86 protein-coding genes, 1 tRNA gene, 2 pseudogenes and 1 riboswitch are annotated in these 98,957 nt (G+C 49.7%); of the genes and pseudogenes, 69 read left to right on the forward strand and 20 right to left on the reverse strand.

Going from position 1 to position 98,957, the window contains the following annotated elements:
• The first annotated feature begins 181 nt into the window (after positions 1-181).
• From ACTOY7_RS07360 to ACTOY7_RS07370, 3 genes are all read left to right on the forward strand, one after another.
• Positions 182-1,060: a LysR family transcriptional regulator gene (locus ACTOY7_RS07360; protein ID WP_482670386.1), complete on the forward strand. Its 879-nt coding sequence runs from the start codon at positions 182-184 to the stop codon at positions 1,058-1,060.
• A gap of 130 nt (positions 1,061-1,190) precedes the next feature.
• Positions 1,191-1,637, forward strand: coding sequence for an MATE family efflux transporter (locus ACTOY7_RS07365; protein WP_482670387.1), 447 nt, complete (start codon positions 1,191-1,193; stop codon positions 1,635-1,637).
• A 216-nt stretch (positions 1,638-1,853) separates the two neighbouring features.
• Positions 1,854-2,012, forward strand: a complete 159-nt coding sequence (locus ACTOY7_RS07370; protein WP_300885147.1) for a DUF4368 domain-containing protein — start codon at positions 1,854-1,856, stop codon at positions 2,010-2,012.
• Positions 2,013-2,120: 108 nt separating this feature from the next.
• Here the strand turns inward: ACTOY7_RS07370 and rpsI are convergent, their stop codons facing one another.
• Positions 2,121-2,513 (reverse strand): 30S ribosomal protein S9, encoded by a 393-nt coding sequence (rpsI, locus tag ACTOY7_RS07375; protein ID WP_125128432.1) that lies wholly within the window; start codon positions 2,511-2,513, stop codon positions 2,121-2,123.
• 26 nt (positions 2,514-2,539) lie between these two features.
• Positions 2,540-2,968, reverse strand: a complete 429-nt coding sequence (gene rplM, locus ACTOY7_RS07380; protein WP_482670388.1) for a 50S ribosomal protein L13 — start codon at positions 2,966-2,968, stop codon at positions 2,540-2,542.
• Positions 2,969-3,445: 477 nt separating this feature from the next.
• Here rplM and ACTOY7_RS07385 point away from each other — a divergent pair, with 477 nt between their 5' ends.
• From ACTOY7_RS07385 to ACTOY7_RS07490, 22 genes are all read left to right on the forward strand, one after another.
• Positions 3,446-4,132, forward strand: a complete 687-nt coding sequence (locus ACTOY7_RS07385; protein WP_160280248.1) for a response regulator transcription factor — start codon at positions 3,446-3,448, stop codon at positions 4,130-4,132.
• A complete protein-coding gene (locus ACTOY7_RS07390; RefSeq protein WP_160280247.1) occupies positions 4,119-5,108 on the forward strand; it encodes a sensor histidine kinase in 990 nt (329 codons plus the stop codon). The genes ACTOY7_RS07385 and ACTOY7_RS07390 overlap by 14 nt, the downstream gene beginning before the upstream one ends.
• A gap of 224 nt (positions 5,109-5,332) precedes the next feature.
• Positions 5,333-6,097: an ABC transporter ATP-binding protein gene (locus tag ACTOY7_RS07395; protein WP_160280246.1), complete on the forward strand. Its 765-nt coding sequence runs from the start codon at positions 5,333-5,335 to the stop codon at positions 6,095-6,097.
• Positions 6,094-8,682 (forward strand): FtsX-like permease family protein, encoded by a 2,589-nt coding sequence (locus ACTOY7_RS07400; RefSeq protein WP_482670389.1) that lies wholly within the window; start codon positions 6,094-6,096, stop codon positions 8,680-8,682. The genes ACTOY7_RS07395 and ACTOY7_RS07400 overlap by 4 nt, the downstream gene beginning before the upstream one ends.
• Before the next feature lie 46 nt (positions 8,683-8,728).
• On the forward strand, positions 8,729-9,478 hold the full coding sequence (locus ACTOY7_RS07405) for a transglycosylase domain-containing protein (protein ID WP_160280244.1): 750 nt from the start codon (positions 8,729-8,731) through the stop codon (positions 9,476-9,478).
• 343 nt (positions 9,479-9,821) lie between these two features.
• Positions 9,822-10,508, forward strand: coding sequence for an orotate phosphoribosyltransferase (pyrE, locus tag ACTOY7_RS07410; RefSeq protein WP_482670390.1), 687 nt, complete (start codon positions 9,822-9,824; stop codon positions 10,506-10,508).
• Positions 10,509-10,584: 76 nt separating this feature from the next.
• The gene (locus ACTOY7_RS07415) at positions 10,585-10,734 is read left to right on the forward strand and encodes a hypothetical protein (RefSeq protein ID WP_016298665.1); all 150 of its coding nucleotides are present in this window, start codon (positions 10,585-10,587) and stop codon (positions 10,732-10,734) included.
• A 50-nt stretch (positions 10,735-10,784) separates the two neighbouring features.
• On the forward strand, positions 10,785-11,276 hold the full coding sequence (locus ACTOY7_RS07420; protein WP_160280242.1) for a VanZ family protein: 492 nt from the start codon (positions 10,785-10,787) through the stop codon (positions 11,274-11,276).
• A complete protein-coding gene (locus ACTOY7_RS07425) occupies positions 11,236-11,610 on the forward strand; it encodes a DUF6142 family protein (protein ID WP_482670391.1) in 375 nt (124 codons plus the stop codon). Before ACTOY7_RS07420 ends, ACTOY7_RS07425 begins: the two co-directional genes overlap by 41 nt.
• The gene (locus ACTOY7_RS07430; protein WP_482670392.1) at positions 11,607-13,736 is read left to right on the forward strand and encodes an aminopeptidase; all 2,130 of its coding nucleotides are present in this window, start codon (positions 11,607-11,609) and stop codon (positions 13,734-13,736) included. Before ACTOY7_RS07425 ends, ACTOY7_RS07430 begins: the two co-directional genes overlap by 4 nt.
• Complete coding sequence (gene purE, locus ACTOY7_RS07435) at positions 13,705-14,214, forward strand: 5-(carboxyamino)imidazole ribonucleotide mutase (RefSeq protein ID WP_160280239.1); 510 nt, start codon at positions 13,705-13,707, stop codon at positions 14,212-14,214. Before ACTOY7_RS07430 ends, purE begins: the two co-directional genes overlap by 32 nt.
• A gap of 125 nt (positions 14,215-14,339) precedes the next feature.
• The gene (gene purM, locus ACTOY7_RS07440) at positions 14,340-15,371 is read left to right on the forward strand and encodes a phosphoribosylformylglycinamidine cyclo-ligase (protein ID WP_300885143.1); all 1,032 of its coding nucleotides are present in this window, start codon (positions 14,340-14,342) and stop codon (positions 15,369-15,371) included.
• Positions 15,365-16,021, forward strand: coding sequence for a phosphoribosylglycinamide formyltransferase (purN, locus tag ACTOY7_RS07445; RefSeq protein WP_394684173.1), 657 nt, complete (start codon positions 15,365-15,367; stop codon positions 16,019-16,021). The genes purM and purN overlap by 7 nt, the downstream gene beginning before the upstream one ends.
• A 2-nt stretch (positions 16,022-16,023) precedes the next feature.
• Positions 16,024-17,295: a phosphoribosylamine--glycine ligase gene (gene purD, locus ACTOY7_RS07450; RefSeq protein WP_160280237.1), complete on the forward strand. Its 1,272-nt coding sequence runs from the start codon at positions 16,024-16,026 to the stop codon at positions 17,293-17,295.
• A 112-nt stretch (positions 17,296-17,407) separates the two neighbouring features.
• Positions 17,408-17,716 carry a thioredoxin gene (trxA, locus tag ACTOY7_RS07455; RefSeq protein WP_160280236.1) on the forward strand — a complete coding sequence of 103 codons (309 nt, stop codon included), beginning with the start codon at positions 17,408-17,410 and terminating at the stop codon, positions 17,714-17,716.
• Between the two features lie 181 nt (positions 17,717-17,897).
• Positions 17,898-18,680 (forward strand): SGNH/GDSL hydrolase family protein, encoded by a 783-nt coding sequence (locus ACTOY7_RS07460; RefSeq protein ID WP_160280235.1) that lies wholly within the window; start codon positions 17,898-17,900, stop codon positions 18,678-18,680.
• A gap of 122 nt (positions 18,681-18,802) precedes the next feature.
• Positions 18,803-19,330 (forward strand): DUF4358 domain-containing protein, encoded by a 528-nt coding sequence (locus tag ACTOY7_RS07465; RefSeq protein ID WP_300885141.1) that lies wholly within the window; start codon positions 18,803-18,805, stop codon positions 19,328-19,330.
• A 10-nt stretch (positions 19,331-19,340) separates the two neighbouring features.
• Entirely contained in the window at positions 19,341-20,753 is a 1,413-nt protein-coding gene (locus ACTOY7_RS07470; RefSeq protein ID WP_160280233.1) for an MBOAT family O-acyltransferase, read from the forward strand.
• Positions 20,716-20,922: a hypothetical protein gene (locus ACTOY7_RS07475; protein ID WP_482672663.1), complete on the forward strand. Its 207-nt coding sequence runs from the start codon at positions 20,716-20,718 to the stop codon at positions 20,920-20,922. Before ACTOY7_RS07470 ends, ACTOY7_RS07475 begins: the two co-directional genes overlap by 38 nt.
• A complete protein-coding gene (locus tag ACTOY7_RS07480) occupies positions 20,913-22,082 on the forward strand; it encodes a DHHW family protein (RefSeq protein WP_482670393.1) in 1,170 nt (389 codons plus the stop codon). Before ACTOY7_RS07475 ends, ACTOY7_RS07480 begins: the two co-directional genes overlap by 10 nt.
• A 91-nt stretch (positions 22,083-22,173) precedes the next feature.
• On the forward strand, positions 22,174-22,500 hold the full coding sequence (locus ACTOY7_RS07485) for a hypothetical protein (RefSeq protein ID WP_160280230.1): 327 nt from the start codon (positions 22,174-22,176) through the stop codon (positions 22,498-22,500).
• A 154-nt stretch (positions 22,501-22,654) separates the two neighbouring features.
• Entirely contained in the window at positions 22,655-25,993 is a 3,339-nt protein-coding gene (locus ACTOY7_RS07490) for a hypothetical protein (protein ID WP_482670394.1), read from the forward strand.
• Positions 25,994-26,604: 611 nt separating this feature from the next.
• On the opposite strand, the gene ACTOY7_RS07495 is transcribed toward ACTOY7_RS07490, so the two are convergent.
• The 7 genes and pseudogenes from ACTOY7_RS07495 to ACTOY7_RS07525 all read right to left on the reverse strand — a co-directional run bounded on the left by ACTOY7_RS07495 (position 26,605) and on the right by ACTOY7_RS07525 (position 32,396).
• Positions 26,605-28,947 (reverse strand): ABC transporter permease, encoded by a 2,343-nt coding sequence (locus ACTOY7_RS07495; protein WP_482670395.1) that lies wholly within the window; start codon positions 28,945-28,947, stop codon positions 26,605-26,607.
• Between the two features lies 1 nt (position 28,948).
• A complete protein-coding gene (locus tag ACTOY7_RS07500) occupies positions 28,949-29,707 on the reverse strand; it encodes an ABC transporter ATP-binding protein (RefSeq protein ID WP_482670396.1) in 759 nt (252 codons plus the stop codon).
• A gap of 194 nt (positions 29,708-29,901) precedes the next feature.
• The gene (locus ACTOY7_RS07505; protein ID WP_160280226.1) at positions 29,902-30,426 is read right to left on the reverse strand and encodes a hypothetical protein; all 525 of its coding nucleotides are present in this window, start codon (positions 30,424-30,426) and stop codon (positions 29,902-29,904) included.
• A gap of 328 nt (positions 30,427-30,754) precedes the next feature.
• A complete protein-coding gene (locus ACTOY7_RS07510; RefSeq protein ID WP_482670397.1) occupies positions 30,755-31,300 on the reverse strand; it encodes a Uma2 family endonuclease in 546 nt (181 codons plus the stop codon).
• A 60-nt stretch (positions 31,301-31,360) separates the two neighbouring features.
• Positions 31,361-31,531 (reverse strand): annotated as a pseudogene (locus tag ACTOY7_RS07515) (type II toxin-antitoxin system HicA family toxin); the annotation flags it as partial.
• Positions 31,532-31,556: 25 nt separating this feature from the next.
• Positions 31,557-31,775 (reverse strand): DUF1902 domain-containing protein, encoded by a 219-nt coding sequence (locus ACTOY7_RS07520; RefSeq protein WP_160280223.1) that lies wholly within the window; start codon positions 31,773-31,775, stop codon positions 31,557-31,559.
• Between the two features lie 138 nt (positions 31,776-31,913).
• Entirely contained in the window at positions 31,914-32,396 is a 483-nt protein-coding gene (locus ACTOY7_RS07525; RefSeq protein ID WP_160280222.1) for a helix-turn-helix domain-containing protein, read from the reverse strand.
• Positions 32,397-32,486: 90 nt separating this feature from the next.
• Between ACTOY7_RS07525 and ACTOY7_RS07530 the strand changes: the two genes are divergently transcribed.
• Positions 32,487-32,663 carry a helix-turn-helix transcriptional regulator gene (locus ACTOY7_RS07530; protein ID WP_482670409.1) on the forward strand — a complete coding sequence of 59 codons (177 nt, stop codon included), beginning with the start codon at positions 32,487-32,489 and terminating at the stop codon, positions 32,661-32,663.
• A 55-nt stretch (positions 32,664-32,718) separates the two neighbouring features.
• On the opposite strand, the gene ACTOY7_RS07535 is transcribed toward ACTOY7_RS07530, so the two are convergent.
• A complete protein-coding gene (locus ACTOY7_RS07535; RefSeq protein WP_482670398.1) occupies positions 32,719-34,077 on the reverse strand; it encodes a sensor histidine kinase in 1,359 nt (452 codons plus the stop codon).
• Positions 34,074-34,754 carry a response regulator transcription factor gene (locus tag ACTOY7_RS07540; RefSeq protein ID WP_160280217.1) on the reverse strand — a complete coding sequence of 227 codons (681 nt, stop codon included), beginning with the start codon at positions 34,752-34,754 and terminating at the stop codon, positions 34,074-34,076. Before ACTOY7_RS07540 ends, ACTOY7_RS07535 begins: the two co-directional genes overlap by 4 nt.
• 279 nt (positions 34,755-35,033) lie before the next feature.
• Between ACTOY7_RS07540 and ACTOY7_RS07545 the strand changes: the two genes are divergently transcribed.
• The 5 genes from ACTOY7_RS07545 (at position 35,034) to ACTOY7_RS07565 (ending at position 40,441) form a co-directional block, all read left to right on the forward strand.
• Positions 35,034-35,873 carry an AraC family transcriptional regulator gene (locus ACTOY7_RS07545; protein WP_160280215.1) on the forward strand — a complete coding sequence of 280 codons (840 nt, stop codon included), beginning with the start codon at positions 35,034-35,036 and terminating at the stop codon, positions 35,871-35,873.
• Between the two features lie 97 nt (positions 35,874-35,970).
• A complete protein-coding gene (locus ACTOY7_RS07550) occupies positions 35,971-36,588 on the forward strand; it encodes a DUF4867 family protein (RefSeq protein WP_160280332.1) in 618 nt (205 codons plus the stop codon).
• 177 nt (positions 36,589-36,765) lie between these two features.
• Positions 36,766-38,250, forward strand: a complete 1,485-nt coding sequence (locus tag ACTOY7_RS07555) for an L-fucose/L-arabinose isomerase family protein (protein ID WP_394684494.1) — start codon at positions 36,766-36,768, stop codon at positions 38,248-38,250.
• A gap of 181 nt (positions 38,251-38,431) precedes the next feature.
• Entirely contained in the window at positions 38,432-39,904 is a 1,473-nt protein-coding gene (xylB, locus tag ACTOY7_RS07560; RefSeq protein ID WP_394684495.1) for a xylulokinase, read from the forward strand.
• A gap of 27 nt (positions 39,905-39,931) precedes the next feature.
• Positions 39,932-40,441, forward strand: a complete 510-nt coding sequence (locus ACTOY7_RS07565) for a prepilin peptidase (protein ID WP_160280209.1) — start codon at positions 39,932-39,934, stop codon at positions 40,439-40,441.
• A gap of 158 nt (positions 40,442-40,599) precedes the next feature.
• Here the strand turns inward: ACTOY7_RS07565 and ACTOY7_RS07570 are convergent, their stop codons facing one another.
• Complete coding sequence (locus tag ACTOY7_RS07570) at positions 40,600-41,367, reverse strand: HD domain-containing protein (RefSeq protein WP_300884275.1); 768 nt, start codon at positions 41,365-41,367, stop codon at positions 40,600-40,602.
• Between the two features lie 329 nt (positions 41,368-41,696).
• Between ACTOY7_RS07570 and ACTOY7_RS07575 the strand changes: the two genes are divergently transcribed.
• The 8 genes and pseudogenes from ACTOY7_RS07575 to ACTOY7_RS07610 all read left to right on the forward strand — a co-directional run bounded on the left by ACTOY7_RS07575 (position 41,697) and on the right by ACTOY7_RS07610 (position 53,998).
• Positions 41,697-43,172 (forward strand): FAD-dependent oxidoreductase, encoded by a 1,476-nt coding sequence (locus tag ACTOY7_RS07575; protein WP_160280207.1) that lies wholly within the window; start codon positions 41,697-41,699, stop codon positions 43,170-43,172.
• Between the two features lie 280 nt (positions 43,173-43,452).
• The gene (locus tag ACTOY7_RS07580) at positions 43,453-44,553 is read left to right on the forward strand and encodes an AAA family ATPase (protein WP_160280204.1); all 1,101 of its coding nucleotides are present in this window, start codon (positions 43,453-43,455) and stop codon (positions 44,551-44,553) included.
• A gap of 7 nt (positions 44,554-44,560) precedes the next feature.
• Positions 44,561-45,082 carry a hypothetical protein gene (locus tag ACTOY7_RS07585; RefSeq protein ID WP_160280202.1) on the forward strand — a complete coding sequence of 174 codons (522 nt, stop codon included), beginning with the start codon at positions 44,561-44,563 and terminating at the stop codon, positions 45,080-45,082.
• A 30-nt stretch (positions 45,083-45,112) separates the two neighbouring features.
• Entirely contained in the window at positions 45,113-47,926 is a 2,814-nt protein-coding gene (locus ACTOY7_RS07590; protein WP_482670399.1) for a DEAD/DEAH box helicase, read from the forward strand.
• Positions 47,927-48,011: 85 nt separating this feature from the next.
• Positions 48,012-50,231, forward strand: coding sequence for an ATP-dependent helicase (locus ACTOY7_RS07595; RefSeq protein WP_482670400.1), 2,220 nt, complete (start codon positions 48,012-48,014; stop codon positions 50,229-50,231).
• Positions 50,231-50,461 (forward strand): annotated as a pseudogene (locus ACTOY7_RS07600) (DUF4869 domain-containing protein); the annotation flags it as partial. The gene ACTOY7_RS07595 and the pseudogene ACTOY7_RS07600, both read left to right, overlap by 1 nt.
• 414 nt (positions 50,462-50,875) lie before the next feature.
• Complete coding sequence (locus ACTOY7_RS07605; protein ID WP_300825139.1) at positions 50,876-52,621, forward strand: AAA family ATPase; 1,746 nt, start codon at positions 50,876-50,878, stop codon at positions 52,619-52,621.
• A gap of 36 nt (positions 52,622-52,657) precedes the next feature.
• On the forward strand, positions 52,658-53,998 hold the full coding sequence (locus ACTOY7_RS07610; RefSeq protein WP_482670401.1) for a sedoheptulokinase: 1,341 nt from the start codon (positions 52,658-52,660) through the stop codon (positions 53,996-53,998).
• 246 nt (positions 53,999-54,244) lie between these two features.
• On the opposite strand, the gene ACTOY7_RS07615 is transcribed toward ACTOY7_RS07610, so the two are convergent.
• Positions 54,245-55,624, reverse strand: a complete 1,380-nt coding sequence (locus ACTOY7_RS07615) for a uracil-xanthine permease family protein (RefSeq protein WP_482670402.1) — start codon at positions 55,622-55,624, stop codon at positions 54,245-54,247.
• 106 nt (positions 55,625-55,730) lie between these two features.
• On the reverse strand, positions 55,731-57,089 hold the full coding sequence (locus ACTOY7_RS07620) for an 8-oxoguanine deaminase (RefSeq protein ID WP_300884282.1): 1,359 nt from the start codon (positions 57,087-57,089) through the stop codon (positions 55,731-55,733).
• 251 nt (positions 57,090-57,340) lie between these two features.
• Positions 57,341-57,436, reverse strand: a riboswitch (purine riboswitch).
• A gap of 580 nt (positions 57,437-58,016) precedes the next feature.
• Between ACTOY7_RS07620 and ACTOY7_RS07625 the strand changes: the two genes are divergently transcribed.
• The 14 genes from ACTOY7_RS07625 (at position 58,017) to ACTOY7_RS07690 (ending at position 74,100) form a co-directional block, all read left to right on the forward strand.
• Entirely contained in the window at positions 58,017-59,567 is a 1,551-nt protein-coding gene (locus tag ACTOY7_RS07625; RefSeq protein WP_482670403.1) for an ABC transporter substrate-binding protein, read from the forward strand.
• 97 nt (positions 59,568-59,664) lie between these two features.
• Positions 59,665-60,603 (forward strand): ABC transporter permease, encoded by a 939-nt coding sequence (locus ACTOY7_RS07630; protein WP_394683254.1) that lies wholly within the window; start codon positions 59,665-59,667, stop codon positions 60,601-60,603.
• A 22-nt stretch (positions 60,604-60,625) separates the two neighbouring features.
• A complete protein-coding gene (locus ACTOY7_RS07635; RefSeq protein ID WP_160280188.1) occupies positions 60,626-61,438 on the forward strand; it encodes an ABC transporter permease in 813 nt (270 codons plus the stop codon).
• On the forward strand, positions 61,438-62,349 hold the full coding sequence (locus ACTOY7_RS07640; protein ID WP_160280186.1) for an ABC transporter ATP-binding protein: 912 nt from the start codon (positions 61,438-61,440) through the stop codon (positions 62,347-62,349). The genes ACTOY7_RS07635 and ACTOY7_RS07640 overlap by 1 nt, the downstream gene beginning before the upstream one ends.
• On the forward strand, positions 62,294-62,959 hold the full coding sequence (locus ACTOY7_RS07645) for an ABC transporter ATP-binding protein (protein WP_300884283.1): 666 nt from the start codon (positions 62,294-62,296) through the stop codon (positions 62,957-62,959). The genes ACTOY7_RS07640 and ACTOY7_RS07645 overlap by 56 nt, the downstream gene beginning before the upstream one ends.
• A 125-nt stretch (positions 62,960-63,084) precedes the next feature.
• Entirely contained in the window at positions 63,085-63,876 is a 792-nt protein-coding gene (gene truA / locus ACTOY7_RS07650; protein WP_160280183.1) for a tRNA pseudouridine(38-40) synthase TruA, read from the forward strand.
• Between the two features lie 9 nt (positions 63,877-63,885).
• Positions 63,886-64,641, forward strand: a complete 756-nt coding sequence (locus ACTOY7_RS07655; protein ID WP_482670410.1) for an exodeoxyribonuclease III — start codon at positions 63,886-63,888, stop codon at positions 64,639-64,641.
• 300 nt (positions 64,642-64,941) lie between these two features.
• Positions 64,942-66,219, forward strand: a complete 1,278-nt coding sequence (locus ACTOY7_RS07660) for a CobW family GTP-binding protein (RefSeq protein WP_482670404.1) — start codon at positions 64,942-64,944, stop codon at positions 66,217-66,219.
• Positions 66,220-66,252: 33 nt separating this feature from the next.
• On the forward strand, positions 66,253-67,200 hold the full coding sequence (locus tag ACTOY7_RS07665) for a TIGR03943 family putative permease subunit (protein ID WP_160280179.1): 948 nt from the start codon (positions 66,253-66,255) through the stop codon (positions 67,198-67,200).
• A gap of 137 nt (positions 67,201-67,337) precedes the next feature.
• Positions 67,338-69,155, forward strand: a complete 1,818-nt coding sequence (locus ACTOY7_RS07670) for a peptidoglycan-binding domain-containing protein (protein ID WP_482670405.1) — start codon at positions 67,338-67,340, stop codon at positions 69,153-69,155.
• Positions 69,156-69,305: 150 nt separating this feature from the next.
• Positions 69,306-70,265 (forward strand): carbohydrate kinase family protein, encoded by a 960-nt coding sequence (locus ACTOY7_RS07675; protein WP_482670406.1) that lies wholly within the window; start codon positions 69,306-69,308, stop codon positions 70,263-70,265.
• A gap of 186 nt (positions 70,266-70,451) precedes the next feature.
• On the forward strand, positions 70,452-71,885 hold the full coding sequence (locus ACTOY7_RS07680; RefSeq protein WP_482672664.1) for a sensor histidine kinase: 1,434 nt from the start codon (positions 70,452-70,454) through the stop codon (positions 71,883-71,885).
• On the forward strand, positions 71,882-72,457 hold the full coding sequence (locus tag ACTOY7_RS07685) for a response regulator transcription factor (RefSeq protein ID WP_160280171.1): 576 nt from the start codon (positions 71,882-71,884) through the stop codon (positions 72,455-72,457). The genes ACTOY7_RS07680 and ACTOY7_RS07685 overlap by 4 nt, the downstream gene beginning before the upstream one ends.
• A 32-nt stretch (positions 72,458-72,489) precedes the next feature.
• Positions 72,490-74,100 (forward strand): Na+/H+ antiporter NhaC family protein, encoded by a 1,611-nt coding sequence (locus ACTOY7_RS07690; RefSeq protein WP_482670408.1) that lies wholly within the window; start codon positions 72,490-72,492, stop codon positions 74,098-74,100.
• 77 nt (positions 74,101-74,177) lie between these two features.
• Here the strand turns inward: ACTOY7_RS07690 and ACTOY7_RS07695 are convergent, their stop codons facing one another.
• A complete protein-coding gene (locus tag ACTOY7_RS07695; protein ID WP_160280167.1) occupies positions 74,178-75,035 on the reverse strand; it encodes an AraC family transcriptional regulator in 858 nt (285 codons plus the stop codon).
• Between the two features lie 345 nt (positions 75,036-75,380).
• On the opposite strand from ACTOY7_RS07695, the gene ACTOY7_RS07700 reads away from it, so the two are divergent.
• The 9 genes from ACTOY7_RS07700 (at position 75,381) to ACTOY7_RS07740 (ending at position 87,356) form a co-directional block, all read left to right on the forward strand.
• Positions 75,381-76,664 (forward strand): ABC transporter substrate-binding protein, encoded by a 1,284-nt coding sequence (locus ACTOY7_RS07700; RefSeq protein WP_160280164.1) that lies wholly within the window; start codon positions 75,381-75,383, stop codon positions 76,662-76,664.
• 21 nt (positions 76,665-76,685) lie between these two features.
• Entirely contained in the window at positions 76,686-77,552 is an 867-nt protein-coding gene (locus tag ACTOY7_RS07705; protein ID WP_160280163.1) for a carbohydrate ABC transporter permease, read from the forward strand.
• Positions 77,552-78,394 (forward strand): carbohydrate ABC transporter permease, encoded by an 843-nt coding sequence (locus ACTOY7_RS07710; protein ID WP_160280161.1) that lies wholly within the window; start codon positions 77,552-77,554, stop codon positions 78,392-78,394. Before ACTOY7_RS07705 ends, ACTOY7_RS07710 begins: the two co-directional genes overlap by 1 nt.
• Positions 78,395-78,654: 260 nt before the next feature.
• Positions 78,655-80,838, forward strand: a complete 2,184-nt coding sequence (locus ACTOY7_RS07715; protein ID WP_300822856.1) for an alpha-galactosidase — start codon at positions 78,655-78,657, stop codon at positions 80,836-80,838.
• Between the two features lie 182 nt (positions 80,839-81,020).
• Positions 81,021-81,263: a preprotein translocase subunit SecG gene (secG, locus tag ACTOY7_RS07720; RefSeq protein WP_016295504.1), complete on the forward strand. Its 243-nt coding sequence runs from the start codon at positions 81,021-81,023 to the stop codon at positions 81,261-81,263.
• Positions 81,264-81,503: 240 nt separating this feature from the next.
• Positions 81,504-83,633 (forward strand): ribonuclease R, encoded by a 2,130-nt coding sequence (gene rnr, locus ACTOY7_RS07725; RefSeq protein ID WP_482672026.1) that lies wholly within the window; start codon positions 81,504-81,506, stop codon positions 83,631-83,633.
• 40 nt (positions 83,634-83,673) lie between these two features.
• Positions 83,674-84,138, forward strand: a complete 465-nt coding sequence (gene smpB, locus ACTOY7_RS07730) for an SsrA-binding protein SmpB (protein WP_160280155.1) — start codon at positions 83,674-83,676, stop codon at positions 84,136-84,138.
• A gap of 181 nt (positions 84,139-84,319) precedes the next feature.
• Positions 84,320-86,470 (forward strand): alpha-amylase family protein, encoded by a 2,151-nt coding sequence (locus ACTOY7_RS07735; RefSeq protein WP_482671516.1) that lies wholly within the window; start codon positions 84,320-84,322, stop codon positions 86,468-86,470.
• Positions 86,471-86,555: 85 nt separating this feature from the next.
• Positions 86,556-87,356: an SDR family NAD(P)-dependent oxidoreductase gene (locus ACTOY7_RS07740; RefSeq protein ID WP_160280152.1), complete on the forward strand. Its 801-nt coding sequence runs from the start codon at positions 86,556-86,558 to the stop codon at positions 87,354-87,356.
• A gap of 60 nt (positions 87,357-87,416) precedes the next feature.
• On the opposite strand, the gene upp is transcribed toward ACTOY7_RS07740, so the two are convergent.
• Positions 87,417-88,046, reverse strand: coding sequence for a uracil phosphoribosyltransferase (gene upp / locus ACTOY7_RS07745; protein ID WP_160280151.1), 630 nt, complete (start codon positions 88,044-88,046; stop codon positions 87,417-87,419).
• A 310-nt stretch (positions 88,047-88,356) separates the two neighbouring features.
• Here upp and ACTOY7_RS07750 point away from each other — a divergent pair, with 310 nt between their 5' ends.
• Positions 88,357-89,007, forward strand: a complete 651-nt coding sequence (locus ACTOY7_RS07750; protein WP_160280327.1) for an HAD family hydrolase — start codon at positions 88,357-88,359, stop codon at positions 89,005-89,007.
• 36 nt (positions 89,008-89,043) lie between these two features.
• On the opposite strand, the gene ACTOY7_RS07755 is transcribed toward ACTOY7_RS07750, so the two are convergent.
• Complete coding sequence (locus tag ACTOY7_RS07755; RefSeq protein ID WP_394683868.1) at positions 89,044-89,808, reverse strand: IclR family transcriptional regulator; 765 nt, start codon at positions 89,806-89,808, stop codon at positions 89,044-89,046.
• A 460-nt stretch (positions 89,809-90,268) separates the two neighbouring features.
• Here ACTOY7_RS07755 and eda point away from each other — a divergent pair, with 460 nt between their 5' ends.
• From eda to glmM, 5 genes are all read left to right on the forward strand, one after another.
• A complete protein-coding gene (gene eda, locus ACTOY7_RS07760; protein WP_160280147.1) occupies positions 90,269-90,910 on the forward strand; it encodes a bifunctional 4-hydroxy-2-oxoglutarate aldolase/2-dehydro-3-deoxy-phosphogluconate aldolase in 642 nt (213 codons plus the stop codon).
• A gap of 95 nt (positions 90,911-91,005) precedes the next feature.
• Positions 91,006-92,031, forward strand: coding sequence for a sugar kinase (locus ACTOY7_RS07765; RefSeq protein WP_160280145.1), 1,026 nt, complete (start codon positions 91,006-91,008; stop codon positions 92,029-92,031).
• 221 nt (positions 92,032-92,252) lie between these two features.
• Entirely contained in the window at positions 92,253-93,635 is a 1,383-nt protein-coding gene (locus tag ACTOY7_RS07770; protein WP_300884293.1) for an MATE family efflux transporter, read from the forward strand.
• 120 nt (positions 93,636-93,755) lie between these two features.
• Positions 93,756-94,391 (forward strand): endonuclease III domain-containing protein, encoded by a 636-nt coding sequence (locus tag ACTOY7_RS07775; protein WP_160280143.1) that lies wholly within the window; start codon positions 93,756-93,758, stop codon positions 94,389-94,391.
• Between the two features lie 123 nt (positions 94,392-94,514).
• The gene (gene glmM, locus ACTOY7_RS07780) at positions 94,515-95,864 is read left to right on the forward strand and encodes a phosphoglucosamine mutase (protein WP_160280141.1); all 1,350 of its coding nucleotides are present in this window, start codon (positions 94,515-94,517) and stop codon (positions 95,862-95,864) included.
• Positions 95,865-96,052: 188 nt separating this feature from the next.
• Here the strand turns inward: glmM and ACTOY7_RS07785 are convergent, their stop codons facing one another.
• The 3 genes from ACTOY7_RS07785 to ACTOY7_RS07795 form a co-directional block, all read right to left on the reverse strand.
• Positions 96,053-96,817, reverse strand: a complete 765-nt coding sequence (locus tag ACTOY7_RS07785; RefSeq protein WP_160280140.1) for an N-acetylmuramoyl-L-alanine amidase — start codon at positions 96,815-96,817, stop codon at positions 96,053-96,055.
• A gap of 188 nt (positions 96,818-97,005) precedes the next feature.
• Positions 97,006-97,093 (reverse strand) — tRNA-Ser (locus ACTOY7_RS07790).
• A gap of 173 nt (positions 97,094-97,266) precedes the next feature.
• Positions 97,267-98,574: an HlyC/CorC family transporter gene (locus ACTOY7_RS07795; RefSeq protein WP_300822841.1), complete on the reverse strand. Its 1,308-nt coding sequence runs from the start codon at positions 98,572-98,574 to the stop codon at positions 97,267-97,269.
• Between the two features lie 152 nt (positions 98,575-98,726).
• Here ACTOY7_RS07795 and ACTOY7_RS07800 point away from each other — a divergent pair, with 152 nt between their 5' ends.
• Positions 98,727-98,912, forward strand: a complete 186-nt coding sequence (locus ACTOY7_RS07800) for a hypothetical protein (RefSeq protein ID WP_482671515.1) — start codon at positions 98,727-98,729, stop codon at positions 98,910-98,912.
• The last annotated feature ends 45 nt before the right edge of the window (positions 98,913-98,957 follow it).

Here is a 98,957-nt window from a genome sequence, read left to right on the forward strand (position 1 = left end):
ATGTCCAAAAAGCCTTATAATAACAGTATTTGTGGTGTCTTTATGACCCGACTCTAACCGAAACCAAACGTTTCGAGTCTCCTTTTCCCGGGTTTTGGGTTATATCCCCTTGACTTCCATTTTGCTAATGGCTATAATTTATATCGTGATATAAATTTCAGGAATATCACAGGAGGGCAAAATGGAACTGCGAACCATGAAATATTTTCTTGCCGTGGCAAGAGAAGAAAACATGACCCGTGCAGCAGAGCTGCTTCACGTTACCCAGCCCACACTCTCCAAGCAGTTAAAAGCGCTTGAAGATGAGCTTGGGAAAAAACTGTTCACGCGCCATAGCTTTAGCATACAGTTGACTGAGGAAGGTGTTTTGCTTCGAAAACGGGCAGAAGACCTGATAAAAATGGCTGACAAAATCACAATGGAATTTCTTACCTTAGATGATGTTCTGGGCGGGGATGTTTACTTCGGTCTGGCGGAATCCTACCAGATTAGATACCTCGCTGCCACAATCAGAAGATTCAAGGAGGCTTACCCTGCTCTGCGTTATCATATCACCAGCGGCGACACGGAACAAGTTACGGAAAAACTGGATAAAGGTATCATTGACTTTGCCGTATTAGCACAGGAACCCAATACTGCGAAATATCATTATTTGACCTTTCCCCATGCTGATCTTTGGGGTGTTGTTATGCCAGAGAACTGTCCATTGGCGGAAAAAGAAGCCATCTGCGTGGATGACTTATTTGGACTCCCTCTTTTTTGTTCAGAACAGGGATGGATCAATGATATTTCCAAATGGTGTGGCAACAGCATGGATAAATTACACCTTGAAGGGTCGTTTCGGCTATCATATAACGGATCGCTTTTTGTGAAAGAAGGACTTGGCTATCTTTTGACCTTTGAACATTTGATTGACACAAACCCTGAAAGCGGACTTGTTTTCCGTCCCCTCACGCCGAAGCTTGAAACAAAGATATATTTAATCTGGAAAAAATACCAAATCTTTACCCCCATTGCCGAACGACTGCTTGAAAAATTGAAATCTGAATTGTTAGAATAGAAATCGAAACGTGTATTTTCAGATATGGCCAGGAAGCTGGTAAGGGAAGGTTACTTTAACTGTAAGCCTAGCGTTTTTACAAGTCTCGAAATCTGTGCGATAATCTCTTTAACTGGAGAAGCATCAGGTCATGATGGAGAGGCTTTTATCGGCGCCCGGAAAGGCAAATCTCACCATGGTTTCCATGCTGACAGGAGCAGTGGTAAATATTGTGCTTGACCCTGTTATGATCTTTGGCTGGTTTGGGCTTCCTGCCATGGGGATTGCAGGGGCGGCATATGCGACTGTGATTGCGCAGGCTGTAGCAGCGGTGGCAGGTTTCTGGATGAATTTACATTTCAACAAAGAAGTCCGTTTCGAGAAGAAAGGATTCCTGCCGGATGGAAGCATGATGGCAGAAATCATTAAAGTCGGTGTTCCGGTGGCGCTGTCGCAGTGTCTGATCTCCGTCCTCGCCTTTGGCATGAACAATATCCTCCTGTCACTGTCCGCAGTGGCACCTGGAATTTATGTGATCTATATCTGGCTCCAGAGCTTTGTCATCATGCCGGCCGGAGGGATGCGGTGGTATCGTTGATTGACGACAACGCAGAACTGGCAGAAATAGCAGGTGCAGAATTCACCGTTAATTACGCAATGCTGTACTAGTACAATGTCGCATTAATAATTGAGTAATAAGTGCTCGCTGTCCATGCCATTACTGCGTTGGAGTCAGTCAACGATGCTGCCGGCATCGCCTCCTTCCTCCGCCTTGTATTGACATGAACGTCGAACACTTATTACTTCAAAATTAATGCAACATTGTACTAGGCGGAGATCTATCAAGAAAATCATAGTCCATGTGCCGAAAAAGGTGGACGGGAAACGGGTACAGAAAGTGGATATTGTTTTCAATTTTGTGGGAGAAATCAATTTCCTTTCTGCCACGCAACCGAAACGGCTAGGCGCATAGGAACTCGAAAAAACGGTACAGCCCTTGTAATCAGGGCTATACCGCCTAACCGTAAACATTTGATTTTCCGGGGTTTTTGAGCAATTTTGATACGGTTTGAACAGCCGATTAACGCTTGCTGAACTGCGGAGCGCGACGAGCCGCTTTGAGACCGTATTTCTTTCTTTCTTTCATTCTCGGGTCACGGGTCAGGTAGCCGGCTTTTTTGAGGATCGGCCTGTACTCCGGATCTGCTTCGAGCAGGGCGCGGGAGATACCGTGGCGGATTGCTCCGGCCTGTCCGGTGTAACCGCCGCCATGTACATTGACAAGTACGTCAAACTTGTCGGTTGTTTCTGTTGCAACGAGGGGCTGGCGAACAACGACTTTCAAGGTCTCCAGACTCAGATAATCGTCGATATCTCTTTTATTTATAGTGATCTTACCTGTACCAGGTACCAGATATACTCTTGCGATAGATTTTTTTCTTCTTCCTGTTCCGTAATATTTTGCATTAGCCACTGTAATGTCCTCCTTTCAACCTTTCCTTAAAATGTCAATGCTTCTGGCTTCTGAGCCTGCTGTGCATGCTCCGGACCAGCATATACATGAAGCTTCTTAATCATTGCCCTTCCCAAAGGTCCTTTCGGAAGCATTCCCTTTACAGCCAGTTCCACTACCTTCTCAGGCTTCTTCTGCATCATCTCTGCCAGAGTGGTCTCTCTCATTCCGCCTACATATTCGGAATGGTTATAATAGATCTTCTGCTGCAGCTTCTTGCCTGTTACTTTTATCTTCTCTGCATTTACAACTACTATATAATCGCCTGTATCAACATGTGGGGTAAATTCCGGCTTATTCTTGCCTCTTAACACTTTTGCCACTTCGGAAGCAAGACGTCCTAATGTGCAGCCTTCAGCGTCAACCACATACCATTTTCTTTCAATCTTGTCTGGATTAGCCATATAAGTTTTCATGGGGGTTCCTCCTGTTATTTTCTGTTAATCTTTCATTTTGATATCTGTTTTTATATGAAATCAGTATACTCCGGGGCTTTGGTGTATACTGTTTCTCCCTTTTTCACGCTGTAATATTATAGTACGCTTAAAATGGAATGTCAACATTTTTTGCGGATAAACTTTACTTTCTTCAACGCAAAATATAAATAATGAGTATTTCCGCAATTCTTGACGTGCCTGCTGCCGTTGCTTTTCTAAAGCGTTCCAATGGTAGACCCTCTCCATATTCTGTGATTCATTGAGAAAACCATAAAGATATGATATGATGTCCTTGAGGAGAATGCAAGAATTATTTGACAACAGGCTACGGACTGCGGCTATATGGGTGACTGTTCACATACTGACCGGGTGCTTGCGGTAACGCTATATGAGGCACAGGGCCGCATGGTGATGGTGTGTCCCATATTCTGCTTGACAGTTCAGGAGGATAAAAAATTGAAACAGATTTTTTTAGTAGAAGATGATATGACGATTGCCAAAAATCTGACCAGACTGCTCAGCGCGGAGGGCTTTACAGTCGCTCACGCTCCGACACGGCAGCAGGCATTCGACATGCTGGGAAAACAAAAGTTTGATCTGGGGCTGGTGGATATCTCTCTGCCGGACGGAAACGGATTTACGGTCTGTACGGAGATCAAAGAAGTGCAGGATATCCCCGTGATCTTTTTGACGGCTTCTGGGGATGAGGCCAGTGTAGTGACCGGGTTAAACATGGGAGGGGACGACTATATCACCAAGCCATTCCGTCCCAGGGAGCTGGTGGCGCGGATACGGACAGCTCTGCGGCGGGGCGAACGTGTTTCCACTGTCTATGAAGCGGACGGGCTCTATGTGGACACAACTGCCGGTATTGTAAAAAAGGACGGCAGGGAGATCCCACTGTCCGCCCTGGAATACCGTCTGCTGCTGATGTTCGTCAGCAATCCGAAAGCAATCCTCACAAGGGACCGCCTTCTGGGTGAGCTTTGGGACGCGGCAGGCGAATTCGTCACAAACAATACACTGACTGTATATATCAAACGTCTTCGGGAGAAGATGGAAGAAGATCCGTCCAACCCGGAGATGATCCTGACGGTTCACGGGACTGGATATCGATTGGGGGACAGGTATGCTTCGAAATAAAGAATACCGGCGGTTTGTCGTTTGCTTTTTCGTGATCGCCGTGGCTTTTACAGCAGCGGGATTTCTGATTAACAGGCCGGCAGGGCTGCTTGCCGTCTTGTCTGCCTTTGTATTCGGAATTCTGTTCTATGTGTTTACCAGAGCGAGGTATCGAAGTATTGCGGAGATTTCAGAGCAGATTGATCTGGTGCTGCACAATGCGGACTATCTGTTTATCAGCGAATCCGAGGAGGGAGAGCTTTCGATCCTGCGCAGCGAGATCACGAAAATGACACAGCGCATTCGGGAACAGAATGCGGCCCTGAAAAAGGAGAAGGAGAATCTTGCTGATTCGCTGGCAGATATTGCCCATCAGCTCCGCACCCCTCTGACCTCCGTAAACCTGATCCTGTCATTGCTGGAAAACAACCCGGAGGAAACAGAGCGCAGGGAATTGCTGCAGGAGACAGAGGAGCTGCTGGCGCAGATGGACTGGCTCATCACTTCTTTATTAAAATTATCCCGTCTGGACGCAGGCATTGCCGTATTCCGAAGCGGACCAGTGGATGTTCGAGGGCTGATAGATGCAGCCCTTCGTCCGCTTCTGATCCCGATGGAGCTGCACAGTATTGCGTTACGGACGGAAGTGCCGGAGGGGATTGAGATCCAGGGGGATTCGGACTGGATGGCAGAGGCAATCCGGAATATTTTGAAAAACTGCATGGAAAGCGCCGGCGACCAGGGGCGGATCGAAATTGCCTGTGAAGACAATCTGCTGTATACGGAGCTTACGATTCATGATAATGGAGCAGGGTTTGAAGAAATAGAGTTGTGCTCCTTATTTGATCGTTTTTACAGAGGGAAAAATTCCAGGGCGGCAGGATACGGCATCGGACTGGCGCTTTGCAGAACGATCATCACCCGGCAGGGAGGGGTGGTGACCGCGGAGAATCATCCTCAGGGCGGCGCGGTCTTTATCATCCGCTTTCCAAAATAACGGGAAGCTGTATACGAATTGAAATTTTTACGAATGGAAATGTGACGAATCTCTCACAAAAAAGTCACGAAAATGTAAGTGTGAAATCCTATGATAAAAAAAGTTCAGAACCGGACGTCTCGGCATAATGCCATATTTGAGAAGTGCGTATTTAACATTTATGACAGAAGAAATCCAGAGATTATCCGGTTATGAACGTCCATAAATTAAAGGAGGTTCACATTATGGATTTTTTGAAAGTGGAAAATTTATACAAGGTTTACGGCAAGAACGAAAACCAGGTCGTTGCGCTGAACGGTGTCTCGTTGACGATTGAAAAGGGCGAGTTTACCGCAATCATCGGTTCTTCCGGTTCCGGAAAAAGCACGCTGCTCCACGCCATTGCCGGGGTAGACGTGCCTACAAAGGGAAAAATTTATCTGAACGGGCAGGATGTATATGATCAGAGCAACGAGAAGCTGGCCATCTTCCGGAGACGGCAGGTGGGGCTGATCTATCAGTTCCATAACCTGATCCCCACCCTCAATGTGGTGGAAAATATCACCCTGCCGGTGCTGATGGACAGACGGAAGGTGAATCAGAAACGGCTGAATGACCTGCTGCATCTGCTTGGTTTGGAGGACCGTCAGACGCATCTCCCCAACCAGCTTTCCGGCGGACAGCAGCAGCGTGTCGCCATCGGACGTGCTCTGATGAACGCGCCTCAGGTGATGCTTGCCGACGAGCCGACCGGAAGCCTGGACAGCCGGAACGGACATGAGATCGTAAAGCTTTTGAAAAAGAGCAACAAGGAATATGGGCAGACATTGATCCTGGTCACCCACGATAAAAATATCGCCCTCCAGGCAGACCGCATCATCCGTATTTCAGACGGGATGATCCTGCAGGATGAACGGCAGACGGCTTCGAAGGCCCGGATCCCGGACAGAATAGAAACACGGCCGGACAGCGAAGATGAGGTGAGCAAAAGGCAGGTGAAGCGGCCATGAATATTTTTCATAAAATCGCCCTGGAGGGGCTGAAAAAGAACCGCGCACGGACCCTCGTAACTATCATTGGTGTGGTATTGTCTACGGTGATGATCACAGGGGTGACCACCTTCGGCGTATCACTGCTGGACTATATGGCGCGGGGAGCCATACAGAAGTACGGAGGGTGGAGCGCCGCGTTTTTGAATGTAGATGATTCCTTTGTGCAGGAACGCTCCAAGGACAAAGAGGTAACGGACACAGTGACCTTTGAAAATATCGGTTATGCAAAGTCGGAGAACGAGACTGATCCCGGCAGGCCCTATCTTTTCATTGCCGGATTTCAGGAGGAGACCTTCCAGGCTCTGCCCATCACGCTGCTGTCCGGGCGGCTCCCGGAAAATGACGGGGAGATACTTGTGTCCGGAAGCGCTATGAAAGAATGCGGCATTTCCGGCAAAACAGGCAGCACACTGGAGCTTTTTGTGGGAAGCCGTATGCGGGGAGAGCAGGAGCTGAGCCAGGCCGATCCATACGAGGCCGGAGCGGAGAACTTTCTGCCCCGGAAGGAGAAGACCTATACGGTAGTCGGAATCTGCAGGACCCCGGTGTTTGAGACCGAGGAATCCCCGGGATGTACACTCATCACAAAGACAGATGCGGCGTCCGGCTACAATCCGCTCAGTCTGTTTGTCACGCTGGATCAGATGCGTAAGGTGTATTCCTATACGGATCAGGTAAAAGCCGGATATCCCTGCATGCTGAATTATGATGTGCTGCGCATTATGGGAATTTCAGACAGGCCGTCGGACAAGGTGTTTATGGCGTTTTTATATTCCTTCGGGGGAATCGTGCTGGCGATCATTATGATCGGCTCGGTTTTTCTGATCTATAATTCCTTCAGCATCTCACTGAGCGAACGGATCCGGGAGATCGGGGTGCTGGCCTCTGTGGGGGCTACGGAGAAGCAGCTGCGCAATTCCGTTCTTTTTGAAGGACTGTGCATCGGCGCGGCGGGGATTCCCATCGGTATCCTGGCAGGCCTGGGGTGCATCCGGGGCGTGATCTCCGTAGTATCCGGCCGGTTTGGCGCCGTTCTGTACACAGGGGTTCCGCTTATGACAAAGGTATCTCTCCCGGCGGTGGCAGGCGCGACCGCGGTCAGCCTGGTTACGATCCTGATCTCAGCCTGGCTGCCGGCGAAAAAAGCAGTCAGCCTGCCGGTGATGGAATGCATCCGGCAGACCAATGAGATCAAAGTGGAATCCGGGGCGATGGAAATCTCTCAGAGAAAGCAGCGCATGTACGGCCTGGAAGGAACCCTTGCCCTGAAAAATTTCAAACGAAACCGGAAGCGTTACCGGAGTATCGTGCTTTCCCTGGTACTGAGTATCGTATTGTTTGTATCTGCCAATGCTTTGATCGAAAGCATGCAGCAGTCGGCGGACGGGTTAAAAACTGTGTCTGATTATGATATAGGGTTCGGGACGCGGGAGATGGAGGATGAAGAACTGTTCCGCCTTTATGACAAGATGAAAACAATATCCGGTATTTCGGAAAGCTCCTGCCGGGCGGCCATCGCTTTTTCCTGCAAGGCTTCTCCGGATCTGCTTACGGATGCATACTGGGAAGCGTCGGGCGGAGGCTTCGCGCGGGAGGATCAGGAGCTTCTGCTGGAAGTGCATTTTTTTGACGACGCGTTTTATCAGAAGCTGGTTGAAAAGCTGGGACTGCCGGCGGCAGAGTATATGGGCCAAAACGGGAAACGGATTGCCGTCGCCAAGATCAACGACGACAGCGACAATGTGAAAGGCGCTGAAGACCTTGCGGATATGTTTCAAAGTGCTTCCGTGGAACTTGCCATTTCCCCCAAAATGACGGATGGAACAACAGGACAGGAGCAGAATGTCACCATAACGCCTGCAGAGTTTGTTCCGCCTGACATTCCGCCGATTGTGGATGCCGCCGGGCAGAAAACACTGCCCTATACGTTGGAGATCATTGCCCCCTGGTCAGTGAAGGAAACACTGGCGCCTTCGGATCTTCCGGCGGAGCTTAGAGTCAAGGGGATGTGCTTTGAAGCGGAAAACGCGTCTCAGGCTGTAGAGGAAATGCGCCAGGTCGTGATCGATGAAGGAATATCATATTCCTATACACTGATAAACAGCAGCGAGGCATTTGAGCAGTATCGAAATTACCTCTTTATCGCCAACGTATTTGCCTGGCTTTTTATTGCTCTGATCTCACTGATCGCGGCGGCCAATGTGTTCAATACGATCTCTACTAACATCAAGCTGCGCAGGCGGGAGCTGGCAATGCTGCGCTCCGTGGGAATGTCGGATAAGGATTTTAATAAAATGATGCGTTTTGAATGCGCGCTTTACGGCATCAAGGCGCTGGCCATCGGGATCCCTCTGTCACTGCTGGCTTCCGTGCTGATCGTTAAGACCATGTCAACGGACGACACAGCCTTTATTCTACCGTGGACTGGCATCGGGATCAGTGTTCTTAGTGTATTCCTTGTAATATTCGTCACAATGATGTATGCTGTAAGTAAGATCAGAAAGGAAAATATCATTGACGCACTGCGTGATGAGATGACCTGATACCGGAAACGGCAGGTCAAAAGTACGGAAAGGAATTGACAGGATAGTGAAGAGAAGAAGAAAAAGACATCCGATCCGAAAATTTATATTTACCATGCTACTCCTTGCCTTGGGAATGGCAGGGGCAGTCGGCGCTTTTTTCGGAGTGAAAGGATATCGGATGTACCAGGACGCCATATCTCAGACTTCTATTAAAGAGCGTGTGGAGGAGATCCGCGCGAAGGAAAACTTTACGGTCTATTCTGAGATGTCTGATTTTTATGTAGAAGCCGTCATATCCGTGGAGGACCACCGATTTATGTCCCATTCGGGAATTGATCCGATCGCGGTCGCGCGCGCCGCATGGACGGATATCCGGGAAATGTCTTATGTGGAAGGCGGAAGTACGATTACTCAGCAGATTGCGAAAAACATGCTTTTTACGCAGGAGAAGCGAATAGAGCGAAAAGTCGCGGAGGTATTTGCGGCATATGATATGGAAAAGAACTATACTAAAGAGGAACTCTTTGAACTGTATGTCAATACGGCCAATTTCGGCAGCGGCTATGAGGGAATCTATGCGGCTTCTATGGGTTACTTCGGGAAGCTGCCTGAAGAAGTGACGGATTACGAAGCCGCCATGCTGGCCGGGGTGCCCAACGCGCCTTCCATGTATTCCCCGGATATCAGCCGGGAGCTGGCCGCCCGACGCGTGGTCCTGGTGCTGCAGAGCATGGTCAGGCACCATGTGATCACGCAGGAGGAGGCAGAGCTGATTCAGCAGCAGGGCCTGTCCGGCAGTGGTTTTGAAGAATAGAATTTGTAGAAAGCTGATCGGATCTCTTCGTTTCCGGTCGGCTTTTCTCATACCATCGTATGCAGAAAGGCTGCCATCGGCAGGCTTCCTGTATGACAAAATGATACAGAAAAGCGGTCTGCAGTGTTTCGTCTCTATGCAAATGGTAAAATTACCCGCAAAATCCTGTTTCTTAATTGTTATTTTGGAAATGATATGTTAGAATGAGGTGACGTTTAGTACAGAACTGTGCGATAGGATATAAAATAAGATATCCGTTTTGCGCAGGACGATCGGATAAGATTGAAAAAGTATTTTGAGAGAAGATAATAAGTGAAACTCAAAAAGAAGGAGAAGCAGGACTATGGAGAGCTATAAGAGAGAATTTATTGAATTTATGGTGGAAAGCAAGGTGCTTCAATTCGGTGACTTCACATTAAAGAGCGGAAGAAAATCTCCGTTTTTCATGAATGCGGGCGCTTATGTGACGGGAACCCAGCTCCAGAAGCTGGGAGAATACTACGCAAAAGCAATCTATGACAATTACGGGCTGGATTTTGACGTACTGTTCGGGCCCGCATACAAGGGGATTCCACTGTCCGTGGCGACGACGATCGCAATCAGCAGGCTGTACGGCAAGGACGTGCGGTACTGCTCCAACCGGAAGGAGACCAAGGACCATGGGGATACGGGAATCCTGCTGGGAAGTAAGCTGCAGGACGGCGACAGGGTAGTGATCATTGAGGATGTGACCACGTCCGGCAAGTCGATTGAGGAAACCTTCCCCATCCTGAAAGCCCAGGCTGACGTGGAGGTGAAGGGGCTGATCGTGTCCCTGAACCGCATGGAGGTCGGAAAAGGCGGACAGAAGAGCGCGCTGGATGAGATCAAAGACCTTTATGGATTTGACACGGCGGCGCTCGTAAGTATGGAAGAAGTAGTAGAGTGTCTCTACAATCAGGAATGCGGCGGACAAATCGTGATCGATGATACATTAAAATCAGCGATTGATGCATATTATAATACATATGGTGTGAAGGTTACAGCGTGACCGGTAACGGAGGCCGCTATGAAAGCGGCGGCTTTTGGACTGCCAAGCACAAATACTATCAAAGGAGCATGATTGCATGGAGAGAGCATATAAAACAATGACGTCATCCGGCGGAATGAATATTGCATTTGGGATCGTGATGATCGTGATCGGGATCACATCCGGGGTGATCACCATCGTGAACGGCGCACGGCTTTTGAAGCATCGGGGAGAGATCACATTTTAAGGGGCTGTCCGGCCGGGACCGGACGGGAGACAATCTGAAGGAGTATTATTTTGAGTCAGAGACAAGTTAGAAGGTACCGCATTCTTGGAAAAGTAATGTTTGTACTTTATATTGCATTTCTGGTGTATTTTTTGTGCTTTGCGGAGTGGTACGGACGCACGGAGCCATCGGAAGGGTATCGGTATAACCTGGTGCTGTTCAAGGAGATCATGCGCTTTATCGAATACAGGGAGGAGCTGGGGGTATTTGCCGTATTTGCTAATCTGTTCGGAAATATCCTGATCTTTGTGCCGTATGGATTTTTCATATCTATGGCAAGCACGAGCAGAGGATTTTTCCAGACACTGTTCTACAGCTTCGCTCTGAGCCTGGGGGTGGAGATCTTTCAGCTATTTGCCAGGGTCGGAAGCTTTGACGTGGATGACCTGCTTCTGAATACCCTGGGAGGTGTTCTGGGATACATTTTATTTTTGATCTGCAATATCATAAGGAGAAAGTGTTATGGCCAGAAGCGCAAACTATACAAAAAAGCGGATTCGTGACAGGGGGAGAAAAAAGTGGGGGACCAGGAAGTACGGACAGGCCCCTATGAAATATTCCCACATGGGCGCGCATTCCTGCTGGTATGCTTCCGGCTCTTTTCTGCTTCTCGCGGGGGCAGTGGGGATCGCGTACTGGAAGCATGGCGCGGCCGCGGGATTTATCGGCGGATTCGGTATCATGGCAATGATATTTTCCGCTCTGGGAGTACGGGCAGGTGTAAAAGGATTTCGGGAGAGAGAAAAGAGATATATCTTCTGCAGGCTCGGGATCGCGGCGAATCTGCTGATCCTGCTCGGCCTGATCATTATTTTTTGTGGAGGAGTTAGGAAATGAGTGAAAACCAAGGCCAGATTCCGGAGGGAGCGCCGGAGTCTGAAAAGGAAGGATATCAGGAAAGGTATGACCTGTCGGTCGCAAGATTGAAGGAGATGCAGGCGGAGGACACCACGGCGGAGCCGTTTCGGGATTATTTCCGGCAGATGGCGGGATTTGCCCTGGGGCTGACAGAGATCACCAGGCAGATCATGGACGGCTCCTGGCACAAACTCAGCCTGGAAGAGCTGCAGGAGGGGAATCTTGCCTTATATGCGGACATCCTGCCGGACCATTATGAAAAAAGCTATGCCAATCCGGAGTATGCCGTGTCCGTCTTCGGGGAAGAAATGGGAAAGCTGCTCAGCTTCCTGTATACGGAGCTTCGCGGCGGGATCGCCTATGCCTTCGAGTGCAGGCCCGATTATCTGACGATCCTGAACGAACTGCTGATCCAGGTCTACAATCATTTTGAAGGCGGGATTCCAAAGCCTGAGAGCATACAGGACATCTTCTACTGGTATGCCAGCGATTACTGCGATGTCTTCCTGACAGATCGGATTGAGGAACAGCTCTATCCCATGCAGTCCTTTGCGGCGGATGTGGTGCTCTGTGAAGACCTGGACGATGAGAGGTATCTGTACCGCTTCGGGGAATACATTACAGAAAATGAGCTGGGAACCGCAAGGCATCTGAGAAGCCTGCCGCTGGAGACTCTGAAAAAGATGGCGGACGTCTATACGGAAGGCTATCGGATCGGCTTTATTAATACGGGAAAGGACCTGTCAAAAAAATCAGTGGTAGATATCCGTTATCGTCTGGGATTTGAGCGGGTAGTCAAGCTGGCGATCGAGAATTTTGAAAAAATGGGTCTGGCCCCGGTCATTTACCGTGCGGCTTCCAGCGTGGTGACAAAGTGCGGACAGAGAAAGGTCGGTTTCTGGGGAGCTGCCGCGAATAAGCAGTACGAATATGACCACCGCCAGGATGAGGCGCTGTTCCTGGACAAGCGGTATATGGAGCGGAAGCTGGATGTGGTCCGGCATGTGTACGAGGAGAGCAAGAGACAGGCAGCGCAGTATGCGGGCCCGGCACTGATCGAGACATTTGGAGAGAACCCTTTTTCTCCGCAGGTGAAAAAGGAAGCCAACACCTATACAGAAGCACAGCGAAGCTTATCCCTGGCATATGACAGCAGATCCGGGCAGATCACAAACCAATATATCAAGGGGGAGGAACGGAGCTTCACGATTATCGCGTTTCCGGTTCCGGAGATCGGAGAGCAGTATGCGGAGATCTTTGATGAAGTCATCCGGATCAATACCCTGGATGCCAAGCTTTATGAGACTGTACAGCAGAGGATGATCGACGCTCTGGATCAGGGAGAGTACGTCCATGTACTGGGAAAAGGGAAGAACGAGACGGATATCAGAGTGAAGCTGCATACTCTGGAGGATCCGGAAAAAGAGACGGTCTTCGAAAACTGTGTGGCAGACGTCAATATCCCGGTGGGCGAGATTTTCACCTCCCCGGTCCTGGAAGGGACACAAGGGGTTCTGCACGTGAGCAGGGTGTACCTGAACGAGCTGCAGTACAGGGATCTGAAGCTGACCTTCCGGGAAGGCAGGATCACGGATTATACCTGTTCCAACTTTGAAAATGAAGAGGATAACCGGAAGTATGTCAGCGACAATGTGCTCCACGACCATCCGACGCTGCCGCTGGGAGAGTTCGCGATCGGGACCAATACCACCGCTTACGTGGCAGGCAGGAAGTATCAGATCGAGGAAAAGCTGCCGATCCTCATTGCGGAAAAGACAGGCCCCCACTTTGCGGTGGGCGATACCTGCTACAGCTGGAGCGAGGATGTGAGGGTCTATAATCCCAACGGAAAGGAGATCGTGGCGAAGGACAATTCCATTTCCAGGCTTCGGAAGGAGGACCCGGAGAAGGCGTATTTCCAGTGTCATACAGATATCACGATTCCCTATGAGGAGCTGGATGAAATCAGTGTAGTGACAAAAGAAGGAAAAAGAATTATACTGTTGAAGAACGGAAGATTTGTACTCCCGGGAACGGAAGTGCTCAACGAACCATTAGAAAGGTGGGAAAAGGATGCCGAAGGTAGGAATTGTAATGGGCAGTGACTCAGACTTAAAGGTTATGAGCAAGGCTGCAAAGCAGTTAGAGAAGTTTGGGATCGAGTATGAGATGACGATCATCTCCGCGCATCGGGAACCGGATGTGTTTTTTGAATGGGCGAAGGCGGCAGAAGGAAAAGGAATCAGGGTGATCATCGCGGGGGCAGGTATGGCGGCCCATCTGCCAGGTATGTGCGCGGCGCTGTTCCCGATGCCGGTCATCGGAGTTCCGCTGTCCGGAAAGAATCTGGACGGGATGGACGCGCTGTATTCCATCGTACAGATGCCCCCAGGCATTCCGGTGGCAACGGTGGCGATCGACGGCGGCATGAACGCGGCAATCCTGGCTGCGAAGATCCTGGCTGTATCGGAACCCGAGCTTTTGGATCGGCTCAAGGAATATACGGCGGAAATGAAAGAAACCGTTCAGGCCAAGGCAGCGAAGCTGGACGAGATCGGCTACGAGGCGTATCTGGCACAATAAAGATTTCCGGCACGTTGAGAAGCAGGAAGATCAGAGCTGCATGCTGCGGGTTTACAACGTCATGTGACATGGGACAACAGGGCTTTGCGCATGCTGCTCACAGGACAGAAGAAGGAGAAAAAGCAATGGCAATAGACTACAAGGCTGCCGGTGTGGATATCGAGGCCGGCTATAAGGCAGTGGAATTGATGAAGAAGCATGTGCAGGGAACGATGCGTCCGGAGGTTCTGACGAACCTGGGTGGTTTTTCCGGAGCATTCTCCATGGAACGATTTAAAAGCATGGAAAAGCCGACCCTGGTATCCGGCACGGACGGCGTGGGGACCAAGCTGAAGCTGGCGTTTCTCATGGATCGGCACGATACGGTGGGGATCGACTGTGTGGCGATGTGTGTCAACGACATTGCCTGCGCGGGGGGCGAACCGCTGTTTTTTCTGGATTATATTGCATGCGGCAAAAATGAACCTGAGAAGATCGCGGCAATCGTAAGCGGGGTCGCGGAGGGCTGCAAGCAGTCAAATGCCGCTCTGATTGGCGGCGAGACCGCAGAGATGCCAGGCTTTTATCCGGAGGAGGAATATGACCTGGCCGGATTTGCGGTGGGGATCGTAGATGAAAAGGATCTGATCACCGGAAAGGACTTGAAGGCGGGAGACGTGCTCATCGGCATGGCCTCCTCGGGCGTTCACAGCAACGGGTTTTCTCTGGTGCGGAAGGTCTTTGATATGACCAGGGAAGCTCTGGAAACGCGTCATGACAGTCTGGGATGCACCCTGGGCGAGGCGCTGCTGGCTCCCACCAAGATCTATGTGAAGGCTCTTCGGAGCATCCGGGAGGCCGGGGTAACGGTGAAGGCGTGCAGCCACATTACCGGAGGCGGTTTCTATGAGAATATTCCAAGGATGCTAAAGGATGGCACCCGGGCGGTCATCCGCAGGGACAGCTATCCCATTCCTCCGATCTTCGAACTGCTTGCCAGGACCGGCGGCATCGAAGAGCAGATGATGTACAACACCTACAACATGGGCCTGGGGATGGTGCTTGCGGTGGATCCGGAAGACGCGGACAAGACCATGGAAGCGATCCGGACAGCAGGTGAGACTCCTTATGTGGTGGGAGAGATCGAAGCCGGTGAAAAAGGGGTGTCCTTATGTTAAACGTCGTAGTCATGGTTTCCGGAGGCGGGACAAACCTGCAGGCCATCATTGACGCGGTGGAAGCCGGAACCATTACCAATACAAGGCTGGCAGGCGTCATCAGCAATAATAAAAATGCATATGCCCTGGAGCGTGCCGCACAACACGGCATTCCCGCGGCATGTGTTTCACCGAAGGATTTTGAGAACCGGGGTCAGTTCAATCAAAAGCTTTTGGAGACGGTGGACGGCTTTGAGCCGGATCTGGTGGTGCTGGCAGGTTTCCTGGTAGTGATCCCGCCGGAGATGACATCAAAATATAGAAACAGAATGATCAACATCCATCCTTCTCTGATCCCTTCCTTCTGCGGAACCGGATATTACGGACTGAGAGTGCATGAGGCGGCTCTTGCCAGAGGGGTGAAGGTGGTCGGCGCCACGGTGCATTTTGTAGACGAGGGCACGGATACCGGGCCGATCATCCTGCAGAAGGCGGTGGAGGCGCGGCAGGGAGATACTCCCAAGGAGCTGCAGCGCAGGGTCATGGAGCAGGCGGAGTGGAAGATCCTGCCACGGGCCATTGACCTGATCGCCAACGGGAAGGTCAAGGTGGAAAACGGAAAGACGATCATAGAAGAACCAACGAGAAGCGGACAGGAGGCAAGTTTATAGAAATGAACGTATTGATTGTGGGAAGCGGAGGCAGAGAACATGCGATCGCGGCCAGCGCCGCGAAAAGCCCGAAAGTAAAGAAGATGTACTGCGCGCCGGGAAATGCCGGGATTGCGGAGTATGCCGAGTGTGTGCCGATCGGCGCCATGGAGTTCGATAAGCTTACGGCATTTGCAAAGGAGAACCGGATTGATCTGGTCATCGTAGGAATGGACGATCCGCTGGTAGGAGGGCTGGTGGATGAGTTGGAGGCTGCTGGAATCCGGACCTTCGGACCCCGGAAGAACGCGGCGATCCTGGAGGGCTCCAAGGCTTTTTCCAAGAATCTGATGAAAAAATACAACATCCCTACAGCGGCCTTTGAGAATTTTACCGACCCGGATGCGGCGCTTGCCTATCTGGAAACGGCGAAGTTTCCGATCGTACTGAAGGCGGACGGACTGGCTCTTGGCAAGGGCGTTCTGATCTGCCAGAACCTGGAAGAGGCAAAGGAAGGCGTCAAGACGATCATGCTGGATAAGAAGTTCGGTTCCGCGGGAAATGAGATGGTGGTGGAAGAATTTCTGGTGGGCCGGGAGGTGTCAGTGCTCTCCTTTGTAGACGGCAAGACCATCAAGACCATGACCTCTGCCCAGGACCACAAGCGGGCAGGAGACGGCGATACAGGTCTGAATACAGGCGGAATGGGAACCTTTTCTCCAAGCCCCTTCTATACGGAAGAGGTGGAGCGGTTCTGTGAAAAATATATCTATCAGGCGACCGTGGACGCGATGGCGGAAGAGGGACGGCCGTTTAAGGGTGTGATCTTCTTCGGGCTGATACTGACGGAGGACGGACCCAGGGTGCTGGAATACAATGCGCGTTTCGGGGATCCGGAGGCGCAGGTGGTACTGCCCAGGATGAAGAATGATCTGATCGAAGTGGTGGAGGCCTGCATCGACGGCTGCCTGGGACAGGTAGAGCTGGAATTTGAGGACAATGCGGCAGTCTGTGTGGTACTGGCATCAGACGGATATCCGCTCAAATACGAAAAGGGCTTTGCCATCAGTGGGCTGGAAAAGTTTAAGGAGCATGAGGGTTATTACTGCTTCCATGCGGGAACCCGTTCAGACGGAGACAGGATCGTGACTAACGGCGGCCGCGTGCTGGGAGTTACCGCCAAGGGAAGGAACCTTAGAGAAGCCCGGGAGAACGCATATGCGGCCACGGACTGGGTGGAATTTGGAAATAAGTATATGCGGCATGATATTGGGAAAGCTATAGATGAAGCGTAAAGAGCCGTAAAATGGAGTAGTCTGCGGCGAGAGGATGCCGGGAGTCAACAGGTTCCCAGCGTCTGGATCATTACATGAACTGCGGCAGAATTACGAAAAAGGAGGAGGAACAATGGCAGTATTAACAATCACGGCACAGAATTTTGAGCAGGAGGTCCTGCAGTCGGACAAGCCGGTCCTGATAGATTTTTATGCGGACTGGTGCGGGCCCTGCAAGATGATGGCTCCGGTGATCGAGGAGATCGCGGGGGAAGTGAACGATGTAAAGGTCGGCAAGCTGAATATCGACAATGAGATGGAGATCGCGCAGAAGTACGGTGTCATGAGCATCCCGACCCTGATCGTGTTCCAGGACGGCAAAGAAGTTAAGAGGGATCTTGGAGCAAAGCCTAAAAGGGCAGTGCTGGATATGCTGAGATAGACAGGGATAGAAGAAGGCTCATACTCTGCGGCTGCAGGGCTGTACGGCAGCACAACGGCGAGAATGAACCACAAAGTTTATGGGATATTTTTCCGAATGCAAATTTTTATTGAAAATACAGGGGAGAAATAGTAGAATAAGAACGTTATATGTTGGAAAGACATTTTCGGGGAGATTACAAATGAGAACAGGGAAGAGAACCCATTTACCGGATATCAAGATTATTTTATTGGCGGCAGGGATAATCATTATCACTGTCGTCATTATTGTGTTCATTTATAAAGACCAGAAGCAGGAGAAGAATAAGGAGAAGGTAGCCCAGGGAATCCGCTACCTGGAAAGCCTGGAACAGCAGAATGTTGCGGAGATCAACGAGACGATCAAGGCTATTCGGGTCAGGCACAGCCTGGATTTGGCGGATACGGATGAAAGCGTGGTGTGGGGAGCGTTTGAGAATTGTGCCATTATGGGGGATTCCCGCGCGGTTGGTTTTTCTTTTTATGAATTTCTTCCCGAGGACTGGGTCATTGCGGAAAGCGGCAGCACGGTCAGGGACGTGTCCGAGCATTTGGAGCAGTTAAAGAGACTGGATCCGGTTCGGGTATTCCTTTGCTTTGGAATCAATGATATTGCCTGCGGCCTGTGGCCGGAGCCTGCGGATTACGCGGCGGAGTGTGCCGCGCAGATCCGTGCGGTCGCGGGAGCGCTGCCGGGGACGGAGATCTACCTGAACTCTATACTGCCGCCGGGAGCCGCTGCGATGTGGAATGAGAGCTATGCGCGTCTGGGAGAATACAATGACGCGCTGAAAGCGATGACAGAGCAGAACGGATTCCGCTATATTGACAATACATACGTTGCGGAGGAACACCAGAATCTGTATCAGGATGACGGCTTGCATCTGCAGCCGGATTTTTATAAATACTGGGCGGCAAATATGCTGACAGAGGTGAATGAGCAGTGAAGATTAAAAAACCTGTTTTTCCAAAAAGACAAGAAAAAAGATCGGATGAAGCCGGGAACGGATCCGGAAAAATTCAGATCAAATTTCCGAAAGTAAAGATGCCTGTCAGACAGGAGCCTGATATGCACGCATCCAGGCAGAACCAGACAGAGAGATTACTGCCGCGCGGAGAGCTGTCCCAGCTTCCCTATCATTATATCAAGTACGTGCTGGCGGCGGTTTTGTTGGTATTCATTGTGCTGGATATGGCCAATGATCCCACCAGCAATGCCGATATTGAGACTGTGGCTGGGCAGGTAGTTAAGGCGGCGGAATTTCAGGGCATGGAAGAGGCAGAAGCCAGGATGGTCAAGCGGTTCTATGGACTGAATCCCAGAGACTATGAGGGAGCGGTTTTGTATGCCCCGATCGATAATATGGATGCTCATGAACTGCTTCTTGTAAAGCTGAAGGACAGTAGCCAGAAGAAGCAGGTACTGGAGGCCATCCGGGAACGGCTGAACACACAGCTGAAAAGCTTTGAAGGCTATGGCGCGGAGCAGACCGCGCTGCTGAAGAAGCATGTGCTCCTGGAAAAGGGCAATTTTGTGCTGTATGCAGTCGGGGAGCATGCGGCTGACGCTCAGGAAGCCTTTGTAAAAAGCTTGTGAGGTAGAGACTATGATTTTCAGCAGTATATTTTTTATCTTTGTATTTTTGCCTGTTGTGCTGGTGATCTATTATGTAATGCCGTTTGCCGGAAAGAATCTTGTGCTGCTGATCTCCAGCCTGATCTTTTATGCATGGGGGGAACCTGTGTATGTGATTCTGATGCTGCTCAGTATCGGGATCAATTTCGTCAGCGGCATGGAACTGGAAAGCCATATCAACGCAGGCGATATGGCAAAGGCAAAAACAGCATGTATCGTAACTGCAGTGATCAATTTCCTGATCCTGGGATTTTATAAATACTATGGATTCCTGATCGAGAACCTGAATGCTGTTCTGCCCTTTGAGATACCGTATAAGGAGCTTGCGCTTCCGATCGGGATATCCTTTTACACCTTTCAGACCATGTCCTATGTGATTGATGTGTACCGCGGCAAGGTGAAGGCACAGCATGATCCGGTTGCCTTCGGCGCGTATGTAAGCATGTTTCCGCAGCTAATTGCCGGGCCGATCGTGCGGTATTCGGATGTGGAGCGGCAGCTTATGAAGCGGAATATTTCCTGGGAACGGTTCGGGGAAGGCTCCGTGTGGTTCCTGCGGGGACTTGGAAAGAAGGTTTTGATCGCCAACAATATCGGAAGCATTTATGAATCCATTGTTTCTCTTGGAATCCCGCAGATGTCCGCGCTGACGGCATGGATCGGATGTTTTGCCTATACGATGCAGATATATTATGACTTCGGCGGCTATTCGGACATGGCGGTAGGACTCGGGAAAATGCTGGGATTCGATTTTATGAAGAATTTCGACTATCCGTATATTTCCAGAAGCATCACGGAATTCTGGCGGAGGTGGCATATCTCCTTAAGCTCCTGGTTTAAGGAGTATGTCTATATTCCTCTGGGCGGCAACCGGGGCGGCACATTGAAAGCTATCCGGAACCTGATGATCGTGTGGATGCTGACCGGATTGTGGCACGGCGCCGCATGGAATTTCATTTTCTGGGGATTGTATTACGGGATCATCCTGTGTCTGGAAAAATATGTCCTGGGGGATGCGCTGGAACGCCTTCCGCAGGCAGCCAGGCATGTATATACCATGGTTCTGGTGATGGTCGGCTGGGTGCTGTTCTTCTCACCGTCTATGGGAAGCGCGATGTCTTATCTGGGGGCCATGTTTGGAATCGGTGGAAAAGGGCTGATTGATATGACCGGCTTCTACTACCTGAAATCCGGTCTGCTGCTGGGGATCATTGCAGGAATCGGAAGTACTCCGTTCCTGCGCCGGAAGTTCTCGGAGCTGCTCTGGAGGGAAGAGCGGTATATGCAGATTGCCGGTGTTGTGATGTATGCGGGGATTTTTTTGATCTCTACGGCGTATCTGGTCAATGATACCTACAATCCGTTCCTGTATTTCCGGTTCTGATCTGCTTCATACACTTTGGAAGCTGCAGCAGCAGGAGGCGGACGATGCCGCGGCAGGAAAGCTTTCGGACAGGAAAGGGATAACAGGATCAATTCAGTTCTGCGGATTGTGCAAGGTGCTGTATGAAAATCTACACTGTGGGCGGGAAGGGAAAGACGAATGGAATTAAAAAGGGGAAAGGAAAGACGGAGAAAGGAAAATAAAAATCTCAACCGAGGTATGGCCTGGTGCTTTGCGGGAATAGTTTTGCTGCTGGTGGCGGCAAGCATCATACAGCCGGACAGAAAGATTTCGGACGAAGAGAACCGCGTACTGACCACATTTCCCAAACCGAGTATAGAAAATATAAAGAATAAAGAGTATATGACTGCCCTTGAGGACTATTCTTCCGACCAGTTCATCCTGCGGGATCTCTGGATCCGCCTGAAAGTGCGCTGTGACCTTCTCGTGGGGAAGCGGGAGTTTAACGGGGTCTATCTTGGTAAGAAGAAGTACCTGATGCAGATTCCTGTGGGAATGGACGAAAAAAATACGAAGGAAAATCTGGAGGCTATGAACCAGTTCCGACAGAAAAACAGCAATCTGCGGATGAATGCTCTGATCGTACCCAATGCAGCTTATATTATGAAGGATTATTTGCCGCTGGGGGCTCCTGTGCGTGATCAGGGAGAGGACATGAACTATATCAAAAAGCAGCTTTCCGGGGGGATCGGCCTGATTGATACTACGGAGACACTTAGAAAGCATGTGGATGAGGGCATCTATTATAAGACGGACCACCACTGGACGAGCAGAGGGGCGGCTTATGGCTTCAACGCTGCCGCAAAGCAGCTGGAGATCGAAGGGCTGGTCTCGGATTATAAGATCCATACCGTGGCAACGGATTTTTCAGGAACGCTGGCATCCAGGAGCGGATACCACAAGGTGAAGGATACCGTGGAGGTGTACCAGCCGGAAAATGTGGAATATCAATATCTGGTAAGTGATTCCGACAATGAGGAGAAGCGGCCGACGATCTATGACCGGAAGGCTCTCGAGGGAAAGGACAAGTATCAGGTATTCTTCGGCGGCAACCACGCCATGGTGGATATCGTTACGACCAATGACAACCAGAGGCGTCTGCTGGTATTCAAGGATTCCTACGCAAACAGCTTTGTGCCGTTTCTGATTCCTTATTATAATGAGATCATCATGATCGACGCCAGGTATTATTATGAGAATGTGAATATGCTGATTGAGAATAAGGGAATTACGGATGTGCTGTTTTTGTACAATATGGATACCTTTTTGAATGATAATTCGCTGGGGGATGTGCTGGCGGGCGAATAGGGAATTGTCATAACAGATCCCATAAAAAGTGACTGTGAAATGTAAGGAATTGTACCACCTACAGATCCTTAGCAGAAGAAAGGAGCCAGAGATGGAGGAACGCAGGGCAATCGGCAGGGTAGGCTACTCTGCCAATGCAGTGATCGTGGTATGTGATACGCAGGAAAAATATTATGTGCATACGGAAAACGTAAGCCCGCTGGGGATGGCGCTTCGGGTGCCGGAGGAAGTACCGGATATTCTGGGAAAGGATATTATACTTGTGGCGGATACGCTGATCATGTATGCGGATGTGACACGGCAGGAAAAGCAGGAGGACGGAAGCGGGATACTGGGAATCGCGGCGCGGAAGTTCTCGGAGGATGTGCTGCAGTATCTGTTTGAACGGATTGGGACAGGGGAAGAGGAAGTAGAATAAGAGAAAGAAGATGTGAAGAGGAATGCGGAATGGATAGCTTTCGCATTCTTTTTAAGTTCAGGGCTAAAGTTGGGGCTAAAGGTGTTATCCGGCAAGATATTTTTGACGATATAGTATAAAAGAATGCAGAAAAAAAGAGGAAAGGACTGAGAAAATGAGGAAAAAATTGACGAATACAAGAGTGATCAATTCGATAGGGATTGGAATTTTGGCAATGGTAACTGCCGGTACTCCGGTTTTGGCAGAGATTAATGACACAGTGAATGATAATAGTACGGCTGATACAAGCGTTTCTGATATTCCGGCAGAGCCTGTTGAACAGCCGGCGCCGACACAGAATGAGCAGATCCTCCAGATGCTTTCTGACGCACAGAGTACGATTCAGGAGGTGCAGAGCAGTCTACAGCAGACTCCGGAGGGGGAGCTGCCCGATACAGAGGGAGCCGATCCTTCCGAGGAGATGCCGTCAGTGGAAACTGCCGGAATGCAGGAAGAAGCAGGGGTGTCGGAAGGATCTTTAGAGACCAAGGCAGAGATGCCTTCCGCCCCGGAGAATACGGAAAGCCTTGCTGAGGATTCTCAGATCCCGACAGGTACAGAGGGTGAGGATATAACCGACGATTCCCGGTCTCCCGAAGCGGAAGAGACACCGGGCGTGGAAACTGTAACTCCGCCGGCAGACGAAGGAACAGAGAATCCGCCTGTAGACGAAGGCATAGGGAATGAGGATAACGATGATGCATCCCAGGGGACGGATGTTGAGACACCGGAAACTGTAATTCCAGCGATCAATGAATGTCTTGAAGAATCACAGGAGGCGCTTGGCGGGTTAAAAAATAGTTTTACAGAATTACAGGAGAAGAATCAGGAAGCTCAGGAGGCTGTAAAAAACTATAATGAGGCGGTAGAAAATCCACATAACTTCATTGATTCCATCGCAGATATCATTTCTAATGCAAGCTCTGCTGTTGTAGGTACGGTAACATCAGTAACAGAAGAGGAAGCGACGGCCAGAGAACAGGCGCAGGCGGCGGTAGACGCACAGGCAAAGGTATATGAAGACCAAGAGGCGGCAGCGGCAGCTCAGCAGCAGGCTCAGGCAGCGGCGGCTGCTGCTGAGGAGGCATATAAAGCAGCGCAGTCCGCCGTCGAAAATGCAGCGGCAAATAAACAAATTGCGGATGACAGACTTGCGGATTTAGAAAATCAGTTATCGAATGCGGATGCGGCAGTACGTGATATGGAAATCAAAGTGCAGACTGCGCAGGAAATGCTGATTTCTATCCTTGAGCAGTATGGACTGACACTTGGAGAATTTAATCCGGATGAATTAAAAGGAGAAGCCGAGACAGCATATAAAAATGCGGAACAGGCCGTTATGTTAGCGCAGAGCGAATTGGATTCGGTACGGAGCAATTATAATGCATTGATCGAACAGGTAGAAGCTGCGAAAAATGAATATGCAGAGACGGTAAACACACTGAATGATTCGACTGCGAGTATGGATGCGGCGGTTTCAGATCTGGAAGCGAAAAGGCAGGAATGGGAGGACTCAAATTTTGATCTGAAAATTGCTGAGTATAATGAAGGGCTTATTGGAACTAAAAAGGTGTACTTGGCTTTGGAGGATACGAAGACGGCGTTTGATAAAGCAAATGAAGCATTATCAAAAGCAGAGGACATAAAGTCTAAGGCAGACAAGGTATTAGCGAATGCGCAAAATGCCGTTGATCAAGCGAAAAAAGAAGAGACTGAAATGTCTGACGCGGCGGAGAAAGCGGCGGCGGCAGCTAAAGAGGCAGATCTGACGAATGAAAAAGATGTAGAAGAAGCTAAGGCAGCGGCGGAAGAAGCAGAAAAAGCGGCAAAAGCAGCGGCAGCTAAGGTGGAGAGAAATTTGGTGGTTCTTGACTCAGCGGAAATGACTGCTGAACAGGCGCAAGAAGAATTGGAAGCTGCAAAACAAGCGGTGGAAGCTGCCGCAAAGGCAAAGGATACGGCGCAGGAAGCTTATGACAAAGCATTGGAGGATTGGGAAAAGGTTCAAAACGATGCGCTTGAACAGCAGATAGAGGCTGTGAAAAAGGCAATGGAACCTCTAGAAAATTTAAAAGAAGACCAAACTTTAGACAAGTTAGCTGGAACACTAAAATATGCGTTGGCCAAGGAATTGATTGAATACCAGCTTCTTTGTGAGGGCAAGGAGATTAAGGCAATAAGGGCGGGAGATGCTAAGAACGAGATAATTGTTACAGATCCAGAAGATAAAGAAACAATATATTATATTTCAACTCGAGACAATCCCTTTGCTGTTTATCCTAAGGAGGGTGGAACGGCCGCCAAACCTTTTATTAGCATAGACAAGTTTAAAGAGAGTATGGAGGAAATTACAGCACAAAAAGAGAATTTAGATTTAGCTCAAAAGAAGTTGGAGAATTTGACGAAAAGCTACACTGAGGCTGTACAGGGACAAAATAAGGCAGAAGTGGTAAAAGTGTTGGTTGATATGAGGGACGCTCTTACGAATGTTGAAGAGGAAGCAAAGAATCTAGTTGAGTCTGAGACCGCATATAGAACAAGTAACACTGATAACAAAATACTTGACGCATTAAGTTCAGCATTAACTAATCTGGCAGATGGCGGAGAGAAGCTTAATAGTGCAAAAAACACATTGGAGGCTGTCGAAACAGCTCAAAATGAGGTGAAAGATGCAATAGACAGACTCACAGAGTTTACTGTTCAGGAGAAAGCGGATCTGGAGGCATATGAAGATTTACAGAAGGCATATGAAAAAGCAAGTACGGATCATGCAGCCGCGGTTGAGGCACTGAAGCAATGCGTATCAGGACTGAATCGTGTACAAACACAAAAAGACCGAGCGAGAATAGCGGCAGACGCTATATTTGAGTATCTTTCCGGAGGAAACGAAGAACCAACGACTCCGTCTAATCCGGGAACGACAGAACCGACAACTCCGACTCAGCCGGGTAATAATAATGGTACGGATGATAACACGCCGTCGAATACAACGCCAGTGCAGCCTGTAGCTCCGATTGAACCCATTTATGGTACGCTCATAGATTCGGTTACCTCATCTGCTATGGAAAATGCTGGGAGAACATCTGGAACGGGTTATGCAGGCTATACATATACAATCGGCGGACAACCCGCATATACAGTTGGCGAGACAACAGCACCCGAAGAAGAGGCGGCAGACGAATTAGTCAATGTAGAAGACAGCGCAGTTCCATTGGCAGCGGTTGGTGAAAACAGCAAGAGTAAAACCACCAGTACAAAGAACACTCGTGCTGTCAGTGATGAAAAAATTCCACTGGACGATATGAAAACAGAGAATAACAAGGCTTCTTGGTGGTGGATCCTGGTCATTGCATTGCTCGGTGCAACAGGAACGGAAATGTACATCAGACATAAAGAAAAAACAGAGCAGGAGAGAAAATCGAAAACTGGTAAGCAAAGTTACGCGAAAATCTAAACATTAAGAAAAAAGAGTGTGGGGACAAAATAAACGTTTTCACACTCTTTTTCTTGCTATCTATGTTAATGTGAATACGCTCAAAGCTTATTGAGAACATTTCAAATATTCTAAATATCTGAAAAGAGAAATCATCTATTCCATTTTCAAGACTGTATCGCCTCTATTTCAATGTTTGAAAAAAATCATTAAAGGGAGGAATTGCAATTGACAAACAACCTACGAAACTTTTTTTCTATGATTCGGACGAGAAGAGATTTGCTGGAAGAAATCGGGGACAGCTCCCGTCTATCAGATTTGTTTAATAGCTGGTTCGAGGAAACACAGTAATGGCATCCAGCCCATTGAAAAGTCGCCTGCCGGCGGTTCTAAGCGCCAGCGACGCTTGTTTAGGACGGATCGGAACGGAGTGTAGACGGGCTGGATGCCCGCCCCATCACTGAATTGGCCGGATGCCGTGCGGCAAGTGCACGACATCGTGTGAACAAAAACGGAAATGAAACCCTCAACAGCAGATAAACAATATCTGAAGTATAAAGCATTCCAAATCCACCATCTGCCCAGGCTGATTGCCTTGGCAGATGGTGGATTCAAAGCCAGTTCTGAGAATCTCATTCCCCATCCAGCAGCGCCCTCGGCGTGATCTTCCGGACCTTCATCGACAGCAGGCACGCCGCCGCAAAGGCAAAAATGACCAATCCGATCCCAGCGGCGATGCTGAACCCGACAGGGATGTTGAAGGTGCATTTTACAATCCCGATCCCCTGCAGGAACAGGGCGGTAAGGGGATTGATGATCAGCATGCTCACGGTAATCCCCACCGCAGTTGACACTATGACGGCAGGCATGAAGCTGAGCGCAGTCTGCAGGACCAGATGCCCGGTTGTAAATCCAAGAGCCTTCAGGATCCCGAAATCCCGTTTCTTGCTGTTCAGCATGGTTTTTACAAGAAGGTACAGCACAAAAGTAATAATACACGCGCTCAGCACGAGGACGGCGATCACGATGATCGTCATGAGCGAAACATATACGGCGGTGGTGCCGTTCATTACAGAGAGAATATTAATTGTTGTATAGATATCACTGCCAAATTCTTCACTGACCTCTGTGTTAAAGGCGTCAATATCTGCCCCGTCCGCAATATTGATATAATAGCTTTCATTCTGCAGCCTGCCCATGCGTTCATAGCCGCTGCGGGTGAGCAGGCAGTCTTTGCCCAGATTATTGGAAATCTGCGTGAATCCGGAGATCAGATATCGGGCCTCATTTCCATCTGCGGTCAGCGTGATCTCGTCTCCGATCTTCAGATCATGCTCCCTTGCGTATTTGGCGGCAATGGCCATCTCATTGTCGTATTTCGGAAAACGTCCGTCAAAGCAGACGTTCTGATTATTCACATCCGCAAAATCATCGGAAACTGTTGCCATTAGAGCAATACCGCCGATGTGGCGTACTTCTGCGGTATGATATAGATAAATGCGTTCGATTCGCGGATCACTGTTCATGCTCTGTAAAAAACGGTCTTTGATCTCCGGGTTAATGTTGATACAGGAGTCCGCCGTTTCCCCTACGATCAGATCAATGAAGGGATTGATATCGGCAATCATATTTTCCACCATAAGCCCGGAAAAAACGACGACAAGGGAGAGAACAAGCATCGTGACGCACACAGTCACATTCTGTTTCATTCCCGAAAGGGTGGTCTTCAGCGCAAGAGCCAGGTGAAGCGGTGCCTTGGTGCTGTCCAGAGGAACATGGTTCCGCTTGAAGCTGTGTGTCTGAACACCCTGGCGCAGAGCCACGATAGGCTCAATTTTTTTGATCCTGCGGGAGGCAAGCCATACGGCAAGGGCGACCGTACCATTTGCGGCGGCCAGCGTGAGCAGGGCCGGAATTGGGAGAAACCGGATTTCATAGGGGATTCCTGTCTGCGAGATCATCATTTCGTTGACAGATGGGAACGCACAGTAGGAAAGCCCGATGCCGGCCAGGGAGGTGATCAGCGTGATCCCCAGAAACTGGAGCATCAGCGCAAGAACCAGCTGCCCGGAGGTGTAGCCGATTGCCTTCCATGCGCCTAAGCTTTTCATATTCTCCTGAATATAGTTGATGACATTGGATATGATCACCACCAGCGCAATGAGGGTGACCAGAAATGCCATTGCGCAGACAATGCCGGAACAGATCATCTGTGATATATAGCGGGAGGAGGAAACCAGCGCGTAGGAATTGCTGACGGTGAGGACATCAGGAAAACGGGAGGATACGGTATTTTTCAGATACGCCTCAAAATCCTCGCTCTCGGATCTGTCGCATAGCCGGACGGAAACTAATGTGGATTCTGGGGCAATCTTCCGGTTCTCCAGTTCTTTGTACAGATCCTTCGTGAGCGGCATCGCGCTCATGGCGCAATTGTGGGAGCCTGCCATGGCACTGTTGACGGAGCCGCATATGGTATAATTTCCCGTGTGGTTCCCAATGGTAATGTCGATCGTCCCGCCGGGCGAATATTTTCCCGTGCTGTAGATCATGGGAAGATAGATCCCGCTGGAACAGTTACTGTTTTCTACCAGTTCAAGCTTTCCAATGGAGCGATGGAGGGCAGCCTCTTTTTCCAGGAGGATGAACACGGTGTTGACTTCCCCGCCATTATATGCGAAGGAGCCGACCGTGGAGAGACAATCTTCTATATAGTATTCTGCGGTACGGGAATCCTTTTCCAGTGTTTCCGCTACAAAATCACGCAGGCTAGCGTCATCGCTGCTCAGGATCAGCGTGACATGTTCTGCGTTCAGCCGGTCATGGCAGCGGTCAAAATTGCGTTTATAGTCCAGGGAAAGCATCAGCCACAGGTTCAGCATGAATGAAGCCAAAAGTATCAGGATGGTGATCGCTGCCGCCTGGCCCTTTGCCCGGCGCAGGTTGGAACGGGCTATGAGGATCGACTTTTTCATGCTACCACCCCATTTCTTCCAGAAAAGCGGCCAGCTTACGGTGACGCTTTGGATCGCCGCTGACATACCGTCCCAGATCACATTCTCCCAGGATCACGCCGTCCTTTAGATATAAAATGCGGTTTCCGCGTCTGGCGGAGCGCATATCGTGAGTGACCATGACCACACTCTGTCCCTGTTCATTGAACCTGGTCAGGGTATCCAGAACATCCAGCCCGGTCTTGGAATTGAGCGCGCCGGTAGGTTCGTCGGCAAAAAGGATTTCAGGAGTGTTGATCAGTGCCCGGACGATTCCCGCGCGCTGTGCTTCACCGCCGGAAATCTGGGCGGGAAATTTTTTCTGCGTTTCTTCGGAAATGCCGACTGCCCGGAACAGATCTCCGGCACGTTCCAGAAGTGCCTTTTTGTCCCCGCTTACCAGGAGACCTGCGGAGAGTACGTTATCCATTACGGACATTCCGTCGATCAGATAGATCTGCTGAAAGACGAAGCCGCAGTGCTCCCGGCGGAATACCGCCAGATGATCCGGACTGCAGCCGGATATCTCTGTTCCGGCAAATGTGATGGTGCCGAGGGTCGGCGTATCCATTCCCGAGAGAGCATACAGGAGCGTAGATTTTCCGGCGCCGCTGGCACCCATGATCACGGTAAAATCCCCCTTGTAGAGCTGCAGGTCGATATTTTTCAGAACATGCTGCAAGGCCCCGCCGGTGGAAAAGGATTTGCTGAGACTGTCTGCTTTTAGTAAAATTTCTTTCATAATGAACCTCCTTGATACAGGACAAAGTTGTTATGTTTATTGTATTTGTTGAAATCTTAAATGTCTTTACTCAATTCTTAAAGATTCCTTAAATCTGTTGTGTAAAAAGCCCGTATTTATGGGATTTTTCGTTGTATTTGTCGCTAACGTGTCACTAACGTAAGAGAATTTATGTACTGTTTTTTACAGGAATTTCAATCTTTTCGATCTCTCTGCGGAGCTCTTATCGGGACAATGCGGTCTTTCCCGGCATCCGTTTTTACACCGCCCCGGAAATATTTTTCTTTCAGATTTACCTCAATGGTTTCATACGCTTTTATCCGGTAGCCGGAATAGCACATGATCAGCTCTAAAGATGAATGCTTTTTTGGGCAATTATCTATGACGTTCTGCAGGTCATGATACCGTAGGTCAGCAAAAGGCTTGTCATGTAATTCGGCGCAACTTTTGAAAGCTGCACGGGTGGAATTCATACTTGCCTTGGAATATGTCTTTTTCGAATCCTCATACTTGTCTCTATAAAATCCCTCGCACACCTCCGCAAAGGTAGCGGTTTTCTCTTTGTTCTGTTCAACCCTTGCCGCCTGCAGGTAATCCAGCAGGATATTGTCCATGGTGCTGTTCAGGGTTCGGTTTTGATCAAAGTCGTTCAGGGTCCGTTCGAATCCCGGGTAATAGGTTCCGGCATGCCAGGCGGTCAGGACAGCGAAGCCCTTCATAATAATCGTCCACGTAGCAAATCGCTTTCACAGGGGCGTATTGGCCGGGGGGGGCGATCAGCTCTGTGGAAGGCGAATAGACGCCATAAGGATTACGGCGCTTTCCGGACAGTTTTTTGATGGATCCGTAGCCGTTGGGGAGCTTGGGGTACTTCTTTTTACGTGCCATCGTATCATCCTCCTGAAAAAAAGGTATAAAAATAACAGCCTGTCTATTGCAGGCCGTCACCAAAGATGATACAATACGTTTGTGCTAAATTTTGATTGTACATCTTTGGGATGTATCGTGTGGAATCGTCCGGTGCTGGTAACACCGGGCGGTTTTCACTTATTGCAGCAGATCAGAAATTTTGACAGTCAGACCCTCAAAAATGTAAACTGGTATTTCATCATCGAACGTATATATATTTGCGTCCTCTTCACCCTCAAAAATATAGATCTGAACAATTTTTCCGATGGGATTCACTATCCAGTATTCCCGAACACCAGCAGAACGATATTTAAATAATTTGATTGCACAATCGGTTCGGATACTGCTAGGGGATAAAATTTCAATAATCCAGTCCGGAGCACCTTCACATCCTCGATCTGACAGCTTATCTTTATCGCAGATAACTGAAATGTCCGGCTCTACCCACACTTTATCATTTGCTGTGAGATTAACTGCGAATGGTGCAGGATACACCTCACAAGTGCCCTTGTTGGAATCAATGTAATTCCCTATAAGTTTATCAAGCTGATGAACTAATCTTTGGTGGATCCGGTTCGGCGGGGCCATGGCGTACAGCTTCCCATTGATCAGCTCCGCACGCTGGCCTTCCGGAAGGTTCCAGTAATCTTCGGATGTATAAACTTGTTTTTGTGGCAATGGCATGTGATTACTCCTTTTCATGAATGTCTACGTATATGATCGCCGGTAAGATTATATTTATAATTATCTGAATCGGTAATCAATTCCGCTCTGCTTTAAAATGGCATTAGCAGTATGACGAGATTTTATTTTGGTATCAACAGTTATATGACGTTTGGTAATCGGACTGTACCAAATGTCATGGTCACCTTTTCCGCGCCGTTTGAAGGTACAGTTGTTTTGAGAAAGGATATCACGTACTTTTTTTCATATTCAGCCATTATAAGACCATCCTTTCACGGCGCTCTGACAAGAATGCCAAAGTAACAGGTGAAACCTTGGGACTATTTAATGCGAGAAGTTCCGGGACAGCAAAGCGGACGCGTTCGAGTAATGCGTCATATGATCCAGATTCCAATACAAGACCGGGAATGTCATCGCTCGTGGCAATCCAGACATCGGCAGTATTATCCCAAGTGAATTTTATAATATATTCCATGATGTGCATCTCCTTTTTATTTGGTGCGACTATACCATTTTCATCACATGCGACCATCATTTCCAGACAGTCGTTTTTCTTTTACCATAAGTCCTTTTTCATCAGCTGCCGCTAACAATTCATCGTAAGTCAATAAAATCACTCCCATTCGCTATCGTCATTCATGATCGCATCGTCGTGAGCCTGATCCTCGTCGGTAGATTCTATGTCTGTACGGGCATGGGCGGCGCTTACTTCGAGGTGGGGCTGGATTTCAATAATGGTAGATGTTGGTTCTTTTTCCAGTTCTGCCATTCGCTCAACCTCTTTCTCAAGTACTGTATCTACCATGTCTTTTCCGTGAGGGTCGAGGGAGCGGTACTGCTCTATCATATTTTGTTCGGAAGAACGTAATCGAAAAGTATGTAGTACTTCTTTTTCATCTGTTAAGCAAAGCAAATAATCAACGGATACATTAAAAAATTCTGACACTTGCTTTAGAAAGGTATGACCAGGTTCTCGGACATTGGTCTCGTAGTTTCGTAATGTAGTACTTGGAATCCCGAGTTTTACCGCAAATTCATTTCTGGATTTATAGCCGTATTCTTTTCTTAGATTGGTTAATCGTTCTCCAAAAGTCATTTCAGTATACCTCCTAAAGCGATAATATGAAAAATATTTCTAAAAGTCAATATAATTTGCTCAAAATGAGCAAAAACTTTCGAAAATCATATTGAGGCGGAAAGAGTTAGAAATAGACTAACCAAAGAAGATGTGGCTAAAAAATTAGGAGTGTCAATGCGAACATATTGTAATTGGGTAAAAGAAGAGACAGATATACCTGGTGTTGCATTGATTAGACTAAGCAGAATGTTTGGAACAGATGTTAGCTATCTGATGCAGGGGTGAATAGGGGTAGAAGAGAAGCCGCTCAGGAGCAGGTATTAAAGGATGCCCCTGGGGATTAAAATCCGCTGAATGCGATGCGGACAGTCACTTTCAGACCATTTTGCCCATTTTCCAGAAAAAGCTCTCCGTGCATTTCTTTCATAAAATAGTCCGAAATATAGAGTCCCAGACCGGCGCCCTCTGTGTTGGAGGCATTGCTTCCGCGTTTGAATTTCTCCATCAGGAGAGGCAGCTCTTCCGTCTGGACACCGCCGCCATAGTCCTCCATGCTGACGGCAAGACACCGCTCTTTTCGGGAAACGGACAGATCAATCTTCGTACCCGCATATTTGTAAGAATTGGCAAAGAGGTTGTCAAACACCTGCTGCAGACGGAGACGGTCTGCGTATAAAAGACAGTCAGGGATGTGGGGAATGGCCGTGCGGTGAAGATAATCTGCACTTTCAAAAATTTCCCTCAGCTCACGGCTTGGCATGTCCGAGGGAGTTACGGTCAGCTGGCGGAGTTCCTCCAGCGTGGCAGTAAACAGGTTGGTTATGAGTGAATTGATCTGGTCGGCCTTGCGGATGATCTGTGTATAATTCTCGAGAAGCTGTGCAGGCAGCGGATTGGGCGCCAGCTCCGACGCAGCCTTTTCCGTAAGCGCGGCGCCGACTTCGGAAGCAGCCTTGATGCTTGCCACCGGTGTTTTGATGTCATGGGAAAGCTTGGCTACCAGCTCTTTCTTGGCCGCATTGGCTTCGGCCTCCGCAATCCGCGCCTTTTTCAGTTCGGAGCGCATGATATCAAAGCTCTCCGTAAATGCGCCGAAGAGGTTTCCTCTGTCCATTTCCAGAGGAACGTCAAGATTGCCGCCCGCGACCCGTTCCGCAAACCCTTTCAGCTTTCGGAAGGGCCGGATCACGGCGCGGTTCAAATAAAAGAAATACCAGATCATGATGCCGCATTGAATGCATAAGACAGCCGATAAAAAGAAGATTACTGCCTGTTTCCGGGTCTGCAGGATCTGTGCGTCGTTATTGTAAATGAGGATTTTTCCCATAATAGAACCGTTTGACTCGATATCCAGGATGGCATCTCTGTGAATGACCGCCGCATGGATGCTTTCACTTAATCCGGATCTTGTCCGGAACAGGACCTTTTCTTCCAGGTTCAGTACGACAAAATCCAATTCTGTCGGATTCCGATATCCGGCATCATTTTCCAAAACTATTTCGCTGCCGGGCTGCCGGTTTGTCTCGTCCATGGAAGCGCTTTTTAAATCTGCCCAGTGTTCCTGTACGGATTGGATGGCTTCGTTGACGGCTATGGCGTCCTGAGACATATCAGGAGTTTGTACCGCAAATATCAGCAGAGCGGCAATCTCTGCTGAAAAAAGGAAGATCAGGCTGATCAATAGTCTGTGTGTTTTCATTTTCGCCCTCCGCAAAACCTGTAGCCGTCGCCCCAGACCGTAAGAATATATTCTGGCTTGCCGGGAGTCCGTTCAATGGCTTCCCGTATTTTCCGAATATGCACATTCAGCGTTCCGTCTCCTGTGAACTTATCCTCCCAGACATTTTCAAACAGCTCCTGTTTTGAGATGACCTTATTTTCATGCCGGATCAGGTAAGAGAGCAGCCGGAATTCCAGCGCGGTCAGTCGGGCAGGGCTTCCTCCGGCGGTTACCTGCCTGGTATCAAAATCAACGGTCAGCCAGTCATCAGAGTAGACGGAGCCGGCGGCTTCGCCGTATCGTTTCAGAACGACTTTTACTTTTGCAAGCAGGACACTCAGGGAATAGGGCTTTTGTATATAGTCATCGCCTCCGATATTGAGCGCGACGATCTGGTCGTCATCGCTTGTGCGAGCGGAGATGAACAGGATGGGAACGTCTGTCTTTTGGCGCAGCTCCCTGCACAGTTCAAAGCCGCTGCCGTCCCCCAGGTTGATGTCCAGCAGAAGAAGCTGGGCGGCGTTTTCCTGAAAAAACTGCCGGCATTCGGATACGCTGTATGCCGCTGCCGTTTTTACGCCGAACAGGTTAAAATATTCGGCTGTGCTGTCTGCGAGGAGCTTTTCATCATCTATAATGAGGCAATCATATTTCATGGCGGACCTCCGGATTGGAACGATATGCGTGCGATAATCTGTTTTCAAACATATAGTATAACGGTTTATTGGATAGATGGCAACTTAATGTATATCAAATTTAAAGAACATATGTTCTGGAAGGCGTTGACATGATATCCGGCATGTGATATAGTAGGAAATAGAAAATTACTGAAGTATAGTAAAAAAGAAGGTGCCCGTTATGAAAAAGTATAAAGCAATCGATATTGCGAGATGGTTTATTAACAGGAATCAGGAAGATTAAACGTGGTGTAGATTATGGAATTTAGTCATGAATTGATCATGCCGAACCAGGGCCTTCCGTTCAAAGTATTTCTGTTCGAAGGCGGGGAGGGTAATTATTTTCGGGATAAGCACTGGCACAGGTCCATAGAATTATTTGCGGTATATGAGGGCGCATTAAAATTTTATCTGAATGAGGAGATATTTCCTCTGGGGACAGGAAAATTTATGCTGGTGAATTCCAATGAGATCCACTCAGTAGATTCGCCCGAACCGAATCGGACGATCGTGCTGCAGATCCCGTTGAAAACATTTGAGGATTATTATACCGGAGAGCAGTTCATCCGGTTCACACACGATCCGCTGCCGCGGGACGGGCAGGTCATGAAGCTGATCGGGGATATCTTCGAGGCCTGCGAGGAACGGGCTTGCGGATATGAGATGAAGGCAAAGGGTCTGTACTACATGCTGCTTTATCTTCTGGTGACGGAATACCGGGAGACCGATGTGACGCCGGATATGGTAAAATGGCACAAGAAGCTGAACCGTCTGTCACTGATTGCGGATTACATCAAGGAAAACTATGCGTCGGAATTATCTCTGGAAGCGCTGGCGGAGATCTTTGGATATTCTCCTACCTATCTGTCGCGGATGTTCCAAAAATACGCGGGCATCAATTATAAGTCATATCTGCAAAGTATCCGTGTGGAGCGCGCGTTTCAGGAGCTTGCCAATACGGAGCATACCATCAGCGAGACCGCGATGAACAACGGATTTCCGAACAGCAAGGCTCTGGCCAAGGCATTTCAGAAGAAGTATGGGATGCTGCCCAGTGAGTACCGTGGTATGCAGAGACAGAAAAAGACAAGAAAGTGACATGGATTAGCTAATTTATTGGTCGATAAGTATAAAAAAAATTGTTATTATGGTTTCATAGAAGTGAAAACTGACAAAAATATAAGGAGGAACCATGATGAACATTCAGAAAGTAACAGACCATTCCTTTGGCAGGTATGGAAAGGTTCTGGAAGGCTATGACCTTGCCAGGATTCTGAAAGAGATGGAGCATACACCTCTGCCGAAAGAAGTGATCTACGTTCCGTCCGTGGAAGAGCTGGAAGCGCTGCCGGAAGCAGAGAGTTTTCGGAACCGTGCCTTTGGCGGACTGCCCATCCAGATCGGATACTGCAACGGGGATAATCATAAGCTCAATGCTTTGGAATATCACCGTTCCAGTGAGGTCAACATCGCAGTGACAGACATGATCCTGCTCCTAGGTGCTCAGCAGGATATCCAGGCGGACTATACGTATGAGACTTCTTTGGCGGAGGCATTTTTTGTACCTGCGGGTACGGCAGTGGAGATGTATGCCACGACCCTGCATTATGCGCCCTGTACGGCGGTGGAAGGGGGATTCCGCTGCGTGGTGATCCTTCCGGCAGGGACCAATACGGAACGGACCTTCCCGATTGGAGAGTCAGGGGAAGAACGGCTGATCACGGCAAAGAATAAATGGCTGATCGCGCATCCGGAAGCCGGGATTGAAGGCGCGTTCTGCGGGCTGAAGGGTGAGAATATCAGTATTGTGTAGGGGAGGATACCTTGTGAACCGGCCGGATAGCCATAATGGGGTGTCCTCGGGTATGAGAGATCGGATGTTGTTTTTGTGACTGTATGGTGAGCTGCCGTGGCTGTTCAGAGCAGCCAGGAAGCTGTTTATGGACAGTTTCGGGCAGATATCAATAAAAAAGAAAGGTGAGTACATATTATGAAGAATATGCCAGAATTGAAAATCGGTGTTGTAGCAGTGAGCAGAGATTGTTTCCCGGAGAGCCTGTCCGTATCCAGAAGGGAAGCCTTGATGAAGGCTTATAAGGCAAAATATGGGGAAGAGGATATCTATGAATGTCCGATCTGTATCGTGGAAAGTGAGATCCATATGGTACAGGCTCTGGAGGATATCAAAAAAGCAGGCTGCAACGCTCTGGCAGTATACCTTGGAAACTTCGGACCGGAGATTTCTGAGACCCTGCTTGCAAAGCATTTTGACGGACCGAAGATGTTTGTAGCCGCCGCGGAGGAGACAGGGAGCAACCTGATCCAGGGAAGAGGGGATGCTTACTGCGGTATGCTCAATGCCAGCTACAATCTGAAGCTGCGCGGTGTAAAGGCGTATATTCCGGAATATCCCATCGGGACTGCGGAGGAATGTGCGGATATGATCGCGGAATTCCGTCCTATTGCAAGGGCGGTCATTGGTCTGAGCAGCTTAAAGATCATCAGCTTCGGACCCCGTCCGCTGAATTTCCTGGCATGCAACGCTCCAATCCAGCAGCTTTACAACCTGGGCGTGGAGATTGAGGAAAATTCCGAGCTGGATCTGTTTGAGGCATTCAATAAGCATGCGGGAGACGAAAGGATTCCGGCTGTTGTAAAAGAAATGGAAGAAGAGCTGGGCGCAGGCAATAAGAAGCCGGAGATCCTGGCAAAGCTGGCGCAGTATGAGATCACATTGAGGGACTGGATCAAGGACCACAAGGGCTACCGCAAATATGTGGCGATTGCAGGCAAGTGCTGGCCGGCGTTCCAGACCCAGTTCGGATTCGTACCCTGCTACGTGAACAGCCGTCTGACCGCACAGGGGATCCCGGTATCCTGCGAGGTAGATATTTACGGGGCGTTGAGCGAATTTATCGGAACCGTGGTTAGCCAGGATGCGGTAACGCTGCTGGATATCAACAACAACGTTCCGGCAGATATGTACAAGGAAGAGATTGAAGGAAAGTATTCCTACACCCACAAGGATACTTTCATGGGCTTCCACTGCGGCAATACGGCATCCAGCAAGCTGTCCTTCTGTGAGATGAGATACCAGCTCATCATGGCAAGGTCTCTCCCGGAGGAAGTGACGCAGGGAACTCTGGAAGGCGATATCAAGCCCGGCGACATCACATTCTACCGCTTGCAGAGCACTGCGGACAACAAGCTGCGCGCATACATTGCACAGGGCGAGGTGCTTCCGGTAGCAAGCCGCTCCTTCGGCGCGATCGGTGTATTCGCGATCCCGGAGATGGGCAGATTCTACCGCCATGTTCTGATCGAGGGCAATTATCCGCATCACGGCGCGGTGGCATTCGGCAATTATGGAAAACCGCTGTTTGAGGTGTTTAAGTATATCGGGGTACCGGTAGAAGAAATCGGATATAACCAGCCTGCGGGAGTACGCTATCCGACAGAGAATCCGTGGAAATAAGAAGCAGGACAAAAAGATTTCCAACTGTACGGTTGGAGGCTCTTTGAAGTATCCAACCTGCAGTTGGAGATTATTTTCAGAGCGTGTTTGAACAGGATTCAGGCACGCTTTCATATCATCGTATGCAGAAATGCTGTGTCTCATAGGCTTTCTGCAGACAGGAGAAAGAGAGGAAAAACAGATGTTATATATCGGAGTAGATCTTGGCACCTCGGCTGTGAAGCTGCTTCTTATGGACGAAAAGGGCAAGATCCACAATATCGTTTCGAAGGAGTATCCGCTGTATTTTCCGCATCCGGGCTGGTCGGAGCAGAATCCGGAGGACTGGTATGCACAGTCTGTCAGCGGAATCAAGGAACTGATCCGGGACTGCGATAAGAGCCAGATTGCAGGTATCAGCTTCGGCGGACAGATGCACGGACTGGTCGTATTGGACGCGCGGGATCAGGTCATACGTCCGGCGATCCTCTGGAATGACGGACGGACAGGAAAGGAAACGGATTATCTGAATGGGGTGATCGGAAAGGAGAAGCTGTCGGAATATACGGCAAATATCGCATTTGCAGGATTTACGGCACCGAAGATCCTCTGGATGAAGGAAAAGGAACCGGAAAATTTTGCAAAGATCGTAAAGATCATGCTGCCCAAGGATTATCTTGCCTATCGGATGAGCGGCGTACATTGCACGGATTATTCGGATGCCTCCGGCATGCTGCTTCTGGATGTGCAGAACCGCTGCTGGTCAAAAGAAATGATGGAGATCTGCGGAATCACGGAGGCACAGCTTCCGAAGCTGTTTGAAAGCTATGAAGCGGTCGGCACGGTAAAGGAGGAGCTTGCCAAGGAACTCGGTCTGCCGGAGCAGGTGAAGGTCATTGCCGGGGCCGGAGACAATGCGGCTGCAGCCGTAGGAACGGGAACCGTGGGCGATGGGATGTGCAACATTTCCCTGGGAACCTCCGGGACCATCTTTATTTCCAGCAAGTCCTTCGGAGTGGATGCCAACAATGCGCTTCATTCCTTCGACCATGCGGACGGACATTATCATCTGATGGGCTGTATGCTGAGCGCCGCATCCTGCAACAAGTGGTGGATGGATGAGATCCTGAAAACCACGGAGTACGCAAAGGAGCAGGAAGCAATCCAAAAGCTGGGAGAGAACCAGGTGTTCTATCTGCCTTATCTGATGGGAGAACGCTCCCCGCATAATGACCCGCAGGCAAGGGCGACTTTTATCGGAATGACCATGGATACCACCAGGGGGGATATGACTCAGGCGGTTCTGGAAGGCGTGGCATTCGGACTGAGGGATTCTCTGGAGGTGGCCCGGAGCCTGGGGATTCGGATTGAGCGCACCAAGATCTGCGGCGGCGGCGCAAAGAGTCCGCTTTGGAAGAAGATCATTGCAAATGTAATGAATCTGAAGGTGGATGTGATCGAAAGCGAGGAAGGCCCGGGATACGGCGGCGCAATCCTGGCTGCGGTGGGATGCGGAGAATACAGCAGTGTGGAGGAAGCGGCAGAGAAGCTTGTGAAGGTGGTAGATACCGTGGAGCCGGAGGCGGAGCTTGTGGCGAAGTATGAGGAGCGGTATCAGAAGTTCCGTCAGATCTATCCGACTGTGAAGGGGCTGTTCCGGACGCTGGCGGAATGATTTTGGAGAGCTTAGGGAGAATTACGTTTGATCAATCATTTTATTTTAAATACAGATCTGTTTGTACAGCGATGGAATCCTGCGGGAAGAGCCGTGATACTGTGTCTGTTTTTTGGTGTGCTGACGGCAGCGGCATGGATTGATGGAAAAACAAGGACAATCCCGGATAAGCTTGTGCTTGCCGTATTGGGTGTCAGTCTGTTATCCATTCCTCTTTTTCCGGAGATCGGATTGCCGGACCGGCTGTTTGGCATGTGTTCCGCCAGCCTTCTGCTTCTGGTGCTTACATTGTGTGTACCGGGAGCTTTCGGCGGAGGGGATATAAAGCTCATGGCGGCCTGCGGTGTATTCCTGGGGTGGAGATACAGCCTGCTGGCACTGGGGATTGCGGTATTTTTGGGGGCGGCGTATGGGAGCTGGCGGCTATTCATAAAAAAAGCAGACCGAAAGACCCGGATCGCATTCGGACCGTTCCTGTGTGCGGGCATGGCTGCCGCGGTTCTGTGGGGAGATCCGATGATTTCCATATTTTTTTGATCATGAGGTGTTCCGGATATGCTGATATTCGGAACACCGTTCCTATACGTGACGAAAGCGCAGTTTCAGTTTAGAAGCAATTTCTTGCACAAAGCGGCAAAAAAATTTCCAACCCTGCAGTTGGAAATCTTTTTAAGAACTTTTCTGGTTTCTCCAGGTTAGGAAAATCTTTCCGCATAGTTTTTTACATAATGTTCAATCTCATTCATCTGTTTCGCCGTGTTCGGATTCGAATAGGGAATCCGTCGGATGATCCTGGAGATATAATCATTTTCTACAATGATATCCATACTTTCCCGAAAGTTAATATCAAAAAAATAGGCAATATACGAGACCCAATAATCCATCAGAGTCTTGCGGTCCGCGGAGAGGATGCACTGGTTTCGGAATATAGAAGCATAGATCGCGGAAGTGATCTCCTGTGCCCCGATTTCTTCCGGGGAAGCTCCGAGAAATGTTTCCGTGGCATCGGCCAGCTTTACCCGGCAGTTGTCCAGTTTGTCTGCGTCACGGATGATCCGGGCGTGGAGCAGAGTCCTGGTTTCGGTTACACCGGACAGACAGTAATCGCTGTGCTTTGCAATGGCAGTACGGATAATGGGATCCCAGGTGGTTTCCGGCAGGAATTTTCGGATCATGTGTTCCTCAAAGAGCACCTGCACTCCATAGGCCGCATGATCCATCGTATCAGGCTCGAAGCTGTCAAAACGCCGAAGCTGTTCAAAACGGCCCAGATCATGGAGGAGGGCAATCAGCTTCGCCAGTTCTGTATCTTCATCGGAAAGCCGCATCCGCCGGGCAATACCTGCGGCCTGCCCCACAACGCCGTAGGTATGGATGATCTTTAAACGAACCTTGTCATCCGTGCGGTCATAATCATTTAAGTAGGATTCAAAAATTTCTCTGGCAAATGTATAATTTATCATAGTTAAGCTCCCTGTTTTTTTGTACGGACTGCGATCAGCAATATTCCTCTTAGATTATAGTACAGCTGTTCACAGGATTTCAACAAGGAATTTCACGGTGCTTACGAATGGATATTCATATGGCACGATCCTGTTAGTACATTCAACCATACAGGCTGAATTTTTACAGTTTCAGTGACATATTTTATGGAAATCCGCGCATGCTAAACGGAAAGGCTGTCAGCCGATCATGATAGAGGATTTTATACTATTCCATTTGATCTGCTGTGAGGCTGGCAGTTCCAAATGGAAGATGGCAACAGACGATCATATAAGAGAGGTGCAGCGGCATGCATAGGGAATCAATCTGGCAGCGGTCCACAGCCATACCGGCGAGGCCGGAGCTGCCTGGAAATATCAGCACGGATATTGCAATCGTAGGAGGCGGGCTGGCCGGGATACTGACGGCTCATTTTCTGGAGCAGAGCGGGCGGCAGTGCGTCGTTCTGGAGGCGGACCGGATCGGGAGCGGACAGACCGGGCATACAACGGCAAAGGTGACGTCACAGCACGGCCTGATCTACCAGAAGCTTATGAAATGCGCAGGCAAAAAACAGGCGGAGCAATACGCAAAGATCAATCAGGAGGCGATCAGGAGGTACAAGATCCTGATTGATAAATATAAGATCGACTGCGACTGGGAGGAATGTCCTGCCTGTCTGTATACGAAGGAAAACGGCAGGACGCTGCGGGACGAATACTATGCGGCAAAGGAGTTGGGGCTGCCTGTAGAACTGAAAAAAAGGACAGAGCTTCCGTTTGCAGTGGAGGAAGCTCTGTTCTGTTATGACCAGGCATGCTTTCATCCGCTGAAATTTCTCCAGGCCATTGCGGAAAATCTCCAGGTTTATGAGAAAACAAAGGTGCTGCGGATGAAGCCGCACCTTTTGACAACAAGCAGGGGGACCGTGGAGGCGGAAAAGGTAGTATTCGCCTGCCATTATCCATTTGTCAACCGGCCCGGGTATTATTTCCTGCGGATGCACCAGGAACGGAGTTATGTTCTGGCATTGAAAGAAGCGCAGACCCTGCATGGGATGTACCTTGGCATTGACCGGGACGGGCTGTCCTTCCGGCCTGCCGGGGACATGCTGCTGCTGGGAGGAGGAAACCACAGGACCGGGGAAAATCCCATGGGAGGGCAGTATGAATTTCTGCTACATCAGGCGGAAATGTATTGGCCGGAAAAGTGCTGGAACAAAGAAGAAAGTGTGATCCCATGGTCCGCGCAGGACTGTATGACATTGGACGGGATTCCGTATATCGGGCAGTTTGGAAGGAAGACGGAGGATTGGTTTGTAGCAACCGGATTCGGAAAGTGGGGGATGACTTCGTCTATGGCCGCCGCTGTGCTGCTCACAGATCAGATCTGCAGACGGGAAAATCCATGCGGGGAGGTATTTTCTTCCCAGAGACTTCATCCTGTGACGTCCGCGAAACCCTTTCTTACGGAAGGAACCTATGCGGCAGCGAATTTATTGAAACAAAAATTGATTCCTCCGAAGGAAAAGCTGGATCAGTTAAAACCGGGACACGGCGGGGTGGTAGAGTACCACGGGGAAAAGGCTGGAGTCTATAAAGCGGAGGATGGTCAGGTATTTGCAGTGTCCGTAAAATGTCCCCACATGGGCTGTCAGCTGACCTGGAACCCGGATGAGAAAAGCTGGGACTGCCCGTGCCATGGATCCAGGTTTGACTATCGGGGAAGACTGATCGACGGGCCGGCGCAGACGGCGGTGGACGGGGAGTTCCCGCAGAAATCTTGATCAGGTTGACACGGTGCCGTGCATTCGCTGTATGGCATCTGGTCAATGCAGTGATGGGGCGGAGAGGGCAGATGGACTTTTTCTGAATGACAAAATATTTTCACACAAGCGGGGAGGCATATGATATAATTTTAATATCTGCTCCGTATTTACGTTATTGTTTACACTCTGGCCGGATGCCGTGCGGCGAGTGTACGACACTATATGAACAGCAATGTATTTACACAGATATTAAGATATTTCCCAACAGTTTCTGGGAAACAGATGGAGGCTGGTATATATGGCAATTAAGTCAATCGAAGTCATGAATGTTATGGTATTTAGACGGCAGTGGAGAAATCAGAATGATGATTGCAAGACCGGAATAAAAGCAGGGGATGTGCTCCGCGATGCATTCCAACTGGAATTTTGCGATGGAATCAATGTTTTGATCGGCGAAAATGGAGTGGGAAAGACCACATTGCTTAAGATGATCTATGCAGCCACCCAATGGTCCAATGAACAGACGGATGAAAGAAAGACAAATCGTTTGCTGCATTTTTTCTCAGATAAACTGAAAGATAACGAAGCGTTAAAGAACACGACGAATAAGGAAGATTTTTGTTATTATAAGATTTCTGACGGAGAGCACAGTTTTGAGGACAGCCTTTCTCATAACGGGATTTTCCATTATGACGAATGGCTGGGACTCAATATCCAATCCGTATTTATCCCGACAACGGAAATGCTTTCCCATTCCAAAGGCTTTCTGGCTATGAATCAAAAATACAGTATGCCCTTTGACGGTACACAGGTTGACATTATTGTAAATGCATCGCTGCCGGAAACACGAGAAATTCCGGCTGCTATGAGCGGCATCCTGAATAAAATAAGTGATGCGATTGACGGTACGGTGATTCTGGAAGAGGATTCCTTCTATGTGGTAAAAAAGGATGGGCGAAAGATTGATTTTTCTCTTGAAGCAGAGGGACTGCGGAAACTAGGCCTATTATGGAAGCTGATCCGGAACGGCCTGTTGGAAAGCGGTACAGTTCTTCTGTGGGACGAACCGGAGGCAAATCTGAATCCGGAATTGTACCCGCTTGTTGCTGAAATATTATTGGAATTACAGAAGAATGGAGTTCAGATTTTTGCGGCAACGCATAATTACAATTTTGCAAAATATTTGGAAATCCGGCGCACGGAAAAAGAACAGGTTATGTTCCATAATCTGTATAGAGGAAGTTCGGAATTGCCCGGTGCACTGCAGAAATTATACCTTGAGCAGGAAAAATATGGCAATGAGATATACAGCAGATCAGCATATAGAATGGAAGAACTGGGACCGAATCATATTATGATTGCCGACAATAAGCTTCTGGATGAAGTGTATGAACAGTGAGGATATTATGTCGAAAATATTTGTGGAAGAGAATGGCGTATACGGCATTGACTGTACCGATGCTGTATGGGCTTCCGATCAGATGCACGGAGATTATTATGAAGCAGGTTTACATATCAATGATGTGGATTTTGTGATTGAAAACAGCACAGAGATTCTTTTAGTAGAATATAAAAATGCGAATATTTCGGGAGCGGTGAATCCGGGAGCATTTAATCCAATGGAGGATAAAAAGGTTTCTGTTGCCATACGGAAATTTTATGATTCGCTGCATTATTTGAGGCTGTTGGATAAGACAAAGCCGGTATCGTATGTTTATATTCTGGAATTTCCAAATGGAGATGTAACAATGCGTAAAAGGCTGCGTAACAGGTTGAAGCTGGAATTGCCGTTTGCCCTCCAGGAGAAGATAGGAAATGGCAGAAAGCTGATAGAAAAGCTGGATGTTGTTTCCATAGAAGAATGGAATAAGGATAAAGACTATGGGAAATATCCGATTGCACCGGTAGAACAGGGAATTGTAAAATGACGTTGGGCGAGAATAAGGGGAGGAACAGCGATGGACAACCTGACAATCTACAGAAAGATCATCCCGGAAAAATCTGCCGCTTATGCGGATTTTCCGGATTCTCTGTGCAGGGAGATTCGGGAATATCTGAATACACGCGGCATCCCCCGGCTCTATATCCACCAGGCGGAGATGTATGAGACAGCTATGGGCGGCGCAAACGCAGTCATCACAACCTCAACCGCCAGCGGAAAGACACTCAGCTTCCTCCTGCCGGTTCTGCAGCGGATCCTGGAAAACCCGCTGACAAGAGCGGTGTTTATCTATCCCACCAAGGCGCTTGCCAGCGACCAGTACCGGGCGATACAGCCGATCCTGGAATACTTCGGCCCGGGGCGGATCTCGGCAGGGGTATACGACGGAGACACTGCGCCGGCAGAGCGCAGCCGGATCCGCAAAAGTGCCAATATCATCCTGACCAATCCGGAAATGCTGAACTCTGCGTTTCTTCCGAACCACAGCAAATACGGATTCGATTTTATTTTTTCCAATCTGAAATACATAGTGATCGATGAACTGCATAGCTACCGGGGTGCCTTCGGCGCACACTTGACCAATCTCTTCCGCCGTATGAAACGGATCTGCAATTATTATCAGTCCGCGCCGCAGTTTCTCTGCAGCTCGGCTACCATTGCAAATCCGGTGGAACTGGCGGAACTGATCTGCGGGGCCTCGTTTGCGCTGATCGATCAGGATGGTTCTCCGGCTCCGGAAAAGGAATATCGGATCATTCAGCCTCCCCTGATCAAGGGCTCCCATGACAAGATATACGGGAGAAAGTCGGCTTCGTCCATTGCGTCGGAGGTGGTCTGCCGGTTGGTGGAAAACGAGCGGAATTTCATTGCGTTTGCGAGATCACGGAGAAATGTGGAGGTCATTTTAAAGGAAACCAGGGACAAGCTGGATATGGCTGAATTTTTGGGGAACGAAGGAAGCAGCCGGATTGCGGGCTACCGGGGCGGATATACGCCGCTGGAACGAAAGGAAATCGAGCGGAAGATGCTGGAAGGGGAGTTGTCCGGACTGGTCTCGACCAATGCGCTGGAGTTGGGTATCGACATTGGGAAGCTGGATTCCACGGTGCTTGCCGGCTATCCGGGAACCCGGGCTTCCTTCTGGCAGCAGACCGGGCGGGCCGGGAGAAACGGGGAAAAATGTGTCAACTATCTGATCCTTGCGAACCAGCCCTTTGACCAGTACATTGCGGTCGATCCGGAATGGCTCTTTTCCATGCAGAGCGAAAATGCCATTGTGGATCCGAACAATCTGCTGATCGAGCTGTCCCATGTCCGTGCGGCTGCGGCGGAAATGCCGCTGACGATGGATGATATCGGACTGTTTCCGGACTTGGGGGAGATCCTTCCGGTGCTGCTGAACGCGGAAGAGGTCAAATCGATTTCGGGACGCTTCGCCTGGGCCGGACCGGCATTTCCGGCAGGGGATTACAGCCTGCGGAATATGGATCAGACGCGGTTTAAGCTGATCCTGGATGAAAGCGGGGAATCCGGACAGCAGATACGAGAGCCATCCGGTTCAAGAGTGATCACGGAAATGGACGAATCCCAGGCCTATCACGAACTGCATCCGGGGGCGGTCTATATGCATGAGGGAGCGCTTTACGAGGTGCTGACGCTGGATCTGGTCAGCCGGACTGCCGCAGCCGTCCCATTTTCCGGAAATTACTATACGGTTCCGGCCGGGGAAATGGATACGAAGATCCTGCAGGTATTTGAAGAGACGGAATTTGGGCGGATGCGGGTACATTTTGGGGACATCAATATCAATGAAATGATCTGCATGTTCAAGAAGCTGCAGTTCCATAATCATCAGAACCTGGGATATGTGCAGCTTCCGGAGGTCCTGCAGAAGGATTATGATACCGAGAGTACCTGGATGGAGATTCCTCAGAATGTGATCGAAGTGTACCATAGCCTGCTGCTGCCGAACGCGGCTGGGGAGATGGTGCTGAATGACCATTTCGAAGGCATTTTCCATGCCATAAAGAATGCGGCTATGATGGTTACAATGACGGCACGGGAGGACATTGACGCAGTGATCTCCAGCGGCGTGATGCTCCGGGAGGACTCCGGAGATGCCGGAAATGAACGTGCGCCGAAAGAAGCAGCGAGCCTGGACAATGAGATCATGCCTCTGAATACAAAATCTGAGGAGGGATATCAGTCCGGCCCGGCGCATTCTCAGGAGCCGAATGCGTTCGGGCAGCAGGCTGCGCTGTATATCTATGACAGGTATGAGGGCGGCCTGGGATATTCGGAAAAAATTTATGATCTGGTGCCGCAGATCATTGACAATGCCATCCGCATGGTCAGCGGGTGCGCCTGTGAAAATGGCTGTCCTGCCTGCGTGGGGGATTACAGCCTGGACAAGAACATGGTACTGTGGGGGCTGAAAAATCTGAAAGAAAAGAGCGAACCGCCTCAGTACGGCGGGAAATATGTGGAGAAGGAGCGGCCGATCGTTCGAAAAGAATATGCATTTTCAAAATTGCCGGAACAATGGGCAGAGCTTTGCGAAAATGCGGCGCAAAATGGAGAAGACGGCGCGGCCTTCCTGCAGACCGTAAAACGTGTGGAAGTGTCCGGGCATTGCTTGGTGTTGACGGTTGAGAACGCATTCTATAAAACATGGTTGCAGGAATCAGAAAATATGCAGGAAATAGAAAGCATACTGCGCAGGCATGCACAGTGTCCAACTGATATGAAGGTGGAAGTGACTGCGGAGGAGAATACAGAAGAGAACAAAAAGCGAAAGGAAAAGCTGCAGAGACATTATATGAAAATATGATTGTTTGTGCCGGGGATTGGTATGAACGCAGGCAGGGAAGATTTCTTACTTGTTGATGTAGAAAAAAAGAAAGAATCGAGAATTGATGAAGACAGATTTTAAAGAAGAGTGGAAGCATCTGAATCCATATCAGATGGAAGCGGTGCTGGACGAGTCGCCGTCTTGTGTTGTGAATGCCAATGTGGGCAGCGGGAAGACCACGGTGCTGATCGCGAAAATCCTGTATCTGCATTATGAAAGATCGGTTCCGTTAGAAGAGATGGTTGTTCTGACGTTTACCAATAAGGCGGCGGATGAGATCATCGGCAGGCTGAGAAAAAAGGAAAACGGCCTGTCCGGGGAGCAGGTGCGGGGATTCGGTACATTTCACAGTGTGGCGCTGCATTTGCTGAAAAATCAACTTCCCGTGGAGCAGATGGGATGGAACCGGGAGTTCACGGTGATCAGTCCGGATGAAGAGGCGGATCTGGCGGCGGAGGTGATCGCGGCGCAAAAGCTGAAGGTGAAGTACAAGAACCGATTGAAAAAACGTCTGGAGCAGGAGTATCAGGGATATCTGCGGGGCAAGGAAAGCAGCAGATATAAGGACGATCTGTTTTTGCTGTATCCGCTGCTGGAAGCGGAAAAGAAGCAGCAGAATAAAATGTCTTTTTCCGATTTGCTGCGGGTGTGCACAAAATTGCTGCTGGCCGGGAGAACGGGGAATCCTGTATCAGAAAAGGAAATGTCATATACCAGGGAAGGACGGACAAAGGAATTGCCGGGGGAATATGGGGAAAAGCCGGCATCGCTTTGGCATCCGCAATGGATCATCGTGGATGAAGTACAGGACAGCGATGCGCTGCAGATTGAATTTCTGGAAGCCCTGAAAGAGAAAGATACCAGACTGTTTGCGGTGGGCGATCCGAATCAGGTGATCTATAGCTGGCGGGGAACGGGGGAGAATATGTTCTATCTTCTGAAACATCGTTTTCAGGCAAAGGAGCTGTCCCTTCCTGTCAATTACCGTTCCAGCGCATCCATCTTGGAAGCGGCAAACCGATTCCTGCAGTCCGGCACAGGAATCCAGAGCAGCCGGGAGACAGGGGAAAAGATCATTGTAAAGAACCACTATGATCCATTTCAGGAGGCGGAATACCTGGCGGAGCGGATCTGCGCGCTTCATGACAGCGGCAGGGCATACGGTGAGATCGCGGTATTTTACCGGTTGCAGAAACAGTCGGAGATTTTGGAAAAGGTATTTGAGAGGCAGCAGATCCCCTATGAAGTATCTGTACGGAAGACTGTCAGGGATATTCCGGTACTGGACTGGCTGATCAGGGTGCTGCGGTTTTCTGTCAATCCTGCGGATGGGCAGGTGGGGATGGATGTGCTTGCCGATCCGCAGTACGGGGAAAAGTGTACCCGGGCGAAAGCGAAGAAGATCATTCAGGAACAAAAACGGGACAGTGTTCTGCTGTACCGGAGGATGATGGAGTTTCAGGAGCAGGAAGAATGGAAGAAAAGCGAAACAGTTCCCGGGGCAGCGGAGGTATTTGCGTATTTTGGATTGAAGGAAGCGCTACATCCGACGGCATCTTCCTATTACGAGGATGAAAAGCTGGTGTTAAAGCTTCTGGAAAAAATCTGCCGATATTGCAGAGAAAAAGACTGCGGACTGATTGATGGAACCAGGGAATTTGTGAATCGGTCGGCGCTGTATGGGGTGAATCTGCTGAGCGGGGATGGAGAAACGGAAGAGAGTGATTTTACAGGAAATCATGATGAAATCGGGAATGCTACTTTTCTCAGAGATACTGTGAAGCTGATGACGTTGCATGCATCAAAAGGGCTGGAATTTGAGACTGTATTCCTGATCGGGATGAACCAGGGGCTGATCCCGCTTCACAGCCAGAGTATGGAGCAGGAGGAAGAGGAGCGGAGACTGTTCTTCGTGGGGATGACCCGGGCGAAGGATGAACTGGAACTGTCCTACTATACCAACCCGGGAGAGCCCAGGGTTTCCGGGGAATACAGCCGGTATCTGCGGATGCTCCCGCCTCACCTCCTGGAGTGGGAGGAGTTGCGCGGTGAGGGGGAGAAGAGGAGTAATCTGCAGCGGCTCCGCCGGGAGGTTCAGGAACAGATCCGGGATAAAAGAGAGCAGGAGGAAGAGAAGAAAACAGCCGTGAAGCATGCAAGACACCCGAAGTATGGGGAGGGAATCCTGGTGTCGGAAGATGAGATGATGGTGGAAGTAGAGTTCGCGGGGTATGGGAGGAAGCAGTTTTTGAAAGCATTTGGGGAGGTTACGATCGAAGCGTAGTGGTTTCGTGTCACATCCCGGCTGAATACTATGCTTATAATACAAGCGTTTATTTTAATAATACGTATGAGCCGGAGTGGTTTGATTCCGAACTTGCAAAAGAGATGATACGGGATATTGACGATTCAGAAGTTTTGAGCGGAGAATGTATCAACAGCCCGGTTCTGGGACAAATTCCGCCTGAGCGGTTATCAGGGGGCGTGAAAACATTATTATTGATGCTGAATGAAAACATATAGAATGTGCTTCGGCAAATCAATAGTATATCAATCCTTCAGCAGCCGGAAGAATATATCGGAAGTAGTGAATATGCCAGTTGGGAACAGTTCTTTACCAGATTCCTGACAGATAAAACAAAAGAAAATCCGGTCTGGTGCTATTCCAAGAAAAAACTTGCAAAGGCATATTTGTCCGCAAAAGTGTTCAATGCGGCAAAAAGATTTATGAAGTTCATTATCTGGGATTAAAAAATAGCAGACTCAAAACATCAGGCAGGTCATATAGAAAGACTGCCTGAGTTACAGGGCACGCCTGGTCAAGGTGTGACCTGTAACCTGCCTGATGTTTCGGACAAGATAAAATCAATAATTTCATTGCACAGCTGAATTGATAATGCTAAAATACTGTTTAAGCTAAGAAACTGTATGGAGACATTTCATAAGTATGACTACAATGGAACAGGAGAAGATATGAAAAAGCTGCCGGTCGGTATTGATAATTTTGAAAAACTTCGGACAGAAAATTTTTACTACGTGGATAAAACTGGATTGATAACAGAGTTATTGAATCATTGGGGGGAAGTGAATCTGTTCACCCGCCCAAGGAGATTCGGAAAAACGCTGAATATGAATATGTTGAAAGCATTCTTTGAGTATGGATGCGACAGTACGCTTTTTGACGGATTGGAGATTGCGAAAGAATCAGAGCTGTGCCAGAAGTTTATGGGAAAGTTCCCGGTCATTGCCGTTACTTTGAAGGATACGGAAGCCAGAGATTATGAAGGTGCAAAAGACGCATTGTGTTCTGTGGTTGGAAATGAGGCGCTTAGATTTTCATTTCTGATGGAGAGCAGCCGGCTTACGGAAGAGGAAAAAAAGCAGTATGCGCAGTTGATCAAGATTGATCCGAAGGGGCAGCAGGGATTTATCATGTCCGAGGAAGTGCTCAGGAGCAGCCTTTGGATTCTGTCCCGGCTTCTTTGTAAGCATTATGGACAAAAAGTGATCCTGCTGATTGATGAGTATGATGTTCCGCTGGATAAATCGGATCAGGGAGGCTATTATGATGAGATGGTCAGCTTGATACGAAATATGTTCAGCCGGGCATTGAAAGGAAATGAAAGCCTTAAGTTTGCCATATTAACAGGATGTCTGCGGATTGCAAAAGAAAGTATTTTTACAGGCTTGAATAATTTTAAAGTATTCTCGGTTACAAATGTCCGGTTCCATGAATACTTTGGCTTCACAGACCAGGAAGTGAGAGCGATTCTTAAATTCTATGGGGTAGAGGATGCATACCGGAAAGTGAAAGAATGGTATGATGGTTATAGTATTGGAAATGCAGATGTATACTGTCCATGGGATGTGATTAATTATGTTGATCTGCTGATGTCCGAACCGGACGCAGAACCGCAGGCTTTCTGGATGAATACAAGCGGCAATGAAATTATCCGAAAATTCCTGCAGATGGCCGGTCAGAATACCCGCAGGGAAATTGAGCAGCTGATCTGCGGGGAAAGCATAGGAAAAAAGATCAGACAGGAACTGACATATCGTGATCTGTACAGAAGTGTGGATCATGTTTGGAGCATACTTTTTACTGCCGGGTATCTGACGAAACGCGGAAAAGCAAAAGAAGGCATATACCAATTGGTCATACCGAATCAGGAAATACGAAAAATATTTATTGAACAGATACAGGACTGGTTTCATGATGAGACACGAAAAGATAAAATGAAATTAGACGCATTTTGCGATGCGTTTGTCAAAGCGGATCCAGACACCATAGAGAAGCAGTTTAATATTTATCTGAAGAAAACGATCAGCATTCGGGATACAGCAGTACAAAAGGAAAAAAAAGAAAATTTTTATCACGGCATACTTTTAGGTTTATTAAGCTACCGAGGAGAGTGGGAAATCAGCTCTAACGCAGAATCCGGGATAGGATACAGCGATATACTGGTGGAGGCAGGAGGAGAAAAAGAGACAGGGATCGTGATCGAGATCAAGTATTCGGATAATGGAGACCTGGAGGCGGGCTGTGAAGAGGCCCTGAGACAGATTGAAAAAAAGGAATATGCCGCAAAGCTGATAGAAGACGGCATGGATACGGTTATCAAATATGGAATCGCCTGCTGGAAAAAGAAATGCAAGGTAAGGTGTGCTTCCTGATTCGGGAGTGCGCGCTCGGAAAAACGGAGGTACATCATGAGAGCGATAGGAATTGACATCGGGACCACAACGATCAGTGCGGTCGTTGCGGAGAGCGATTCAAGAAGGGTGGAAAAATCCTTTACGATCAGCAACGGCAGCTTTATAGAAACCGAAAATCCCTGGGAAAAGCTTCAGGACCCGGCGGTGATCCTGAGAAAGTCCGAAGAACTGCTGGAGGATATCCTGAAAGAATATCCAGATATCGGAGTGATCGGACTGACGGGACAGATGCACGGAATCGTCTATACGGATCAGGAAGGCCGGCATGTCAGCCCTTTATATACCTGGCAGGATGGAAGAGGAAATATACCATGCGGGGCCGGCAGAAGTGTCTGCGGGATGCTGGAAGAGACATATGGTGTTAAGCTATATACCGGTTACGGGATGGCAACCCATATCTACAACAGTATGGCAGGGCTGGTGCCTGAGACGGCGGTCAGCCTGTGCACGATCGCGGATTATCTGGGAATGGTGCTGACAGAGAGAAATAGCCCGCTGCTCCACGCAGGAAATGCGGCGGGGCTTGGGCTTTATGATGTCCGGAAATGCCGCTTTCAAAAAGAGGTCTTTGACAATCTGAATCTGGATTGCGGAATGCTTCCGGAAGTGACGGATGAATTTCGGATTCTGGGGAACTGCCGGGGAATTCCGGTCTGCGTCGCGACAGGCGACAATCAGGCGAGTTTCTTTGGCTCTGTGAGAAATGTCCGGAACTCTATTCTGGTGAACATGGGAACCGGCGGCCAGGTATCTGTTTACTCCGAGAAATACTTTGCGGCAGAAGGGGTGGAAACAAGGCTGTTCATCAAGGATAGCTGTATCCTTTGCGGTTCCTCCCTGTGCGGCGGCAGAGCCTATGCGCTTCTGGCAGATTTTTTCAGACAGACAGGAAAGGCAATGGGCGCGGAGGATGTGGATCCCTACCGCATGATGGAGCATCTGCTGGAGACAGAAGAGGAAGGGCAGGAAAGGCTAAACGTAGATACCCGTTTTTCCGGGACGAGAGACTGCCCGGAGCTTAAGGGAAGCATTGGAAATATCGGAACGGAAAATTTTACGCCCGGCGCCCTGACAAGAGGCGTCCTGGAGGGAATGGCCGATGAACTGTATCAGATGTACCTGAAAATGGAAAAGGGGATCGCCGGAGAAAAAAAGACGATGATCGCTTCGGGAAACGGGCTGCGCAGGAACCGGCATTTGCAGGAGATCATGGCCGAACGATTTTCCATGCGGCTGGAGCTGGCAGAGCAAAAGGAAGAAGCGGCATATGGGGCAGCACTGGCCGGGATGATCGCGGCCGGGGCATATCAGCCTGAATTTCTTCCGGTAAAGTAATGAGTGAAACGATGGAACTGTCGCAAAATCATCTACAAATTTATCCTGTGCTATTTGTATAGCATTCGTTTGCGGCAGATCCTGACTGGAAATACGAAAAAAACAGCACGTCTCTTCTGGATTTACAGAGGGGATGTGCTGCTTTTTTACACAATTGCCTGCAAAGAAACCGACAACCGCAGGTTCCATGCATTTGGACAAACGTTCCAATCCGATTTGCCCAGGCCAGGCCCGCCCAAGTCGGATTTACCCAAGCATCGCTTCCTTAGCCTTCGCAATATCGCTCTCATCCTTAAGCGGGAACAGGATATTTGCCAGGATCGCGATAATACAGGTTGCCGTAACAGGATCATTAAAGATGAACTGCAGTGCCGACGGAAGCTGTGCGACAGCCTCCGGGTGTCCGGGTACGCCCATGCCGAATGCGAAAGTCAGTCCCATCACGAGAATATTTCTCTCGCTGAAGCCTGCTTTGGAGATCATCTTGATCCCATTGATCAGGATCATGCCGAATACGGTAATGATCGCTCCGCCGAGTACCGCATTGGGGATGGCTGAAAACAGAGCGCCCAGCTTCGGGAAAAACCCGGATATCATCAGGATAAACGCGCCGGTTGCAATACACCATCTGTTGACCACCTTAGTCATGGAGACGATTCCCGCGTTCTGACCGAAAGCAGTGTTCGGCAGCGCATTGAAGATGGCAGCCGTCGTGGAACCAAGGGCATCTGCGAGAATGGCGCCGGAGGTTTCCTTTTCCGTTGCCTCCCGGTCAAATCCCGCAATCGTGATTCCGGAAGTATTTCCGATGGTTTCCAGTCCGGAGGTTACAAACAACGCCGCGAAGCTGAGGATTGCCGGCAGCTGAAATTCCAGATGGAACTGGAACGGAAGAGGCAGGCCGAACCATTTGGCATCCGCAATGGGTGATGTATCGACCATCCCCAAAACTGCGGCAAGAACATAGCCTGCCACCAGCCCGATCAGGATTGCGGAATTTTTGGCCAGTCCCTTTCCAAAGCGCTGGAGCAGGATGACAATGGCCAGCACGAAGAACGCCACGCCGAGATTCTGCAGGGAGCCGTAACCAGCGGCGCCTGCCCCGCCTGCAAAATAATCCACGCCGATCCCCAGCAGGTTGACCCCGATGGTGACCAGGGTACAGCCTACGACCAGGGGCGGGAAAAAGCGGCGGATATATTTGTAGAAGAAGCCCATAAATACTTCTACCAGGCTTCCCGCCATGCAGCCGCCCAGGACAGCTCCGATCCCGCCTGCCGCTCCGATGGCGGAGGCGGTGGGGACGAAGGTAAACGAGGTCCCCATTACGATGGGAAGCTTTGCTCCCACCTGATAATTCTTTCCAAGTCTCAATGGGTATAACTGGATAAATGTGGTCAGGCCGGATACGAACATGGCGCACTGCACCATGGTGACCGTATCGGCGCCGGATAAGCTGCAGACCCCGGCAATGATCAGGATGGGGGCCAGGTTGGATGTAAACATGGCAAGTACATGCTGCAGGCCCAGCGGAACTGCTGTGGCAAGCCCTGGTCTTCCGTCAAGCTGGTAGACCATTTCACGGTCTCTTTCTTTTTTGTTTTTCGTCTCTTGGATTTCACTCATAATTTATATCCTCCTCTGTAAAAATCATCAAACAGCTTCTCACAAGCTGTACCTGGCGAATCTGCCTGTTGATTTTTACCTGGCTGTTCATAGTAACACCGTTTGATCAGATCCCATTCAGGTAAGCATTGACCAGCTTTCGGCCGATGCGGATCTCTTTTTCCTCATCAATCCCTACAAGTTCCCCGTTTTTCACCACAATCCGGCCATTTACGACGGTACAGTCCACTGCGCCCTTTATGCCGACAGTACCGAGCATGGACTTTACATCCAGGTCGGCGCCGACCAGCTCCAGACGGTTTCTGCGGATCAGGAACAGATCTCCTGCTTTTCCCGTTTCCAGAGATCCGATGTCCTCACGGCCCAGCACCTTTGCGCTGCCGTTGGTGGCTATTTTCAGCACGTCATATCCGCTGGGAGCCAGCTTGCTGGAATGAAGACGGTGCAGCAGGAATGCCGTGCGCAGTTCCTCCAGGAGATTGGAGCCGTCGTTGCTTGCGCTTCCGTCCACTGCCAGGCCAACCGGAACACCCAGCCTCAGCATATCCGGGATCCGGCAGATGCCGGAGGACAGCTTCATGTTGGAGATGGGGCAGTGCGCGACACCGGTTCCGGTTTTTGCCAGCAGCGCCAGCTCCTCATCATTAAAGTGGATTCCGTGTGCGTACCAGACGTCGTCTCCGACCCAATTCATATCCGCCATATAGGACAGCGGACGTTTTCCGTATTTCCCAAGTACATAATTTTCCTCATCTATGGTCTCGCACAGATGCGTATGCAGGCGCACGCCCAGCTCCCTTGCCAGGATCGCGGACTGACGGTAGAGATCTTCACTGGCGCTGAACGGGGAACAGGGAGCCAGCGCCACCATTTCCATGGAAAACGGCGCCGGATCGTGGTATGTTTCTACCGCATTGCGGGAATCCTTTAAGATCTCATCCACGGTCTGAACCACGCTGTCCGGCGGCAGTCCTCCGTCCTTTTTGCTCAGGTCCATGCTTCCCCTGGATGCGTAGAACCGGATGCCCAGCTCCCGTGCCGCGGCAAACTGGGATTCCAGAAGCGTCCCGGAATTGCCGCCGGGAAAGACGTAATGATGGTCAAAGCAGGTGGTACAGCCTGTCTTTAACAATTCGCCCATCCCGGTTATGGAGCTTTGGTAAATGATGTCGCCGTCCAGGTTTTTCCAGATCTCGTAGAGCGTGGTCAGCCAGTCAAACAGCTCCATATTCTGCACCTGGGGCAGATTCCGGCTGAACGTCTGGTAAAGGTGATGGTGCGTGTTGATCAATCCGGGATAGACGATACAGCCGGCAGCGTCGATGGTCTCGTCCGCTGACTTAGGCTCACAGCCCATGTATGTAATGACGCCGTCCTCGATTAGGATATGGGAATCCTCTAATACGGCATCATTTTTATCACAGGTTACAATGGCAGAAGCATTTTTAATCAATAAACTGCTCATGATTTTCCTCCAAATTTATTCCCTCGAAACTTGCTGCGGGGACTTTTACTGAAATAAATCGTGTTTAAATTTTGCTGTGTGAAATTGCGTCGGTATGTCAGTATACCGATCAGATAAGATTCAGGAATGGTATTGCACTATCCCGTGCGCAAAGGAATATGCATATGACAGACGTGTCAGGTTTCGTTTCCCATGTCGGCAGCCAAATTTATGGAAACATAAAAACTGCCGTAACAATCAACTAAAAATCTTCGGGTATCCCAAAGACTTGTAGTCAACTGTTACGGCAGTTGGTAGACACGCTCATCCGATCATGAACTTATACAAGCTAATTTCTAGGTGTCATTATAAGGCGGCTTATGATTGATGTCAAGATGTTTTGAAAAATATGTGAAAAGTGCTGTGAAATGAGAGGGGAAAATTGTGCATAATGACAAGAGAGGGTGCGGACAAACGTAAAAATTGTCAGCAATACCCGAAGGGGATTTACAATTTGTAATATTAATTAATGGTGGAGGCGCAATACTGTATTTAGCAAAAAAGGGCTTCTGCCTCTTTTTCCTTATATGTCATAAAATCACCTTCAAAATGTTCAAGATAAATATGACCAATTTCATGAAAAATTGTCCATCTCTGACGCTGGATACAGTTGTAATTATTAAAGATGTACCATATCTAAGTATAAAACGGATTTTGCCCGGACATCATCGGTTGAGTATAACTGTTGATATAATCAGCAGGATAGAAAATGAATTCAGTAAATTATCGGATGAAGGGAAACTGAAACAAGGGAATGGTGGGTTTTTGCATTGCGGAAAATATGGAGATAAAATTGTACCCAAATAAAAACTTGCCAAACTGCGTTTCTTACTTTAAAATGAAATTGACAATTTAATAATGAAGGTTATTTGAAGAAGGAGACAGAACATGAAAAGAAGAATCACAAGTATTCTTTTGATGCTTACGATGGCAGTATCTGTTGCACTGAGCGGATGCTCAGGTGACAAGAAGGAGCCCGAGTCTACAACGGAAAATGAGCTTCCAAACAGTAAAAACCCGGTCGAGGGTGGAAGTATCAAGGTTGGTATTTCCCAGGATCTCGACAGTCTTGACCCACACAGAGCAGTATCGGCAGGAACAAAAGAGGTTTTATTTAACATTTACGAAGGTCTGGTAAAGCCGGACAGTGATGGTAATTTGATCGAAGCACTCGCAGAATCCTACGAGATTTCCGAGGACGCGAAGGTGTATACATTTACACTCCGCGAAGGCGTGAAGTTTCACAATGGGAACACTGTGACTGCTGAGGATGTTAAATATTCAATTGATAAATGCGCCGATACGTCAAATGGGGATCCATTGGTATCGGCGTATTCTATTGTAGAGAGTGTGGAGATCCCGGATGAGAAGACGGTAGAGATCCATTTGTCAGAGGCCAATACGGAATTTTTGGCGTACATGACCACCGCCATCGTGCCGAAGGATTATGAAGAGTTGGAGACGGATCCCATCGGGACCGGCCCCTTCAAGTACGATTCCAGGAATCCTCAGGAAAATGTGATCATTGTGAAAAATGAGGATTACTGGGGTGAGAAGGCGCATCTGGATGAGGTGGAATTTCGGGTAGTAGCGGATGCTGATATGCTGGTGACCAACTTAAAAGGCGGTTCGATCGATATGGCCATGCGACTGACGACAAGTCAGGCGGCGGAGCTGACAGAAGGCTTCCATGTGGAAGAAGGAACCATGAACCTGGTGCAGGCATTGTATCTGAACAATTCCGTGGAACCGCTGAATAACGAGAAAGTACGGCAGGCGCTCTGCTATGCCATTGATCCCCAGGAGATCATGGATATGATCGCGGACGGAAAAGGCGTGCGGATCGGAACCAGCATGTATCCGGGGCTGAAAAAGTATTTTGACGAGGAATATTCCACTTACTATGAGCAAGACTATGAGAAGGCAAAGGATCTTCTGAAGGAAGCAGGATATGCCGACGGATTTGATCTGGAGATCACGGTCAGCGCGGCGGACAAGCCCCATGTGGACACGGCACAGGTGATCGTGGAGCAGCTGAAAAATATCGGCGTCAATGCGACCATCAAGCCGGTAGAGTGGGAAGCATGGCTGGAGGATGTCTATGCCAACAGCGAATTTGAATCTACAGTGGTCGGAGTGGACGCTTCCAATCTGTCCGCCCGGGCAATGCTGGAACGCTTTACGACAGATGGCCACGGGAATTTCATCAAGTTCAGCGATGAGGAATATGACAGGGTCTTCCAGGAAGCGATCGCGACCACAGATGAAGAGGAGAAGGTAAAGCTGTATAAAGAGGCGGAAGGAATCCTGACCGAGCGCGCGGCAAACGTATATATCCAGGATCTGGCAAATATGGTCGCGATCAGCGACCGGTTCGACGGATATAAGTTCTATCCGCTGTATGTACAGGATATGTCTACTGTTTATGCGGTAGAGTAGGATGCATATTCTGTACATTTCCGAAAGGATTAAACAGATACAGGCACAGTGGTGTCTGTATGAAAATGGTGTATAGAAAAAACAACAGGAGGCAGGTATGAAATATATTATCAAAAAAATTATTGGTCTTATAATCACATTATTAATTGTCAGCATACTTGCCTTCTTTGCGTTTGAAGTGATCCCGGGGGATCCGGCCAGGACCATCCTGGGCACGGAAGCAACGGAAAGCAAAGTGCAGGCACTGCGTGAGGAAATGGGGCTCAACCGCCCCCTGACGGAGCGCTATGTACAGTGGGGAAAGGATTTCCTGACAGGGGATATGGGCATTTCCTACTTTTATCAGATCTCGGTCCGGGAGATGATCGGGGATAAACTTCCTATCACGGTTGCCATGACGGTTCTTGCATTTTGCTTTACGCTGCTTTTGTCGGTTCCGGTGAGTATTCTAAGTGTCCGGTATGAGAACCATTTTTTTGACCGGATGTTTTTGATCCTCAATCAGGTGACTATGTCGATCCCGCCGTTTTTCATCGGGATCATATTCACCGTGATCTTCGGACTGGTATTCCGCTGGTTTACTCCGGGAGGATATGTGTCTTATACGGAGAGCATGTCCGGGTTTCTTAGTTATCTGATCCTTCCGTCTCTGGCGATCGCTCTTCCCAGGGCCGCTATGACAACGAAAATGCTTCGGAACTCTCTGATTGCGGAAATGCACCAGGATTATGTGCGGACTGCCTACAGCCGGGGCAACAGCCCGTGGAGGGTTCTGCTGTGCCATGCATTCCGGAACGGGATCGTCCCGGTGGTCACATTTCTGGGGATGGCGGTTGCCGATATGATCGCAAACAGTATCGTTGTGGAGCATGTCTTCGGGATTCCGGGGATTGGCAGGACGCTGATCGGTTCGATCTCCAAACGGGACTATCCGGTGGTGGAGGCGATCATCGTACTGATCGCGGTGGTGACACTGGTAATGAATACGCTGGTGGACTTGCTGTATCATAGACTGGACAAACGGATTGAGGTGTGAGCGGGAAAGGAGTGGGCAAAACATGAAACGAAAGATAACCTCCTGTAATTTCATACTTGGTGCAGTGATCACGGTTTTCATGCTGGCTTTGATCCTGCTGGGATTCGTCTGGACCCCTTATGATCCGGAGGCCATGCAGGGTTCTTTAAAGCTCCAGCCGCCCAGCCTTTTGCACATTTTCGGTACGGATCAGTTCGGCCGGGATATCCTGAGCCGTGTGCTGTCAGGGGCAGGGAGTACGCTGCTCATTGCCCTGGGAACGATTTTGATGGGGGGAATCGCCGGCATTCTTGTGGGGGCTTTCACCGGATATTTCGGAGGCTGGCTGGATGAAGGGCTGATGCGGGTCAATGACGCAGTAGCCGCCTTCCCGAGCGTCCTGCTGGCACTTGTCATCATTACCCTGCTGGGACCGGGCACCTATAAAGTGATGCTGGCCCTTGGGATCGCATTTATCCCCAGCTTCGCAAGGATCGTCCGGGGAGAATTTTTACGGCTGCGGGAGGCGGATTATGTGACCAGCACAAGGCTGATCGGCGTTTCCACACCGCGGATTCTGTTTGTACACATGCTGCCCAACATCCTGCCGGCGCTTTTGTCCGCCCTTGCGATCGGATTCAACAATGCGGTGCTTGCGGAGGCCAGTATGAGCTACCTGGGGATCGGAGTGCAGCCGCCGGATGCCAGCCTGGGAAGGATGCTCTCCGAATCCCAGACCTATCTGGCAGGTGGGCCGTGGTGCGCGATCTTTCCAGGCGCGTTCCTGGTTCTGCTGATATTGGGCGTGGGACTGTTAGGAGAAGGGATCCTGGATCAGTTTGGAGGTGGAAGATAATGCTGAAGGTAGAAAATCTGTCGATTCATTTTGAAGACCGAAGTGAACGGGAAGAGGTTGTAAAAAATGTCTCCTTTGCAGTGGAGAACGGGGATATCCTTGGAATCGTGGGGGAATCCGGCTCCGGCAAGACGATGACTGCGCTGACCATTGCCGGGCTTTTGAAAAAGCATGCGGTCCTGGACGGAGGAAGGGTCTGGCTGGACGATACGGACCTGCTCGGACTGTCGGAAAAGGAAATGCGTCGAGTCCAGGGAAATGAGATCAGCATGATCTTCCAGGAACCCATGACCGCATTGAATCCTACCATGCGGATCGGGAAGCAGGTGGAGGAAGCACTGCTTCTGCATTCCAGGAGAAGACGCCGGGACAGAGGAGGTCGGCTCCGTATGGAGAGAAGGGAGCAAAGAGAGCTTGCTCTGAGAGCGCTGGAAGAGGTGGAGCTGGAACATCCGGAACAATTGTATAAAAAATATCCTCACGAGCTTTCCGGGGGAATGCGGCAGAGGGTGATGATCGCCGCGGCAATCGTATGCCGCCCCAAGCTGCTGATCGCAGATGAGCCGACCACTGCGCTGGACGTAAGGACCCAGGAAAGCATTCTGCAGCTTTTGAAAAAGCTGAACCGGAAATATGGAATGAGCATCCTGTTCATCTCTCATAACCTGCGGGTGGTCAATACGCTTTGCCGCCGCGTGCTGGTCATGAAGGACGGCCAGGTCGTGGAGGAAGGGGACTGTGCGGAGATCTTTGAGAACCCGCAGTCCGAATATACCAGAGAACTGATCGCGGCTATCCCGGCAAGAACAAGAGAAAATCGGTATTATGAGCTACTGAGGCGCAGGAAGAAAGCAGGTGAGGGCTTTGCTGGAAAAGATTTTGGAAGTGAAGCATGTAAATGCTTATTATAGAGAGGGAAAAACGAGAAGACAGATTCTGGACGATGTTTCTTTTACCCTATATGAGGGGGAGATCGTCGGACTGGTGGGCGAAAGCGGCAGTGGAAAATCCACGCTCTGTAAATGTGTGCTGGGACTTCTGAAAGACTACGAAGGGGAGATTGTCCATTATACGCAGCGTCCACAGATGGTATTTCAGGATCCGTTCAGTGCCTTGAACCCGAGGAAAACCATCGGCTGGATCCTGGAGGAACCGCTGAGGGTAAAAGGCGGATTTAGCAGGCAGGAGCGCCGCAAAGAGGCGGTGGAAATGCTGCAGCGGGTTCATCTGCCGGAGGATTTTTACGAAAGATATCCGCGGGAGCTGAGCGGCGGGCAGAGGCAGCGGGTCAGTATTGCCCTGGCACTGATCACAGGGACGAAGTTCATCCTGGCGGACGAACCGCTCTCCGCATTGGATGTGACGGTGCAGGCGCAGATCATTGCCCTTCTGAAAGAACTGCAGGAGAAAGAAAAAATCTGCTATCTGTTCGTGTCCCACGATCTGGATGTGGTCAGTATGCTGTGCGGGAGAGTTCTGCTTCTCCAAGACGGAAAGGTGTGCAGTCTGGATGAGGCGTAGGCAAGCATGAAAAGAAGGCTCCGGACTGTGCGTTCACTGCATAGCCCGGACACCGCCGGAGTGTGTTTGATGATTGCTTTTTGCAAGGCAGGGAACCGTATGGATGTGTTTTTCAGAGGTGACGTATGAGAACTTATAAACTGACAATTGCATATGACGGAACACGCTATCAGGGCTGGCAGAGACAGCCGGACACGGAGCTGACGATTCAGGGAACGCTGGAACGGACCATACGTGACCTCAAAGGGTTTTCGGTAGAAGTCCATGGATCCGGACGGACGGATGGGGGCGTACACGCAGAAGCCCAGACTGCCAGTATCTGCCTGCCGGGAAAAGTGGATGAGGAAGTATTTCAGGCGGAACTGAACCGGATGCTGCCCGGGGATATCCGGGTGACCGGCGCCAAGCTTGTGAAAAATGGATTTCATGCCCGTTACAGCGCGGTTGGGAAACGCTATGAATATAATATTGATATGCGGGAAAAGGCGGATGTATTTACCAGAAAATATTGTTTTCATTTTCCGGAAAAACTAGATATCAAGGCGATGAAAGCGGCTGCGGGATGCCTGGTCGGACAGTATGATTTCGCCGCCTTTACAGACCGGAACGAGGATCAGTCTACGGTTCGAAAGATCTATGATATCCAAATGGAGGAAGAGGGAAGCAAGTTAAAGATCGTCTACGAGGGAAACGGATTTATGTACCATATGGTGCGGATCCTGACCGGGACGCTTCTGGAGGTGGGAACCGGGAAGCGGACTGCCAAAGAGACAGCCGCGCTTTTGCGCGGCGGGGAACGCTGGCAGGCGGGATTTTTGGCGCCGGCTTGCGGACTGACGCTGAAAGAAGTATACTACAGAGTTACAGGCCAAGGTGTGACCTGTAATACGACAGGTAAAATGATCAAGAAAGGATGACAGCAGATGATGAAACTGATCTCATGGAATGTAAATGGAATCCGAGCCTGTATGCAGAAAGGTTTCCTGGATTTTTTTAAACAGGCGGATGCGGATATTCTCTGTCTGCAGGAGACGAAGCTGCAGGCGGGACAGCTTGAGCTGGAACTGGCAGGCTATCACCAGTACTGGAACTATGCGGTAAAAAAAGGCTATTCCGGGACTGCGGTATTTACGAAAACAGAGCCTCTGAACGTGGCTTACGGAATCGGGATGGAAGAGCATGATCAGGAAGGACGTGTGATCACCTGTGAGTTTGAGGATTTTTATTTCGTCACGGTCTATACGCCCAATTCGCAGGACGGATTGAAGCGTCTGGATTACCGGATGAAATGGGAGGATGATTTCCGCGGTTATTTGAAGCGCCTGGAGGAAACGAAGCCGGTGATTGTGACCGGGGACATGAATGTGGCACATCAGGAGATCGACCTGAAAAATCCGAAGACCAATCGGAAAAACGCCGGGTTTACGGACGAGGAGCGGCAGAAGTTCACGGAACTTCTGGATGCCGGATTTATTGATACCTTCCGGTACTTTTATCCAGACCAGGAAGGAATCTATTCCTGGTGGTCCTATCGGTTCAAAGCCCGGGAGAAAAACGCGGGGTGGCGGATCGACTATTTCTGTGTGTCGGAAAGCCTGAAGGATCAGCTGGCGGACGCAAAGATCCTGACAGAGGTGTACGGGTCGGATCATTGCCCAATCGAGCTGGATCTTAGGAGCTGACGATGACGAACTTGTGCAGATGAATGATTGAGACAAGCCAGCCGTATAAGTCATTTATCGGCAGTTCCTTAAATGATCATCATTGAATAAAGACGCAGATGTTAAGTACAGGCTGCAGGCTGTAAAACGATTGGCCTGCAGCCTGTAGCATTTTGAAAAATCAGGACTTGCACAAATCAGATAAAAGAGTAAAATAGAGAGGTAGAATCAAAAAAACGGAGTGTGGATGGCCGGGGCAAAGAATTCGGCTTTCGATAATCCGGATGAAACGGATACTGGAAATAACAGGAGGCTGATATCGTGACGAAGATTGATATTATTTCCGGCTTTTTGGGAGCTGGAAAAACAACGTTCATTAAGAAAATGCTGCAGGAGGCATTCTCAGGAGAGCAGGTTGTCCTGATTGAAAATGAATTTGGAGAGATCGGGATTGACGGTGGATTTTTGAAGGATTCCGGCATTGAGATCCGGGAGATGAATTCCGGTTGTATCTGCTGCTCTCTGGTAGGAGATTTTGGAAAATCCTTGAAGGAGGTTGTGGACACGTATCATCCGGAAAGGATTCTGATCGAACCGTCCGGTGTGGGAAAGCTCTCTGATGTGATCAAGGCCGTGCAGGATGTGGCGGAGCAGATCGACGCGAAGCTGAACAGCTTTACGACCATGGTCGATGTGACGAAGTGCAGGATTTACAGCAAGAATTTCGGTGAATTTTTCAGCAACCAGATTGAATATGCAGGGGCGGTGATCCTGAGCAGGACCGACAAAGCAAAGCAGGAGAAGATTGAGGAAAGCGTGAAGATCCTCCGGGAGATTAACGCAAAATCTCCCATCATTACAACTCCGATTGCGGAGCTTTCCGGCGAAAAGCTGTTGGAGATCATGGAAGGAAGCAAGTCCCTGGAGGAAGAGCTGCTCTCTGAGATTCGCTGCCCGGAATGCGGGGAAGTCCATGAACATGGGGAAGAATGCGGATGCGGCCATGACCATCATCATCACCATCATGAAGAAGATCATGCAGGACACGGACACCATCATCACGGGGAAGACCATGAAGAGCATGAGCATCATCATAATGAGGTTCATGGAGAAGATGGTCACGGGCACCACCATGACGAATCCCATGACGGACATGATCACCATGACCACGAGCATCACCATAACGAGGCTCATGGAGGACATGACCACGGGCATCACCATGGCGAGGCTCATGGAGACCACGACCACGGGCATCACCATGACGAGGCTCATGGAGACCATGACCACGATCACGGTCACCATCACCACGGCCACCATCACGTGGATGAGATATTCACAAGCTGGGGGAAGGAGACGGTCAGGACTTATACGAAGGAAGAAATCAGCAGCATTCTAAAATCTCTGGAATCCGAAGAGATCTATGGTACGATCCTGCGCGCAAAGGGCATGGTTGCCGGAGCGGACGGAGAGTGGATCTATTTCGATATGGTGCCGGAGGAGCATGAGGTCAGAAGCGGATCCGCGGAGTATACGGGACGCGTCTGCGTCATTGGCTCGAAGCTGAACGAAGAAAAGCTGGCGGAGCTTTTCGGACTGTAAAAGACGGGCGTTTGGCCGGAAAGGAAAGAAAAAATGGATCAACCAGATGTAATGGTATATCTGATGACTGGTTTTCTGGACAGCGGAAAGACCCAGTTTTTGAAGTTTACATTGGAGCAGGACTATTTTCAGATCCCGGGGACCACACTTCTGATCCTCTGTGAGGAAGGGGAGGAGGAATACGGCGCGGCCGGGCTGAAAAAGTTCAATATTGTTGTGGAACGGGTGGAATCCCAGGAAGAGCTGACGGAGGAATTTTTGAAAGCGCTGGATGAAAAGCATCATCCGGAGCGGGTCGTGGTAGAATACAACGGCATGTGGAAGGTCAGCGATTTTGAAAAGCTGAAGCTCCCCGACGGCTGGGGGATCGAGCAGAAGCTGACTACCGTAGATGCCAGCACATTCCAGATGTATCTGACGAATCTGAAACCGCTGTTTGTGGAGATGGTCCGGGGATCGGAGCTGGTGCTGTTCAACCGATGCAATGACATCAAGCCGCTGGCTGGCTACCGCAGGAGCGTAAAGGTGGTGAGCCCACAGGCGGAGGTCATTTTTGAGGATGAACAGGGCGAAGTGGAAAATATTTTTGAAAATGATGTTCCCTATGATATGGATGCGCCCGTCATCGAGATCCGGCCCGAAGATTATGGGATCTGGTATGTGGACATGATGGAACATCCGGATAAATACAAAGGGAAGGTGGTAGAGTACACGGCCAAGGTACTGAAACCCCGCTCCTTCCCCTCGAAGACATTCCTGCCGGGGCGTATGGCAATGACCTGCTGTGCGGATGATACGACATTTCTCGGTTATATATGCAAAAGCGCCTATGCGCCGAAGCTGAAACCCGGACAGTGGGTGAAGGTCCGCGCAAAAATCGGATTTGCCCGGATGGCCCTGTATCGGGGGACAGGACCGGTACTGGAAGCAGAAAATGTGGAGATGGCGGATCCGATTGAAGAACTGGTATATTTTAACTGATGAAGCATTGCTGATTCGCCCGGGTTCGGACAGGATCCTAAAACAGCGCCTTCGTAGAATATCGTTTAAAATGCAGGAACCTTTCGCGCACGGCTGTCATATAATAAAACAGACGAAAACAGGGAGCTTCAGACTTTATGGCGAAAGGATATTTGATCATTCAGGCGCGGACTGCGGGCGGGGCCGTTCCGATCGTGGGAGCGGAGATCCGGATCCTGGATCCCCAAGGCAGCAGCGTCTATGAGCTGACGACAGATGAAAGCGGGGAAACAGAGCGGGTTTCCCTGGAGACCATGGACAGGAGCCTTTCTCTGGATCCGGACTATTCCGGAACGCCCTATACCGGATATGACGTACTTGTGCGGGCGGCAGGCTTCAATTCCCTTTACATTTCCGGGGTGCCCATCTATGAGGATGAGACGGCGATCCAGCCGGCGGAGCTTCTGCCCATGCAGCAGACGCAGCGCAGCCCGATGGTAAATGAGATTACCATTGAGAAGCCTGCCGCCGCATCGGACATCAGGCGAATCCAGGAAAAGCCGGAGCCTGAGCTGCGGGTTCTGCGGCAGGTTGTCATTCCGGATCCAATCACGGTACATCTGGGCAGCCCGTCCTCCTCGGCCGCTAACGTACAGGTACGGTTTACCGATTACATCAAAAATGTTGCCAGCAGCGAGATCTATCCGACCTGGCCGGACGCGTCGCTGCGGGCAAATATCTATGCAATCATTACATTTGCGCTGAACCGTGTGTTTACCGAGTGGTATAGGAGCCGCGGCTACTCTTTCGATATCACCAGCAGTACGGCTTATGATCAGGCTTATGTGCATGGGCGTACGATCTTCGAATCTATCAGCAGGATCGTGGACGAGATCTTTAACCAGTATGTCCGCAGACAGGGACAGAACGCACCCTATTTTACTTCATTCTGTAACGGAACGACTGCGACCTGTTCCGGGCTGTCCCAGTGGGGGACGGTCAGTCTGGCGGAGAGAGGGCTGACACCTCTGCAGATTCTCCGAAATTACTACCCGAATAATATAGAAATCGCAGAAACGAATGCTGTAACAGGAGTCCTGTCTTCCTATCCGGGCACTCCTCTTCGGACCGGCAGCAGAGGACTCGACGTACAGGTGATCCAGACCTGGCTGAACAGGATCCGCAGAAATTATCCGGCCATTCCGGAGATCACAGATGAAGCAGGGGTATTCGGGGACAGCACCCGGGCCGCAGTGACCAAGTTTCAGAGCGTTTTCAATCTGACAGCGGACGGGGTGGTGGGAAAATCCACCTGGTATAAGATTTCCTATCTGTATACTGCCGTAGCCAGGTTGGCAGAACTGGACAGCGAGGGCACGGCTTTGGGCATCGGAACGGTTCCGCCGGGCTCGGTGCTCCGGCAGGGCTCCCGGGGAGCGGATGTGATCACCCTGCAGTATCTGCTGAATCTGACCTCGGAATTTTATCCCACGGTTCCGCGGGTCTCCCAGGACGGGATATTCGGCAGCGGGACCAGGCAGGCGGTCATTGCGTTTCAGAACGCTGCTGGGCTGGATCCGGACGGGATTGTGGGAGTAAATACCTGGAAGGCGCTTTATGATGTATATCTGGGAATCGGAGAAAATGTTCCCATGCCTGGACCGGGTACCGACTATATTGAATATGTGGTTCAGCCGGGCGATACGCTCTGGCTTCTGTCCCAGAGATATCATACCACGGTGGACGCGATCAAGAGCCTGAACGGTCTGACGGGAAGTATGCTGTATATCGGACAGGTGCTTAAGATTCCGTCGTCTTCGGAGGTTTCTTATATTGAATATACGGTCCGTGTGGGGGATACCCTGTGGGAGCTGTCCAGACGGTACAACACTACGGTAGAGGCAATCCGGGAACTGAACGGGCTGACCAGCGATATGATCTATATCGGTCAGACACTGCTGATTCCGGTAAAATAGTCGGAATATGATTTGTATCATTGTATTCTGTGCCGAAATCCGCTATACTTATATCGTATAAATTGTTCAAAAGGGTTGCGGGTCACACCTCGGCCGGGCGTGTCCCGCAACTCAAAAGGTACAATCGCCAGATGAAAGGAGAAGGAAGGAATGGAAAAACAATTTGACGTGATCGCGATGGGGGAGCTTTTGATTGATTTTACAATGAGCGGCCAGAGCGAGCAGGGCAACAACCTGTTTGAGGCATGCCCCGGAGGGGCGCCGTGTAATGTGCTGGCGCTTTTAAATAAAATGGGCAAAAAGACCGCGTTTCTTGGAAAAGTCGGAAAGGACCAGTTCGGGACACTGCTTCGGGCAACTCTGGAAGATGTGGGGATCAATACCTCTAATCTGCTGACCGATGAGCAGGTGAACACGACTCTGGCCTTTGTCCACACATTTCCGGACGGGGACAGGGAGTTCTCGTTTTACCGGAATCCGGGGGCGGATATGATGCTGACAGCAGAAGAGGTGGATGAGGAATTTTTGGCAAAGACCAGGCTGTTCCACTTCGGGACGCTGTCCATGACCCACGAAGGCGTGCGCGAGGCCACCAAAAAGGCGCTTAAGGCAGCGAAGGACAAAGGACTTCTGATCTCCTTTGATCCGAACTTAAGACCGCCGCTGTGGAGTTCCCTGGAGCTGGCGAAGGAGCAGATGGAGTATGGATTCGGATTCTGCGATATCCTGAAGATCTCCGACAATGAGATCCAGTTCGTATCCGGCAAGGAGGATTATGACGAGGGAATCCGTTACCTTCAGGAAACATATCAGATCCCGCTCATCCTTTTGACCATGGGGAAGGATGGGAGCCGCGCGTATTATAAAGGCATGCGCGTCGAGAGGGCCGGCTTTCAGTGCAGGACCATCGAGACGACAGGCGCGGGGGATACTTTCTGCGGAAGCTCTCTGAATTATATCCTGGAGCATGATTTTGAGAATCTGACGGAAGAACAGCTCGGAGAGATGCTCACATTTGCAAATGCGGCAGCGGCGATCGTTACAACAAGAAAGGGAGCGATCCGCACCATGCCGGAGAAGGTAGAGGTAGAGAATTTAATCTGCGGCTGAGAAAAGGCGAGGAATGCCGGAAATCCTATAAAATTTGGGAAGATTCCAGGAGTATCATATTGACACTTCAAAAATGATACTATAACATTAATAAGAATGGTGTAAAATAAGAGAAAGCTAGAAAACTTTGCGTATATGCTTGTGTGAAGTTATGATGGTTGTTCTGTCCGGGTTGGGGGGATGGCAATGATTGAACAGGGCTTACCAGTCACATTTTTGCTCCTCTTTACAGTATTGATCTGGGTACTGCATTTGATGATCCTGCTTTCCAGCCCGGGTAATAAAGTAAATCAATGGTGTTGTATCACCGGTTTTTTGCTGAGTCTTGGGGTATGGAAGGAATACATATATTACAGCGGCATTTTCTCGGATATCTGTATGTGCTTTCTGGGAGTGAGATACCATCTGGATGAACTGACCAACTCGGTTCTGACAGCGGTGCTTTATTATCTTGCGATGCCCTGCGGCGTCATCTGCAGCTTATACTTCAACTGTATGGATACGCGAAGGCCGAGGCTGTTCCGGGTGATGCGGATCGCTGTGTTTTTGCCTGCGCTGGTGTTCGCGATCATCTATCCCTGGAGCCAGACAAAACGGATCATCAACACACATTCGGAAGCATTTATAATGATGGGGATCTACAATCTCCTATACGGGGTGTTTATGACCATACTGATCATGGCGACTTTGTTCCGGGAGAGAAAATGCCACCAGCTCAGTCAGCGCAGGTTTATTGCCGTGTTTGTGCTTCTGCCGCTCTGGTACTGGCTGATCACGATATTTCCTGTCCATATGCTGAGACTGGAAAAGCTGTATAAGCTCTGGCAGGGCAATGTGCTGATCATTTTCGGCCTGCTGTTTTATTACCTCTACCTTCTGTTCCATAAGGGGATCTGGGGATTGCGGCTGAACAGGCAGTATTTTGACTGGTCGGAGGACAAGCCGCGGCTTCCGGAGGATATCAGCTATGTTATCCATATGCTGAAAAATGAAACCGCAAAGCTCCGTCTGAGCACTCAGTTCATCCGTGAGCTGGGAATTTCAGAGGCGGAAGATGAGCTGGACATCATGGACCGCTCCATTACCCACATTGAGGAGTTTGTCCGGCGAAGCAATATGTGTTCCGGAGATATTCATATTGAACTGGAGCCGATTGACATAAAGGCGCTTTTTGAAGAAATCGCAGGTGAACTTGCAGAGTGGAAGGGAACGGTCAGGATCGACATGGATCCCAATGTTTCCGGCCTGTATGGCGACCCTTATCACATGAAGGAGGTTTTAAGTAACCTGGCAGCAAACGCAATAGACTCTATGGGAGAGGACGGCATATTAACATTTGCCGCCCAGAGACCGAAAAAGGATATTGTCTTACTCCGCGTATCTGATACAGGTCATGGAATACCGGAAAAGGACCTGGGACATATATTTGATTATTATTATACCGGTTATGCGGACTATTCCCATTTTGGGCTCGGACTTGCTTATTGCAGGGACGTGGTCAAACGGCATAACGGTTATATTAATGTAAAAAGTTCTACGGAAGCGGATCGGCATGGAACAGAGTTTACATTGTGTTTACCCCGGGGATTCAGGGGGGGGGGTAGGACAAGATCGAGATGATAAAAGTATTGATTGTAGAAGATGACGAGGATTTTGTATACCTGGTTCAGAAATTACTGAAAAAACAAAAGGATATCGAAGTGATCATCGGCGGAAAAGATCAGAAGAAAGTACTGGAAAAGGTGCATGAGGAGCATCCGGATATCGTGCTGATGGATCTGAATCTGGGCGTGTCCAATATGGACGGGATTCTCCTTTCCAGGGAGATCCGAATTCAGACAGACGCAAAGGTGCTGATCCTTACGGCTCTTGATACACCGGATATGATCTTTAAGGCGGCGGAAGAGGCATTTGCATCGGGCTATATCTTTAAAAGCCAGATGTCCTTTTTAGTGGAAAATATCCGGGCCACCGCGGAGGGGCATACGGCTCAGGAATATCTGATCGCTTCGGCTGCGCTTTCCTGCCTTTCGGAAGCAGAGAAGGCGGTGTTCCATATTATGATGGGAAAGGAAAATACACTTTTGTCATCTCCCAAGACCATTGCGAATCAAAAGGGCAGGATCGTGAAAAAGCTGGGCCTGGAGAATCAAAAAGAACTGATGCATGTATTCAGCATGTTTAAGGAATAAAAAGGAATCAAGAGGAATAGAGAGGTTAAAAGATGAAAAGAATACAACACAAGATGATGTGGGCGGTTTCCGCAGCCATGCTGCTGACGATGTGCTGTCCGATGCTGGCGTTTGCCGCGGAAGAGGCGGAAGAGTATGTGCCCTCCATGTATGCGTCCTTCTGGTCGCTGATCCCGCCGGTGGTGGCGATCGTGCTGGCGCTGATCACAAAGGAAGTATACAGTTCCCTGTTTGTAGGGATTCTGATCGGAGGCGTGTTTTACTCCGGATTTACGTTTGAGCTGACCATCACCCATGTATTTCAGGACGGGATCATCGGTTCCCTGTCAGATGCGTACAACGTGGGGATCCTGGTATTCCTGGTGCTTCTGGGGATCCTGGTCTGCATGATGAACCAGGCCGGCGGCTCCGCAGCCTTTGGACGCTGGGCGAGCGAGCACATCAAAAGCCGTGTGGGCGCACAGCTTGCTACGGTATTCCTTGGAGTGCTGATCTTTATTGATGATTACTTTAACTGCCTGACCGTGGGAAGCGTGATGCGTCCTGTGACGGACAAGCATAACGTATCACGCGCCAAGCTGGCGTATCTGATTGATGCCACGGCAGCTCCGGTGTGTATCATCGCTCCTGTTTCATCCTGGGCAGCGGCAGTGACCGGGTTTGTGGAAGGGGAAGATGGATTGTCCATCTTTATTCGCGCGATCCCTTACAATTTCTATGCGCTTCTGACTATTGTCATGATGGTTGGACTGACGGTGATGAATGCGGACTTCGGTCTGATGAGGAAGCATGAGGAAAATGCTCTGAAAGGGGATCTGTACACGACTCCGGACAGGCCTTACGCGAATGCGGAGGAAGAGGAAAACAACCAAAAGGGCGGAGTTATTGACCTGATCTTCCCAATTGTCGTGCTGATCGTCTGCTGTGTGGTCGGAATGATCTACACGGGCGGATTTTTCGAAGGGGCAGGATTTGTGGAAGCATTTTCCGGCAGCGACGCTTCCGTGGGATTGATGCTGGGCAGCTTCTTTGCGTTTATCATTACGATTATATTCTATGCTGTGCGGAAGGTACTGAAATTCAGAGAATCTATGGCTTGTATTCCGGAAGGCTTTAAGGCCATGGTTTCTCCCATTCTGATCCTGACGCTGGCATGGACACTGAAGGCAATGACGGACAGCTTGGGAGCGGATGTGTTCGTGGCAGGGGTTGTAAACAGCAGCGCAAGAGGCCTGATGAACCTGCTTCCGGCTATCATCTTCCTGGTAGGATGCTTCCTGGCGTTTGCTACGGGAACCTCATGGGGAACCTTCGGCATCCTGATTCCGATTGTTGTTGATGTATTTTCACACAATGAGACCATGATGATCATAGCAATCTCCGCATGTATGGCAGGCGCGGTGTGCGGCGACCACTGTTCGCCGATTTCCGATACCACGATCATGGCATCCGCAGGGGCCCAGTGCAATCACGTGAACCATGTATCCACGCAGCTTCCCTATGCGATCATTGTTGCGGCGGTCTCCTGCGTGACGTATATTGTAGCGGGCTTCGTACAGACACCTGTGATCTCGCTTCCTATAGGAATCCTGCTGATGATTGCGGTGCTGGTTGTAATGAAGAACAGTAAAAGAGAGGCATAGATCATAAAAGCAAAAAAAGAACATAACATCATAAAAAAAGCACTGCGTGCCTCAAAGAGGAGCGGTGCTTTTGTCTTTTATGTCTGGATCATCACCCGGTTCTGGTTCCGCCATTCTCTCGGCGCCATACCATACATATTCTTAAACGCGCGTGAAAAATGAAGCTGGTTGGCATAGCCTACCGCATTGGAGATATCTCCGATGGACAGGCCGGTCAGCTTTAGAAGCTCAGAGGCTTTGATCATGCGGTAGTTGAGCAGGAATTCCTGGGGAGTCTTTCCCAGTGCTTCCTTGAAGATCTTTCCGAAGTAGCTGCGGTTCAGGCCGCAGGTGGCGGCGATATCCTCTACGGAGATATCATTCTGGAAATTCTGTTCCATATAAGTCAGTGCTTCTTTAATATAGAAGTCACGGACCCTCCCGCTTTTCTGTGCTGTCACATTGGCGGCTGAACGGGTGAGAAAATCCAGGAACAGATATCCGTGTCCGATCAGGTGCAGGGGGGGCATATCCTTATGTTCAACGAGATACATCATTTCGCTGAACATATTCTCACGCAGGTCCTTGGAACGCGCGTGATAGATCGGATGATTCATGGAAAGGCTGGCAAGTTCCACCGCCCCCTTTGCCCGGAGACCGTCAAACTCTACCCATACATATTCCCAGGGGAGATTTTTGTCGGCAATATAAGTATTGATCTGGCCGGGAAACAGCATGAAGCCCTGTCCGCTCTTGACCTGGTAGGTCTGCGTAATACCGTTGGTGTCGTCGGCCATCAATGTGCCTGTTCCGGAAATGACATAATGGAATAAATAATGATTTCTGGCGGCCGGACCATAAGAGTGAGAAGGGGCGCATTGCTCCCAGCCATATTGGTACAGCCCAAGGTCCACAAAATTTTCGCTCGGAAATACGGAAAAAATAATTTCTTGCATAATAACCTCCCTAACCAGGATCAACCGGAAAAGTCTGTTTCTGTTGCTGTAGACATTTTTCCATTTTATACTTTTTTGACTTTACGAAAACTGTTGCTTTTTGAAATTAAACCGTTATTTATAATACACGTCAACAGTCATTTATGCAAGTGTAAAGAATTCGAAAAGGTGCATTTTTTTCCTATATATCAAAATGCTAGCCTACTTTTATAAAATTTTAATAAAATGGCATAAAGGTATAAAAGGCCTAAAATGCGGCTATTTATCAGTCGCATTATGGAATGTATAATATTTTCATCAGAGAAACCAAAGATGTTTCTGTAAGGGAAAGGAGAAAGTGAAGCAATGAGAAAAAGAAAAGCAGCAGTAAGTGTACTACTGGCAGGCATCATGCTGATCGCAATGTGTCTCAGTGCATGCGGGACAGATGAAAACGCAGGCAAGACCGTGGTCGAGCTGGTGCAGTACAAGCAGGAAGCAGTGGGTGTATTCGAGAAGCTGGAAGAAGAGTTCAACGCGACTCATGACGACATCGTACTCAAGATCGACTCACCGAATGACGCAATGACTATTTTGAAAACCCGGTTTATCCGTGAGAACTATCCGGATATCATCGGAATCGGAGGAGATATCAACTATTCTTATTTCATAGATTCTGATATCCTTGCCGATGTTTCCGATTACCAGGGCCTGAGCAGCATCAAGCAGTCCTACCTGGACATCCTGGAGAATCTGGAGTTCGTTCCGACAGAAGGAACCTTCGGAGTTCCTTATGTGGCGAACGCGGCCGGAGTGCTCTACAACAGGGATATGTTCGAGGAGCATGGATGGGAGATCCCGGAGACATGGGAGGAATTCATGGACCTGTGTGAAGAGATCAAGTCAGAAGGCGTGCTGCCAATGTACTTCGGCTTCAAGGATACCTGGACCTGTCTGGCACCGTGGAACGCCCTGGCAGTAGACCTGGCGCCGGCTGATGTGTGCAAGCAGGTGAACCGCGGTGAGACCAAATTTACGGATGAGTACCGAGAGATTGCGGAGAAAATGCTGCAGTTGGTAGAATACGGTGAAGAAGGACCCTTTGCGTATGGCTACAATGACGCTTGTACCGCTTTTGCGAACGGCGAGTGCGCAATGTATACCATTGGAAGCTATGCAGTACCTCAGATCAAATCCGTAAATCCGGATATGAACATTGACTCCTTTGTAATGCCGGGAAGCGATGAAAAAGGCGGCAACGTACTGAACTCCGGTGTAGACCTTCAGTTCTGTGTAACATCTGAATGTAAAAATAAGGAAGCGGCTTATGAAGTGCTTGATTTCCTTTTGGATAACGACAACATCCAGATGTACCTGGATGACCAGAATGCAGTACCGTGTAAGGATGACAGCTTTAAGCTTGCAAGTGAAGTGGACGGTATGACAGAGTATATTGAACAGGGTATCATGTCTGACTACCAGGATCACTACTATCCTTCAGAGATGGCAGTGGACGCACAGATCCAGACATTCCTGATCAACCAGGATGTAGATGCGTTCCTTGCAAAATTTGATAAGGATTGGCTGCGTTACAACCGCGACATTATTCGTCTGGTAGAGGAATATGAAGCGGCACACGGAAATGAGTAATCGGAAAGGAGTGGGAAGAAAATGAAAAAAATGAATGACAGAGAACGGACATTTTTACTGATGACGATACCGATCCTCATTTTGTTCTTCTTGTTTAATACATTGCCTTTGATCAAGGGCGCAATCTACAGTTTCACGAACTTTAAAGGATACGGCTCCTATAACTGGGTTGGATTCCGTAACTATATCGACCTGTTCCAGGACGGACGTGTTGGCAGATCTTACTGGTTCACCTTTAAGCTGGCTTTGGTTTCCACCATTGCGGTCAACGTGATCAGCCTGATCCTGGCGCTGGGCCTGAACAGCAAGATCAAATTTAAGAGCGCGCTGCGCGGACTGTACTTTATTCCGAACATCCTCGGCGCGTTGGTAGTCGGCTATATTTTCAACTATTTCTTTACATACATCCTTCCGGCAGTGATCCAGATGATGGGCGGAGAAGGAACCAGTATGCTGGCAAGTACAAAGTGGGCATGGGTTGCAATCATGATCGTATGTGCATGGCAGTCCATCGCAATGAATACGATCATCTACATTTCCGGCCTGCAGACGGTGCCGGAGGACGTATATGAGGCAGGCTCCATTGACGGCGCTACCGGATGGTCCCAGTTCAAGCATTTGACCTTCCCGCTGATCCTTCCATTTTTCAGCATCAACATGGTGCTGTGTATGAAGAACTTCCTGATGGTATTCGATCAGATCATGGCGTTGACAAAGGGCGGTCCTGCACAGAGTACAGAGTCCATCTCCTACCTGATCTACAACAACGGTATGTCAGGCGGACAGTTCGGATTCCAGAGTGCGAACGCAGTTGTATTCTTTATCATGATTGTAGTGATCTCCGTAGCTCAGATGACATTTACAAGTAAGAGGGAGGAGCAGTTATAATGAAAGAGAAAGTAAACGAGAGAGTAAACTGGCCTATTACGATTCTGCTGATCATTGGATTGATCACTGTAGCTTTTCCACTCTATATGACGATCGTGATCGCGTTCAAGCAGCCCAGCGAGATGACAAACAGCATCTCCGGAATCTTGTCCCTGCCGAAGAGCTGGAGCCTTGCGAACTTCGCGGAGGCAATGCGTGTGACAGATTTCTGGCGTTCCCTGTTTAACAGCTTTATGATCACGGTGATCACGGTGGTTATATCCATCCTGATCCATTCCATGATCGGATATGCGGTGGGAAGAAATAAAGCAAAAAATAAATTTTACAATTTCTCATACCTGTACATCGTAAGCGGGATGTTCGTACCCTTTGCGATCCTGATGATGCCTCTGGTAAAGCAGACGGCGCAGATGGGAATTGACAATCTGGTAGGCGTGATCCTCTGTTATGTGGTATTCTATATGCCCATGAACGTGCTCTTATATTCCGGATATCTGGTAAATATCCCGGTAGCCCTGGAGGAAGCGGCCCGGGTGGACGGAGCAAGCACCTTCCGTACTTACTGGAGCATCATTTTCCCGATCATGAAGCCTATGCATGCGACTGTTGCGGTACTGACAGCGCTGGGTACATGGAATGACGTTATGACACCGCTGGTCATCATGTCCGGAAGCGGAATGAATACTCTGCCGTTGGCACAGCTGACCTTCCAGACACAGTTCGGCACGAACTACAACCTGGCATTTGCATCCTACCTGCTGGCATTGCTGCCGATCCTGATCTTCTACATCATCTGCCAGAAGCAGATCCTGAACGGCGTGGTAAACGGAGCGGTAAAATAATTGTACGGTATATAAAAATGAGTCACAGCCTCTATGTGCGGCGGCTCACAGGGCGAGGCGGACTTTTTATAAGTCCGCTTTGTCTCTTTTTGCATAGAATGGAAAAGACGGCGGCAGTCTTTATATTTTTGGAAATTTTTTGAAAAATGATTGCATACGAATCATTCATGCGCTATACTTATTTGCGGTTATTCTGTAAAAAATTCAGAAGCTTGATAAACGCTGTATCAGGTGCAATGTGAGAAAAGGAGATTGAAGGTATGGGAATTGTTTTTGATGAAACGAGAAAGACTTTTACACTGCACACGAAAGATTCAACGTATCAAATGCAGGTTGATCCGTTCGGGTTTCTTCTGCATTTATACTACGGCAGGAAGACGGAAGGCTGTATGGACTATCTGCTGACGTATGCGGACAGAGGCTTTTCCGGCAATCCTTATGATGTGGGCAGTGACCGGACGTATTCGATGGACGTTTTGCCGCAGGAGTTTCCATGTCTTGGGAATGGGGACTACAGAAGCCCTGCGATCGCTGTAAGAAATGCGGACGGCTCCGTCAGCTGTGATCTTCGGTTTCGAGGGTATGAGATCCGAAAGGGAAAATATTCGATCCAGGGGCTTCCGGCTGTTTATGCAGAGGAAGAGGAAGCCGAGACATTGGAGATCCGCATGGAGGATCCGGTGACAAAGGTCTCGGTCTATCTGCTCTACGGCGTGCTGCCGGAGTACGATGTGATCACCCGAAGCGCGAGAGTGGTGAACGGTGGAAAAAGTAAAGTATATCTGGAAAAGATCCAGCCGGCATGTCTGGACTTTGTGAGCGGGGACTTTGATTTGATCAGCTTTTATGGACGCCACGCGATGGAACGGAATTTCCAGAGGATGCCTGTGGCCCATGGCACCATGTGCATCGGCAGCAGGCGCGGAACTTCCAGTCATCAATACAATCCGATGATGATACTGGCAGGCCGGGAGACGACGGAGGACACAGGGAACTGCTATGCCATGTCCCTTTTGTACAGTGGCGGGTTCAAGGGTGAAGTGGAACGTGACCAGTTCAACCAGACCCGGATCCAGCTGGGACTTTATGAGGAGCGTTTTTCCTATCCGCTGGAGCCGGAGGAGGAGTTCCTGGTTCCGGAGGTTGCGATGACATACAGCAGGAACGGACTGTCCAGGCTGTCTCAGAATCTGCACAGATGCTTCCGGACGCATCTCTGCCGTGGGAAATACAGGGACGCGGTCCGTCCGATCCTGGTAAACAGCTGGGAGGCATCCTACTTTGACTTTGACGGAGAGGCGATCTATCAGCTTGCAAGACAGGCCTCGGAGCTGGGGATCGAGATGCTGGTGCTGGACGACGGATGGTTCGGTAAGCGGGATGACGACAACAGCGGCCTGGGAGATTGGTATGCTAATGAGGAAAAGCTGGGAGAATCTCTGGAGAGCCTGATCCAAAGGATCAATGATCTAGGAGTGAAGTTCGGGATCTGGATCGAGCCGGAGTCTGTCAATGAGGACAGCGCCCTCTTCAAGCGGCATCCGGACTGGGCGATGCGGATCCCGGGGCGGAATCCGGTCCGCGCGAGGAATCAGCTTGTGCTGGACTTTTCCAGAAAAGAGGTTGTGGATTCTATTTTTGAACAGATCTGCAAGGTTCTGGACAAGGGAAATATCGAGTATGTGAAGTGGGATATGAACAGAGGGCTTGCGGACATCTATTCCTGCGGGACCGAGGAGCAGGGAAAGGTACTCCACGATTATGTCCTGGGACTCTATGATTTCCTGGAACGGCTGGCGCGGCGGTATCCTAATATCTTGATCGAGGGCTGCAGCGGTGGCGGCGGAAGATTTGATGCCGGGATGCTTTACTATACACCGCAGATCTGGTGCAGTGACAATACGGACGCGGTGGACCGGACAAAGATCCAGTACGGGACATCTTTTGGATATCCGGTGTCTACGGTGGGATCGCACGTATCAGCAGTGCCCAACCACCAGACCGGCAGGGTCACATCCCTGGCAACCAGGAACATTACCGCCATGGCAGGAACCTTTGGCTATGAGCTGGATCTGGGAAGACTCTCGGAAGAGGACAAGCAGGAGATACGGCGTCAGGTGGCGGATTATCACCGGTACGCGCCTCTGATTCAGAATGGACTGTATTACCGTCTGACCAATCCATTCGAGCAGCAGGTGGGAGCATGGCAGTTTATTTCCGAGGATCAGTCGCAGGTGCTGATCTGTGCGGTAATGCTGGAGGTTCACGGCAATATGCCGGTAAACTATGTGAAGCCCAAGGGCCTGAAAAGCGGATGCATGTACCGGGAACAGGTGAGCGGAAGGCTGTATGCGGCGGACGCGCTGATGGAGACAGGAATTCCGCTTCCGGTTACGTTCGGGGAATACGACGCGCATCAGATGTATTTTGAATTGGATAAATAGATGGAACAGGCCGTCCGGACCGCTGTTTTGTACAGGCAGCGGTAGTGGACGGCCTTGATCTTTGTCTGATATTTTTATCCGAAATTTGTTCGAAATTAAAAGAAATGCTTGCCATCCATGAAGCATTGTGCTAAAATAAATCTACTTGTGAGTAAGAGGATTATTATAGGAGGTGTGTGCGGATGGACATTTTAAAGATTGTTCTAACGATTATATTTGTGATAGATTGTATCGCATTGTCAGCGATTATTCTTCTTCAGGAAGGAAAGTCAGCCGGACTCGGGACAATCAGCGGCGTAGCAGATACCTATTGGGGACAGAATAAAGGACGTTCCATGGAGGGGGCACTTGTGAAGTCAACAAAGTTTCTTGCAATCTTGTTCATTTTACTGGCGGTCGTACTGAACTTGGGCGTATTTAACTGAGGACAGACACGGCTGCGCAGTCGGACAACGGCAGCAGGAACCGCAGGATGAAAGGCAGGAACGAAGAAGAGGATCAGAAGCTGTCGCTTACACGCAAAGGGGTAAACGGCAGCGATTAGAATAGGTTTCATAGGTTTCGTCTCTGGTACAGGATGAGGAAGGCACTCTATAAGCAGTATAGGGTGTTTTTTTCGTATAATGTGATTCGCCGGGGAGAAACTACCAGAGAGGAGAGAGAATATGGATAATACGTTTGAAAAGCGCAAGAAAATTATCTATGATTTGATCTGTGATGATTTCTATGTGCCTATGAAGATCAAAGAGATTGCGATGCTGCTTCAGATACCGCGGGATCAGAGAGAGGAATTGAAGGAAGTGCTGGATGCCCTGGAAGCGGAGGGCAGGATCAGTGTATCGAAGAGAGGAAAGTATACCAAAGGGCAGGCGAAGCGCCTGACAGGAACCTTTCAGGCAAATGCAAGGGGATTTGGATTTATCAGCCGGGAAGGGGAAGAAGAGGATGTTTTTGTCGCGGAGGAAAACAGAGGCGGGGCCTTTCAGGGGGATGAGGTGGAGTTTATCATCACCCGGCATAAGGACGGAGCGGATCAGAACCGAAAGCGGACAGAAGGGAAGATCATCCGCGTTCTGTCTCACAGGACGGTCAGTATCGTGGGCCTGTATGAAAAGAGCAGGAACTATGGATTTGTCCGACCGGACGACCAGAGGATCCTGAAGGATATCTATATTCCGGCAGGTAAGGAAAAAGGAGCCATGACCGGACATAAGGTGGTTGTAGAGCTGACATCCTACGGCGGAGAACAGAAGAATCCGGAAGGGTTCGTGACGGAGGTGATCGGCCACATCAATGATCCGGGAACGGATATCATGTCCATTGTAAAGGGATTTGACCTTCCGGTGGAATTTCCGGAAAAGGTAATGAATCAGGCGGAACGGGTTGGCAAGGACGTAAGTGAGGCTGATATGGCGGGTCGTAAGGATCTGCGGGAATGGCAGATGGTCACCATTGACGGTGAGGACGCCAAGGATCTGGACGACGCGGTGTCCCTTACAAAGGAAGGGGAGAATTACCGGTTAGGCGTGCATATCGCGGATGTGACGAATTATGTCCAGGAGCACAGCGCGCTGGACAAGGAGGCTCTGAAGCGGGGGACCAGCGTGTATCTTTCGGACCGGGTGATCCCCATGCTGCCCCATAAGCTGTCCAACGGGATCTGCTCTCTCAACGCGGGTGAGGAACGGCTGGCGCTGAGCTGCATCATGCTTGTGAATGGAAAAGGGGAGGTCGTGGATTCGGAGATCGCGGAGACCGTCATCTGTGTGGATGAGCGTATGTGCTATACCAGTGTGGCTAAGATCCTGGAAAAATGCGATCCAGAGGAGACGGAACGGTACAGGAAGCTGGTGCCGCTGTTCGAACGGATGGCGGAGCTGTCCCGTATTCTGCGGGAAAGGCGCCATCAGAGGGGCTCCATAGACTTTGATTTTCCGGAGACAAAGATGATCCTGGACGAGAACGGAAGGCCCGTCGAGATCCGGCCCTATGACCGGAATGTGGCGACCAAGCTGATCGAGGATTTTATGCTTCTGGCAAATGAAACCGTGGCCGAGGAATACTATTGGCGGGAGCTCCCGTTCCTGTATCGGACCCATGAGACTCCGGACGAAGATAAGATCCGGAAGCTGAGCACATTGATCAACAACTTCGGCTATCATATCCATGTGGGCAATGAGGTACGCCCGAAGGAGGTGCAAAAGCTCTTGGGCAAGGTGGAAGGAACACCGGAAGAAGCGCTGATCAGCCGTCTGGCTCTTCGGTCTATGAAGCAGGCAAAGTATACTTGGGAGAACACGGGGCATTTTGGGCTGGCGGCCAAGTATTATACGCATTTCACATCGCCCATCCGCAGATATCCGGACCTGCAGATCCACCGGATCATTAAGGAAAATATCCGGGGACGCATGACGGAGGAACGGATGGCGCATTATGAGAAGATACTGCCCGAGGTGGCGATGCAGTCCAGCGTCATGGAACGGCGCGCAGAGGAGGCGGAGCGGGAGACCGTGAAGCTGAAAAAGGTAGAATATATGCAGGAACGGATCGGGGAAGAGTTTGAAGGCGTCATTTCCGGGATCACAAAATGGGGAGCCTATGTGGAGCTTCCGAATACGATCGAGGGGCTGGTTCATGTGGTCGATATGACGGATGATCATTATGAGTATTGGGAAGATCGCTTTGAACTGGTCGGAGAGCGTACCCATAATGTGTATAAGCTGGGACAGACCGTGCGGATCCGGGTCCTGGATACGGACAAGGCGCAGAGGACGATACGGTTCGGATTCCTATAGGCATACTGAGCACTGGATTTTAAACAGAAAGGTATAGATTATGGGCAAGGCAGAGGGAAAATTGATCGCAAATAATAAAAAGGCATACCATGATTATTTTATTTTGGAAAAATATGAGGCAGGCCTTGTGCTTCACGGAACAGAGGTGAAGTCCCTGCGGATGGGGCAGTGCAGCATCAAGGAGGCGTTTATCCGCGTTGAGGACGGCGAGGTATTTATCTATGGTATGCATATCTCGCCTTACGAGAAGGGGAATATCTTCAACAAGGATCCCCTTCGGGCGCGGAAGCTCCTGCTCCACAAAAAGGAGATCGACAAGATCTTCGGGAAGATGAAGGAAAAGGGGAATACGGTAGTTCCGCTGAGAGTGTATTTCAGCGGCAGTCTGGTGAAGCTGGAGATCGGTCTGGCCAAAGGAAAAAAACTGTATGACAAGCGGGATGATATTGCCAAAAAGGACCAGAAGAGAGAGGCGCAGAGGGAGTTCAAGGTACGGAATCTCTAAGGCTGTTTTCGACAGGGAACAGGACAAAGAAACATACAAAAACGCGGGGGAAAATTTGTGCAACATAACGGTTTGAAAGCGGTTGTTTTCTAAAGTCTGGTATGCTATCATTTTACGTGGAGTCAGTTGCATCCGTCAGGTGCACCGCAACACATTGCGATACGGAACAGGAGGATGAAAGATGAGCAGAAAAAAAGCGGCCAGGGCCAGGAAAAGCAAGATCAGGAACCAGGTGGAACATGCTGCGGAAGAGACAGTAACGATGGAGACAGAGGAAATGACCGGACAGGAAGCGGCCGGGCAGGAATCTCTTGCTGATGAGCAGAAAACAGCCGAGACAGCAAAGCCTGAGACGGAAGTAAAAGAAGCCGTGATGGCAGAAGAGAAAACCGGGGAAGCTGAGAAAATAGAAGAAAAACAAGAAAAGCCTGAGAAAGAATCTGCGCCTGCAGAGGAAAAGACGGCAGAGCCGGAGCTTGCGGAGGAAGAGAAAAGCCGGCAGGAGGAAGTGTACAGAAGAAGGTTCAACCGCCACTTTGATGAGTTGAAATGGCTTTATACGGAATTGTACGGCAATGACTCCATGTTTGCGGAGCTGTGTGATAACCTCCACAGGTTCTATGAGGAACGGAATCAGGATCTGAAAGCATCGGATTTGAGACGGGAGGAGAACCCGGGCTGGTACAAGCAGAATGATATGCTTGGAATGATGCTTTACATAGATAATTTTGCGGGAGATATCAAGGGAGTAGAATCCAGACTGGACTATTTGGAGAAGAGCAATGTGAACTACATCCATCTGATGCCGTTTTTGGAGACTCCGAAGGGCCGGTCGGACGGCGGATACGCGGTTTCGGATTTCCGGAAGGTACAGGAAAAGCTGGGGACTATGGAAGACTTGGAAAGCCTTACCGCCGCATGCCGCAAAAAGAACATGAATGTGTGTATGGACTTTGTCATGAATCATACCTCGGAAGACCACGAATGGGCAAAGCGCGCGCGCCAGGGAGACGGAGAGTATATGAGCAGATACTTCTTCTATGACAATGACGCCATCCCGCAGCAGTATGAGCGCACCGTACCCCAGGTATTTCCGACGACAGCGCCCGGCAACTTTACCTGGCTGGATGACATCAAGCACTATGTAATGACGACATTTTATCCCTATCAGTGGGATTTGAATTATAAAAACCCAAGGGTATTCAATGAGATGATGTACAATTTCCTGTTTTTGGCAAACAAGGGAATTGATGTCATCAGGATCGATGCGGTTCCCTATATCTGGAAGGAACTGAATACCGACTGCAGGAACCTGCCGAGGGTACATACCATCGTGCGTATGATGCGTATGATCGGCGAGATCGTATGCCCGGGGATCCTTCTTCTGGGCGAAGTGGTCATGGAACCGGAGAAGGTGGTGCCTTATTTTGGAACCGTGGAAAAGCCGGAATGCCATATGCTCTACAATGTGACCACAATGGCGACCACATGGCATACGGTGGCAACGAGGGATGTGCGGCTCTTGAAGCGGCAGCTTGACATTGTGAATAACCTGCCGAAGGAGTATGTATTCCTGAATTATCTGCGCTGCCATGATGATATCGGATGGGGACTGGATTATCCGACCCTGGAACTGGAAGGGATCCATGAACGCTCCCATAAACAGTATCTGAACGACTATTTCCGGGGCTACACCGGCAACAGCACCAGCCGGGGTGTGCTCTACAATGAAGACCTGGTCCTTGGGGACGCCCGTTTCTGCGGGACGACCGCGTCCATGTGTGGAATCGAAAAGGCCGGGTTTGAAGAGGACGCGCAGGCTATGGAAAAGGCGATCCAGATGGATGTGATGCTGCATGCATATATGTTCATGCAGTCCGGGATTCCGGTATTGTACAGCGGAGATGAAATGGGACAGGTCAATGACTATTCCTATAAGGAGGATCCGGACAAGGCAGAGGATTCCCGTTATATCCACCGTGGAGCCATGAGATGGGACCTTGCAGAAAATATCACGGATCCTGAGACTGTGGAAGGAAAGATGTTCCAGAGGCTGAACCAGCTGGAAGAGATCCGGAAATCCGAGAAGGTATTCGTGACCAATGCCAATGTATGGACAGTGGAGACCTGGGAGCAGGGAGTCCTGTGCATCGGAAGATATTTTGAAGGGGAAAAGCTGTTCGGGCTGTTTAATTTCAGTGAGTATGACAAGATCGCGTGGATCAATGAGATTGACGGAAATTATGTGGACCTGATCTCAGGCGAGGCGATCCAGCCGGCAGGCGTGCATATCCAGCCGTTTGGATTCTACTACCTGAAAAGACAGGCATAGACAAGTGCGATTCATTCGCGTCTGACGAGTTGTGAAGCAGATGCATGAATTAATAGAAACAGTTAGAAAGAAGGAGGCCAAAGACATGGGATTTTTGACAGAAAAAACAGTGATCATCACAGGAGGAGGAAGAGCGGTCCTGCGTGACGGCAGATGCGGCTCCATCGGATACGGCATCGCTACCGCTTATGCAAAGGAAGGCGCCAATATCGTCATTACCGGACGGAACGTGCAGAAGCTGACTGACGCGAAGGAAGAGCTGGAAAGGCTTTACGGCGTAAAGGTCCTGCCGGTTCAGGCGGATGTCAGCGCCGGCTCGGACAATGAGGCGGTTGTGGAAAATGTAGTCAAGCAGACGCTGGATACCTTCGGAAGAATTGATGTCCTGATCAACAACGCGCAGGCTTCCGCTTCCGGTGTCACGCTTGCGGACCACACCACAGATCAGTTCAATCTGGCGGTTTATTCGGGACTGTATGCAACATTCTACTATATGAAGGCGTGCTATCCGCATCTGAAAGAGACGAAGGGCTCTGTGATCAATTTTGCGTCAGGCGCGGGATTATTTGGAAACTTCGGACAGTGTGCGTATGCGGCTGCAAAAGAGGGCATCCGCGGACTGACCCGTGTAGCGGCAACCGAGTGGGGCAAGGACGGGATTAATGTAAACATCGTATGCCCGCTGGCATGGACCGCACAGCTTGAGAACTTTGAGGCTGCTTATCCGGATGCCTTCAAGGCGAACGTGCATATGCCGCCGGCAGGACATTACGGAGACGCGGAGCTTGAGATTGGACGTGTCTGCGTACAGCTTGCTTCTCCGGACTTCAAGTATATGTCCGGCGAGACGATCACTCTGGAAGGCGGAATGGGCCAGAGACCGTAAGGAAATGTATCATATAAAAAAATCCCGGAGGATGTCTCCGGGATTTCTTTTTGCGGCAAACTACTTTGTGCCGAAGATACGGTCGCCGGCATCTCCGAGTCCCGGACAGATGTAGGCTGCATCATTCAGCTCGCGGTCCAGGTGTCCTACGTAGATCTGTACATCCGGATGGGCCTTGGTCAGCCGTTCGATTCCCTCCGGAGCGGCGATGATAAACATGCATTTGATCGTCTTCCCGCCATGCTTTTTGATAAAATCGACTGCCGCAACTGCGGAGCCGCCGGTTGCCAGCATGGGATCCACGACTACGATCTGACGCTGATCAATGGGAATCGGCAGCTTGCAGTAGTATTCGTGAGGCTCGTGGGTTTCCGGATCGCGGTAGAGTCCGATATGCCCGATCTTCGCGGACGGCACCAGGGTCGTGATCCCGTTTACCATGCCCAATCCGGCACGCAGGACTGGAACGACAGCCAGCTTTTTCCCGGCCAGCATCGGCGTCATACATTTTTCAATGGGAGTCTCCACCTCCACCTCTTCCAGCGGCAGGTCACGGAACGCTTCAAAACCGATCAGGACGGCGATCTCCTCTACCAGCTTGCGGAATTCGTTGGTCCCGGTTTCCTTTTTACGGAGCAGGGAGATCTTGTGCTGAATTAAAGGGTGATCCATAATAAATACGTTTTTCATGTGTTATACCTCTGTTTTCTATAAATGCTTTCTGATTCTGCAGAGCTGCAGGTCAAATCCTGACCAGGCGTACACTGCAGTCTTGTAGATACTATGGACATTTTAGCGAAACTTCGGCATAAAGTCAATCCCGGTTCGAAAATACATGGGATGAGAATTGGAAAATAGGATGGGAATACGGCTTTCCCGCCCGGAGAAAGTATGTTAAGATAAGAGCGGCAAGGAGCTGCTAAAGAAGGAAGCTTTTACGGTGTCATATGTAAAGCTGGTTTTTAACAGCCTTAAGAATGAGGAAAAAGGAGAAAATACCATGTATGATGTGATCTTATTTGACCTGGACGGGACATTGACGGATTCCGGGCTGGGAATAACCAATTCCGTGGCATATTCTTTAAAAAAGTTCGGGATTGAAATCGACGACAGAACAGAGCTCTATAAATTTATCGGTCCGCCATTAAGGGAATCTTTTGAGAAATATTACGGATTTTCCCCGGAGGAAGCGGGAAAAGCGGTGGAATATTACAGGGAATACTATACGGACAAGGGCCTTTTTGAGAATACGGTCTATGAAGGGATCGAAGAATTGCTAAAGGAAATCCGGGATTCTGGAAAACGAGCGATCGTAGCGACCTCAAAGCCGGAGGTATTTGCAAAAAGGATTCTGGAGCATTTCGGCCTTGCAAAATATTTTGCGTATATCGTGGGTGCAAACCTGGATGAAACTCGTACAAAAAAGGATGAAGTGATCGCGCATGTGCTGGAAAGCTGCGAGATTCCTGACCGGTCAAAGGTCCTGATGGTCGGCGACCGGGAGCACGACATTCTGGGAGCAAAAAAGATGGGGCTTGATTCACTGGGAGTTCTGTTCGGGTATGGAGACTATGAGGAATTGAAGCGCGCGGGGGCAACCTATATTGCGGAAACCGTAAGAGACATTTATCCGGTCGTCTTTGCCCCGTGAAGGATTTTTATTCAACCAGATCTAAAAGCAGGAAGCCTAAAGGCTTCCTGTTTCTCGTGATATCTTTTCTTTTGTATCCAGGATCATCTCTTTTAATTCCAGGATCCGGATGTCAGACATCCGATCCTTCGGCGCAGAGATGCTGAGTGCATAGGAGGGCTTACCCTGGAAGCTTCTCAGGGATACGGCGATGCAGCGGACGCCGGGTTCATTTTCCTCATTGTCCAGAGCATAACCGTTTCTGCGGATCTCCCGAATTTCCTCCTGAAATCTTGCGGGATCGGTGATCGTATACTCCGTCATTTTCCGGATCTCGCTTTGTTCCCAGACGGAACGTATCTTTTCATCCGGCATATCAGCCAGCATGGCCTTACCGACCCCGGAGCAGTAAAGAGGGATGCTTTTTCCCACCATGGATACAAGACGCACCGAGTTCCGGGGAGACTCTACTTTGTCAATATATACGGCATGGATATGGTCGATCTGCACCAGATGGACGGTCTCGCCGGACAGCTCCGCAAGCTGCTTGATGTAAGGGCGGGCGATGTCGATCAGGCTGTTCTGGGCCAGGATCTGATTTGAGATCCGGCAGAATTTAAAGCTCAGGCTGTATTTTAAGGTCTCGGCATCCTGACGGACATAATCCATGCAGATGAGAGAATTTAAGATCCGGTGTACGGTGCTTTTGTTGAGACCCAGCTCATTGCTCAGGTCCTGCAGCCCCGTGGGGCCGGACTGGGCCAGATATTCTATCGTATGAAAGATTCGTTCCGATACCTGGATCGGGTTCTTTGATTCCATATGCTTCACCTCTTGAGGTATTGTAGCATGTTTATTACAAAAGAGCAAATCATATTATCAGGATAAACGGGCATACTGATATGGAAATATGATCCATTGCTTACGGTGTAAAGCCACCGCGCTTGCGCGTCATATAAAATGTTACTATTCACAGTCATTTCACTCACATGCGCAAAAACAGTCGGCAAAGCCGTCTGCCGATGCTTCGCATCTTGATTTTTTGCTTATGTGGGTGAAGTGACTGATTCCAGTCAGATAAAAACTGTCAATCGGCTTCTTACAAGCTTCGTTTGAAGAATCCGACTGCCATTTTTATCCGACTGTGAATAGTAACTATAAAATGAAAAAAATGACTGGAAAAGGTTGACAATCTTTCCGGATGGAGTATAATAAAAGTACGAAGTTCATAATATGAAATATGATTTCATATTATGAAACTATAAGATTAAGGAGAATGAACATGGGAGAAGTAGCAGAAAAGATTCAGAAGATGGGTGTTGTACCGGTAGTTGTGCTGAACGATGCGAAGGATGCCGCTCCGCTGGCGAAGGCATTGTGTGAAGGTGGGCTTCCCTGCGCGGAGGTGACGTTCCGTACGGATGCGGCCGAGGAATCCATCCGGATCATGACAACAGAGTATCCAGAGATGTTTGTAGGAGCAGGTACGGTGCTGACGATCGATCAGGTTGACCGTGCCATGGGCGCGGGGGCAAAGTTTATTGTCAGCCCGGGATTTGATCCGGAGATCGTAGACTATTGCCTTGGAAAGGATATTCCGGTATTTCCGGGATGCATCACTCCATCCGAGGTGGCTCAGGCGGTAAAGAGAGGATTGAAGATTGTGAAGTTCTTCCCGGCGGAGCAGTTCGGCGGAGTGTCTACGATCAAGGCAATGGCGGCTCCGTATGTGGGACTGAAGTTTATGCCTACAGGCGGCGTCAATGCAAAGAACTTGGAGAGCTATCTGAGCTGCGACAAGATCATTGCCTGCGGCGGAAGCTGGATGGTAAAAGGAGATCTGGTAAAAGCCGGAAAGTTTGATGAGATCAAGGCGATGACCGAAGAGGCAGTAAAGTTGGTTGCGGATATCAGAAGTAAATAACTGCGGATTGGTCTGCGGTGTCACGGATGCAGACTGTTCACAGCCGTTCTGTGAAATAAGGATTTCTATATAGATATAAAGGAAAGGTGAAAACAATGGCAAAAAAAGTAGTAACGTTTGGTGAGATCATGCTGAGACTTGCGCCGGAAGGATATTACCGGTTTGTGCAGGCGGATAAGCTGGGGGCGACCTATGGAGGCGGAGAGGCGAATGTAGCGGTTTCTCTGGCGAATTATGGATTTGACGCGGCATTTGTGACAAAGCTTCCGAAGCATGAGATCGGACAGGCAGCGATCAACTCACTGCGTAAATTCGGAGTAGATACGTCCCACATTGCGCGGGGCGGAGACCGTGTGGGGATCTATTTCCTGGAAAAGGGAGCGTCCCAGAGACCTTCCAAGGTTATTTACGACAGAGCCGGTTCATCTATTTACACGGCGTCACGGGAGGATTTCCAGTGGAAAGAGATCTTTGACGGTGTGGAATGGTTCCACTTTACCGGCATTACCCCGGCGCTGAATGACGATGTGGCCGCAATCTGCCTGGATGCATGCAAGTCAGCGAAGGAGGCAGGGGTCAAGATCTCCTGCGACCTGAATTACCGGAATAAGCTGTGGAGCAAGGAAAAAGCCGGCCAGGTGATGGGCGAGCTCTGTAAATATGTGGATGTCTGCATTGCAAACGAGGAAGACGCGGCGGATGTATTTGGAATCCATGCGGCGAATACGGATGTAACTGCCGGCGAAGTGAACCGGGAAGGCTACAAGGATGTGGCAAGACAGCTTGCGGACAGATTTGGATTTGAAAAGGTGGCGATCACCCTGAGAGAATCCATTTCCGCCAATGATAACAACTGGTCCGCCATGTTATTTGACGGGACAGACTATTATTTCAGCAAGAAATATAAGATGCATATCGTAGACCGCGTGGGCGGCGGCGACAGCTTCGGCGGCGGACTGATCGCCGCGGTGCTGAGCGGTTATGACGCGCAGGCTGCGATAGAATTTGCGGTGGCAGCATCCTGCCTCAAGCACTCCATCGAGGGTGATTACAACATGGTATCTATGGACGAAGTCGCAAAACTTGCCGGCGGCGATGCCTCCGGCCGTGTCCAGAGATAATAGATTTCTCCCATTTTGCTATAGCACGAAAGAGGGCTGTCACGTTTTGTGGCAGCCCTCTTTCGTTTAAAAAGTGAAAAATAGGCTTGTAATATTTTGGCATAACGTGTTAGTATATAAATACTGAGCGTCGGCTGGCAGGAAAGCAATTCTTGACAGCCGACCTTCTTCACGGGGGGAGAAGCTTATATAACACAAAAAATGGGAGGAGATAACGAATTATGGAATATTTGAAGAAATTATTTGCCCCGGTTGACATGACGGTGGGAAAGCCCTGGGAAAATATCCTGATCTTTACAGTCCCCATGTTGATCGGTAATATTGCCCAGCAGCTGTACAATACGGTGGACAGCGTGGTGGTGGGCAACTTTGTAGGAGACAATGCACTGGCGGCGGTGGGAAGCGCGGGACCGATCCTGAACCTGCTGATCGTCCTGTTTATCGGGATCAGTATGGGGGCCAGCATCATGGTGTCGCAGTACTTCGGCGCCAAGAACCGGAAGGATCTGTCCGCAACGATCGGAAACTGTATCGTACTGACCGCGTTGGCCTCCATATTTGTCATGGTGGTGGCGACGATGCTGACGAGGCCGCTTCTGCTGCTTCTGAAAACTCCGGACAGCATTCTGGACTGGTGTACCTCTTATCTGCATATCCTTTTCATCGGATCTGCGGGGCTTGCATATTATAATATCCTGAGCGGTGTCCTGCGCGGACTGGGGGACTCGATCTCTGCGCTGGTATATCTGATCGTGGCAAGTATCCTGAATATTATCCTGGACCTGGTATTTGTCGTATACTTCGGCATGGGCGTAGACGGCGTAGCACTTGCGACGGCGATCGCGCAGGCAATCTCCGCCCTGCTCTGCGTACGCAGGCTGATGCAGATGAAGGACCTGTTTGATATGAACCGGGATTATCTGAAAATGACAAAGTACCATTCCATGAGCATCATCCGTCTGGGCGTGCCCTCCGGTGTGACCCAGGCCATTCTTTCCATGGCCATGCTGATCGTACAGTCTTTGACCAACAGTTTCGGAGAGCAGTTTATTGCGGCAAATGTGATCGTTATGCGTGTGGACGGCTTCGCGATGCTGCCGAACTTTTCGTTCGCAACGGCAATGACGACTTACGCGGGACAGAATGTAGGAGCCGGTTCCTATGACCGTGTGGTAAAGGGAGCGAAGCAGGGAACATTTATGGCGATCGGAACCTCCGCTGTAATCACAGGATTGATCCTGCTGTTTGGAAAACCGCTGATGGGAATTTTCACCAATACGGAGAGCCTGGTCATACTGAGTATGAATCTGATGCGGATCCTGGCAGTGGGATATATCGCGATGGCTGTGACGCAGTCGCTGTCAGGCGTGATGAGAGGGGCCGGCGATACCATGACGCCGATGTGGATCTCACTGGTTACAACGATCCTTGTCAGGGTTCCTCTGGCTTATGGTCTGGTATACTTGTCCAGAAGCGCGCAGTATCCCCAGGGGCGGAAAGAATGCATTTTTGTTTCCTTACTAATTTCCTGGGTCATCGGCGCACTCGCTACGGCGCTGTTCTACCGAAGAGGAAAATGGAGACAGACGGCACTGCGGCAGTAAAAAATCAGTCAGACATGAAAGAGCGGAGAGCATGACTGCCGGACACAAGCGCACAGCTCCGGCTGCCATATGGACCTGCCGCTCGAACCAGATGAATGACACGAAAGAAGGATGGAACATATGACGAAGAAAAAGCTGGCAGCAGAGATCATCGGGCGCTTGAAAGAGGAATATCCTGTTGCGGAATGCAGCCTGGATTACGACCAGGCATGGAAGCTGCTGGTCAGTGTGAGGCTGGCGGCGCAGTGTACGGATGCAAGGGTCAATGTGGTAGTGGAAGAACTATATGAAAAATATCCGGATGTGGATGCGCTGGCGGCTGCCGATGTGGAGGATATTGAAAGGATCGTTCGTCCCTGCGGCCTGGGAAAGAGCAAGGCACGGGACATCAGCGGCTGCATGAAGACTTTAAAGGAGCAGTACAGCGGAAGGGTGCCGGATGATTTTGACGCCCTTTTGAAGCTGCCGGGGGTGGGGAGAAAAAGCGCCAACCTGATCATGGGAGATATCTTCGGAAAGCCTGCGATCGTCACGGATACCCACTGTATCCGCCTGGTCAACCGGATGGGCCTGGTGGACGGGATCAAGGAGCCGAAAAAGGTGGAGATGGAATTGTGGAAGCTGATCCCTCCAGAGGAGGGGAGTGATTTCTGCCATCGCCTGGTGTATCACGGGCGGGATATCTGCACTGCGCGGACAAAACCCTTCTGCAGCCGGTGCTGCCTGGAGGACATCTGCGCAAAGAATGGAATATGAGAAAAAATAGTTGTATCTTTCGCAAGAAAATAATATAATGAGTAAGGTCAAAGAAGGCTCTGCGCCGCAGAGTGATCCAGCAACATATTTCAATGGCAAATATATGATAAGAAGGTAGAAAAAATGGGAAAATATTTTGGAACTGACGGTTTTCGCGGAGAGGCCAATGTTGTCCTGACCGTGGAGCATGCATTCAAGGTAGGCCGCTATCTGGGCTGGTACTTCGGACAGGAGCACAAGGCCCGGATCGTGATTGGAAAAGACACCAGAAGAAGCAGCTATATGTTTGAGTATGCGCTGGCGGCCGGACTGACGGCGTCCGGGGCAGACGCATATCTGCTCCATGTAACTACCACACCCAGCGTATCCTATGTAGTAAGGACAGAGGATTTCGACTGCGGCATTATGATTTCCGCAAGCCATAATCCCTACTATGATAATGGGATCAAGGTGATCAACAGAATGGGACATAAGATGGAGGCTGAGGTCGAAGAAAAGATCGAGAGCTATATTGACGGCAAGACCGAAGAGCTGCCTCTGGCATCGAAGGAGGCGATCGGCCGCACGATTGATTATGCGGCAGGAAGAAACCGCTATATCGGCCACCTCATTTCTCTGGCTACCCGTTCCTTCAAGGACATGCGCATCGGGCTGGACTGCGCAAATGGAAGCGCGTTCAGCATTGCCAAGAGTGTATTTGACGCTTTGGGGGCAAAGACCTATGTGATCAGCAACGAACCGGACGGATTGAATATCAATACCAACTGCGGTTCCACACACATTGAGGTGCTCCAGGATTTTGTCAGAGAGAAAAAGCTGGATGTGGGTTTTGCCTATGACGGAGACGCGGACCGCTGCATTGCCGTTGATGAGAACGGAGACGTGGTGAACGGAGACCTGGTGCTCTACATGTGCGGTAAGTACATGATGGAGCAGGGAAGGCTGGAAGGCAACACGATTGTTACCACGGTGATGTCTAATCTGGGACTTTACAAGGCATGCGATAAGATCGGTATGAAGTATGAGCAGACGGCGGTAGGCGATAAGTATGTCTACGAAAATATGATGAATAACGGGTTTGTACTCGGGGGCGAGCAGTCCGGACATATCATTTTCAGCAAGCATGCAAGGACGGGCGACGGAATCCTGACCTCTCTGATGATCATGGAGGTGATCATGGAGAAGAAGCAGACGCTTGCAAAGCTGTGCGGTGATGTCAAGATTTATCCACAGCTGCTGAAAAATGTGCGGGTGACAGATAAGAAAACCGCACGCGAGAATCCGGCGGTGCAGAAAGCGGTAGATGACGTGGCGGCGGCGCTAGGAAGCGACGGAAGGATCCTGGTGCGGGAAAGCGGCACCGAGCCTGTGATCCGCGTGATGGTGGAGGCCGCGACGGATGAGATCTGCCGGCAGTATGTGGAGCAGGTGATCCAGGTGATCCGCGCGGAAGGCCTGGAGGCCACACAGTAAGGAATTATTTTTCTAACAACTCCTAAATACGCAGGAATCAAGGGCTGTCAGGAAATCAGATACCTGCAATCTATCATATGCGGTTCATGGGAGCCGATATGGATAGATTGCGCAGGGTTCTGATTTCCTGACAGCCCCTTGCTGCGCCAAGATGAAGGAGATATTCCGCCGGTATGGCTGGAATCTGTTTACCCAACGATCACGGTCGGATACCCGGCCCGTTTCAGTCTCTGCTCCATTTCCGCGGCGTCTTCCAGGTCGTCGAAGCTCCCTACCCGTACACGGAAGAAACCGTCCTCTTCTGCGATGGAAGCCGTATAGTTCTGTTCCAGCAGTTCGTTCAGCAGGCGGTTCGCATAGGCCGGATTGCGGAAGGAACCGACCTGCACATAGTATACAGAGGGATCCGGAACGGATTGAGTCGGCTTTAACGTATCCAGAATCCCGGAGGCGATTGCCTGGGCTATATCGTCAAAATTCTGATCAAACAGCGTATTGTCCGTGTTGGAATTTATAAACCCGGCTTCTACCAGGACCGCAGGCATCTTTGTCCTGTTCAGGACGATCAGGTTCGGGCGTGCCTCGACTCCCAGATTGACAAAGCCCACAGCTTCCAGCTGGTCATTGATATTTTCCGCCATTTCCAGCTTGATTCCGGAGAGGTCATAAACCAGGGATTCCACACCGGAAACTACATTATCTGTAGGAAAGGAGTTGCGGTGGATGGAAACAAAATAATCCACACCGGCGTTGTTGGCTTCTGTCGCTTTTTCATAGGGTGACTGATAGATATCGGTTGTTCTCGTGTACTCCACGTCCAGACCGTTGTCCTGAAGGATCTCGCCGACGGCCAGGGTCAGGCGGAGCGTATCGTCCTTTTCCCGGCGGCCGTTGTAGACAGCGCCGGGATCGCGGCCGCCGTGGCCGGCATCCAGCATGATTGAGATAGGCATAGCAGTATTTCCTTTCACATCATTCTATATCAAAGTATGACGGAAAACACAGAAGTGTGCAGACCGGGGCGTAGAAAACTGCTCCGGAAGGGGCATATAGAGGCATGAAATACCCGGGGATGCCATATGTGCTCCTTCAAAAAGGCAAAGAAAAAAGCTGCCATATCACAAGACAAGCAGCTTTTGAACGGAGAGTGTGGGATTCGAACCCACGTGCCCGGAAACGGACAACTGCATTTCGAGTGCAGCTCGTTATGACCACTTCGATAACTCTCCACAATAAATACTTACGGCCGATAAAAAGTGCCGTGGATCTGCGCCGTGAAACGGTGCGCGTCCTTTGATACTCAACAGCGGATTGACCCGACAATCCCGATCTATACAGCCGGCGGCGGCTGCCGCCAGGCTTTATATTATTGTATGCGATAAGGCCGCCGATGGCAGACTTTTCAGTCCTCTGCCTTGCGTCCTTCTTCTTCGTCCTCGTCCAGCTCAGGATTTTCCTTTTCCGGAAGATAGAGATGCACAAGCTCCACCCGGTTCTTATCCAGACGATCTACGACCATACGGATTCCGTCTTCCGTCGTAAATTCATCGCCTACCTCGGGCAGACGGTCCAAACGCTGAATGAGAAATCCGCCCAAAGAATCATAATCTTCCGATTCCAATTCCAAATCCAGACGGTCATTCAGATCATCCAGACTTAAGGAGCCTTCTACAATATATTCAAGGTCATTGACCTTCTGAACAAAGTTCTCTTCATTCTCATCGTATTCATCGTGAATCTCACCGACGATTTCCTCCAGAATGTCTTCCAGTGTGATCAGCCCGGCGGTCTCTCCATACTCATCCAATACGATGGCAATGTTGAACGAAGCATCCCGCATCTCCACAAGGAGCTCGGAAATGCTCTTATATTCATAAGTGAAATAGGCTTCCCGGAGAATATCGCGTACATGAAAATGCTCTCTGTTGTCAAACAGAAGCAGATCTTTCATGTTGATCGTTCCGATGACGTTGTCTGTGGTGTCTTCATACACGGGAAGTCTGGTATACTTGTCTTCTTTAAAAATATCCAACAGTTCATGGTAAGTACTGTTGACGTCTGCAAATGTCACATGTACCCGGGGAACCATGACGTCCTTTGCCCGGGCATCTCCTAGGTCGAACACGTTGTAGATCATTTCCTTCTCTTCGGATTCGATTACACCGTCCTCATGGCTGACGTCTACGATCGTGCGGAGTTCATCCTCAGTCATGGTATTGTTCTTTGCGTTCGGATCAATCCGAAGGAGGAATAATACCCCGCGGGAAAGTATATTGACAATGAATATGACCGGAGTCATGACCGTCATAAAAATCTTGATGATCGGAATGTATGTCAGTGAAAGCTTGCTGGAATTGATCGTGGCCGCATTCTTCGGCGTGATCTCGCCGAATATGAGGATCGCCACGGTCAGGATACCGGTCGCGATGCTGACCATTGCCCCGCCCAGACGGTATGCCAATGTAGTCGTCAGGGATGCGGCGTACAGGTTCACGATGTTGTTGCCGATCAAAATAGCACTCAGCATCTTGGGAGAATGATTCTCCGTGATATCCAGCACGGTCGCCGCCCGCTTATTGCCATCCTCTGCAAGGGAACGCATCTTGATCTTGCTTACCGTGGTAAGCGCTGTCTCCGCAGAAGAGAAAAAGGCAGATAACAATAACAGGATAAATAATATGATAAATTGTATGGCGTCACTAGGGTCCAATGATATCTTCAACTCCTTTTACTTTGAACTTGACGAGTATACCAGATTACTATACATCATTCCGGCGAAATTTGCAAGTTGAATTTCAATCCGTTTTATTGTATATTAAATTTAACAGACAAAGCTATTAGAAAAATGAATGGAGACGGTATATGGATTTGTATCAGGAATTATGCGGGATACTGGGAGAAGAGAATGTATTTACAAAAGAGCCGATGAGCAGGCATACCACGTTCCGGGCAGGCGGTCCGGCGGATTTCTTTGTGACGCCTGAGAAGGAAGGGCACGGGAGTTCGACACTTCCCATTACCCAAAAACTTCTTAAAGCCTTATTTTAGGCTTATTTTTTTGTCAAATTTTCCCTATTTTTATGTTGTATGTGC

It is taken from the genome of Schaedlerella sp. (assembly GCF_056796775.1).

Coding starts and splice junctions, on each gene's coding strand:
- ACTOY7_RS07460 (WP_160280235.1), top strand. CDS start 17,898: ATGAGAACAGGGAAGAGAACCCATTTACCGGATATCAAGATTATTTTA.
- ACTOY7_RS07365 (WP_482670387.1), top strand. CDS start 1,191: ATGATGGAGAGGCTTTTATCGGCGCCCGGAAAGGCAAATCTCACCATG.
- ACTOY7_RS07690 (WP_482670408.1), top strand. CDS start 72,490: ATGAAAAGAATACAACACAAGATGATGTGGGCGGTTTCCGCAGCCATG.
- ACTOY7_RS07360 (WP_482670386.1), top strand. CDS start 182: ATGGAACTGCGAACCATGAAATATTTTCTTGCCGTGGCAAGAGAAGAA.
- purD (WP_160280237.1), top strand. CDS start 16,024: ATGAACGTATTGATTGTGGGAAGCGGAGGCAGAGAACATGCGATCGCG.
- ACTOY7_RS07470 (WP_160280233.1), top strand. CDS start 19,341: ATGATTTTCAGCAGTATATTTTTTATCTTTGTATTTTTGCCTGTTGTG.
- ACTOY7_RS07675 (WP_482670406.1), top strand. CDS start 69,306: ATGGAAAAACAATTTGACGTGATCGCGATGGGGGAGCTTTTGATTGAT.
- pyrE (WP_482670390.1), top strand. CDS start 9,822: ATGGAGAGCTATAAGAGAGAATTTATTGAATTTATGGTGGAAAGCAAG.
- ACTOY7_RS07590 (WP_482670399.1), top strand. CDS start 45,113: ATGGACAACCTGACAATCTACAGAAAGATCATCCCGGAAAAATCTGCC.
- purE (WP_160280239.1), top strand. CDS start 13,705: ATGCCGAAGGTAGGAATTGTAATGGGCAGTGACTCAGACTTAAAGGTT.
- rnr (WP_482672026.1), top strand. CDS start 81,504: ATGGATAATACGTTTGAAAAGCGCAAGAAAATTATCTATGATTTGATC.
- ACTOY7_RS07595 (WP_482670400.1), top strand. CDS start 48,012: ATGAAGACAGATTTTAAAGAAGAGTGGAAGCATCTGAATCCATATCAG.
- ACTOY7_RS07605 (WP_300825139.1), top strand. CDS start 50,876: ATGGAGACATTTCATAAGTATGACTACAATGGAACAGGAGAAGATATG.
- ACTOY7_RS07765 (WP_160280145.1), top strand. CDS start 91,006: ATGGCAAAAAAAGTAGTAACGTTTGGTGAGATCATGCTGAGACTTGCG.
- ACTOY7_RS07510 (WP_482670397.1), bottom strand. CDS start 31,300: ATGCCATTGCCACAAAAACAAGTTTATACATCCGAAGATTACTGGAAC.
- ACTOY7_RS07665 (WP_160280179.1), top strand. CDS start 66,253: ATGGATCAACCAGATGTAATGGTATATCTGATGACTGGTTTTCTGGAC.
- ACTOY7_RS07555 (WP_394684494.1), top strand. CDS start 36,766: ATGAAGAATATGCCAGAATTGAAAATCGGTGTTGTAGCAGTGAGCAGA.
- ACTOY7_RS07580 (WP_160280204.1), top strand. CDS start 43,453: ATGGCAATTAAGTCAATCGAAGTCATGAATGTTATGGTATTTAGACGG.
- trxA (WP_160280236.1), top strand. CDS start 17,408: ATGGCAGTATTAACAATCACGGCACAGAATTTTGAGCAGGAGGTCCTG.
- ACTOY7_RS07550 (WP_160280332.1), top strand. CDS start 35,971: ATGAACATTCAGAAAGTAACAGACCATTCCTTTGGCAGGTATGGAAAG.
- ACTOY7_RS07630 (WP_394683254.1), top strand. CDS start 59,665: ATGAAATATATTATCAAAAAAATTATTGGTCTTATAATCACATTATTA.
- smpB (WP_160280155.1), top strand. CDS start 83,674: ATGGGCAAGGCAGAGGGAAAATTGATCGCAAATAATAAAAAGGCATAC.
- ACTOY7_RS07710 (WP_160280161.1), top strand. CDS start 77,552: ATGAAAGAGAAAGTAAACGAGAGAGTAAACTGGCCTATTACGATTCTG.
- ACTOY7_RS07680 (WP_482672664.1), top strand. CDS start 70,452: ATGATTGAACAGGGCTTACCAGTCACATTTTTGCTCCTCTTTACAGTA.
- ACTOY7_RS07785 (WP_160280140.1), bottom strand. CDS start 96,817: ATGCCTATCTCAATCATGCTGGATGCCGGCCACGGCGGCCGCGATCCC.
- ACTOY7_RS07500 (WP_482670396.1), bottom strand. CDS start 29,707: ATGAAAGAAATTTTACTAAAAGCAGACAGTCTCAGCAAATCCTTTTCC.
- ACTOY7_RS07655 (WP_482670410.1), top strand. CDS start 63,886: ATGAAACTGATCTCATGGAATGTAAATGGAATCCGAGCCTGTATGCAG.
- ACTOY7_RS07740 (WP_160280152.1), top strand. CDS start 86,556: ATGGGATTTTTGACAGAAAAAACAGTGATCATCACAGGAGGAGGAAGA.
- ACTOY7_RS07505 (WP_160280226.1), bottom strand. CDS start 30,426: ATGAAGGGCTTCGCTGTCCTGACCGCCTGGCATGCCGGAACCTATTAC.
- ACTOY7_RS07475 (WP_482672663.1), top strand. CDS start 20,716: ATGATACCTACAATCCGTTCCTGTATTTCCGGTTCTGATCTGCTTCAT.
- ACTOY7_RS07465 (WP_300885141.1), top strand. CDS start 18,803: ATGCACGCATCCAGGCAGAACCAGACAGAGAGATTACTGCCGCGCGGA.
- ACTOY7_RS07715 (WP_300822856.1), top strand. CDS start 78,655: ATGGGAATTGTTTTTGATGAAACGAGAAAGACTTTTACACTGCACACG.
- ACTOY7_RS07695 (WP_160280167.1), bottom strand. CDS start 75,035: ATGCAAGAAATTATTTTTTCCGTATTTCCGAGCGAAAATTTTGTGGAC.
- glmM (WP_160280141.1), top strand. CDS start 94,515: ATGGGAAAATATTTTGGAACTGACGGTTTTCGCGGAGAGGCCAATGTT.
- ACTOY7_RS07625 (WP_482670403.1), top strand. CDS start 58,017: ATGAAAAGAAGAATCACAAGTATTCTTTTGATGCTTACGATGGCAGTA.
- ACTOY7_RS07425 (WP_482670391.1), top strand. CDS start 11,236: ATGGCCAGAAGCGCAAACTATACAAAAAAGCGGATTCGTGACAGGGGG.
- ACTOY7_RS07750 (WP_160280327.1), top strand. CDS start 88,357: ATGTATGATGTGATCTTATTTGACCTGGACGGGACATTGACGGATTCC.
- ACTOY7_RS07775 (WP_160280143.1), top strand. CDS start 93,756: ATGACGAAGAAAAAGCTGGCAGCAGAGATCATCGGGCGCTTGAAAGAG.
- ACTOY7_RS07480 (WP_482670393.1), top strand. CDS start 20,913: ATGGAATTAAAAAGGGGAAAGGAAAGACGGAGAAAGGAAAATAAAAAT.
- ACTOY7_RS07615 (WP_482670402.1), bottom strand. CDS start 55,624: ATGAGTGAAATCCAAGAGACGAAAAACAAAAAAGAAAGAGACCGTGAA.
- ACTOY7_RS07545 (WP_160280215.1), top strand. CDS start 35,034: ATGGAATTTAGTCATGAATTGATCATGCCGAACCAGGGCCTTCCGTTC.
- eda (WP_160280147.1), top strand. CDS start 90,269: ATGGGAGAAGTAGCAGAAAAGATTCAGAAGATGGGTGTTGTACCGGTA.
- ACTOY7_RS07570 (WP_300884275.1), bottom strand. CDS start 41,367: ATGATAAATTATACATTTGCCAGAGAAATTTTTGAATCCTACTTAAAT.
- ACTOY7_RS07415 (WP_016298665.1), top strand. CDS start 10,585: ATGGAGAGAGCATATAAAACAATGACGTCATCCGGCGGAATGAATATT.
- ACTOY7_RS07705 (WP_160280163.1), top strand. CDS start 76,686: ATGAAAAAAATGAATGACAGAGAACGGACATTTTTACTGATGACGATA.
- ACTOY7_RS07400 (WP_482670389.1), top strand. CDS start 6,094: ATGAATATTTTTCATAAAATCGCCCTGGAGGGGCTGAAAAAGAACCGC.
- ACTOY7_RS07610 (WP_482670401.1), top strand. CDS start 52,658: ATGAGAGCGATAGGAATTGACATCGGGACCACAACGATCAGTGCGGTC.
- secG (WP_016295504.1), top strand. CDS start 81,021: ATGGACATTTTAAAGATTGTTCTAACGATTATATTTGTGATAGATTGT.
- ACTOY7_RS07700 (WP_160280164.1), top strand. CDS start 75,381: ATGAGAAAAAGAAAAGCAGCAGTAAGTGTACTACTGGCAGGCATCATG.
- ACTOY7_RS07395 (WP_160280246.1), top strand. CDS start 5,333: ATGGATTTTTTGAAAGTGGAAAATTTATACAAGGTTTACGGCAAGAAC.
- ACTOY7_RS07770 (WP_300884293.1), top strand. CDS start 92,253: ATGGAATATTTGAAGAAATTATTTGCCCCGGTTGACATGACGGTGGGA.
- ACTOY7_RS07540 (WP_160280217.1), bottom strand. CDS start 34,754: ATGAAATATGATTGCCTCATTATAGATGATGAAAAGCTCCTCGCAGAC.
- ACTOY7_RS07495 (WP_482670395.1), bottom strand. CDS start 28,947: ATGAAAAAGTCGATCCTCATAGCCCGTTCCAACCTGCGCCGGGCAAAG.
- ACTOY7_RS07685 (WP_160280171.1), top strand. CDS start 71,882: ATGATAAAAGTATTGATTGTAGAAGATGACGAGGATTTTGTATACCTG.
- purN (WP_394684173.1), top strand. CDS start 15,365: ATGTTAAACGTCGTAGTCATGGTTTCCGGAGGCGGGACAAACCTGCAG.
- ACTOY7_RS07800 (WP_482671515.1), top strand. CDS start 98,727: ATGGATTTGTATCAGGAATTATGCGGGATACTGGGAGAAGAGAATGTA.
- rplM (WP_482670388.1), bottom strand. CDS start 2,968: ATGAAAACTTATATGGCTAATCCAGACAAGATTGAAAGAAAATGGTAT.
- ACTOY7_RS07635 (WP_160280188.1), top strand. CDS start 60,626: ATGAAACGAAAGATAACCTCCTGTAATTTCATACTTGGTGCAGTGATC.
- upp (WP_160280151.1), bottom strand. CDS start 88,046: ATGAAAAACGTATTTATTATGGATCACCCTTTAATTCAGCACAAGATC.
- ACTOY7_RS07735 (WP_482671516.1), top strand. CDS start 84,320: ATGAGCAGAAAAAAAGCGGCCAGGGCCAGGAAAAGCAAGATCAGGAAC.
- ACTOY7_RS07670 (WP_482670405.1), top strand. CDS start 67,338: ATGGCGAAAGGATATTTGATCATTCAGGCGCGGACTGCGGGCGGGGCC.
- purM (WP_300885143.1), top strand. CDS start 14,340: ATGGCAATAGACTACAAGGCTGCCGGTGTGGATATCGAGGCCGGCTAT.
- ACTOY7_RS07640 (WP_160280186.1), top strand. CDS start 61,438: ATGCTGAAGGTAGAAAATCTGTCGATTCATTTTGAAGACCGAAGTGAA.
- ACTOY7_RS07585 (WP_160280202.1), top strand. CDS start 44,561: ATGTCGAAAATATTTGTGGAAGAGAATGGCGTATACGGCATTGACTGT.
- ACTOY7_RS07390 (WP_160280247.1), top strand. CDS start 4,119: ATGCTTCGAAATAAAGAATACCGGCGGTTTGTCGTTTGCTTTTTCGTG.
- ACTOY7_RS07370 (WP_300885147.1), top strand. CDS start 1,854: ATGCAACATTGTACTAGGCGGAGATCTATCAAGAAAATCATAGTCCAT.
- ACTOY7_RS07430 (WP_482670392.1), top strand. CDS start 11,607: ATGAGTGAAAACCAAGGCCAGATTCCGGAGGGAGCGCCGGAGTCTGAA.
- ACTOY7_RS07575 (WP_160280207.1), top strand. CDS start 41,697: ATGCATAGGGAATCAATCTGGCAGCGGTCCACAGCCATACCGGCGAGG.
- ACTOY7_RS07485 (WP_160280230.1), top strand. CDS start 22,174: ATGGAGGAACGCAGGGCAATCGGCAGGGTAGGCTACTCTGCCAATGCA.
- ACTOY7_RS07755 (WP_394683868.1), bottom strand. CDS start 89,808: ATGGAATCAAAGAACCCGATCCAGGTATCGGAACGAATCTTTCATACG.
- ACTOY7_RS07525 (WP_160280222.1), bottom strand. CDS start 32,396: ATGACTTTTGGAGAACGATTAACCAATCTAAGAAAAGAATACGGCTAT.
- truA (WP_160280183.1), top strand. CDS start 63,085: ATGAGAACTTATAAACTGACAATTGCATATGACGGAACACGCTATCAG.
- ACTOY7_RS07490 (WP_482670394.1), top strand. CDS start 22,655: ATGAGGAAAAAATTGACGAATACAAGAGTGATCAATTCGATAGGGATT.
- ACTOY7_RS07620 (WP_300884282.1), bottom strand. CDS start 57,089: ATGAGCAGTTTATTGATTAAAAATGCTTCTGCCATTGTAACCTGTGAT.
- ACTOY7_RS07520 (WP_160280223.1), bottom strand. CDS start 31,775: ATGGAATATATTATAAAATTCACTTGGGATAATACTGCCGATGTCTGG.
- xylB (WP_394684495.1), top strand. CDS start 38,432: ATGTTATATATCGGAGTAGATCTTGGCACCTCGGCTGTGAAGCTGCTT.
- ACTOY7_RS07535 (WP_482670398.1), bottom strand. CDS start 34,077: ATGAAAACACACAGACTATTGATCAGCCTGATCTTCCTTTTTTCAGCA.